Here is a 115,343-nt window from a genome sequence, read left to right as displayed (position 1 = left end):
TGTTGAAGCAAATGACGGACGGTTATTCGACTGCCATGGGTGAGGATACCTGGAAAGATTGAGTCAACCGTTTGTTCAAGTGAAAGTTGTCTTTGTTCCTGTAGTTTCAATATAAGAATGCTGATTAACATTTTTGTAATGCTTCCCACACGTTGGTGGTCATCATGTTCTAACTGTAAAGATGAATCGGATTGTCGAACTCCAACTGCTTTCAAATAGTCCTCACCAGTTGAATCAGTCAGACAAACTGACATTCCAGGAAGCTGGTGTTTCTTACGTAATGATTCAACCGTATTTTCAAAAATAGTGCGATCTATCAATTAAACCATCCTTTCGAGGAGTATTTTAACAAATGAATAATTCAGGTTTTATTTTAATGTACTAAGGACCGGAAGCGGATAGCTTTTCCCCGTGAGCAAAAATCAAAGACTCAGGCAGGATTTGTGCCGTTATATATTGAAGTTAATCTAGTATATAAATGAAATGGAGGGACTCACTATGATAAAAAGCCCTATAAAAAACAAAGTGAAAGTGGTATTTATTCCTGTAAGTAATATAGAAAAGTCTAAAGAATGGTACTCTAAAATGCTCGGAATTGATGAGGGAGAAGAACATTTCGAGCATCTGTTTGTTGCTGAAATGGACGGGGCAGGTATGATCCTGGACACCATGCCCATGTGGAGAGACGAAACTGGAAAACTTCCAAGGCTCAATTTCCCAGCCATTCAATTTGCTACAGACGATATCCATGAATCGTATCAATTCATGAAAGACAATGGTGTGGAATTGGTTACGGCTATAGAAAATAATCAGTACTTTGTGTTTAAAGATCCTGATGGGAATTTACTGATGGTTTGTAAGTAGGAATGGGGTCACTAGGTCGGATGTTCATGGTGTTATCTCCCGACAAGAATACTATCACTATATTCGATCGTTTATTAGCGATGTTATATTCTTATGAGAAACAATGAAAAATAGAAGGGAAAATAGTCCATGCCTATCAGAAATTCAGCAAAAGCGATCATAATGAAAGGTGACAAAATCCTCCTGACCAAAAACAAAGACGAAAATGAATTCTTTTACCTTTTTCCAGGCGGTGGACAGGAACACGGTGAGACGCTTCATGAAGCTTTAAAGAGAGAGTGTATCGAGGAGATTGGAAGTGATGTTGAGATAGGGGAACTTCTACATATTCGTGAGTATATAGGCAAGAACCATGAACATGCTTCATTTGATTATGATATACATCAAATGGAATTTTATTTTAAGTGTACCTTAATGGATGCTGAGGATAAGGATTCGATTCCAACCAACCCAGATAGCCATCAGGTAGGTGTCGAATGGATTGAAATTAATGAGCTGATGCAGTATAAGTTGTACCCCAAAAGGATCATTGACTATATTATTAACAATCAAATTTCATTGGTATATCTTGGAGATATCAACTAAAGAAGCAAGCTCAGAGAACCAAACTCTGAGCGAGGATTTACTCATTTATAAAATCATCAGTCGTTATTGTATCCGCAAACCAACGCAGCACCTCATTATGGTGAGAGATAATTTGTGCTGCGGAAATTTCTTTTTTATCAAAAGTAGAATGGGCATCTGTTAATATCGTTATCTTGAAGTCCAGACTAAATCCCCTTCTACAGGTTGTGTCTATGCAGGCTTCGGTTTGAATGCCGGTCAAGACCAAGTGGTCAATGTTTAATTCCCTTAACTTTTGTTGAAGGTTCGTTCTGTAGAAGCTATCAGGGGTATCTTTATGTACAATGATATCTCCATCTGCAGGGGAAATATCTTCATGAAAATTCCAGCCCATAGTCCCCTTCTCCAAAGGGCTGTCTTTGGGACCACTATGCTGCACATAGATGATTGGAATATTTTTGTTTTTTGCAAATCCCAACGCCCTTTTAATCCTCTTTAATAGGGCGTTACCTTTACAGACGGGAGGATTCACCGTAAACATCCCATTTTGGACATCAATGATAAGTAGTGCCGTTTTCACTATAAATAACCCCTCCTTAATGTTCAATACCTGCAGGTGGCTTTGGTCTTCTCACCAGCTCCCCGCTGCAATTCGGACAGATCGCGTCATATTTAGCTGTACATTCTTCACAAAAGGTACATTCATGCACACAAATGTACGCGTAATCCGTCAAGGTAGTGTGGCAGGCCTGACAATTCGTCTTCATTTCTAATCCCATGAGTATCTCCCTTTCTATCTATCTCTTTCCATTATATTCTAACATACGTTAATATAATGAAATAAGGATTAGTCTTTTTAAAGTGAGGCATAAAATATGACTTCTACATATATGACATTCGATTAATACCAAATAGTTTATAAATACGAATCTGAATTTGAGGTAGCAGAATGATGCTGATTATCCATAACATATGTGGCAGATTAAGGCGGGATTACGTTGCAATCCCCTTCTCAGGATGAAATCTACAAACTCTTTGAGGAAATGTATTTTATAAAATTGATAAAATGATAGAAATGGAGGATATCCCATCATGATCCAAGCGGCCATCTTCGATCTGGACGGAACCTTGTTGAACAGAGACGCGTCTATAAATGAATTCATCACCAACCAGTATGAAAGACTTGATAACTGGCTAAGACATATCCCAAAAGAATTGTATATAACCCGATTCATTGAATTAGACCAGCGCGGCTACGTCTGGAAAGATAAAGTGTACAAGCAGCTTATCGAGGAATTCACTATTCCTGAAATAACCTGGGAAGAACTCCTTCAGGATTACATCAGTGAATTCAAGCACAGCTGTGTACCTTTTCCACAATTACATAGAATGTTGGATGAATTAAGATCGAAAAATATAAAACTAGGTATGATAACAAATGGCTTTGGCCAGTTTCAAATGGACAACATCTTAGGTCTTGAAATAAAAGATTACTTTGATGAAATTCTTGTTTCTGAATGGGAAGGCTTGAAAAAGCCAGATCCTGAAATCTTCAAGCGGGCATTGCTAAGGTTGAATTTAGAGCCTCATGAATGCATCTTTATCGGGGATCATCCTGAGTATGATGTATATGGTGCTCAAAAAGTGGGGATGAAAGGTATTTGGAAGAAAGATCCTCACATGAATCATGCGGAACAAGCAGATTGGGTGATTGATGATTTGATGGAGTTGCCGAAATATATTGATGATCTAAATAACAATAGAAGGTTAGAGGAATGACCATAAATAAACCAATCGTCCAATTAACCCCATACAACCCAAAATGGAAAATCCGATACTTGGAAGAAGAAGCTAAAATCATTGATGCGATAGGTCCGTCCCTCAAAGGGATAGAACATATAGGAAGTACTTCTGTGGAAGGGCTTGATGCCAAGCCGATTATCGATATCTTGGTTGGAGTCGATGACCTTGATGTCATCTCTTCTTTTATTGAACCGTTAGGGAAAGTGGATTATGAATATGTACATAAGCCTGAGTTGATTGATCGTAGATTTTTTCGGAAAGGGGAATGGGGCAGAGGTACCTGCCATCTGCATATTTGCGAGATTGAAGGCGGTGAGTGGACCGATAAGATTCTATTTCGCAATTTTTTAAGAACCTATCCTGAAGCTGCCCGGGAATATTCGACATTGAAAAAAGGGTTGGCTTATGTCCATCAATCTGATCGACCAAGGTATACTCAGGAGAAAGAGCCATTTATCCGAGAGATTCTAAGACGTGCGACTAATGATGAGCAAATGTAGTTTGGTATAAACTGTTGGTATTATATAGTCCGCAAAAAAGAACAGCGTGTCATGAAAAAGGGTGAAGAGGCATTAACCTTCCAATTCCCGCCTGATACAAAATATCCAGGGGAATTCCGTATTTCTATAAATAAATTCAAAAAAATGATGGGAAATACCTGAAGTCGACCCCAAGGTATTTTCCCATCTTTTTTTACTTAAAAGTATATATACTTCTCTGAAGGTCAATCATACTCACCTCATCCAAAAGTCGTACCTGACTTTCAACCAATCTAACCATGAAGAGTTTCCGATATAACCGTATATTGTAAATAAGAAAAGTATACGATTTCCCTTGAAAATATGTAGAAATTTCATTATATTTAGTGAATGTGATTTTACCAAATGTTGGAGGAGTCGGCTTATGAAGGACATGAAAAAACTATGTAACTCTATAAATAATTGTTTTATAAGAGATGACTCTCATACTGGCAGACTACATATGGGCGAAATCGTTCACATTCTTCGTGTGAAGTCCCAATTAACTCAAGAGGAATTAGCTCAGAAGGCAAACGTGAGTGCTCAAACAATTAAGAGGCTTGAAGGAGGAAAGAGAAAAGTAAGTGACATCACTTGTAGATCTATATTTGAAGCACTTGGAGTAAATATTCCTTTATTAACGGAGCTTTTAGATAAATGACGTAACTTGAGGTTTAAATGACAGAGAGAAGGAACGATATGAGATTTAGAGATTTTCATAAAAATATTAAAATACGAATCATCGAAACGTTTATGAGTCGATTCATCGGGAGCATGATTTTTCCGTTTATGTCTATTTACTTAGCGGTTCATTTTGGAGCGAAGGTGGCTGGGCTTCTGCTTCTTATAAACGTGTTTGTTGGAATTGGAATCAATTTTATTGGGGGGTACTTTGCTGATCAATTTGGTCGGAAGAAGATCATGTTACTCGCAGAGGCACTCAGGTTTCTGGCTTTTCTAACCATGATGGTTTGTAATTCTCCCTGGTTTGAATCTGCACCGATCACCTTCGCCATGATGACGGTTAACAGCATATGCTGGGGACTGGCTGGACCAGCTAATCAGGCCATGATGATTGATGTAAGTACACCACCGCAACGGAAGTTGATGTATTCGATTACATATTGGGCAAATAATCTGTCCGTCGCAATCGGAGGAATCATCGGTGCCTTCTTATTTAAAGATTACCTATTCGAGCTGTTCTTAGCTCTCAGTGCGGCATCTGCCGTAACCGCTTCATTGGTTGCATTCTTTATTAGTGAAAGCTATGCACCAGTGAATACGAAGCTGACCCCTTCCCAGCACGTTAAGCAATTACTATCAAACTATGGAAAAGTAATGCACGACAAGCTATTTGTCCTCTTTACGATCGCAGGTGTTCTTATTCTATCAATGGAGTTTCAACTAACCAATTATATCGGAATTCGATTAAGCGAAGAAATGCCCTCTCAACAATTCTTTTTATGGCAAATTGACGGAGTGCAGACGATGGGGATTCTCAGAAGTGAAAATACGATTCTAGTCGTGATTCTCATGCTATTTGTAACAAGGATCAAACACTCGTTACAAGATAAAACTGTGCTTGTATGGAGCTGCTTCCTTTTCACAGTAGGGTATGCCACTCTTGCATACTCCAATAACTTATTTATGCTGTTCTTGATGATGGCGATTCTCACGATTGGTGAAGTATTCCGGGTGCCTGTGGAGCAATCTTATATGGCGACCATCCCGCCTGACGATGCCCGTAGTTCTTATATGGCCTTCAATGGATTGAAGTTTAACTTATCCATGTTGATTGCTTCTGTGACGGTCACGCTTAGTTCCATACTGCCATCAACCATCATGGCGGGTATCATCCTTTCAATCGGTCTTGTCGGGACACTCATATTAAAGACCATTACACCTGAGTTGGATAGACGAAAAGAAGTTGTGGAGTTTAAACAGCAGGCTGATACTGTGAAAGTAGGTTGATTCCATGCATGGAGGCGTGATTTTGGCCTCCCACTTACGGTATCTGAAAATTTTTTGCAATTACATCACTGTCTAAAATTTCTAGCAAATTATGAAGGTGCAAAATTGAAATAAAGGCTTGGTAGGTGCTATATTATTCTGAATAAGGTATGAATTCCAATCATACCTTATTTAGAGTTCAGTTCAGCGAAGGGAGAACATATGGATATTAAATGGAAAGCAGTTCTACCATCTCTATCTCAAGTTACCGTGTCTTCCAATCTCAATAATGAACCCGTCACGATCCACGGTGGCGATGATAGTCTAAGATGCATCGGTGTCGGGACGGATGCAGCGGTCTTTCAATCTATCTATGCTCCTGATTATGCGTTTAAACTGTACGCGGAGGATAAAAAATCGAAAATTAAAATAGAAGATAAGGTCTATAAAGCAATTGGTGATTCCCCATTTTTTTCAACCTGCTTTACAGCTCAAGATAGATTTCTCGTTCTGAGTTACGAAGAGGGGCCAACATTTTTTGATTGCCTGCTCCAAGGAATCCATATTCCAGAACAAGCCGTTAAAGACGTGGAAAATGCCAGGGAATTTGTTCGTGGTCAAGGATTGAATCCCCGTGATATTCATTTAAAGAATATTCTGCTTCAAAATGGAAGAGCGAAAATTATAGATGTGTCAGAGTACGTGCTTCCCGGTAATGATTTCAGGTGGGAGCATTTAAAGAAAGCATATGAGGATCATTACCACCTTATTGACGGAAAAGCCGTTCCATTTTGGTTACTTGAAACGATTAGAAAATGGTATAACTCATGGAACAAACATTTTACCTCGTATGAGGAATTCATGAAAATTGTGTTAAAGTTTACTTCATTTAAAAAAGATTAAAAAAAGCGCTCAGAGCATTGAGCGCTTTTTCTTTGTACGTGAAGGATAAATTTGACATAATTTATTTATACTTCAATTTTTAGTATATCCGCAAAAGGAGGGGAAATCATGTGGAATCAAAACAGCGTAACTAGAATACTTGGCACACATTATCCCATCATCCAAGCAGGAATGGCTGGTGGAGTCACTACTTCAAGTCTGGTATCGGCGGTCTCAAACTCTGGGGGACTGGGAACCTTGGGGGCGGGATATATGTCTGCTGCTGATATGAAACTAGCAATCAAAGAAATAAAAGATCAAACGAATCTGCCTTTTGGGGTGAACCTTTTCATACCTGAAACTCCAGTAGTAAATGATGAACAGATAACCAACGCCCAAAAATTATTGGAGCCTTATGTAAAAGAATTACATCTAACAGATAACGTCTCGTTTTCAGAGGTTCAAATCGATTTTGAAAATCAGCTGGAAGTCATCCTCAATGAAAAAGTACCTGTTTGCAGCTTTACATTTGGCGCGCCTTCTAAAGAGCTTGTGTCAGAGTTAAAGAAGGTAGGAATCATCGTGATCGGCACCGCGACGACTGTTGAAGAGGCCATGATCAATGAGGAGAAGGGTGTAGACATCGTTGTCGCGCAAGGGAGTGAATCTGGTGGGCACCGGGGCACGTTTCTAGGTTTATTTGAACAGTCAATGATTGGAACCTTTTCTCTAGTCCCACAAGTGGTGGATGCGGTATGCATACCAGTGATTGCTGCAGGGGGGGTTATGGACGAAAGGGGCGTTATTGCAGCACTTGCTCTAGGGGCAAAAGGAGTCCAAATGGGAACTGCTTTTCTTACATGTAAAGAGAGCGGGGCCGGGGCTTCTCATAAAAGGGCTGTATTAGAATCATCAGAAACTCACACGGTCATCACAACTGCCTTTAGCGGGAAGCCTGCTCGAGGGATCGAAAACAGATTTACAAGGGAAATGCAGGAATACAAGAATCAATTACCATCGTACCCTATACAAAATGCGTTAACGAAAGAACTGAGAAAACAAGCTGGTAGACAGGGAGTCCCAGAATTGATGTCCTTGTGGTCTGGACAAAGCCCGAGGCTAAGCAGGGAAGTATCTGCTAAAGAACTGCTTGAATCCATCGTAAGTCGAGTGGGAAAAACGCTAGGGGAGTTAAATGAGTGACTATGTCAAACCTTCACTTCATAGTCCCAATTTCATAAATCCCTTTTTCCAAATATTAAACCTTGTAATCATTGCTAGCAAAGGTATAATTTTGATATAAGGAAAGCGTTTTTATCTTAAATTTTCTAAATAGTTAAAATGTATAAGGCTCGTTTTTTAGGAGGTTCAAATGAGAGAAATATTACCGGGATCTGTACTGTCTCATATCCAGTACGGTTATCAAAAAGTTCCTAAGAAAGTTAAAAGTCAATGTCCAAGCTGTTCTAAGACAAGTGAATTTTTACTGAAGGCCAATTTTTATCAAGTGAACAAAACAGGGTTGTTTGCAGATGCAAATTGTTCAGAATGTAAGAAACCTGCTCTATTCGTTATTATGCTTAATGATGACTCGGTCAATAGAAGAGAGGAAGCGGGCCTTTATATTTACGATCCGCTGGCAACGAACGGACCGTTGGATCAGATTCAAGGAAATAAACGCATTCCCCAAGATCTCGTCCGGTCATTTCGTTCTGCATTGAACGTCAGCCAGTCTAAGGATAACTCTGCCACCGCAGTTATGTCGAAGCGTGTGCTCGAGAGTGTTCTAAAGAATTTCAACGGTGACAAAGTAAACGGGCAATCCTTATCGGAACAATTCGACCAGCTGCCAAAGAATGTCGATCTCACAAAACCTATCCAGGCACTGAGCCACCTTGTTCATCCAAACTCGCCCTTTTATGAAATGCTTGAACTGGAGAGGGAAATCGACGATGAAACAGCCGGCTTATTGATGGAATTATTAGAAGGCCTCATTGAATACTTATTTGTTCTTCCGGAAAAAATCGAAACATTACAAGAAAAAATCGAAAAGAAATATTAGTAGAAGTAGAGTGCGATTCTAGCACTCTACTTTTTTATAGTACGTTTAACCTAAGGGAATATAGTGCCTGATTCACATCGTCTATATCATAGATCTTCTTATCTATACAAAACTGGATCACGAGGTCAAATCGATCACTATCTGAAAGGGAGAAACCCGCTGCACTCAGTAAATCATCAGTTTCTTCCCGGGTCAGTTCAAGAGAAAGACATAAAGCTACTACTGTTCGTTTACCCGGTTTATAATCAGGAACCGATCTGATTTTAGAAAAGTGCTTCCTGTCCATTCTTGCTTTTTTATAGATGGAAGTATCTGTTTGACCCTTGGCATCTATAAATTGAAACAACAGTTGTGAAAAAGGAGCAGATTGATGCATCTCAATAAATTCCTCAAGCTCACTGGAGTAAACCTTATCACTTAAAAAGGGTTCTTCTTTATGTATATCATATATCCGTATTTCTCTATTTGTTTCCACGAAATCATGAAGTTCCTGCAAAATTTTTTCATTAAGCATCCGTTCACCTCCAAAATGTCGCTTACGAGGCGACCCATTTGTTTCTATTCGTGTTTATGATTATATCAGAAACAATGAAGAGAGGATGGAACAAAATGAATACTGATTTAACTGAAATTATTTTCCTGTTAGACAGAAGCGGATCAATGAGTGGCCTTGAAAGTGATACGATTGGAGGTTTTAACTCTTTTATTGAAAAGCAGAGTCAACTACCGGGTGAAACCCTCGTTACTACCGTTCTTTTTGATGATAAAGTTGAGCCATTATGGAGTGGAATAGAGGCTAATGATGTAAAGCTCACACAAGAGGAGTATTATGTAAGGGGCTGCACTGCTCTGATGGATGCTGTGGGAAAAATGATTCTCGAAGTAGGTCATCGCTTATCCAATCTTGAAGAAGTTGAACGACCAGGTAAAGTCATTTTCGTCATTACAACTGATGGTATGGAAAATGCGAGTGTCGAATTTTCGGCCAGTAAAGTGAAGGACCTCATCAATCATCAGCAGGAGCGATACAATTGGGAGTTCATTTTTCTCGGAGCGAATATCGATGCTACGGAAGAAGGCATGAATATTGGGATTGACATTGAGAATTCCTATCAATTTGAAGCTTCTGCTAAAGGTGTTGAAAAAATGTATGATATTGTGAGTGATGCTGTAAGGGAGAAGAGGAGTGGGTATTGATTGATATAGGGGATCTCATCTATTAGGGTGAGGTCTTTTTTTGAGTAGTAAATAATGAACGTTCTTAATAATGAATTCGCCGTTAAATTTTGAATATAGCCGTTAAAATTAGGATTTCGCCGTTAAGTCGGAGTAGCACCCAACAATACTTCAAAAGTTTCAACCTATTCAAAACACATTAATACGACCTTGACAACCAATATCTTTCTTGATTCTGAACAGAATTTATTTTAATTTTGACAAAACTAGTTTATCATTATGAGGAAGATTCAATTTATACTGAAGTCAACGGAATTAAAGGAAGGTACCCTATGTCGACAGAGAACGAGAAGAATATTACAAGAATACATATGGATGGGAAGGAATATATTCTCATCGGTACGGCTCACGTATCGCGTCTGAGCGCAGAACAAGTAAAAGAAGTAATTGAGTCAGAGCAGCCCGACACGGTTTGTGTTGAACTGGATGAACCGAGGTATCAGTCAATCGTTGAGGGAGATAAATGGAAAGACACAGACATCTTTCAGGTCATTAAAGACAAAAAAGCAACTTTGCTTCTTATGAACCTTGCAATCGGATCATTCCAGAGAAGGATGGCCAAGCAATTCGGGATCAAGCCGGGTCAGGAAATGATTCAGGGAATTGAATCAGCGAGAGAAACGGGTGCCGAACTCGTCTTAGCTGACCGAAACATTCAAATCACATTTTCCCGTATATGGAATGCAGTAGGTTTCAGTGGCAAGGCTAAACTTATGACCCAAATCATATATAGCATCTTCAGTAACGATACCATTTCAGAAGAAGAACTCGAGAGAATCAAATCTCAAGATATGCTGGATTCGATGCTAAATGAATTTACCCAGGTGTTTCCAAAATTGAAAACGCCATTAATTGATGAGCGTGATCAATACCTCGCTCAGAAAATTAAAGCTGCGCCGGGAGAGAAAGTTGTTGCGGTTTTAGGGGCAGCTCATGTTCCTGGTATCACAAAGGAAATCTATAAAGAACATGATTTAGACAAACTGAACGAACGACCTGCTAAATCAAAATGGCCAAAAATCATCGGCTGGGCTATTCCCATCATGATTCTTGCTGTGATTGCCTATACCTTCATTTCCAACCCGGATGCAGGGATTCAGCAGGGAATCAGTTGGATACTGTGGAACGGTGGTTTTTCTGCACTTGGTGTAGCCATTGGATTAGGACATCCATTGGCGATATTAACAGCTTTCGTTGCGGCACCAATCACTTCATTAAATCCACTTCTTGCAGCCGGATGGTTTGCTGGATTCGTACAAGCATATTTCCGCAGACCGAATGTCGGTGACTTTGACTCACTATCTGAAGACGTTTTAAGTGTCAGAGGATTCTGGAGAAACAAAGTTACCCGCATCTTACTTATTGTCGTACTGGCTAACCTCGGAAGCACACTGGGTACCGTCATCGGTGGTGCAGATGTTGTTCGATTGTTTCTTGAAAATTTATAAGTAAGGGGAATAAGTTATCCTGCGGGGTAGCTTATTTTTTGTGGGAGAAATTGGATTATTATGTTAATATTATATAAATATTTCATTTCATGGAGGTATTTTATGAACAATTTTATATCCAGATTTGCCCATTGGATACTTCTCCTATTTGTAGGTTTAAGTTTTATCATGGGATTCTCACTCTTTACAATTTCCATTCAAGGACTCATTGCAGGCGTGTTCGGGATTGTTGGAATCATCGGAATTGCATTTGTTGTTTTTCAAATAGAGAAACAAAAGAGAGGAAAAGCTAAATAATTATCTTTCTGGATATAGATACATAGATGACTAGCGCTCAACATTACTCATTAAATAACTCCACTATGGAAGGGAACAGACATATGATTTACGTCATCAGACACGGTCAAACCACACTAAACAAAGAGGGCAGACTACAGGGAAGAAAGGGTCTGCCCTTAAATGAAGAAGGTATAAGACAAGCTGAAAACCTAAAACACATTCTTTCTCAGGTCACTTTCGATTACGTCTTTTCCTCACCTCAAGAAAGAGCGATACAAACGGCTGAAATTAGCACGGGGATGAAAGCAATTGTTGATTCAAGATTGGATGTATTTGATCTGGGAGAAGCGGATGGACTGCAAAAATGTGAAGTGAAGATGGCCGGGCTGCTCCCTGATCCACATATCTATAATGGTGTTGAACAAACGGATCAATACATGAAGAGAGTTTTTTCATTTATGGAGGAACTTAAGGCGAATCATGGAGAAAGTGAAAGGAATATCCTGATCTCTGGGCATCGTTGTACCACTGGGTGTATTGGGGCTTTTTTTCAAGGAGTTCCTGAGGACCGCAATATTCTGAAGCTCTCATCCAATAATGGAGAGTATAAACAGTATGAATTCGCTGAGGATCAATAGGTCGGATAAACAGCAGTAACCCCCATTGATTAAAAACACATTAACTTGCCATGAGCATTTCAGACCGTATCAAAGTCAACGAAAAAATTTAAAAATTATTACAGCTCAGGATACGTTTTTAAAAAAGTTCTTTGGGTAAATAGTAAGTAGCCTTTACCCGCAACCTTGTGAGGAGAGAATAATAGGAGCTGTGACGATCGTTGCTCAATATACATGACAAATATTCAATTGTTTTGTATCAAACACATATGGCAAAAAACCAAGCTTCTCGTAAATCTCAGAAAATTACAATCCAAATGCTTTCTCAGTATACAGGTTTCTCTGAGGAAATCATTCTCGAAGCACTTGAGTTTGGAACATTAGCACCTGATTTATCTTATAGATAATCACCAACGTGTAAAGGTCTAAGAAAATTATTTTCTCCTCCAGGGTTGACCATTAGTAAATTTGTAAAATAATTGAATCATTTTAGTTACATAATTAATTTTTAAAGAATATATTGAAAAAACAAGCCTATATTTATTATAATAACAGAAAGGATTTATAGAGGAGGATCTAATGGACACCCACAGGAGTAAAAGAATATCAAAGTTATACAGAAAGTTAATTACTTCTGACGCAACGCAAGCTTTCCTTATTTATAAAGGCCTAGATGAGACAACGAAAGCAGAATTACTGGATTTAGTGGCAGAGATGGGCTCTCAGCACTCAGAAAAACTTTTGAATAAAATAAGCTAATATACATGAAACGTGCAAGAGACCTGGAGAGATTTTTTTCTCCAGGTCTTTTTCTTTTGGGAAGGGGAAATAGGAGTGGGAATGAATAAAAGATGATACGTTTAGTGAAATAGTAAATTTATCAACGGAATTTCGTTTTTATCAGCGAAACTTTCGTTTTATCAGCGAAACTTAGAATATATCAGCGGAAATTTCATTTTATCAGCGAAACTCAGAATATATCAGCGAAACTTTCATTTTATCAGCGAACTCCAAAATTTATCAGCGAAACGTAATCAAAACCTCTCCATCATCAGCCAACCATAGGATTACAATGTATCCACATACCAAACATAAAAATCATGTCATAAAACGACTAAAGACATTCGAAATATATTAATATAATGAATCTAGGTCATTTATCCTCCATTGAACTCTCAAAAATAAATGATATTTGATATGTATTAAAACAAAACTGTGCGGTGTGATTTCGATTATGAAATTCATCGCACCTTTAGTTTCTCTTAGAGCTTATACATTCTAAATACCTATTTTTTGTTATAAATGGTGAAAAACTCATGTGGTACGAAAAGATACATAGTCCTAATCACCTTATTTTATAAAAATAGGAATAAATTCCTTTTTATTCAAAAAAATGTTGTAATTAGGCGAATTAATAATTATAATATTAAGAAAATTTAATAAATATTTCCTAGGAAAGGGGGGACACATTATGAATTTATACATGTCGGTGGATATGGAAGGGATTACAGGCTTAGTTGATCATTCACACGTCGATTCGAGCAAGCATAATTATGAGCGCGGGAGAATCATTATGACTGATGAAGCCAATGCTGTGGTTTCTGCTGCCTTTGAGAAAGGCTGCGCCGAAGTACTGGTTAATGATAGCCATTCACAAATGAACAATCTGTTAATTGAAAAGCTGCACCCTGAAACAAAGTTGATATCTGGGGGAGTGAAACCATATTCAATGGTTCAAGGACTGGATTCAACGTTTGATGGGGCTTTTTTTGTGGGCTATCACGCACGGGCTTCTACGAAGGGGGTGATGTCCCATTCGATGATCTTCGGCGTGCGCAACATGTATATCAATGATATTGCCGTGGGTGAGCTCGGCTTTAATGCGTATGTAGCAGGGTTTTACGGGGTTCCGGTGTTAATGGTTGCCGGGGATGACCAGGCGGCACTTGAGGCAGAAGCATTGATCCCTAATGTTACGACAGCCGTCGTGAAAGAAACGATTTCCCGCTCTGTGGCGAAAAGCCTTACTCCTCTGAAGTCAGCTCAATTATTAAAGGAGAAAACCGAAGAAGCGATACATAATAAAGAAAATGTAAAACCTCTCACTCCACCTGACCATCCGACATTGCGAATTGAATTTGCGAATTACGGTCAAGCGGAGTGGGCAAGCCTCATGCCAGGCACAGAATTAGAAGCGGGCACAACGACTGTACGATTTGAGGCGAAAGATATCCTTGAAGCCTATAGAGCCATGCTTGTAATGACTGAACTGGCGATGCGAACAACATTCTGTTAGAAAGTGTGAGATCAATGGGTACATATCTGTTAAAACGGCTACTGGCCATGGTGATTACATTATGGCTTATTGTGACATTAACATTTTTCTTAATGCATGCCATACCAGGGTCACCTTTTAATGAAGAGCGAAATACAAGTGAGATCGTACAGCAGAATTTAGAGGCTCATTATCATTTGAATGAGCCGTTGATGGTTCAATATTTTCTCTATTTAAAGTCTCTGGTTTCATTGGACTTAGGTCCATCTATTACACAGCCATCTCAGACCGTTAATGATTTATTAGGCAGGGGATTTCCGATTTCCTTTGAATTAGGGATGATTACTCTCGTGATTGCTGTTCTTTCCGGGATCATCCTGGGAATACTGGCTGCCCTTAGACATAATGGAATGATCGATTATATGGCTATGACGTTTGCCGTACTGGGGATTTCCATTCCAAACTTTGTAATGGCCACGTTACTTATTCAGCAAGTGGCAGTAAACTGGGGGATCCTTCCTGTAGCCACATGGACGAGCTGGCGTCACATGGTTCTTCCGACCTTGGCATTAGCGACAGGGCCAATGGCGATCATAGCACGTCTGACTCGTTCAAGTATGTTGGAAGTGTTAACCCAGGATTATATTCGAACAGCCCGGGCCAAAGGGTTGTCACCAATCAAGATTGTGTTTAAGCACGCCCTGCGCAATGCCTTACTGCCGGTTGTAACCGTACTGGGTACTCTAGCAGCAGGAATCTTGACTGGAACATTCGTTATTGAGCAAATCTTTGCCATTCCCGGAATGGGAAAGTATTTCGTGGAAAGCATCAATCAGCGTGATTATCCTGTCATTATGGGAACGACTGTATTTTACAGTGCATTTCTTATACTCATGCTGTTTCTAGTTGATTTAGCTTATGGTTTCCTTGATCCACGTATTAAGTTACACAAGAAGGAGGCGAAATAATGGGGGTTCCAAAACACCAAGAGACAAATGTGACTCCAGATGTGCTCGATGAATGGTTCACACCCAAGAAGAGGAATAAAGATGATGCAGAAGCGGTGGTCAGACCGAGTCTATCCTATTGGCAGGATGCGTGGAAGCGTCTTGTGAAAAATAAGCTGGCGATGCTTGGCTTTGTATTTTTAATAGGTTTGATCGTGATGGCTGTCATTGGCCCCATTATTTCCCCCCATGATGTGACGAAACAAACGCTCTCGAACCAAAACCTGCCGCCTTCCGGTGATCATTGGTTTGGTACCGACGATATGGGACGAGATGTATTTACCCGTACGTGGTACGGGGCACGCATCTCATTGTTTGTGGGCTTTATGGCAGCACTGATTGATTTTGTTATCGGCATCGTCTATGGAGGCATTGCCGGCTATAAAGGTGGAAAAACAGACAACGTGATGATGCGAATTGTTGAAATTCTCTACGGTTTGCCATACTTGTTAGTCGTTATTTTATTAATGGTCGTAATGGGTCCCGGGCTACTCACGATTATCGTTGCTTTAACCGTAACGGGCTGGATTGGGATGGCCAGGATTGTAAGGGGCCAGGTGCTCCAAATCAAAAACTATGAATTCATTCTGGCTTCTAAGACGTTTGGAACAAAGACGGCACGTATCATTCGTAAGAATCTACTGCCTAATACGATGGGACCGATTATCGTTCAGATGACACTGACCGTACCGAGCGCTATTTTTGCTGAAGCATTCCTAAGCTTCCTTGGATTGGGAATTCAAGCACCCTTTGCGAGTTGGGGAGTCATGGCCAATGACGGCTTATCTACGATTCTATCTGGCTATTGGTGGCGTTTATTCTTCCCGGCTTTATTTATTTCACTGACTATGTTCTCATTCAACGTTTTGGGTGACGGACTACAAGATGCACTTGATCCGAAGCTAAGGAGGTAATGAATCATCATGAATCAAGTATTATCTGTACAGGATCTCCATGTACATTTCTCGACATATGGAGGAGAAGTTAAAGCGGTTCGGGGAGTGAGCTTTGATTTACATAAAGGGGAAACGCTTGCCATTGTTGGCGAATCAGGATGCGGTAAGAGCGTAACGTCTCAAAGCATTATGAGATTGATTCCGGATCCTCCGGGAAAGGTGACGAACGGAAGGATTCTTTTCAAGGGGAGAGACCTTTTGAAACTGACCGAGCCACAAATGAGAAAGATCCGGGGAGCTGACATTTCCATGATTTTTCAGGATCCCATGACGGCTCTTAACCCAACCCTAACAATCGGGGAACAAATTATAGAAGGAATTCTACAGCATAACGATGTATCCAAGAAACAAGCCAGACAAAGAGCGATTGAGATGCTGACGCTTGTTAGCATTCCAAACCCGGAAGAACGATTAAAGCAATATCCCCATCAATTTAGTGGGGGAATGCGACAGCGTATTGTTATTGCGATGTCACTCGTATGTGAGCCAGACGTGTTAATCGCAGATGAGCCAACAACAGCCCTCGATGTAACCATTCAGGCGCAGATTTTGGAATTATTCAAAGAGATCCAGCAGAAAACCGGGGTCTCGATCATTTTGATTACCCATGATTTGGGTGTTGTAGCTCAAGTTGCTGATCGGATCGCCGTCATGTATGCCGGGAAAATTGTAGAGGAAGGAAACAGAAGAGAAATCTTCTATCACCCTCAGCATCCGTATACACAAGGTTTGCTGAAATCAGTTCCAAGGCTTGATCTTGATGGGGAAGATCTGATTCCGATACCCGGTTCACCGCCAGATTTATTTTCACCACCTATCGGATGCCCTTTCGTTCCCCGGTGTGAAAAGGCGATGGAAGTGTGCGACCGTGTGTATCCAGCGAAAACACAGCTATCAAACGATCACCATGTCGACTGCTGGCTTCAGGATAAACGTGCCAAAAAAGCGATGCTTTCATCGATTAGCTTAACCTTCCGTTAAGTTAATTGTTTGATAGATAAAAAGAATAAGAGGGGGAAGAACATGAAGAAGCTATTATCAGTTTTTTTAGTGGGAATGCTCTTGTTTGTGTTGGCAGCTTGTACAGCCACGAAGGATGCAGGCAGTGAGTCAAGCAGTGGAGACAGTAAGAAAGAAAATGCAGGAAAGGTTCTTCACTTGAATAATGGTGCTGAACCAACGTCTTTTGATCCTCCAATTGGATTCGACTCCTACTCCTGGACAGCATTAAACAATTTAATGGAGGGGATGACGCGCTTAAACGCCAATCATGAACCCGAAGCAGCCATGGCAGAAAAATGGGACGTGTCCGAAGATGGAAAAGTATACACGTTCCACATTCGTGATAATGCCAAATGGTCCAATGGTGATGATGTTACCGCTGGAGACTTTGTATTTGCTTGGAAACGTCTGTTGAATCCCGAAACAGGATCACCGGCTGCTTTCTTAGGTTATTTCATTGAAGGTGGAGAAGCCTTCAATACAGGTACAGGGTCTGCTGATGAAGTGAAGGTAGAAGCGAAGAACGAGAAAACATTCGAGGTCACTTTAACAAGTCCACAAGCCTATTTCTTAAGCGTCATTGCGAATCCGGCATTCTTCCCGATCAATGAGAAGGTTGCTACTGAAAATCCTGAGTGGTTTGCAGAAGCGGATACATTCGTTGCAAATGGGCCGTTTAAATTAACTGAGTGGGAGCATGACAGCCATTTTGTCATGGAAAAGAATGATCAATACTGGGATAAAGATTCAGTGAAATTGGACAAGGTTCACTGGGCAATGGTTAACGATACAAATACAGATTATCAATTATTCAAAACAGGTGAGCTGGATACAGCAGACGTACCGGCTGATTTAAGTAAGCAGTTATTCGAAGAAGGGAAAGTCAATGTAGAAGACCAAGCAGGAACCTACTTCTATCGTTTCAATTTAGAAAAAGAGCCTTTCCAAAATCAAAACATCCGCAAAGCATTCGCCATGGCTGTTGATCAACAGCAAATGGTCGACTTTGTGACAAAGAACAAAGAAAAAGCAGCATATGGCTTCGTATCCAAAGGGTTCAATGATCCTTCAGGAAAAGACTTCCGTGATGCTAACGGAGATTTAGTGAAAACAGATGTTGAAGAAGCAAAAGCCCTTCTGGAAAAAGGAATGAAAGAGGAAGGTTACGATAAGTTACCAGAGGTAACCTTGACGTACAGTACAAGTGATACACATCAAAAAATCGCTGAAGCCCTTCAACAAATGTTCAAGGAGAACTTAGCGGTCGACGTGAAATTAGCCAATATGGAATGGAACGTATTCCAGGACGAGCAAAAAGCATTGAAGTTCCAATTATCACGAAGCTCATTCCTGGCAGACTATGCAGACCCGATCAATTTCTTGGAAAACTTCCGAACAGGCCACTCTATGAATCGAACAGGTTGGAGTAATGAAGAGTTTGACAGCTTAATCAAAGAAGCCATGAATGAGGCAGATGAAGCGAAGCGCTTTGAATTAATGTATGAAGCAGAGAAAATCTTAATGGATGAAATGCCGATCATTCCAATCCACTTCTACAACCACGTGTACTTACAGAATGAAGATGTATCGGGCATTGTTCGTCATCCAGTTGGATACATGGAATTAAAATGGGCAGATAAGAAATAATTGCTATAACCAAAAGTGAGTGGAGAAGCGCAAGGCTACTAGAAGCCTTGCGTTTGCTCCCTCTTTTTCTACGAAAGGGGTAAAGAACGCATGGTGATAAAACCGTCAAAACTGGTAGCAGGGGATACAGTAGGAGTCATTGCTCCAGCAAGCCCTCCTAAACCTGGACCATTAAAAAAAGCCATATCATTTCTTGAAGAATTAGGTTTGGACATAAAGCTTGGGAAATCTGTCCATAAGAAATATGGTTACCTGGCAGGTTATGATGAAGAACGGATAGAAGACATACATATGATGTTTAAAGACCATGAGGTGAAAGCCATCTTTTGTGCTTGCGGCGGTTTCGGGACAGGACGGATCGCATCCCGATTGGATTACACCTTGATAAGGGAAAATCCTAAAATCTTTTGGGGATATAGTGATATCACCTTTTTACATACAGCCATTCATCAACAAACAGGAATCGTGACATTCCATGGACCCATGTTAAGTTCTGATATTGGTCTTTCTGATGTACATAACTTAACGAAGAAGTCTTTTGAACAGCTTTTTCAATCGAAAGACATCGTATACACCAATAAACTATCCCCATTGGAAACAGTTGTAGAAGGTATGGCAAGCGGCCCTGTAATCGGTGGGAACCTCACCTTATCGGTAAGCACATTAGGTACTCCTTTTGAAGTGGATACAAAAGGTAAGATCCTATTTATAGAGGATATTGATGAAGAACCCTATAAAGTGGACAGAATGATGAATCAGCTAAAAATGGCGGGGAAATTCCATGACGCATGTGGAATCATCATCGGAGATTTCAAAAACTGTGTGCCGGAAAAACGCGATCAATCCCTGACTCTCGATGAGGTGCTCAAGGAACATATCTCAGATGCAGGTAAGCCCGTACTAAAAGGGTTTAAGATCGGACATTCCTCTCCAAGTATCGCCATCCCTGTTGGGAGCATAGGAAGAATGGACACACATGACCAAACATTCATAGTCGAAACTGGTATAAGCGAGGATAATGATAAATGAAGATCCATCAAATGGAAACATTCCGAACGGCTGTCCCGTTGCATACTCCTTTCAAAACTGCTTTACGAAACGTTGAAGTGGCAGAAGCCATCGTAGTGAAAATAACGTGTGATGATGGGACTGTTGGATGGGGAGAAGCACCGCCAACTGTCGTGATTACAGGGGACAGCTTACCGAGCATTGAGTCGGCTATACGACAAGTGATCAAGCCTGCGCTCATAGGCAAGAATCTCTTAAATTATGAACAGGTTTTTCAGCGATTACATTCATTACTTGTCCGAAACTCAAGCGCAAAGGCTGCTGTTGATATGGCCTTATATGATTGCCTATCTCAGCACTGCAATCTCCCACTCTATCAATTTCTTGGCGGGTACCGTCATGAACTGGAAACCGATTATACTGTGAGCGTAAATAGCCCAAAGGAGATGGGTGAGGATGCAGAAGCATATGTGAAGCAGGGATTCAACGTACTGAAGGTAAAAGTGGGAAAAGATGAAATAGAGACTGATATTAAAAGAATTCATGAAATCCGTCAACGAATCGGATACGATATCAAAATTCGACTGGATGCCAATCAAGGCTGGGAATCGAAAGCTGCTATCAAAGCGATTCGTAAAATGGAAGACCTTGATCTCAATATTGAATTAGTCGAACAGCCTGTACCTGCTCATGACATTGAAGGGCTGAAGAGAGTCACTGATGGAGTGGATACACTGATTATGGCAGATGAAAGTGTTTTTACACCATATCAAGCATTTGAGGTGTTAAAAACCCGCAGTGCAGACCTGATCAATATCAAACTCATGAAAGCCGGCGGCATTTATTACGCTCAGAAAATTAACGATCTGGCGGAGATTTGTGGTGTCGAATGTATGGTAGGGAGCATGATTGAAACACGCCTTGGTATTACGGCCGCAGCTCATTTTGCAGCAAGCAAGAAAAACGTGACCCGATTTGATTTCGACGCCCCTCTTATGTTGGCAAAAGATATTGTAAAGGGAGGCATAGAATATAACGGTCGAGTGATCACGATGCCCACCCAACCCGGGTTAGGGATAGAGGGAGTACTATTTTAAATGAATACGAGGGGGAATTAATATGAAGACAAAAGCGCTAATAGCAGTACCCGTATCAACCGTATGGACATCCAAGGATTCAGCCCGTGATTTGGATTCACCTGCCGTTTCCAATCCCGTTCGAATCAACGAATGGTTAGATTCCTTAACACATGCAACCCGGTTGGCTCTGTGCGATGAAAACCGTATACAATCTCAAGCATTATTCGGCCAAGAAGTATTGGTGATGGAAGAGAGTAATGGTTGGTCCCATGTGATCATTCCAGAACAAGCCTCATCGAAAGACAGTAGGGGATACCCTGGTTGGGTTCCAAGTGTTCAACTTTCACAAGGGGAACTACCTCAAACGGATACATATGCCATCGTCAAAAGCAATTTTACGGATTTAATCAATGAAGAAAACGAGATCGAGTTGGAACTGAGTTTTCAAACGATTTTACCCGTTGTAAAAGAGCATGATCACGTTATTGAAGTGGCCACCCCGATAGGTACACGCTTCGTAAAGCAGAAAGATGTATTTATCTCATCCACGAAGGGTAACGATCAAAAGGGGAGCGGCCAAGACATCGTCACTTCAGGAGAAGCCTTTCTTCACCTTCCTTATTTATGGGGTGGGATGACGAGCTATGGGTTTGATTGCTCAGGTTTCAGCTATACCATGTGCAAGGCAAATGGTTATCTGATTCCCCGTGATGCAAATGACCAGGCAAAAGAGGGAATAGAAGTAGAACTAGATCAATTAGAGCCTGGTGATCTCTTATTTTTTGCATATGAAGAAGGTAAGGGGAACATTCATCACGTTGGGATCTATCATGGTGACGGACAAATGATCCACTCTCCCAATACTGGGAAAACCATTGAAATTCTCTCCCTGAAAGGTACCTATTACGAGAAAGAATTATGTATAGCAAGACGCTACTGGGAGGAAAAGGAGGAATCATCATGACGAATCACAAACTACTCGAAGTAAAGGAATTGAAAAAATACTTTCAGCTTGAGAAAGGGAAAACCTTGAAGGCAGTAGATCGTATTTCATTTGATATTTATAAAGGTGAGACATTCGGATTAGTAGGGGAATCGGGTTGTGGGAAGTCGACCACTGGCCGTACCATTATCGGTTTGTATGACAGTACAGAAGGAGAAGTCCTGTATGACGGGAAGAACGTTCACACACTCCCTGAAAAAGAAAAGCTATCTTTTTATCGAAACATGCAGATGATTTTCCAGGATCCGTACGCTTCTCTTAATCCACGTTCAACGGTCCGTGAAATTATTGCAGAACCGATGGAAGCCCACAATTTATACCGGGATAAAAAAGAACAGATGGAACGTATTTATCAACTGCTGGAAGACGTCGGATTGAATAGGGATCATGCTAATCGCTATCCCCACGAATTCAGTGGTGGACAGCGTCAGCGTATTGGCATAGCTCGGGCGCTTGCCCTCAACCCAGACTTCATTATCGCTGATGAACCGATTTCTGCTCTGGATGTTTCCGTACAAGCTCAGATTGTAAATCTATTGAAAAAACTTCAAAAAGAAAAGGGTTTGACATTTTTATTCATTGCTCATGATTTATCAATGGTAAAGCATATTAGTAACCGCATCGGAGTGATGTACCTGGGACATATGGTTGAGTTAACCGAGAGTAAGGAGCTATATAAGAAGCCTCTTCACCCCTATACCCAAGCCTTGCTTTCGGCAATCCCCATTCCTGATCCCGATGTAGAGGATGAGCGTGAACGAATGATTATTCAAGGAGAAATCCCCAGTCCGATCAATCCACCAAGTGGCTGTGTATTCAGGACCCGTTGCCCTGCAGCCATGGAAGCATGTGCCACCCATAAGCCTAAATGGCAGGAAATAGAGGAAAAGCACTTTGTGGCTTGTCACCTTTACGATAAGGAAGTCGTAAGGGATCATGACGAAGTAGCAGTCACTAAGTAAAGGGATGAAGGAGATAAATGAAGACATTACTTGAAAATAAAATACAGGAAGTAATGGATCTTTGTAATGGGAGGGTCAGTGTTGCCATTGACCTTCCAACACAATCCATCCAAATCAATGGGGACAGATCTTATTCTGCTGCGAGCTTAATCAAGATTCCCATTTTACTAGAAGGCTTCCGTCAATCAGAGGAAGGGAAGATTTCCCTTTGTGAAATGGTTACCGTTCCAAAAGAAGGAAGAGTGGGGGGCGCCGGAGTACTGGCAGCACTTTCAGAGAACCTATCACTGACAATAGAAGACCTCCTCACTCTTATGATTATCGTTTCTGATAACACGGCCTCAAATCTTCTCATAGACCGACTTGGTTCAAATGCAATACAAGAACTTTGCAACTCTTTAAAATTAAAGCATACCAAACTTCATAGGAAGTTTATGGATTTCAAAGCAATGGAGCAGGGGTTGAATAACGTTACTTCGGCACTCGATATGATCTCTTGCTTAAAGGTAATGGATAACAGTCCGGAATTCAGTCAAACCAGCCGCGAAAAAATGCTACATATCTTACATCAGCAGCAATTTGATAATAAGCTCCCTTCAAGGATGGATCGGGAAGTCGTATTTGTGGCAAATAAAACAGGAGAACTACCCGGGATCGAGCATGATTGCGCCATCTTAAAGCTCGGAAATAAAACGGCCTACATAGCTGTTTTAATCGATGAGCTTGGAGAAAACGGATCAGGGAAGGATACCATTGCTTTGATCGGGAAGTTGATTTTCGATTTTTTGAACAATGAGGAAAATTAGAAGAAGCAGATGAACCACAAAGGCTAAGCACCCTAATAACTCAGGGTGCTTTTGTTTTTTTGTAAATGGATCAGGGCTGTATGAAGACTCGCGAAAGTCGGGATGTGGTTGATGACAATGCCAAGATTGACCATGGTTTGTGCTATTTCTGGCCTGATACCAGTCAAAACAGCTTGAATCCCGGATAATTTAAGGGCGGCCACTACTTTAAATAACTGATCTGCCACCATCGTATCGACAACGGAAACACCGGACAAATCAATAATGAGATACTGTAAACCCAATGCCGATCCTTTAGTGAGTGCCCTTTCCATTAAATCCTTCGCTCTAGTGGAATCAATGTCTCCAATGAGGGGAAGTATGGCAATCGAATCAGTAACCTTCACGATGGGAATGGATAGCTCTGAGCTGATCGCATCCGAGAGGGGGTGAGAATACGCGATTGTAATCCGGAAAATGGCACGGTCCACACCGGAATGAAAGCGAGAAAGTAAATCGTAAAACGTCTCAATCGATAACTCTTTGTCGATCGCCTCAGCTTTTATCACTTCCCCTATTACTCTGCGAAAGAAGTGAAGATCACTTATCGCTACTTCAAGAGACACGTCCAGTTGCTTGAAAAGCGTCACGGAAGAACATGCCCACTTCTCTATGATTCCTTGTTGTGTATCAGTATCAGCCATTCGCAACGAGTGAGCCAGCACCTCAATGGAATCTCCCCTCCATTTCCTAAGTGACACATCAACGATATTTGAATAAGAAGAGTCATTGTTCGCTCTTTCCTGAATCAGTCCCGACTTTGATTCGAAGATACGATTAATGAAATCAAGATATTTGTTTTCGTCCTGAACGGCCTTCATCGACATATAATAACCTCCTACTATTAATCAATTTTGCGGGTTGTCTAATTATGTAAATATATTTGGAAAAAGAATAGAGGAAACGTTGGATACTATGTTATGATTTTCAGTAAAGAGTATAAAAGCAATGATCCTAATTGAGGAAGTAAAGAGGTCACTGAATGAAAAGGAATAAGGAGTTTATTATTAATCTATTCCTGCAATTCTATTATACCGAATATAACCACTTGAAAAAGTGTCTGTTTAGACACTTTCTCAAGTGAAGTATACATTTGCTTTTCGGCCGTTGAGGTTCAGAAGGGGGGATTGAGGGTTGAATAAAAGAACTTGGCTTACTAAGTTAAGAAAAAGGAAAAAGATGACCCAGCAGGAAGTGGCTGCAAAAGCTTTTATTGAAAGATCCTATTATGCCCAAATTGAAAATGGAATCCGCAAACCGAGTCCTGAGGTAACGATCAAGCTTGGGGAAGTGCTTGACTTTCACGCATCCAGTTTTAATCTGGAGGAAAATCCCTTCTCTATCGCCTTACAGAATGCGCCTGTCATCCTTGCTCATTGTGATACCCAATTACGATATACCTGGATTTTCAATACTCCTGATCTCATTCCGGAAGAGCATATTGGTAAAACGGACGTAGAGTTGGGTGACAATGACGGAAACCGTGCACTAATGAAGTTAAAGAACGATGTATTGGATGAAAAGACCCCCATTAGTCGAGTGATTTCCATTCCCTTACCCTCAGGGAAAATCTCCTATAATGTCTACGCACATCCCTTACTAAATGAGGAAGGTATCATTATTGGCGTTGCCACTGCTTCAACCGAAATTCATAGTATATAACCTAAGGAAGATGAGCTTGAAGATTATTAGCCATTTTATTCACGCATAATTTCAGTTGGCAAAAGAAACAATGCATGTTAATTCCCTATCTTTTCTATTCCATGCAATGCAATGCGTATAAAGAGAGTGAAAGACATAAAAAGAGATCAAAGGATTACAAAATCCTTCGATCTCTTATTTGAAATTATCGATCCGTCTCCCTAAACTTAATATCAACCAGTTTCTCACTATCTGTTTCAAACTCAATATCAACAAATACACCGAATTCTTTCCCGCCTCGTCTTAACCAAAGTTTGAACTTTTCAGTTGAAATTTTTGTTCCATTTTCTTTTCCAATATAAAGATAATCAACGATATCCGCGTCAGGATATCTTTCTTTCGTCTTTCTCACAGCAAGACTTCCCCATTTTGCATAGGAAGGAATCTCCTGTTGCGCATGAAGAATCTGAATCCCGTCATCGATTGCCAAGTTCCCAACAAACATCATACAGAGAAGAGCTGAAACAAGTCGGATCATTTTCAATGCCATTACCCTCTTTTTATTTTGTAGGGTTATCTTGTGTTGCTGAAATTATTCCCCTTTTCCAATTTCCTTACAATTAAAGAAGTTAATGAATTTTTTTCTTAGTTAGAATATTCTTTACTTACTCATCATAAAATCTTAAACTGTGGGTGAGGAAGAAAATCTTTCCAACTAAACGAAAGGAGGCGATGGCGATGATTAGAATCGTCGGTGCAGTGCAAAAAATTAATGAGGATGAGATTATTTATATTAAAACCTAGCTTGGGAGGACCTTATGAAGACAACGCTTGAGCAAGTGAAGATCGTAGAATATCATGAAGGCTTAGCAAAAGGGATCGCGAAAATGTGGAATGAAAGCCGTGAGAACTGGGGTGGGGATTCTGTTGTCACCTCTGAACAAGATGTGAAAGATAAAGAAGCTAACTCTACAAATCTCCATCTATTTATAGCCATGGTGGGAGATGAGGTGGCAGGTTACTGCGGATTATCTGAATATCGCGAGGACGAGGGTGCCCTTTACATCCCCCTTCTGAATGTGCACCCAAAGTATCAGGGCTTGAAGATCGGTAAACAACTCGTATTGAAAGCAGTAGAAAAAACTGTTGAGTTAAAATGGCCAAGACTTGATTTATTTACGTGGGCGGGTAATACCAAAGCCGTACCACTTTATAAAAAATGCGGTTTCTTCTGGGAAGAGCGAGATGACACTGTCCATCTGATGAATTTTATCCCGATGGTGCTCCAAATCGACTGGCTTAAGCCATTTTTTGAGAAGAATGATTGGTATACATCGAGTCAGCGCCTGATTGAAGTCAAACCAGATGGCCTGAAAGATAAAGACCACACCTATTATGAATACAGATGGGAAGCGGGTGATGAGTTCGTTCGGATACAATTTGAACGAACCGGGCGAGGCATTCGTTTAATCGAAACACAGGATCTTTTAGTAGAAATGAAGCTTCCTGACTTCAAGATACTCGAGAAAAAAGAACAATACGTAACCTATCATGTAGAAAATCGCAAAGAAAAACCAGTTGAAATCTCCCTAAGAGGGGTATCATCCTCTAATGTGAAGCATGAATTCCATGAGAGCGCTTTAGTGAAAAAGAATTGGATGGGAGAATTCCCTTTAATGGCCACTATGCCAACCAGTGAACCAAGTCCTTGGAAAAAGCACCCGACTGTTGGAGTAACGGTTGAAGTTGACGGACAATCAGTTCCTTTAACAATAGGACTGTTTCCTAAACAAGCCGGGAAGCTTCATCTAAGAGCGATAAAAAAGAATTGGAAACCCCATAGTAAAGGGTTGCTCTATCTTGACTTAGAAAACCAATTAGAAGATGAAACTACCTGGACAATCAAACTGCCTGTAAATAAGATTGTAGAGTGGCAAACCTCAAGTGTGATGGCAAAGATCGAAGGGAAAAAGAGAGTTTCGATACCAATTCCGATCCAGCTTTTGAAAAATGGCTTTTTGTCAGAAGAAATAAATGTAGAGGTTGAACAGAAAAACGGGGAAGTGACTTCTTTTGCCACTCGGCTGTCATTGGCTCTACCAGGATTTGGGGCGAAATTCGGGGGAGAAACAGACGAGCATTGGTCAGGGTTCAATGGCCCGCATTATGTTGAGATTGAAAAACGGAACCATATCGTTAAAATTGGGTCTATGAGTTCAACCCAAGATCCGATAACTTTCTTCACACCTAAATTTGGAAAACCATACAGTGAGGAGTTTTCAAAGAAAGAAGCATCTTCTGTGGAGTATATTGAGCTTCCTGAAGCATTAGTGATCAAAACGACATTACATTCCGATGCCTTTTCTTCTATGCTTTTGAATACGTATTTTACTATTTACGGTGACGGTTTAGTGGAAATCAAGCATGAAGTGGTAAATACTGCAGAAGAAGACAGGAAGCATCTTTCCCTCATTCAGCCTGTTTTTATAAACTTTGAAGGAATGGCTATCCCACAAAGGGATGGAGTCTTAATGGGGAACGAGCCACTGGTTCCTTTTATGGAGTATATTAATGATAAGGATATGGCTGAACATTGGATTTTCACACGTTCTTCGATTGGGGATACTATCGGACTTGCATGGCCAGAAGAAGCTCTTGGAAGAAAAGATGATTGGCGAATGGCTCTTGAATATGAAATCGACCTGATACAATCCCAGAAAAAAACGTGTTTAGGTCCCATCCAGGTCGGGATCAATTCAAGCAACCACTGGTCTAAGTGGCGGGAATTGGTGGCGGATCATGAAAGGGACTTGAAAGAGCTGCCCCAATATGCATTAGAGAAAAAGGATGGAGATTTTGTTTCTTCCGTTGGTGAAAGGGAAGATTATTCTTTCCGTTCCATGCTGACTCCTTATATTCATGGTACATTAACCGTTCAAACAGAAAACGAAACATTAGTGAAAGAAGTGGATAAAGCTGAGTCAGTAACCCGTTTGAATCTTGGACTTGAACATTCATCACCAGGGGTAAAATGGATAGCAGGGGAATTCAATTCTCAAAGTCATTTCGGAAAAATAGAAGCTCTGCAATTTGTTAAGGGTAAGAGGGAGGTAAAAGTCGAGGGGAACCAAGATGGCTGGTCTGTAGATAATGGCGTCATTTCGTTTAAAGCGTCATCTGATTATTTTCCTGGTATCTATTCCTTATCGATTGACGGCAAGGAAACGTTGGATCATCAATTCCCAAACCCTGGTCCACGGGCGTGGTGGAATCCTTGGGGTGGAGGTATCAGATACTCTTTCCAATCCGTTAGTTCCTATTCAATGTTGAAAGAGGATACTGTAATCGGATCTGTAACCAAGTTGGATCAACACGGCCATCAATGGGCAGGTATTTGTTTAACGACAGAATTTCAGGAGCATGAAAAGATGAAGGGGATTGTTCTTCGTCAGTATGCGTTAACACTCCCAGAGGTGCCTGTCCTGGCTGTATATGCAGAGATTCAGCAGGATTCTGGACGTACGTTTACTGAAGAGTTGCTGGATTTAGAGGCTTTCTTCATGCCGGGAGAAACATTAACATCCAGTTTCGTTAAACTCCCCACACAAGGTATTGTCCATAAGTACTATGCAGGCGTTGAGGAATTCGTATTGAGAGATACACCATTTATTACTGTTGGCTCAGATGATCAACCAGAATCTGTGACATTTGTTCACCCAAGCACCAGAAAACGGTCAGAAGCTTATTTGAACCAAGATGTGCTCCTCGTTGCGTCAACAAACAAGTGGTCTGCAGCAACGGGCGAAACCACCGTAATAGAACCGAGCATCCTATTCTACGGAGAAACACAGTCTCTACAAGCCATCAAACCGCTGCAACACATCAAATTCACTTAATAACAGTGCGAACCTACAATTTCGTAGGTTCGCTTTTTTAGGGATGAGGGACGGACCTTGAAAAGATAAATGACGCCTATGAATGTGGATTTTGGTCATTTAAAGGTCCGTCCCTAAATACTCTAACTACTAACTATTTATCTTGAGTAATACTCTTCTCACCATGATGATCTTTGTCCTCATCTTCCATCAATCCACTTACCGCCTGTTTAAATTCTTTCAATGAAGCACCGGCAGCTTTTCCGAGCTCTGGAAGTTTGCTTGGTCCAAAGAACAGGAGTGCAACGAATAAAATTATCGCAATTTCACCGAAGCCCAGGTTCATTTTCATTTCCTCACTTTTTATAGAAGTATTTTTTGAAAGGCAAGTTTACTTTTACTTCAAGTCGAATATTTCAACAATTTCTTTCCACTTAATCATCATATCCCAAGAGAAATTAGGGATGGATGAAATGATGCTATTTCCACTCATTTCTCCAAATACAAGTATCGTTCCAACAAAGCTAAGTAGGAAAAGAGAACAGAAGACATAACAAGCAATGGAATCCTTACGATATTCATAACTTCTCATGTGGATGCACCTCAATTTAATTTAATTTTCAAGGATCAGTGTTTATTATTAGGCACTACAAAGAAACTCTTAACTTCAAAGAGAAAAAAGGGTTTACGATCACATGTACTTTTATAATGGAAGGATTCAGAGGTAATTTGAATGGGACATGACTACTTCAAGAAAGCCCATTGAGTCTGGAAAAATATCAGTGCTTAATAGACATCCAGCTAAAGGGATTAATTTGAAGTGTAATGTTGAAAGAATGGAAGTTTTATTAGAAGTCATACCATCTTGTTTTTGAATGAGGGAAGGGACCACGTCGATAATCATGTCTGCATCGGTTAATAACACATGGTCAGAAATAGTGGCCACGTCATCAAAATTCAAGAAAATCGGGCTTTGATTCTGTTGTTGAACGGGAACTGTCCCAAACACCATGCTCAATACCATCAACAAAAGCAATCTCATCATAGTCACTTCACCTCCCAAGATAATATTAAAGCTAATTATAGCTTAATTTCCACTGGTGTCTATAAATAGTTAAGAGGGACGGACCTCCGACTGGCAAAAAACTTCGATAATTCGGACAGTAAAGAGGTATATAGGTCCGTCCCTAATAAAAAGAGCCGGATACTAATGTACCCGGCTAAAAGTTATGATAATAGGGATTAATATACTTTGTCTCCGTTGAAGATTGAGTTTTTCACTACTACATAATCCACTGTACGGATGGCTTCTAGCTTCGTACCGCCAGCATAGGAGATAGAGGATTGAAGGTCTTGTTCCATTTCGGTCAGAGTGTGTTCCAGTGACCCTTTATGTTCTACAAACATCTTTTTACCTTCGACATTTTTCTTTTCGCCTTTTTGGAACTCTGAAGCTGATCCAAAGTATTCTTTGAATAGCTTGCCGTCTTTTTCGATTGTATCTCCCGGGGACTCTTCATGGCCAGCAAATAATGACCCGATCATCACCATGGACGCACCGAAACGAATTGATTTTGCGATATCACCGTGAGTACGGATACCACCATCAGCAATGATTGGTTTTGTAGCGGCTTTTGCGCACCAGCGTAGAGCAGCCAGCTGCCAGCCACCTGTGCCAAAGCCGGTTTTGATTTTCGTGATACATACTTTCCCTGGTCCGATTCCCACTTTTGTAGCATCAGCTCCAGCATGCTCCAATTCTCTTACAGCTTCTGGAGTACCAACGTTCCCGGCAATCACAAAGCTCTCGGGTACGTGTTTTTTTATATGTTGAATCATGCTGATTACGGCATTGGAATGACCATGGGCAATATCGATTGTAATAAATTCCGGTGTCAGCTTCTCTTCTGCTAACTGCTCTACAAATGCATACTCTTCATCCTTGACACCTACAGAAATAGAAGAAATCAAACCACGGGACTTCATATCTTTAATAAATGAAATTCGTTTTTCAGGCTCGAAGCGATGCATGATATAAAAATAATTATTTTCAGCTAAGTATACAGCGATTTTTTCATCAATAATGGTTTGCATATTGGCAGGAACCACCGGCAATTTGAACGTATGTCCACCCAGTGTCACACTTGTATCACATTCAGAGCGGCTATTAACCACGCATTTTGCAGGAATTAATTGAATATCTTCGTAATCAAATACATTTTCCATTATTACACCCCTAAACACGAATATTAAAGTTTGGTTGTTTTATAAATGTTCGTCCATAAGGTAATTTACATCATTTTCTTATCAATGTCAAAGATTTTTATCATTTTAAGTGAAAAGGCTTTGGATTTTGCACGGGTATTGATTCAACAAGTACTTAAGCGTTTGCAAATAAGAGTTTATGAACCCACTGAAAGAGAGACTATGTTACAGTATAAGGAAGAAGGGCTTATGAAAAAATCCGTATATTAGGAGAGGTGGTTAAGCTATGTATTGGGTAATCGCTCTATTCGACGGAAAGACTGAGGAGTTGATACAAGAAATATGGAAGGAACTAACCGTTAAAAATATTTCTTACTATGAGGAAGAAATCAACGATGCACGGCCCCACATTACGATAGGGAGTTATAAAGAATTAGATAAAGAAACATACATAAAAGCATTAGATGAGTATTATGAGCATAAAAAACCGATCGATATCACCTTCAACACCGTGGGTTCATTTCTAAACTTCGGAACTCTATTTTTTTCCCCGACCATCACAAGAGAACTACTGAACTTTCATACGGATCATCATGAATTCTTTCATGAATTCAATGAAACCGCTAATCCACTCTACCTTCCTGACAAATGGATCCCACACTGTACTTTAGCCAATAAGCTTTCGCCGGAAAAGTTATCTCAGGGCTTTAAGCATTGTTTAGAAAGAGGAGACTCCATTGAAGCAAAGATCTGCGGTATTGCTTTAATTGAATTAGTCGACGATTCCAAGGATTGTATAGATGCTCCAATCGTCTACTCAAAATCACTATTGGAATAAACTGCAATCCAGGAGCCTAGAGTGAATCTTAAGAAATTAGTAAATATGCTTATGACTTGAATCAAAAAACAAGAAAATAAATAATATAAACGCAAAGGAGAGACCTCTCCATTGCGTTTATTATATGGCTATACGAATTGATTATTCTTTCGGAACTTCTCCATCAGGCCCTTGGCATAGAAGTTTGCTTTCCCCATATCTCCCTTTTCCATATAATAATCAAACAGTAATACGCCGTAATGCTCCATAGGGAGGACGTATCCCATTTCCTGAAAGTGGGGATAGGCTTTTTCTTCCAAATACTCATAATACCCTTTCTTGTCTTCATTAACATTCAATTTGTGTAAAGTAAAGAAGTGATAGAACGTATTGTTGTTACCTTTTCGGGCCAAAACTAAACCTTCTTCTATGTATTGCAGTAACTCATCTTTTGAGGTCCGTCCCTCTTTGGTAAGAGCATTAATGTATCCTTCAAGTGAGCCAAGGTAGTTGGGGTCTTGGGGTTTACGGGTGTTGACGGATTTTTTGTAGTATTCGCCGGCTGACTTGAAATCGCCTTTTCTGAGCTGGTGATAGGCGTAGTTATGATGAAGAAGGGCCCTCTGGTGTTCGAGTTCGTAGTCTTCAGCCATGTCGATTAATCGTTGGTATTCTTTGTTTTCCACATTGGAATCATCTGATTGTTCAAGCTGAAGCAGCATCAGCATCTCTGACTCGATCATCCGGGAGAAACTACGCTTCTCAACAAAGAATTGCAATGCTTTATTTGCATAAAAGTACGCTAGTACATTTGAATGAATGGAATGATAGGCAACCGCCAAATCGTAAAAGCATTCCCGGTTAGAATAGTCCTCCAAGCGAATTTCCTTAAGCATTGAAATGGCTTTGAAAAAATCGTGTTTTACCCTCATTTGATAAATGCCTTTAATATGCAGCAGCATATTATGCTCATATGGACTAAGTCCTGACCACGTCTCCATTTCTTCAATAAGTCGCTTCGAAAGCTGATCTTCCCCAGAAAATAAATGATAACGAGTAAGAATCAAGGTATACGTCCGATAGAAATCCTGGATTTGCAATAAATGAATCCCATCGAGTCGAGCTTTTATGGAATCTGCTTTGGTCTGCAGCTTCTTAATGATCGATTCGTGCCATTCTTTCAAAAGGGAATCGATACTCTTATAATTCTCTAATTCCTTCTCCATATCAATACCTAATCGTTCACTTAATAATTGGATTGTTTCCTTTGAGACCTCAGTAAGTCCTCGTTCTATTTTACTGATATGGGTAGTAGAGCAAATCCCTTCTCCCAAATCCTTCTGTTTTACCTGTTGGTGTTCGCGATAGAACTTGATAATTTTACCTTCAAGCATGATCTCATCCCCTTTTGCTATCGTTCCAATTCCCCCAATATTATCATAACCCCAATTATTAATTATGTATTTACCACTTTTTCTTTAAAATAACCCCAATAAACAGGTCTTAATAACTGTTAATTGTGACTACGTTTGGTTATAAAGACTCAATAAAAACCCCAATAGCTTCTAAACTGAAAGAATACTAAAATGAAATTGTAATACTATTTCGAATACTACTAAAATCAGCTGAGAAAAGAAAGAGGTAGGAATAATGAATACAAACTCAATTGCTAAACGCTCTGCAGTGATTGCCCTTTCCACAGGATTACTTTTATCCCCGGTCAACACCCTCTCCACACCAATCGTAAACGCAACGGACTGGAAAGCAGAAGACATGTTATCTTCCTTAACAGAAGAACAAAGGCGCGCTTTGAAACAATTGGAATTAAATAATCTAGAGGGTCTTCAAGGATTCAATGAAACCGAACTGACTTCTGAAGAAGAGATTTCAGTCATCGTTGAATTCCGTTCAAAACCTGCCGATGTAGCTGTATTAGAAGCTGCAATTAAAGGAAAGACCTTAAAGAAAGAAGATGCTAAAGCAAAAGTAGATCAAGAGCACAAAGTGTTTAAAGAAGACGTAAATAAATACTTATCAACTACAAATAAAAGAGAAAAAAAACCATTGCCAAAAATCACACAAACCTATAAAACGGCTTATAATGGAGTAGCTATAAAACTACCAGCCGATCAGGTAGAACAGCTCCTTCACTCAACATCCGTCAAAGCCGTATATAAAAACCAAACGTTTACAGTAGATCCTGTTAAGGAAGTCCTGCCGGCAGATGTTGATCGAAACATCACCACATCTGTGGAAAGCATCAACTATTTATATGTAGACAAACTGCACAAAGAAGGAATCACAGGTGAGGGGATAAAAGTTGGTGTTCTCGATACAGGAGTTGACTATAATCACCCTGATTTGAAGGACGTATATAAAGATGGATATGACTTTGTCGATAATGATAGCGATCCAATGGAAGCAACCTATGTAGATTGGAAAAATTCCAATCAACCTGAAATTAGTCAAGTAGGTACTCCTTATTACACTTCACACGGTACACATGTATCAGGAACCATTGTAGGGCAAAATAAGAACGATAGTGAAGTATCTGTAGAAGGAGTTGCTCCAGATGCTGATTTATACGCTTATCGTGTACTAGGTCCATATGGTAGTGGGTCGTCAGAAGGAGTCATCGCTGGAATTGATAAGTCAGTAGAAGATGGCATGGATGTAATTAATCTATCTCTCGGAGCAGGCGTAAACGATCCATATTACCCGACCAGTACGGCGTTAAATTATGCAGTTCTAAATGGTGTAACCGCTGTAGTATCAGCAGGGAATTCAGGATCCAATGATTTCACGCTTGGATCACCTGGTACAGCAGCACTGGCATTGACCGTTGGGGCAAGTGATGTACCGGTTTCTCAAACCACTTTTACAGGAGAACTATCAAATGGTTGGTCCACGGAAATCATCAGCATGGCAAGAGGATTTGCTCACCAATTTGCTAGTTTAGAAGATAAGTCCCTTGAAATAGTCGATGTAGGATTGGGTAATATGAAAGACTATCAAAATAAAGATGTCGAAGGAAAGATAGCTTTTGTTCAACGGGGAGATTTTGCATTAATTGACAAAGTGAAGTTTGCCAAAGAAAATGGGGCAGAAGCGGTCATCATGTACAACAATGTGGAAGGTCACGTTGGTTATAATCTAGGTGAATCTACTCACTATATTCCAGCTTTCTCCATGACCAAGAAATCCGGGGAAGAGCTGAAGGAAGCAATCGCGAATGGAGCAAACACTTTCACATTCAGCAACTTTGAAGAATCCTTCTCAGAAGGGGACAAGTTAGCTGATTTCAGCTCAAGAGGTCCTGTGAATAGAAACTATGATATGAAACCGGAGATCGTAGCACCCGGAGTAAGTGTTCTCTCCACCTTCCCTTCCTATATGGTGAATCCAGAGAATCCTGAAGACTATAGATATGCTTATGCAAGATTGAATGGAACTTCAATGGCGTCGCCTTTTGCCGCTGGTGTGGCTGCGTTACTTCTGGGAGAGAACCCTGACCTTGAACCGTCAGATGTTAAAACGATCCTTATGAATTCCGCTGATCCATTAAACGAAGATTACAGTGTGTTTGAAGTAGGAGCAGGTAAAATAGATCCTTATCAAGCACTTCACAGTCAAACGAAGATTCAAGTAAATGATGAAACATTGCTTCCAAATGGAGAAAACCTGATCACAATCAAGGAACAAACCGGCGGCTTAAGCTTTGATAACCAGATCGTATCAGAGGGTTCTCACGTTCGCGTAAAGAAGACACTCGAATTTATAAACAGCAGTAGCCATAAAAAAACATACAACGTAGAGATTATAGAAAATGTTCAAGAAGGGACCAATAGTCTGAAGGAAAACGGAGTACAGGTGAATGTTGACAAATCAATTAAGGTCAATGCCGGGAAATCATTGAAATCAAATGTGTTCCTTACTATGCCGAAGACAGCAAAAAAAGGCATTTATGAAGGATACCTGATCATTACCAACAGCAAAGATTCTAGTGAAAGCTACAGGGTTCCTTTCAGCGTGAAGAAATCAGAGGAAGGATTCAACTCTCTGGATCTACTCACACCAGCAATCACGCCAGCACATTACAATCATGGTTTCGATGGATACAGAACGACGACGGCCATGGTGTTATTCAATTTAAGCTCGCCAGTCGACACAATGGATGTCATCCTTCAAGATGGGAAATCTGGAGAGGACCTGGGCTTAGTGGGATCACTTGATATGAACGGAGCTGAAGAAAACCGTGATTACTTCTTACAATCCTTTACCGGTGAATACTACAAGTTCACGGGTAATAAGAAGGATCCTGTAGCATCTGAAACGAGTATTGCCCAACCAGGTTATTACAAACTGAAATTCATTACAACCTTACCTAGCGGAAAACAGAAAACCATTTTGCATGATTTGTTCATTGATATTGAAGCTCCCGAAGTAAAAAGTACACTCGACAGTGAGTCTCCTTTCATTGAATACAAACCTGGACAAAAGACAGTGCCATTCGAAATGGAAGTGAAGGATTCGAACGTCGAAGCCATGCAAGATGCAGGGGTAAATATTAATCAATCGTCCAACTTTGCGGTCTATACCTACGGATTCCCTTTACCAAACGGGCCTTTCTATATGGATGAGAATGGAAAATGGGTGGAAGAAGTAGAGATGAATGAATACGCCAAATCTCTTTCATTCAATCTTATTGGTTATGATAAAGCAGGAAACCAGGCGAAATGGAAGGAATACTTCTTCGTGAAAGAAGGGACCCCTGTTTCGTATGCCAAACACGATGTAGAAATTGCAAGATCAGGGGATATCTTAAACGCTTCACTCGTATTGGATAATCTTGACGGAGTGAAAGAAGCAACCTGGTCATTTGATAATCCAGGAATACAACATGTATACCTTGTTGAAGCTGCATTGACAGATGAAGTTAGTGATTATGCATCCATTGAAGTCGAAGGAAATCAAGTAAGAGTGAAATTCGACGAAAATAAAGCATTTGACCGTACAGAAGTGGTAGATGTAAAAGTGAAAGTACAAGACGAACTATTCTATCCGATTGGATACATCAAACCTACAGCTAAGATCATCAATGCAAACGATGAAGAGCAGACCTTGCTCAGTGCCGGAAATCGCTACAATTTAAAACCTACATTTAACCGCGTTCAAGGAAACTTGGCACCAGAAGGGTATCTTGCTGAGGATGGAGGTTTTACTGAAAATAGAGATTGGGAGAAAGTAGGGGCATCAATTAAGGTGACAAATCCTTCTGGATATGATCTTGATGCTTCCAACTTGCTTAATGGGACTTCTCGTTTTGAAATTGAGCCACTGCCGTTAAGTAAAGATGACTATACATTTGAAGTAAGTGTTCCTGGACATTTTATGAAAAAACATGAAGAAACATTTGGCTTCGAATACAAAGGGACCTTATACGGAGAATCAGAAACTATCCGCATAAGCTTAGTAGGAGGAGATGTAAACCAGGACCATGTAATCGATATCCATGATGCCATTGCGATTCAGGAGGCATGGGGGACCGATAACCGTGCGGCTGATATAAATTTCGACACAGTAGTGAATGAAAAGGACTTGAGATTTGTTGAGAAGAATTATTTACAGCAAAATGAAGACGCAAAAAATCCACCAGCACCTGCCGATTCCTTGAATGGCAAGACATTAGAATCCATAAAAAAAGAATTAGGGCTATAATCCATTTACCTCATTGTAAGTTGGTAGGGGGTGGACGAATTGAAGAAGTTATCATATGCACTGCCTGAAGTAATCACCTGATAAATGCTAAAAGGAATGACCTCTTTCTGAAGAGATCATTCCTTTTTTCTCTCAAATGATTCTCCGGTCATCACATTCATAAATCGTTCGAAAAACATTTCATAGTCGAACGAAAAGGCAATCCGATGCTTTTTTGCTGTTTCTTCAAACTGAATATACGGTCTGATATCCGCAATGCTTTGGCCACGGTGGATACCGGAGCTGGAAGTCACTACATGAACGGGTAGATTTCGAAACGTGAACATGTCATCATTGACTGCTGACATAAGGGTTATCGCATCATGTACCGGACTTCCTTTAATCAATGGATTTCGCTTCTTATAAAATTCATAGTAATAGTCCAATAGGGGCTTAACAAGCTTCGATCGACCTTTATACTCAATGTAATCAACCATTTCAGGGGTTACGATTGCATGGTCAGTCACATTTAGAGGGATGATGGTGAGATTATTGGCATATGTCAAGACAATCTTCACTGCAATCGGATCAGAATGAAAGTTTGCTTCAGATACCGCCGTTACATTTCCAGGTACCCAGAACGCTCCACCCATAATAAAAATCTTCTTTACTTTATTCAAAAGTGTTTGATATAAGATAAACATATTTGCAAGGGAGGTCAGCCTCCCTATATTTACAATGATCAGTTCATCCCCATATTTCTCAATCAATCTAATAATCTCAAAGAAATTTTCAATATTTCCTTCATACAGACCAGGTTTAATTGGTCCAAGTCCATACTCTCCGTGTATTTCAGGATAGAATTTAGGCTGCTCAGCTGTCATCGGGACCTCTGCCCCACCAATAATCGGAATCCTGTCTTTAGGATTCAACAGATTCATGAGGTAGTGGACACTTGCAACAGCACGGGATCTTGGGACATTTCCATAATCAGCAACCACCCCCACCAGTTCAATCTCTTCACTCAGATAAGAGTAGATCAGGGCAATGGTATCATCGATTCCTATATCCGCAAATAACAACACCTTCTGCATGATTCACTCACCACCTCGTCAATATTTATTACTAGTATATGGAAAACAGTGTTCTGATTATGTGTGAGGGTACTCCTTCCAAAGAACCAAAAACTTTTAATACAGGTTGAACTTTACGTTGACGTCAATGGTAAACTTGAAGTATCGAAATTTTCTAATAAAGAGATGATTACTATGACATACACGATTACTCAGCTGGCAAAAGATTTTAACGTAACGACACGCACGATAAGGTATTATGAGGAGCTAAATCTTCTGCAACCGGCAAGGAGCGAGTCAGGAAGGAGAATCTATTCAAAGAGAGATGTCGCGAAAATGAAATTGATTTTTCGGGGAAAACGGTTCGGCTTCTCCTTGGAAGAAATCAAAGAAATGGTCCTATTATTTGATCAGGACCGAACTGGAAGGAAACAATTAGAGCGCACGATTGAATATGGAACCAAACGAATCGAAGAGGTGACCAGCTTTATTGAAGAGCTCGAAGCCATGAGAACCGAAATGGAAGAACTAAGGGATGCGTTTATCAAAAAATTAAATGGGTCAGGGGAGACATCTGAATGAGTCTTGGAGATAACACGAAGGAATTTGTGGTAAATCATGAGAAGGATTGAAAATTTTTATAGGGAGGATCCTCATTTCAAGGAACTTATGAAGCAACACCTTGACAAAGACTTTTTTGTCTGGGCTGATCAAGAGCTGGATGTGATGGGCGAATTATGTGCGGGGGAAATTGATGATCGAGCCGTACATACCGACCGTGAAGGGCAGCCAAGACTAATCAAATACAACCGATTAGGAGAAGAAATCTCTGAAATCTGGGTGAACGAAGGATATAAGAAAACGGTGCAACAAACCTATAACAAGGGAATAGTAGGTTATATCCATAAGGACATTCCCGAACTCGGCCATAAAGGGAATTATGTATATTCCTATGCCCAAGGCTATCTATTATCACAAACAGAGGCTGGTTTCTATTGTCCTGTTACCCTTTCCATGGCTACTGCCCTGCTACTTCAAAAATACGCATCCGATCAGGTGAAAACGAGATTCCTGCCTCATGTCATTTCAACAGGAGAAGTGGAGTTATACGAGGGGGCTACATTTTTAACTGAACGTCAAGGTGGTTCCGATGTTGGTGCCAATGATACAAAAGCCGTCAAAAATGGTGATAATTATAAGCTTTTTGGTGAAAAATATTTTGCATCCAACTCCGGAATGTGCGGAGTGACCATGGTGCTCGCCCGTATCGATGGTTCTTTTGATGGGACGAAAGGACTCAGCCTGTTTGCAGTGCCCTGGAGGAAAGATGATGGTTCACTGAATGGCATTCACATTAGAAGATTGAAAGATAAACTCGGTGTCCGGGCGGTCCCTTCTGCAGAAGTAGAATTCGACGGAGCTGAAGCCCATCTTGTAGGAGAACCGAATCGAGGTATATACTATATGATGGAGGCATTGAATCTTTCCCGTGTCTGCAATGCCATCGCCTCGATCGGAATCATGAGAAGAGCCTATCTAGAAGCAAGAAATTATGCATTTTATCGTGAAGCATTCGGGCAGAAATTGACCCAATATCCGATGATCAAAGAAACATTAACTCGTCTTGCAGCCAAGCAAGAGGTAGAAACAAGTGCAGTGTTTCATCTCGTTCATTTATTTGATCGTGTCGTTTCGGATGAAACCCCGACGACAGAAGATGAAAACGTCCTAAACAGATTACTTATTGCGATTCTGAAAAAGGAATCAGCGGAACAAGCGATTCATTTCTCCCACGAAGCCATTGAAATGCACGGAGGGAATGGCTACATCGAGGATTTCGTTCTTCCACGCTTACTTCGGGACGCACAGGTATTGACGGTGTGGGAAGGAACAGCGAATATTTTAGGACTTGAAGTACTAAGATTAATCAATAAGCACCGGGCTCATGAGTACTTTTTGGTTAAAATAAAAGAAGAGTTATCCAATTTGCCTGAAGAGCTTCTATTGTTTAGCTCCCCAGTTACAGAGGGTATCGCAAAACTAGAACGATTATTGGAAAAAATAGCAGGGGCGGACGTCGACACGCAAACGTATCATTCAAAACGAATCGCTGAATTAATGGTCGATATATTCGAAAGTGTCATCGCACTTAAGGATGCCCATACAATGGGTGGAGAGAGGAAGCGAATGATCGCTGAAGTATTTATCGATCATACATGGAAACAAAACGAATGGATTGATGAAGAAATGAAATCAGTTCAGTATTTTGATGACATTGTAGGTGTGGATGTAAAAGTGTGAAAAGAATAAGCCCCTAAGCTCGATTGGAGTTTAGGGGCTTATATTATTTTTCGCAACAACAAGGACAATCACATTCTTTTTTCGTTTTACACTTACAGCGTTCACATGAACATTCTTTTTTCACCAAGAAAAGCACCCCCAAATATGACTTTTGTTAATAATCATCGTAACCAAAAGTTTAATTTTAATACATACAGGTTGGTGTTTAAGATCCTAATTCGAGGATGTGGCATGCTAATTCAGACGAATTATGGGGGGAATTAAGAATAAAATAATGATTTTTTGTGTAAATTATGTCATCTCTTCACATAAATCCAAGCATAGATTGCTTAAATCGAAAGTAATGTGTTGATTTGTCTATATTTGTCATTGGATTGACTGGAAAATAAGATGGATATCGGCGATATTTACATTTTATCGGCGATATTTTGATTTTAACGGCGAAATTGATACATTTATCGGCGAAATTTCTATTTTAACGGCGAAACGGTCTCCATGTCATAATTGGACTGTTCATACTTTTTTTAGAACATCTGTTAATCACGATTTCTTTTTAAATATGAATATATTTGTGATTTCAGATATGGATTGAATAACGCGGAAAAGGAAACATCACTAAAGAGAATGCAATAATATTATTATGGTAACTAACTTCCCCGACAACATTTGAGTTCTTTACAAATAATACAAAATAATATCCATTTGTTTACATATAAAACGAAATAAGGTAATATATGTAATTGCAGGTTCTCAAAAAAGGGGAGGAAATGATGATGAAAAAATTATTGGTACCATTTTTCTTGTTATCTATGAGTTTATTTATTGCCGCATGCAACAGTGAAGGCAGTACCGAAGAAAAAGAAACCGAAACGAACACTGAAGCTACAGAGGAAGAAGCAAAATCAGATGAGATGGAAATGAAAAGCGCTCTATTAGACTATCAAATGGAGATTATCAACACGGTAAATGCGAATGATTCGGCCATTTATGCATTTGAAGCAGCTAAAGCAAAGGAAGAAGATAAACCATCCGATGAAGAAATTGCAAAACTGAAAACGGATGCAGAAGCAGCTGCTACAACTGTAGCAGAAGACGTTCATGCTCTTGAAGTTCCTGCCGCACTTGATTCTAAAAAAGAAGAAATCCAAGGAGCGTTAGATGATCTTGCAAAATCGTATGAAACCAGAGCTGCTAACCTTTCAGATGAAGCGAACGCAGAATACACAGAATCTGATGAACAATTCGCTGCATTCGAAGAAAAAATGGCAGCCGTTTATGAAGAAGCTGGCCTTACAAAGCCTAGTTTCTCAGCGGATATTGTAGATTAACAACGAAAGATTCATAGGCAGCAACAATTCCAAGATCAATAGGACAGCACTCGCTGTCCTATTTTTTATGAAGTCATAAAAGTTTACTTAACAAAACATTTTTAACCTCTTCATAATAAGATAGCTGAACTAAAGAAGGTTGCTATAGACCCACATGAAAGCGAATTGATATGATAAACACAATTAAAGTGTGGAGGATTAAACCAGTGGATCAAGAAAAGTATAATCAGTTAAAATTAGGTGAACGCGGAGCTATCATCAGTATCCTTGCATACATCGTTTTATCAATACTAAAATTTATCATTGGCACCACAGCCAATTCAGAAGCTTTACAGGCAGACGGCTTGAATAATGCGACAGACATTGTGGCTTCTGTTGCTGTACTTATTGGACTAAAATATTCCAGAAAGCCTGCAGACCAGGATCATCCCTATGGTCACTGGAAAGCAGAAAGTGTTGCCTCTCTAATTGCCTCATTCATTATGATGATTGTAGGGCTTCAAGTACTATATAACGCCTTACAGTCTGTATTTGACGGAAAAAGCCAATCACCAGATCTTCTTTCAGCATGGACAGGGGTGGGGGCAGCTATCGTCATGTACCTGGTATATCGCTATAACAAAAGATTGGCTGAAAAAATAAACAGTCAATCCCTTATGGCTGCTGCAAAGGATAATCTTTCAGATGCATGGGTAAGTATCGGAACAGTAGTCGGAATTGTTGGAGCCCAATTTTATCTTCCTTGGTTAGACCCTCTGACGGCCGTTTTTGTAGGTCTCTTAATATGTAAAACAGCATGGGATATTTTCCGGGAAGCTTCACACTATTTAACAGACGGGTTTGATGAACAATTGATTCAGGCATACGAAGAGACCATTGAAGCCATCCCTGGTGTCAAAGGGGTTAAGGATATACGTGGGAGAAACTACGGGAACAACACTGTCGTAGATGTGGTTATTTTAGTAAGGTCAACACTTGATATTAAGCAGGCACATGATATTTCAAGCGTTGTAGAGAAAGAATTGATGAAGAAGCATGAAGTGTACGATGTGCATGTACATGTGGAGCCGAATTAATGATTAGGAGGTTTCACAGATTCTTTTCTAAAGGCTGCATTTATAAACTACTTGAAACAGGACCCGACTTGGGTCTTTTTTTGAGCACGTAAAAGCAAAGATAAGATTCATCCCGATGAAAATCAGCATAATAAACCACATCCAGTTAAGTCTGTCCGGCATAAAATACATTTTCCAATTCGGACAAGATTCAAAAAAATTGAAATTTAAGTAAAATATCTATTGCATAAAATAACCAGTTGATGTTAAAGTTTATTCACACGGTAAAAATAATTTTACCGTGTGAATAAACATGACAGGTGATACAAATGAAATCAATGTTCATCATTAAAGAATATGATCAACTCAAAGCACTCAGCGATCCATTTCGAGTCCAACTGATGATTCGATTAGTGGAAAAACCCTATACCGGTCAACAGTTATCTGAAATATTTGATCTCTCAAGAGCCCGCATTCATTATCATTTAAAAGAATTAGAGAAGCTCGGTTTGATTGAAATTGTCAAAACTGAAGAAAAGAACGGTATCGTCCAAAAGTTTTATCAATCTGTCGCCAGTGGTTTTTATCCCGATTCAAGCATGCTTCCGCATAAAGAAGAAATTACCGAGACGAAGAGGCATTTGATGTATGGAATGCTTGACAGAACAATGGCTAGGGTATTATCAGCACCACCGGAAGCCTTTGAGCAGGCTGGTCCCGAAGATCCGTCTGAATGGAATATTCTTGCTACTTCATTAGAACTAAAAGTGACAGAAGAACAATTTAAGTCGTTTATTGATGGATATTTCAAGCTAATAAAAGAATATCAAGACATAGCAAAAGTTAATAAATCCAATCCAGACGCCAACTATTACTATCTTACATCTTATGGTTTCCAAGTTGATGAATCTGAATATGAAAATAGAGTAATGAAAGAAGAAAAAGACCGTTAATGGTTTTTTTTAGACTAACGGTAAAATTTATTTTACTGATCAGGAATATTTTTTTGCGTAAACGGTTAAAAAAAATTTACAGTCTGAAGGAGAGAATTCGTATGAAAGAATTATTAATGAAAAACCGTAATTTTGCCTCATTGTTCTTTGGAAGATTGGTTACGAATATGGGGGATAGCATCTATTATGTGGCTGCCATGTGGCTCGTTTATGAGCTGGGAGGAAGTGTCTTTTATACAGGCTTAGCCGGATTCCTTACCTTATTGCCCGGAACCTTACAATTTCTCGTGGGTCCCCTGGTTGATAAATGGCCGATTCAGAAAATGCTGGTCAGAACCCAAATCATTCAAGCAATCCTGGTTATGTTAATACCATTGGCACATTTTATGGAGTTCTTAACTGTCTCGTTCATACTCATCATCATGCCAATCATTTCTGCTCTAAACCAATTCACCTACCCTGGTCAGGCAGCCATCCTTCCGAGAATCGTCAGAAAAGATCAACTTGTAAAAAGTAATTCCCTGTTCTCCTTTGCTTTTCAAGGAGTGGATCTTGCCTTCAATGCCCTTGCCGGAATCCTCATCACATTAGTTGGCGCCATCACCCTCTATATGATCGACGTTGTCACATTTATTGCAGCAGCCATTTTGTTCAGTCTTCTTAATATGAAATCCGAAACGAAATTAAAAGAAAAACAATCTATTGGATCAGCCTTTGAAGAATACAAAAATGATCTATTTGAAGGTTTTTCCATCGTATTCAAATCCCACCTAGCCAAATTTTTATTGGGGTCCATCGTGGCAAACTTTGCCATCGGCTCCATCTATGCCATTTTGCCGGCATTTGCCGATGACAGAGGTGGTTCAGAATTATATGGTCTATATTTAGCTGCAATCTCGGGAGGTGCATTGATCGGAGCCATCGGAGCATCCTGGTTTGAGCGCTATCCGCTGGGCAAGCTTACGATTGTCTTGTTCTTCCTGGGTGGAACTACTTGGATGATTTCAGGCTTCATTACTATGAATGGCTTAAGCATTTTATTATTCGGCTTATCTTGGATTCCAATCGGGGCCACCAATGTCATCATGGGTGCCGCTCTTCAATCAATCGTTCCACAGCATTTGCTCGGCAGAATTTTCTCTGTGACAGCCTCCCTGGGAGCTATGGCTATGCCGTTCGGATCCCTTATCGGCGGCTATCTTGCTGAAATATTCGGAAGTACGTCTGTATATATCGGGAGTGCAGGTGGGATTCTATTTATTTCCCTCGTATGGATCTTAAACAAAACCTTACGTTCCCTTCCACACACCTCAGAGCTTAATCCAGAGGAAATAGGTTTGGCAGATGAAAGTGTAACAGCTTCATCTTAATAATATCAACATCCCCTTCCCATAGGAACTCCCATGGGGAGGCATGTTACTTTATGGTGAAAATATTTAACTATCAGGTGAAAGCAATGGTTGATAATGGTAAACTAGAAGAATAGAATATTCAATACTCATTCCAAGTTCAAAAATTTCTTATCAAACTAATCTACCGCATTGGGACCGTCCATAGACTGTAGTGAGGGAAATCAGGAAACGCTGGAAATAGTTTATTAAGAGGAGGCACTCATTCAATGATTCTATTACAACCAATGAAAGACCATGAATATACTTTTTGGCTTCAAGATTCTATTAAAGAATACGCGGCAGAAAAGACGAAAGCCGGTAACTTCCAAAAGGAAACTTCATTAGAGCAGGCGGAAAACGAATTCAATCAACTACTGCCCGATGGACTGGAGTCAAAGGGTCATTATATATTTACTTTAATTGATGGTGAAGACCAGGAAGGCGTAGGCACATTATGGATTAATGTAAATGAGGACGGTAAAGAAGCATTCATTTATGATATCAAGATTCATGAAAGCAAAAGAGGGCGGGGCTATGGAAAGGAAGCATTGAAGTCCCTGGACTCATTTGCGAGGGAAAAAGATATATCAAAAATCGCGCTGCATGTTTTTGGTCATAATAAAGTGGCTCTTTCCTTGTACCAGAATACAGGGTTCGAAGTGACCAATGTCTTGATGTCAAAGACTCTTTAAGTTCGAACAAAGGACACCCAGGTGTCTTTTTCTATGTAAAGGAGCCAATGCAACTTGACTGCATCAAGTGAAACATACAGGTATAATGACAGTTATTTTTCAATAGGAAATGCCGGAATACTAATCATAGGAATGGTTGTACTAATGCTGATCATCGTATTCATTTCCTTATTCTTAATGAAAAGAAAGTAGGAGCGTCATGAGAAACGTGGGATATGCGCATATAGACGATTTGGCTTCTCTTATACAAATTGATAGTCAAGTGATCGGAAACGAAAGCAGACATAAGCAAATCCAGGAGGCAATACTGGAAAAGAGATGTTTAGTTGTTAAAGAGGGGGAGGCTGCTGCCGGGTTTCTTCTATTTAACACCCACTTTTTCGATAACACTTTCGTATCTCTCATCATTGTTTCACCGGATGAAAGAAGGAAGGGTAATGCCTCCTTACTATTGAAACATGTTGAAGAAATTTCGAATACAAATAAAATTTTCTCGTCTACTAACCGATCAAACAGACAAATGCAAAAAACATTTCAAGTAAACGGTTATTCACAAAGTGGAATGATTGAAAACCTGGACCCTGGGGACCCGGAGATTGTTTATTATAAACAAAAGAAATAGGAGGCAATCGAGTGCTTATCATTTTGGTCATATTTCTATTAATCTTTTCATATGATTTCACGAAATTCAGAAGGCAAAATCAAACCATGATTGAGCAGAATGAAAGAATGATTGAACTTCTCGAGGAAATGAAAGATAAATAATACATACTGGAAGGAGGCTCAACATAAGGAGCCTTCTTCACTGTTCAATTGTGATATAATCTTCATCCAAACTTTCCACACCCTGATCGAATGTCAGTTTTGTCTTGAAGAGGTAGCGGATCCCGTTTTCCTCAGAGTAGGGGAGAGTTTCTGGAATTCGATACGTAAAGGAGAGTTTGTTACACTCCTCAGCTTGAATAATATCTGATTTTAAAACAGTCGTAGAATCAATGATTTTTTCTTCTTTTCCGTTTTTATCAAGCATGACCAAATCGCATTCGACCCGCCTCAGCTTTTGTTCGATGATTCCTCCTTCCAGAAAGAAGTATCCATGCAGGAGTTCTCCTTGCTTAAAAGAGGTTTTCGGTAAAACAAGATCGATTTTTGCAGAGCCTATACCCAGTAACGACATATATTTACGTAGTATCATTATGAATTCTCCTTTTCTATTGAGGTATGTTTTTGATCTATTTTTTCTTCGATTTTGTTCATCTCATTTTTATCATTCAGAATTTCCGTTTTATTTTGTTCGATTAATAGAGATAGGTTATTTTTCAATTTTTTCATTGTCCATTACTTCCTTTCAAATTGAAGTGATAAATAAAAAGACCTTTACCGAAATGGTAAAGGTCTCTTTTAGACATATATATACCTTCACCAACTGGTAAAGGTCTCGCTAACAACATGGTTGTCAATAAAGCCGAGAGTCATATACTCTGTAATGACGACTTTATTGTTACAGCTACTCCCCTTTAGGAGAATATTAAATTATGAGACTATCATAATCGATTGGTGGAGGGTTGTCAATGAATTTGGTTGCCGGGCAAGATTTAATGTCCCGATACCTAGTCAATGCTTTTACTCAACTCATCGTACCACTCCTTGGTTTCCCCAGGATTTCCACCATTCAAAAAGAGATGTTGATCATTCACCCGGATATATACATAAGGAGCTTCCTTGTGTAAAAACAACAAACTTTTTCCGTAACCTTTCACTTTGAATTCTCCTTTAGCCATCGTGGAAAGACCGAATCCGTTGATTTTCCAGGTGACTTCAGGCATATCTTCCATTAACTCAACCTTGTCAACATTTTCAAACTTCCACACTTCTCCATACAAACCGGTGACCTCAAATGACTCATCCTTAACGATCAATTCGTATTTTTCATATCCGAGATAAGTGAGAACACTCACAAACCCTACAATAACCACAAACAAAGTAGAACTAATCCAGTAACTTCTTTTCCTTTTGCTTGAGACCTCATATTTGGATAGGTATATAAAACCACCCATTAAAAAGACAAGCATAAAGCCAAATTGAAGTTCTGTAACAAATGAAAAAGAGGTGAAAGCAAGGGGTAGAAGGATAAGCATTCCGACAGCTGTATAAATCAATAAAGACCCGGTCTTTTGGGGATAACCATTTTTAATCAACTCTGCTTGTTCTGTCTTACTTCGCGTCACAAACCCCGAAATCAGCCCATAATTTTTTTTAACACGGATCGCCCATCCTAATAATGAAAAGAGGACTATAACAATAAGTTGAATCCCAATGAGGATTGCCATGCACGTTCATCCTCTCTTTATGTAGATAGTATATATACGATTTTTATAGTGGAATGGTTTCAATTATTTGGTATTTTCCAACCGATAAAATAAAATAACATCCGTTGAAAATCCTTTTCCATTAACCTTCTCTCAACAAGATAAATTCCTAACTTAACGCAGTATTGAGGAATCGAGCTGGAAAATAAAGAAATATGTGGGTAGAATAAAATATGAGGATCAGAAAGGGGCAGTCGAATGTATGAATTAAAAACTAAGCAAAATGATAGCAGTGTGATTGAATTTATTGAAGCCGTAGAAAACCCTAAGAAGCGTGAGGATGCCTATAAACTGCTGGATATTTTCACAGAGACGACGGGGTTTGAAGCGAAAATGTGGGGACCAAGCATTATCGGATTCGGTTCTTATCATTATAAATATAAAACCGGGCATGAAGGGGATGCTCCGTTAGTTGGATTTTCACCAAGAAAAGCGAAAATAAGTCTTTATTTCGCCCCTGGGGATCAAGAGCGGGAAAAAATATTGAATTCATTTGGTAAACATACAACAGGTAAAGCTTGCGTGTACATAAACAAAGTAGCAGACATCGATCAAGGTGTTTTGAAACAATTGATTAACCAATCAGTGAGCTTTCTACAAAGGACGTACCCAAATCCATATACAGGATAATTAGGAGGAATTAGTCTATATACCATGACTAATTCCTTATTTTTTTTTACGTTGAAGCTTTATAGTTGATATTAAAGAAAATATCCTATAATATTAATCTCGAATTAAAACTATTTCAGTTCGAGGTAATCAAGTTGGTTTTATTGAACTGGATGAAGAAATTCACAATCAGAAAGGGACGATTCAACATGACAAAGGTTTTATACATTACAGCACATCCGCATGATGATACACAATCCTATAGCATGGCAGTAGGAAAAGCATTTATTGACACTTATAAAGAAGCAAATCCAACGCATGAAATTGTGAACGTGGATTTATACAAAGAAAACATTCCACAAATTGACGCTGACGTATTCAGCGGTTGGGGAAAATTACAATCCGGGCAAGGATTTGAAGAGCTTTCACAAGAAGAGCAAGCAAAAGTAGGCAGACTTGGTGAATTATCAGATCAATTTGTTGAAGCTGATAAATATATCTTTGTCACTCCATTCTGGAACTTCTCCTTCCCTCCAGTAATGAAGGCATATATTGACTCTGTATCTGTTGCAGGGAAAGCATTCAAATATACAGAACAGGGACCTGTTGGACTTCTGACCGATAAAAAAGCCCTTCATATTCAAGCTCGCGGAGGTATTTACTCTGAAGGCCCAGCTGCAGCAATGGAAATGGGGCATCGCTATCTTGACGTGATGATGCAGTTCTACGGAGTTCCTTCTTTTGAAGGCTTATTCGTCGAAGGTCACGCAGCAATGCCTAACAAAGCTGAAGAAATCAAAGCAAAGGCGATTGCAAGAGCAAAGGATTTAGCACAAACTTTCTAATAGTAAGAAAGAGTCGACTACGGTTGGCTCTTTTTTATTTCTTTCTTAAAAATTGTATGAATAGTTTACAATTAAAAAGAGACCCTCCAATCTAAAATGGGGGTCTCCAATTTTTATCTCTTTATAAACATTTGCGTCCAGTAATGACCGTACGATCCACCCTTCACATAACCCACTCCTATTTCTGTATATGTCGGAGAAAGGATATTTTTTCTGTGTCCTTCGCTGTTCATCCATGCTTCAACTACTTCAGCAGGTGTTCTTTGTCCGGCTGCGATATTTTCACCTGCTGCTTGATAGGAAATTCCGAAATCCTTCATCATTTGGAAAGGAGACCCGTAAGTTGGGGATGTATGGCTGAAATAGTTCTTCGCAATCATGTCTTCTGACTTATAACGTGCCACACGTGATAGTTCCCAATTTTCCTGCAGTGGTGGTAAACCGACTTTTGATCGTTCCTGGTTTACTAGCTTCACCACCTCGTATGTATAGCTTTCAGCGGTACGATTTGCTCCTGGAATAATGAGGCTTTGTCCTGGATAAATCATATTTGGGTTGCTGATATTCGGGTTTGCCGAGATTAACTCAGATACACCCACTTGATGTTTTACGGCAATCTTCCACATTGTGTCTCCATAGCTTACAGTGTAAGTTCCTGCTGCAGAAACCTTGGAGGATTGACCAAAACCAATGACAAAAGTGACAGATAACAATAAGATAGATAAAAGTTTTAAAGTTTTCATAGTTCTATTGAAATATAATTCTGTTAATTTTAAAACAGGTAGTTGTTACCACCATTCGATAAACCCCAATAAATAAGCAAATAGTAAATTTTACTAGAATTTAAAGACGGTGACTATTTAAGTATTATAAGATGAAATACCAAATAATGGTCTTTTTGATATACTGGAAAAAAATGAAACCTTTTCCTATATATTATCGTAAATCAAGAAAGGAAAGATATTAACTCTTCCCACGTTCACTTGAAAGGGGGACTTCATTGTGTGGGTCAATTTATTCTTCATCTTTATCTTCATTCTCGGAATCGTGTATCTCATACGGTATAGATTAAACCTAAAATATGCCGCAGAAAAAACAGGCAATGCCCTATACCCAACCAGGCAAGAAGATTTGAACAGTATTGTGATTCCAGGCGAATTCCAGGTGATGCAGCCTTTAACGAAGGAAACAACATCTTATCGGTGGGTGAAATGGGGGACGGCAGGATCCATTGGCCTGTTAACTGCTTTAATAGCCGTTGTGTACTGGACTGATTTGCTTCATCAATCGATTATCAGTATCGTCCATCTCTTTTTTATCCTGATCAGCTCTATTAAACACCGCGGGAATTTCTATTTGTTATCTGAAGGTCTTGTATTGAATAGCTATTACGTACCATGGCACAGGGTGAAAGGATATGAGGTAGAAAAGATCATTAAGTGGCACGAACTTTACGGCCTCGATGACAAAATCAATTATGGATACAAATTAGAGGTAAAGGTGAAAAATAAATGGTTCCAGCCTCAATTTGTAGTGATTAGAGATCAGGTTCAATTGGATCGCATTCTAGCATTATTAGAAAAGCATGGAGTAGAGGACATAAGAGATGCATCCCACACTCCGGTATCTAAGAATGTATAAGGGTAATCGTAATCAGGATTGGCCCTGACATTTTTCTACCCAATCCCTCGTTTTTTATCCATTCATAGGCAAGCCAAATGTCTCAATTCTTACCCGTGACCGAATTGAAGGGCAAACATAATTTGGAATTAAGGAGCTGACAAGATGAGCTGGTTAAATTGGAATGATTTATTAGCACCCTCCAACCCGTATGCTGCAGTGTTCTTTGGAATAATCATCACCCTCATGGTTGCGTTTAGTATTTGGTATGAAACAAAACAAAAGCGAATATTGTTCATTGCAATCGTAACAGGTGGTTTGACAACCGTTCTTGGAGTGGGATTGCTTACAATGATTGGATTCTATTAAAAAGGACGGTGGATACGCATGAAGGCACTTTTATTGGTAATTGTCGGTGCACTTCTGGGATGGGGGATCACAGGGTTCTTCACTAACGGATTTGAAACGGATTATCTTTTCATCCTAATCATTGGCTTGGTTATCGGGTACAGCATTGGTCGGAGAAAAGAAAAAGAAGAATTTACTGAATCACTGTAAGGGAGTTGACCCCGATGTATAATAGGACATCTTTGGGGAGAAATCTTTAGACTCAGATAATTTATCGAAGAGTGTCTTAAAATGAACGGTCTTACTATTTGTTAAGACATGTGTACGATTCGAAATATGCCATAGAACTATAAGGGGTCGAATAAGCATGCTCATTCGACCCCTCGTTATCTTCATGAAGTTTCAAGCTTCTCTTGAAATTTCGCCATCTTATCCTTTGTTTCCTGTACCAGTCCTTTTAAGGCTTCCCTATCTGGGTCATCTTTTTGGGCTTCTGCAATTAAAGGATAAAGGCTTTCTTCTATATTCTTATAATCCTCAGGATACTGTTCCTCGACCATCTTTTCGATTTCATCCCATTTTTCTTCTACCATCATTCCTTGTTCTTTCACCTTTTTTGCATCACTTGAAGCAGCCGTAAGAGTCATATTTAAGTCCTCGATGGCTTTAAGAGTAACATTAATACCTGACTTTAAGTCTTCATCTGCAGTTTGTTCTGAAGTACCAACCCCAGATGTGGTCTCGGATTTAGGTTCATTTGCATCTTTCATTTTATCTGCCCCTTGATCGTCGTCAGAGGCACCACAACCGGCAAACAAAAGACTACTTACTAAGATGACTGATATCACATTTGTTTTCTTCACTAGATATTCCTCCTTTTGACCTCATTATTCCCAAAGAAGGAGTGGAGAAAACAAGGTAATTTGGATTGGATTTCCTCTTTCTCAAAAAAAATTAAGTATACTATACTCATAACCACTTTATCGGAAGGAGTCATTGTTAATGAATGTAAGAAAACAAGAGGAAAGACAGCCAGCGAATAAAGCAGCCTCGAATTTTGTACTGGAAAACTTTCCAACCTGTCAAGCAGCACTTCTTGGAGGAAGCGTTGTAAGGGGGGAAGAGACAAGCACATCCGATTTAGATATTGTCATCATTGACGAAACGATTCCCTCAGAATTTCGGGAATCAACTATCTCACATGGATGGCCGATCGAAGTCTTCGTCCATAACCTAAAATCCATACGGGACTATTTCCAATCAGACTGTCAACGAGCCCGCCCATCCCTGCCAAGAATGGTCTCAGAAGGAATTTCCATCGTCGATCATCCCATCATCATCACCCTGAAAGAAGAGGCAAATAAACTTTTGAGGGACGGACCTCCCAAATGGACTGATCAAACGATCCATATGAAGAGATATTTCATTACAGATGCATTGGATGATTTTATCGGCTCAACAAGTAGAGGGGAAGATATTTTTATAGCGGGAGCATTGGGGGAATCACTCCATGAATTTGTACTCAGGACAAACGGCCGCTGGATTGGTGCATCAAAATGGATTGTTCGATCCCTAACGGAATATGATCAAGACTTTGCTGAAGAATATGTAGAGGCTTTTGAACGGTTTTATCGTATCGGGGATAAACAAGCAATTGTTAGATTAGTAGACTCCGTACTAGAACCACACGGCGGGAGACTATTTGACGGGTTTACATTAGGTAAGGATTAAGGATAAGTACTAAACTTAAAAGCCCTTCTTTAATAAGAAGGGCTTAAGTCTATACTATTGTTATACTAAAATTTGAAACTCATCATGGTCGACACTGTTTACTCCATCGTCAAAGACAAGTCGGGTGACGAACTTATAAGAGACTGTGTCGCTGCTTGGAGGAAATGAGTCGGAAAGCCTGCACGAAAAGTGAATGGTGCGTTGTTCGTTTGCTTTCATCGTTGATGAGCTTAATATGGTATTCTGATGAAGGACAGATGAGCGATCACGATTCTGAACATACTGCAAAAGGTCTGTTTCGATTCTTTTCAACTTCTGCTCAACACGACCGCCAGTTAGTTCATATTCCCCTTTGATCACGTCTCCCGGGCGAAACTCTTTCTTATTTAATACCAAATCGATCTTTGTCGCACCAATCCCGAACCTGCACATCAATTTATTGAACATAACCGTCATTCAACCTCTCATTCATCTAGTTACCAATTCTACGCAATAAGGAGAGCTTTGGTTTCACTTTTCTCATGTTTTCTACGACTATATTCTAAAAGAAAAGAAGCCCTTTTGTCTATAAGGCTTCTTCGACATATTTCGCGTATTTTTGTAAGTATTTTTGTATTTTAACAGTAGCTATTCCCAAACACTTTTCCCAAGGGAATGAAACATACCCCAGATAAGTATGTTAATTGGAATTTGTTCCATAAAGAGGTAGAAATATAGGCAGGATTTCTATAAAATAGGACTAGAACATTATCATATTTTGGTAAAATACCAGCTTGAGAAGGGGTCATTCAATTGAAGGAAAAGAAGAAAAAGAAAAAAACCCATGTGCCATTGAGAATGAATCTACTGTTTATTTCGGTCTTTTTTCTATTTTCACTTCTGATTCTTCGTCTTGGGATTGTGCAAATCGTGCAGGGGAACCATTATGAAGCAGAAGTAGCGAGAACAGAAAATGTGAAATCCCATAATGGTACACCACCTAGGGGAAAAGTCTATGACCGGTATCGGAATGTGATCGTGAACAATGTACCTTTAAACGCAATCACATATACCAGAACACAAACGACAAAGCCCGAGGATATGCTGAAAGTAGCAAGAAGGCTCGCAGATTTGATCGAAATGAATCCAGACAAGATCACAGATCGGGATCGGCAGGATTTCTGGCTTCTGAGTCATCCTGATAAAGCAGAAAAACTCGTTTCAGAGGATGAGTTAAAGAAACTGGAAGATGATGAAGATCTTACAAAAGATGATGTGAATAAAAAGGTATATGAAATGCAGCTGGAAAGGATCACGGAAAAGGACATCAAATCTTTTACTAAACAAGAAGAGGAAGTCCTGGCCATATTCCGCGAATTCAATACCGGCTATGCCCTCACACCTCAAATCATCAAAAACAAGGATGTTTCCATGGAGGAAATGGCGAGAGTCAGTGAACGCCTTTCAGAACTGCCAGGAGTGAACGTTACCACTGACTGGGAAAGAAAATATGTGAATGACAGTACGTTGAGAACGATTCTAGGAAGAGTCTCAACCTCACAACAGGGGCTCCCAAGTGAACTTGTCAATGAATTCAAAGCTCAAGGATATGCACTTAACGACCGTGTTGGAACTAGTTATTTCGAATCACAGTATGAAAACGTCCTAAAAGGTCAGAAGGAAGAAATCGAATACATCACGAAAAATGGAAGCGTCCTTGATACACAACTCGTCAGCGAAGGTCACAGTGGAAAGGATGTCGTATTAACCATCGACCTCCAGCTTCAAAAGGAAATTGAAAAAATCGTTGAAGAAGAGCTGAGTAAACAAGCATCCCAATATTGGGAATCCCCATTCCTGGATCGCGCTTTTGTTGTCATGATGGATCCACACACAGGTGAAATCCTTTCCATGGTCGGAAAGAAATATGGCAAAAACGCTGATGGCAAGACGGAGATGCAGGATTATGCTTTAGGGACATTTACTTCTGAGTATGGTGTGGGCTCTGCTGTTAAGGGTGCTACTGTGTTGACAGGGTATATGACTGGAGCTTTGAATGTAGGGGATGTGCTTTATGATGAACCGATTAAGATAAAAGGAACTGATGTTAAGAAATCTTGGTTTAGTGGTTCAAGGTATTTGAGTGATATCGGTGCTCTCGAAATTTCATCCAACGTATACATGTTTAAAACAGCTTTCAAAATAGCAGATGCCACTTATCGTCATAATCAACCATTGGATATGAATCCAAAAGCATTTGACATTATGAGAAGTTATTACAGCCAGTTTGGATTAGGAGTCAACACGGGAATTGATCTCCCTGGAGAGGTAGAGGGGCTAAAAGGGAACGAAACTGAACCAGGTAAACTTATGGACTTTTCGATTGGACAGTACGATTTATACACACCTATGCAGCTCGTTCAATACGCTTCAACCATTGCAAATGGCGGCTACCGGATGCAGCCGCATATCATGAAGGAAATTCGTGAACCCAGCCAGGAAAGAGGTAAAGTAGGGCCTCTATTATATGAACACCAATCTAAAGTTTTAAACAGGATCGATGCAACGGAAAGAGAGATACAGCAGGTACAAAGAGGGTTTTATCAAGTTACTCATGGAAGTAATGGTACTGCGACTAACTTTAGAAATGCACCATACAACGCTGCAGCAAAATCCGGCACGGCAGAAGCTTTCTATTATAGTCCTGAAGAAAAAAGACAATACGAAACATTCAACACCACTCTAATCGGCTATGCCCCCTACGACAACCCGGAAGTAGCCTTTTCAGTCGTGTTACCATATTCACATCAGAACAAAGACCCATACGTAAATAAAACCATCGCCAAACGGGCAATGGACAAATACTTCGAGCTGAAGAAGCAATACGAAAAGGACGGTTACTTTGACTCATCGACAGAAGAAGAGGTCCGGAATGCTGACCAGCTAGAAGAAACGGAAGAGCAAGAAACAGAAGCTGAATAAACAGAAACGCAATCCTTTGTAATGAGGGTTGCGTTTTTATTTTAAATAAAAATCCTCCTACGTTCTAAACCTCCACCAACCAGCATAACTTGAAGGGCGATTACGAAGTCATTACTTATGAGACAATTTCGAGAGAAGGGACTATTTCCTTATTTCCGTATTTTAAATTGACAATGAGAATCATTTTCATTTAAACTTTGTAATTGAAAACGATTCTCACTAAAAAAGGAGGAGCACAGATGACCATTCTGTCCTCACATCAGCCATCTCAAATAATGGAGACCGATATGCGAAAGATCATCCAAGAAAAGTTACCAATATCTCAAAAACGCATTCTTCATAAACTTGTTCAAGCGATCGTTCGAGAAGAGGTATTCGACTACACTTGGGAAAATTCAACAAATGACGGCAAATCATTATACATAAGACCCTCACACAACATAATAATCAAGGTTCCCATACAGCATACCTATTCACTTGGACAAATGGATATTGAAGATCCCATTATTATAGAAAAAGAAAATACAGTCCATCCAATTGATACTCCTGCTCAGTTTATAGAGGAATTGATCGGGGCACGGTCCTCTGAATCCGGTAATCTGAATCAGCTTAAAATCGAACTGGAAAACAGTGTCATGAATGATGCTTTAGCTTTAACCGCTGCCAAGTTGAGACAGGGTGGGAATATATCAGAGAGCACCCTTGGCTATTTACAAAAAGAACAATCTTCTAACGCATCATTCAGTCCATTGGTTTTTTTAGAACAATGGGTCATCGAAGGTCATACTCTCCACCCTTGTTCAAAGACAAGGCTTGGTTTATCAGAAAATGAAGTGATGGTGTACGCTCCAGAATGGGGAAATAAGGTAGATATCATTCCCCTCGCAATTCATAAGAGCATATCGTCATTCTCGAAAATAACCGATGGACCGTCCATGACAGCCGTGTTATTGAAGGATCATCCTTACCTGGACGAAGCATTCAAGGAGAACATAACCCGACTTCACCTGGAACCTGAGGAATACGACATCATTCCCGTTCATCCATGGCAATACGAACACACCGTTAAAAAACATTACAGAACAGAATTGAAACAGAAATTGCTCATCCCGATCGACACAACGATTCCCTATCAGCCATTGATCTCCTTCCGATCATTAGCGCCAAATAATCGAATGCAACATCATATAAAAACAGCCCTCAACGTTCAAATGACGAGTGCGAAAAGAATCGTTTCACCCACATCCGTCTGGAATGGTCCTGTTATTTCAGACCTGTTGAATACTATCTCCAAACATGACTTAGAGATAAATAATAGAATTAACTTTCTATCTGAAAGTAGTGGTGGGCATTACCAATCCAATCGTAAGGAAGCGTCGCTAAATTTAGAAAAGAACTTGTCTGCTCTAATCAGGGAAAATCCAGAAAAGAACCTGACGAACGAGGAATTTGCTGTTCCGGGAGCAGCGCTCATCAACACATCGCCGGTTACTGGGAAGGTGTTGATTGTGGAACTTATTGAAGAATGGTCAATGAGGAAAGGAATTTCTAAAGAAAGTGCTGCTGCTGATTTTATTCAAGAATACGCAAGCACTCTGATTCCCGGTCTCATTAACTTGATCGTTAAGTATGGAATCAGTCTGGAAGCACATCTTCAAAATGCACTCATTATTTTCGAAAATGGGCTTCCGAGCAAACTATCGATAAGAGACAACGGGGGGATTCGCATTTTAGAAGAGCGTTGCCGTACGTTTATCGAAAAAGGGAAAATCAGCAACGAAACGAATTTACTCACCTCCGAACCAGTAGATTTATATAAAATGTTTTCACACGCCGTCATTCATAATCATTTGGGAGAAATCATCGTGAGAATAGCAAGAGAACTAAAGATTTCTGAAGCTCTTCAGTGGCGACAGGTTTCTGATGTAATTCAATTCACCTTGGAGGATTTAAAAACCCGAATGCTTCACAAGGAACATGCAGATCATTTTGAACAGGAATTATTTAGTACAAGAACGTATTTAAAGTCACTGATAAAAATGAGATTATCCGATGCCATCACAGAAAATATGTATGTTTCGGCTCCTAATCCATTAATTCAAGGAGGAAAGGAGAATATCATTGAACCTTAATAAAAATCATCCATTAGCTGAAAGGCGGTTTCTGGACGAAGAAACTCAATGCCTGAAATACCTGAAAGAAAATCAACCTCATTTGGTAGCCCACTATATAGAGCATCTGGATAAAGGACGACAAACGATTCTTAACAAGCTTGCATCCTCTTTATTAAGGGAAGACGTGAACTCACTTTACTCTGATTCTGTTCAATTGAAGAAAATAGGTTCGGTTTATGTAACAAGCCTTTTGAAAGTGTATAAAAAGTGGGAGCCGTTTTTGCATCAGCTTCAAACCGTTGAGCTAAGGGAGGATCTTTCTTATAGAATGAAGTCTTTTGAAGACTATATGATTCTGTTCCCTATTAAGGATGAACTCGCCTTTCGAAGAGTCACTCTAGAGGGAGAAGTACTATGGATTTCAAAAGAGTCCCATGGGAAAGTAAGGACGGCCAGTGAGCTGATTTCTCTTTTAGAAATTTCAGATGAGGGGTATAAACTTATCCATGAACTTGATAATGGAACGGCTAATCAATCCCTCGGATATGCCAAGCATGCCCACTGGATAGAGAGCCTGAAGAAAGAAATGGGTGAGAACCGTTGTCCGTCTTCCCTGGAGTATGTTAAAAGGAAGAAGCAGGATGAACCCCTATGGAGCCAGCTTTCATTCTTTGAGCAGCTTAGTTTAGAAGGGCATCATTTACATCCAGGTTCAAAAACCAAAACGGGCATGTCCCCTGAGGATGTAGCCACCTATTCACCTGAATTTCATCAAACATTTAAGATTTGCTTTGTAGCGGTTAAAAAGGAATGGGTTGAAATGACTGAAGCTGAGCCGAATACAATAGAAGAAACGTTTTCAGAGATTATGCCATCCTACCATGATTTTATGACGAAAAATAAACTCAATCTAGATAATTATAAGCTTCTGCCTATTCACGAATGGCAGTATAAACATGCTTTATATCCACTTTATCAATCAGAAATTAATAGGGGGATTATCATCCCGATTGAAACTCTATCTATCGTATGTGAGGCTTCTTCATCATTTCGCACAGTTCTGCCTCAGAATAACAACAGTCGGTTTGTTAAACTGGCCGTCAATAGTCAGATGACTTCCACTGTAAGATCGATCTCAAGTCAAACTGCCTTAAACAGTACCATTTTCACGGAAATGGTGAGGGATATTTTAAAGGAAGAAACAGAGTTAACTCCTTTTCTTCCACTTAACGAAATAGCCGGGTACACATTTAAATCAGAAAGGGATGATCAAAGGAGAAACCTGACTGTCGTCATAAGAGAAAATCGGGAAGAGGATCTGGATGAACAGGAAGTAATGATCACTGGCAGCAGTTTATACGCCATCTCACCTTTTTCCAATCGCACCATTCTTGCTGAACTTCTGGATGAATATTGCGAGCATCAGAAAATATCTAAAGAAAGAGGAGCACAGTCATTTTTTAAAGAGTATTTATCTGTGACTATTCCAGGTTTCCTCACCTTCTTGACAAAATATGGAGTTGCGTTGGAAGGACATTTGCAGAATAGTCTCCCAGTTTTCAAAAACGGTAAACCTGTGCGCTTTTACTTCCGGGATTGGGGAGGAGCGAGGATCTTCAAAAAGAGATTAGTTGCTCAAAATCTTTTCCCGGACTTTCATCCAGGCAGTATCACGATGACTGACAATATAGAAGAAATGTACTCAAAAGCCCACTACACGATTTTCCAAAGTCATTTTGGGGAGGTCATCCGTCTTCTTGTAGAAGCTTCAGGTGTCTATGAAGGTGAGTTCTGGGCATTGGTAAAAATGACTTGTGAAGATACATTTACTTCACTTTCCTTGACGGTTCCCTGGAATGTTGAAGAAGACAGAGCATTTTTTTATCAGAGAGAAGTAAAGCATAAAGCGTTAACAAGGATGAGAATGAGCTCTTCAGAAGGATATCTATACAGTCAAGTTACCAATCCGTTAGGAAGAGAAGAGAGCTGAAAGTGAATTCTTTTCCTGTTCAGCAGCATATCGCATTGAAATCACGACCTTTCCGCCGCTTCTTGTATGGGAGCTTCTTTGTACGGTCCACAGATTGGATGGATCTAACCATTCTCAACTGGATTGTGTATGAGTGGACTCATTCAGCAGTGGCGTTGGGGATTGTGAATGCATGCAGACTGCTGCCGGTTTTCCTTTTTTCCGTATCTGCAGGTGTGGCAGCAGACAAATATAATCGACGAAACGCACTTCTCATCCTGTATAGTGGAATCTTTTTATCTACCATTTCCATTGCGGTTATAATTGGACTGCAAGCATCGTTTTACTTACTACTTTTCGCCATAACGATTCGATCCATTTTTATGAGTTACGAAGTGCCCATTCGTAATGCCATGTTATCAGATATTGTTCCTATTGAAATGCTGGGAAGTGCCATAACCCTACAAACGACGTGTATCAACGTAGCAAGAATGCTTGGTCCGGCGTTTGCAGGTGTACTCCTTGGGCATTTCACAGCTGGGGATGTCATGATCGGAGTCTCGTTCGGGACTCTCTTGGTCATTTTATCATTGATGACCATTTCCACCCCTCAACGGCTGAAAGGAGTGACAGAAACGAAAGGGAAGAAATCATTGAGTGAAACCTTTCATTACATAAAAGGAGAACCCGGGATATCCGGAATCATGTTAGCTGCTGTAGCTCCGATGATTTTTGGATTTCCCTATACGACAATGCTTCCCATTATTTCGAAAGAGCTGATGGGTCTCGGTCCGGCGGGATTTGGATTGTTACTTTCCATTTCTTCTGCAGGTGCGATCGCCGCTACCGGGTACCTGACATTCCGACAGCCGAGGATGGGGGGACGTTGGCTGATTTTGTCCTCACTTGCCTTCGGAACAACCTTAATCTTATTTACCGTGATGAGTCGTTATTATTATATAGCTCTGGGCTTTATGTTCTTAGTGGGATTCGCAAGTCAATATTACAGAACATTAAGCAGAATCCTCATCCAGGTGAAGGTGGCAGATGAGTTTCGGGGCAGGGTATTGAGCATTGCCCTTATGGACAGGGGCTACATTCCCCTCGGGGCCATCCTGATCGGGTTTATCGCCAGTTCATTTGATGCTTACACGGCCGGCCTTTCAATGGGAATCGGAACCGTCCTGTTTACCATCATCTTTGTCCGCAGTAATCGAAGTTTATGGAAGGAGTAATCTATGATTTCTAATAACGTCAGCGCATATCTCCCGTTACTTCTTAACAATAGAAGAGAGGATCCCATATGTGCCTATATCTATGACATTTATAAATTAAAAAAACATGTTCATTATCTGAGGGAGTCATTGCCTTCTTACTGTTCCTTATTTTATGCGGTCAAAGCAAATCCCGACATGAAGATCATCCATGCTTTAGAAGAGTATATTGATGGATTCGACACAGCTTCAGAAGGGGAACTCAACAAGGTCCTGAATCTCACTGATAAGCCCATTATCTTTGGAGCACCGGCAAAAAAAGACAGGGAAATGGAGTATCTCTCCAAGGGAAATCTCCACGCGATGAATATAGAAAGCGAACGGGACTTGCATCGATTGAACCGCTTAGGATCCGTTACAGGGGTGAAGCTCCCTGTCCTCATTCGTGTGAACAGTACCTATCAGGTGGCCAGGAGCTCTCATAAAATGACTGGTGTTCCGACTCAATTCGGAATAGAAGAAGAAAGGATCCCTACTCTATTAAATGATCTGTCAGACTATCCTTACCTCGAAGTAAAAGGCTTTCACTTTCATGCGATGAGTAATAATCTGGATGCCCTTGATCACCTGGAATTCATACATTCCTGCCGGGAAAAGATAGTGGAGTGGAAGGCTGTCTTTACATTACCTTCTGCCACTATATTGAACGCAGGTGGAGGCATCGGTATAAACTATGAACATCCAGAAGAGCCATTTGATTGGGAAACCTTCTCGAATGGTTTGCAGCAAATGAAAGCTTTATTTACTCATGAGGGAATCCAGCTGATATTGGAACTTGGCCGGTATGTGGTAGCTGATTGCGGATTCTATGTGGCGGAAGTGATGGACATTAAGAGAAATCATGGTGAGCATTTTGCATTGATAAGAGGAGGTACTCATCATTTACGGCTGCCTGCAGCCTGGAAAATGAGTCATCCCCATACGATTTATCCAGTGAACAAATGGTACGACGAGCCACTGCCGAGACCAGAGTTAAGGAAAGAATTCGTTACAGTAGCAGGAGAATTATGCACCCCCAATGACTTGCTTATCCGGAAGAGTTATATAGAAAGGTTAAGAGTAGGAGACTTAGTGGTTTTCTCCAAGGCAGGAGCGTATGGCTGGACCATCTCTCATCACGATTTCTTGTCGCACCCACAACCTGAATTTCATTACTTGGAATAGCGCCTGATTTTTGAAAAAGATGAAACTTACTCCTGCTTTCATCCGTATATATAGAAAGGGATTTTTCAAGGGTAGGAGTGAAGCGTATGCTATGGTGGATTATTGGCATTGCCGTTGTATTCGGTATAATAAGTGGCCTTCTAAGACGTAAATTTTCACAAAATACATTTGATGCAGGAAATCATAACGAAAGACAACTTCAAGAAGAAGAACGAGTGAAAGCGAGCAGTTGGTTTACCGGGGGGCAATGATACGATAAGAAATGTCAGGAAAACTTCCTGGCATTTTTATTTTGACCTCCATTACCCACTGGTTGAATGAACTGAATAGCAAATCCAAAAGAATCCTTTTGAGCCCGCTTTTCATGGTAAAATAAGTTAAAACCGTTCAAGTCATACCCGAGAATTCATTCAGGGGAAATTCTTCAATGGTCTACAAAGGAACAAGGGGGGAAGACCGTGATCAAATCTGAACAGGACATTTTGGATTTAGTTAAAAATGATTCATCGATGATGGGCATCTTAGAAACCGTTCAAACCATTCATCTGCCCGACTGGTGGATCTGTGCAGGATTTGTAAGGACGAAAGTGTGGGATACACTGCATGGGTATTCAAAGAAAACAGCCTTGCCGGATATTGATGTAGTATATTTTGATGCTTCGAATACAGAGGAGCAATTCGAAAAGTATTTGGAATCCAAATTAAAGGAAAAAGCTCCTGCCGAACCGTGGTCTGTGAAAAACCAGGCCAGGATGCATATCAAAAATGGAGAAGCACCCTATAGCTCCACGATTGATGCTGTATCTCGATTCCCTGAAACTGCTACTTCCATTGCATTGACGCTGAACGAGAATAATGACCTTATTTTAGCAGCACCCTGGGGGATACAAGATTTACTTTCCCTCCAAATAAAGCCGACACCACCTTTTACAGGTAAAGAAGCATTGGCCTCTATTTATGAAAAAAGGATGCTGGAAAAGGATTGGAATACGAAGTGGCCGAAAGTGAAGGTTTATGGTACTAATGGAAAATTACTGGAGGGTGAAACAAGATTGAATTTAATTCCTTGAAAGGCGATTTGAAGAAGAAAATTTTTACTATCCATTTTCTAGTTCGCTATTTTAAGTTTATCAGTTTGAGTGACTTTTTGAGTACTTATCATAGCTTAGGATCTTGCAAGCGTTCACTTTGATCATTCTGTTACATAAGGGGGAACCCATAATATTAAACGTTTTTTATCATCGATCAGACATATTTTGAGGTCCGTCCCTCAAAGGAAAGGAGAAAGTTATGTCGATTAGGTATTGGTCACAAATAGGCATCGGGTTGATTATCTTTGGATTTGCGTCTTTGGTCTCTTGGTATGAAGGGAGTACTTTGTTGGATAACTCTTGGGAATGGAGGTATTCTGCTCCGTTCAGTGAGATGATTCATGGCAGTGTTCAAAGTTCAAATGATATAGTAGCACTTGATTTCTTTGTATATGCTGCCAAGTTTTCACCATTTTATCCCGGGGTGATGTTTATCAGTGCCAGTTATCTTTCAGTTCTGATCGCATTTCGGTTATTAAAACAAACAATTTTCCGGATTTCAATTGCCCTCCTTGGCGTGATTGACCTTGTAATAAGTTTCATCATCTCCTCATCACCTACTGCGGGAGCGAATATTTTATTTTGGTTATTACTATTAGTCGGACTATTAATGACAGTAGTAGCGGGTTTCCTTCACTTATTCCCCTTCATACGTATGAAAAGCCATTTCGATGCAAAATAGAGGGACGGACCTCGATTTGACGCCAATTTTCATTGGAAACCTTGTATTAAGCATCTTTAATACGAAAACAGACTTTTTTTGAGGTCCGTCCCTAAACCGTAACGTTTAACTGTACGGTTTAGGAGAAATAAAGTATACTACTCTAGAGGTGATAACTTGGGAAGTTGTATCGAATAGGCGAGCTATCGAAGCTAAGTGAAGTGTCCAAGCGGACGATTGATTATTATACGAAAATGGGTTTATTAAAATGCAACCGGTCGAACAATAATTACCGGTATTATCATGAAGAAGCATTAGCAGACTTGAAGCTGATCGAACAGTGTCAGCACATGAATATGACGTTGAATGAAATTAAAGACCGAATGATTCTTTTGAAATCCGAGCATGTCGATCATTCAGTACTAGAAAAGCAAGTGAATCATATACGAAATGAAATGAAGCATCTGCATAACGAATTGCATGAGGTCCTGCAGGCTATGGATACATTAGGGGATGAGGACCGTAAACGCATGTTAAAGCAGGTTTCCCCACAGGCTTCGGCACTATTTCAAGCATTAATGGTTTTTTCTGGTTAAACCAGCATAATAGATAAACAACTACAGGAGAGTGACTTTTTTTTGGACGATATACCACTGAATTCATTAGTATTATTAGGAGCATTAATCCTTTTATCTGCCTTTTTCTCATCGGCGGAAACGGCTTACTCCAGTGTAAACAAGATCAGGCTTATGAATTTCGTAAGTGAAGGAAGAAGAGGAAGCATCAAGGCTCATTATATTGCGGAGAATTTTGATAAAGCCCTGTCTACGATTTTAGTCGGGAATAACATTGTAAACATCGCCGCAGCAAGTATTTCAGCAAAGCTTGCCACAGATATATTCGGAGGTAACACTGGTCTTGTCATCAGTACGTTTGTCATGACACTGTTAATTCTGATTTTCGGGGAGATCCTGCCGAAATCATTGGCAAAAGAAAACGCTGAAACCTATTCCCTGACCATATCCGGCGTGCTGTTCTTCTTAATCAAAATCCTTACACCGATCAACTACTTTTTTATCAAATTAAAAGAGTTGGTATCGAAGTTCTTCTCGAAAAATCACGAGATGCCATCTGTCACAGAGGAAGAGTTAAAAGTGATGCTTGATATTAGTGAAGAAGAAGGAGTCATTGATAAAGAAGAAAGGGAGTTGATTCACCGCTCCATGGACTTTGATGATATCCTTGCTACCGAGGTCCTTACGCCCCGGATCGATGTCATGGCCGTTGAGGTGAACCAACCGATTGAAGAAATCAAAGAAATGTTTTTTGAAGAACGTTTTTCACGGATTCCGGTTTATGAAGATCATATCGATAACATCATAGGAATTCTTTCAGAGAAAGAATTCTTCACTCACTTGATCAAGTTCGGTGAAGTGAACATCCGGGAATTGATTCGTGAACCGATGTTTGTATTTGAATCATCCAAAATTTCCGCCCTGCTTACCAAGCTTCAAAAGAACAATGTGCATATGGCCATTGTAGTGGATGAGTTTGGCGGCACGACGGGAATCATCACCCTCGAAGATATTTTGGAAGAAATCGTAGGGGAGATATGGGATGAGCAGGATGAGAAGACCCATTCCATGAGAAAAATCAGTGAAAAAGAATATCGATTCGATTCACAATATCAATTAGATGAATTCACAGAGCTGCTTGATGTACCTGAGCCCGAAAGTTCCTACCATACGATTGGGGGATGGGTGGTTGAAAGCTTCGAAGATCTTCCATCAGAGGGCGACAGCTTCGACTATGAAAACTTGAAAGTGAGCGTAGAAGAGGTGGATAATCGCCGGGTACGTACGATTAAAGTTGAAATACTTGAAGGGAAAACAGAGGATATTGTTCAATAAGGTGGAAATAACAGGCTTTTCATTGCCTGTTATTTTTTTGGTTTATCTTTGATACAAGGAGGCTGCTGTAATATGAACGAATCAGAAACAAGGGAAGCTCTTTTGCATGAACTGGAAGTCGTTAATAAATGGTCAGAGGATCAAAAAGGGTTATGGTTTTGGGAGAAGCTCGGCCGTATTCCATTTATGATCCTTGACCGGATCACTCCTCAAACGGTGCATAACAAGATCGGACAAGCGCTGGATGAAATAGGGAGCTATATACAAAAGGGAGGAAGTTACCTAACAAGTGAGAGAGAAGTCGTTAGGCGATTTGTTAAGAGAACAGACAATCCTCACTTATCGGTAATGCATATTTCCAAGCTTCCCCTTTCATATATGGATGAAGTAAGCGAAGGGATTGTAGGCATGAGAAAAAAGGTTGCCATGACCCAGGGGGCGACTACCGGAATCGGCGGTTTCCTGACTCTAAGCATTGATATACCTTTCATTCTGGGTATCTCACTTAAGACTCTTCAGGAGATCGCAATAAGTTACGGGTACGATCCAAATGATCAACAAGAGCGCATTTTCATAATAAAGTGTTTACAATTCGTTTCTTCAGATATAGTAGGGAAACAAGCAATCCTTCACGAACTATCGGACTTTAACAAAAAGGATACGGAGAAAAGAGAACAAACCCTTTCCCAGCTTCAAGGCTGGAGGGAAGTGATGATCAGCTTCCGTGATAACTTCGGATGGAAAAAACTATTCCAAATGATTCCCATCGCAGGAATCCTGTTCGGCTCCTTCATCAACAAATCCATGATCTCAGACATCGGCGAAACCGGCCGTATGCTCTACCGTAAAAGACGAATCCTTGAGAAGCTTGAAGAGGGACGGACCTCTGAATAATAACTTTTCTGTAGAAAAGGCTTAATATCAACCTTTTTAAATAATGAATGTAGATCAGAGGTCCGTCCCTCTGATCTTTTTTTAATGTCATTCTTTTGGAAAATTCTTTTGGAAAAAATTATGATAAGATAAAAGAAAAGCTTGGGGATGCTTTTAGATGATGATGAATATTAATGGTAATACGGTAGATGAAGAGACTCTGAGAAATTGGAGTAGGCTGATTGCTGAGGTGTTTCAATGAAAAATACAAAATGGTTATATTATCTTATGTTGACCTTCCTTGTGATCCTTAGTTGGTATTTCTATCAGAGGATGACTGACCGTACCTACGAGGGAATGACTATCATCCCCGAAGAACATGATGACATCCCTTTATATAAAGGCTTGGAAGCAACAATGAGCAATTATAAAATGAAAGGCGATCATTGGATGGGTATCTATGTTTTTTATCTCGAGGAACTTCCAAAATTGGGTTGGGAGGTAAGTGAATTAGATTCAGCAATTGACGATCATGCTCCTGAAAATGATTGGGGCGGTTTTTATTCTAGTTGGAGAAAAGTAGGATTTGATGGAGAATTATCCATCTCATCCCATTTCAATCAAGGGGAAGGCTATACAGAAGTCATATTTGACAAACATCCTATTTATCATTCATCTGTTTGGATAGAGGGGCCTCCCAAAAACGCATGTGTTTATGTTGATTCTGGTAATGAATCCTGCCGGACGATCAACGATAAGGAAACCATACAGTCTTTAGTTGATTTTATCAACGATGGCATTGATTGGGATGACCAATCAACCGAACCCCGTTCAAGTAAGAAAACCTATCTGTTTGATGATTTAAAAGTTGAAGTCCTATACGAAGGAGACAAGGAAATCTATATGAAATCAGATAAAGGGATAAAGGTAATGAAACCAGAATCTGAGTTCCTGAAAATCATTAGTCAGTAAAAGAAAAGGGACCTCCAAGTGGAAGTCCCTTTTAATTATTCATCTTCGTTTTTATCTTTATTAAACCAAAGCGGTTCATCATTATCCACTTCGCCATTATAATTAATGAGCAATTCTTCGCCAGCTTGAATGTCTTTGTAGGCATAAAAGTCGAAGGTATGGTTATCGAAATTTATTTCGTAAATTGTATTTGGTGTATATGAATGGTTAAACAACATTCCATATCCTAATAGAAGTGCTGTGTGATTGATTCCGTATTCAAATACATAGTCCGCAAGGAATGTTTTTTCAATATGTTCATGTTCCTCATTGGGATAGGGGATGACTGGTGCTTCATGAACCAGCTCTCCTTTGGCTATATCTCTTTTTGCAAAAACGCCGCGATTAAGATCACCGTCACTAAGAGATGATATTTTCACTTCGATCATTATGCCACCTTCTTTCTATATCCTCTAACTTAGTAAGCTTGACACGAACTGGATAGAAAAGCAACATCAAATCTATAATGTAGCCAGCTCAATCAAAACAAATCTCCAAAAAAACCTTGAATGCTTCGTGCGCTTCGTACTAGCCAACTGGCCTTCTCTACGGACTCGGCGGCATATATATCAACTTTATAGGAAGGTTGTTTTTTATCAAAGATATACTCGTTCTTTTCAGGGGTTTCGATCAACATTTCACCAATTTTTTCACCTTTTTGAATGGGAGCTTGAAGAGTACCATCGTTGTTAAGCTTATCTTCCTCTAATTTGACTGAAGCTTTCACTTTTTCTTTCTCTTCTTTTGTAACACGGATAGATAGAGGCTTGTCTATTCTAATGGTTACCGTTTGTTCCTTACCGTCTGGAACGTCTAACGTGTGTTCCTTTTTCATATCAATATCATTTAAAGTATACTTAACCGTCTCAAACTGATTAAATCCATAATCAAGAAGTTCTGTCGTTTGAATGAAGCGCTCGGCACTGCTGGGCTGACCATATTCATCCTTTGCATCTAAAATGACTGAAATATATCGTACCCCATCACGTTCTGCAGTCCCGGTAAAAGTGGAACCTGCAAAGGGTGTCGTACCTGTCTTTAATCCATCTGCACCTTTATAAAAATAGGTTTTATCTTTTAAAAGGCCGTTTGTATTCTTCATGAGGAGTTCTTCATTTGTCCCCGGTCTGAAAACTTTGGAAGGGAGCTTCGATGTCTCTAATACTTCTGGAAAATCGTGAATGAGGTAATAAGCCAAAGTGGCCATATCTTCAGCCGATACCATGTTTTCATCATTTACATCCGTTCCCTTCGGAAACATGCCGAGCATATCATAGTTACTCAGTCCGGAAGAATTAACAAATTGATAATGTTCAAATCCGAGTTCCTTCGCCTTTGCATTCATCCTCTTTACAAATTCTCCCTCAGAACCTGCTACGACTTCGGAAAGTGCAATCGCTGCACCGTTTCCTGATTTGATCACCATGGCATCATACAATTCCCTTACCGTATACTCTTCGTCCGCTCTTAAGGGGACATTGCTCAAGCCTGGTGCATTCGCTAATTGATGGACTTTGTCACTTACTTTATACGTTTGATCCCATTTGACCTTTCCTTCTTGAATGGCTTCTAACACAAGGTATTCTGTCATCATCTTCGTCATGCTGGCAATACCGAGCAGCTGATCTTCATGTTCCTTATAAACAATCTTACCCGTATCTGCTTCCACTAAAATCGCAGCATCTGCATTTATATCTAATTTTGTCTTCCCATGCGCCGTTTGCTGAAAAGGCGTCATGGCCATAAAGGATATCATCAAAACCGACAGGCTTTGCTTCATTGCATTCTTCTTCAAACCAATACCTCCAAAACCTAGTTTACACAACCAAATTATTTTACCACACAAACCACATAAGCGCCCCCAAACCCCAAAACCTTTTCAAATCGTTCATATTATTGTCAAAAAGAGGGACGGACCTTTCTTTGAGGAGAATCCTCATTTTATAGAGAGATGTGGTCGGCTGAGGTCCGTCCCTCTTATCGAAACTGGAAAATAATTCTTGCTCCAAACCTTCCAATCTGGTAAAATCGTTTAAACTGTTTGGAGGTAAAGACTATGATTACATACCCACTTTTGTCAAAACACGCCACAATAGGCGTGACCGCTCCTTCATCAGGAGTTCCTCAAGAACTGCATGATTTGTTAAAGCAATCCATCTCAAAAATGGAAAGTAAAGGCTACTCCGTAAAATGCGGAGAGACTGTATGGACGCAGCATAAAGCAAAATCTTCCCCTGCCCAAAAGAGAGCCACTGAATTGAACCAAATGTTGCAGGACAATAAAGTCGCCCTCATTCTCCCGCCATGGGGCGGGGAACTACTCATAGAAATCCTGGAACTCATTGATTATGAACATATCAAAAATAAATGGCTGCTTGGTTATTCCGACACGAGTGTGCTATTACTGGCTCTAACGTTAAAAACTGGAATCGCCACTGCCCATGGAACCAATCTCGTTGATCTGAGAGGAGAGTACTCCGATCCGACGACGGCACAATGGGAAACCGTGCTCTCAACGAAAAAAGGATCATCTGTTACTCAATACTCATCCCAGCACTATCAAAAAGAATGGAATCACGACCAGCCTTCTCCAACAGTCTTTCACTTGAATGAGCCAACTATTTGGAAAACTGCAGGAAATCAAGATGTAAAGGTCAATGGCCGTCTACTCGGAGGCTGCATAGATGTCATCAGGCACTTGATCGGAACGCCTTATGGAAACATAGCAGATTTTAGAGAGAAGCATATAAAGAATGAAACCATTCTCTGGTATTTTGAAAACTGTGAACTAAATACCGCAGATCTGCGCCGGACACTTGTACAGATGAAATTAGCCGGCTGGTTCGACCATTCTTCCGGAATTCTGTTTGGAAGAAGTGCTAGCAACACTCCTGTAGGTGATTATTTGATTGAAGATGTCTACCAAGAGTTATCCGGCGAACTAGATGTTCCAATCGTGTATGATATTGACTGTGGGCACCAGCCTCCTCAAATGACTTTTATCAACGGAGCATATGGAGAAGTAGAGGTCTCCGGTGGAAAAGGAAAAGTCATTCAAACATTCAAATAATCAAAAAAAACGTCCCATACCAGGACGTTTTTTCTGCCTATTTCCTCAAAACATTATATCGCTTTTCATTCATCACCCACATGAGATATCCCCATAGCCATCCGCCTGCTATACAGCATACCATCAAAAGTGGAAGGTAGTCTCTGATCACTCCATAGAGGATCACTGAGAATATCAAACCAGTAATCAACGACCCATAAACAAAAGAAAAGAACCATTTCCCTTTCCTTCGAATGGTTTCCCAACGCCTCCAGTAGTCGCCATCCGGCACCCTGCTGTTAATAAAGAAAACACAGGCATTCATAAAAAAGATAAGACTGATGGCCAAATACATGTAGGATTTCGGATCTAACCAAAACACAAGAAAATTAATCAGAGAAGTGAAGGAGAACATGATATATATGAGTTTATTTTGTTTTGTTTTTTCCATTTCAGCGCCCCCAATCTTCTGTATTATATCAAACCATTTCCGACATGGACCAACATATCCCTACATAAAAAAGGAAAATACCTACATCTTATAGAAGTCTAATGAGGAACAGAAATCAGCTAAGGGAGCTTTTATTAATGAAATCAAAAATCATGAACATTCGGAATAAGGGTATTCATGTCGAAACCCATGGTTCTAAGGAAAATCCAGCCTTACTATACCTGCACGGGGGCCCTGGTGAGAGTTGCTATGATTTCTCGTTTCATCAAAGTGAACGATTAGGGAACCATTTTTATCTTATTGCGATCGATCAAAGAGGTGTTTGTCGCTCAGAAGCCATTCAAGAAAAAGAAGAGTTTGGTTTTCAGGATCTGGTAGAAGATTGTGAAGCACTCAGAAAGGAATTAGGAATCGACAAATGGTCTGTACTAGGCCACTCCTTTGGAGGGTTCCTTGCTCTTGCATATGTATCCCAGTATCCTGAATCCATCGAGAAAGTCATTTTCGAATGTCCCACCTTCGATTTCACCCTGACATCTAGAGGACTGCTTAAGAAAACCGCTCAATTATTCGGAAAATACAATCAGTTTGAGTTGCAAGAGAAGGCTAAGAAATTGGCTGAGGAAGACCTTTCTCCAAGAGACTTCACAGAAATCTATATGCAGCTTAGTGACGAACTTGGAGAACACCAAATGCAAATCTATACACATAATTTTGATAACCCTACTGACTATTATGCTACTTACACAGACGAAGAATGGGACACCTTATACGACCGTTCAGATCATCACTATCATCTTCTCCGGGAAGAAGGCGTCATTTTTACCAGTTTGTTGGATAGAATCAAGCTAATAGAAACACCTATGCTTCTTCTGACAGGGGAGTATGATCCGGTTACATGTGAAAAACATGTAGAAACATTTCATAGAGATGCAGCAAACGGTAGTATCGTTCATTTTAAACATAGTGGTCATACACCCCATTACGAGGAAGCAGACCGCTTTAAACAGGTTATCTCGGATTATCTAATAGTCAAAGACCGTCAATCCTCATGAACACAGCTAAGAGAATTCACATCATTGGCTCCGTCGCAAGCGGAAAATCCACACTCGCTCGCCGCCTTTCAAAGGAAAGAGGGATTCCCTATTATGAACTTGATAATGTGATGTGGAGAAGACACCCCGATGGAGATAGTAGAAATAAGGAAGCCCAACGAAGAGACATACTTACCTCAATACTAAATCGGGAATCGTGGATCATCGAAGGCGTACATTATCAAGAATGGATGTACAAATGTCTTGAAGAGGCAGATCTTATCATCTTTCTTGATACACCAAAAAGGAAGCGGAATTTTCGGATACTCAAACGCTACATAGAAGAGAAATATGGATTCAAAAAAGGAAACTACAAGCAAACCCTAACGATGCTTAGAAAAATGTATGGGTGGAATCGACATTACGAAACGAAAGAAAAGCCAATCGTCATGCGAATTCTCAAACCCTATCAATATAAAGTCATCATTCAAAAAGGATAAAGGGGCAATCATCATGTTTACATATAAACTAAACGACGAATTAGAATTAAGACTTCTCGATTTACAGGATGCTGAACGAATCCATGAACTGACTGATCAGTCCAGATCCTATCTGCGTGAGTGGCTCCCATGGGTTGATTACTCAAAAACGGTGGATGATTCAAAGGAATTCATTAAAGGTACACGTTTGGGCTTCGCGAATGATAAGAGTTTGACTACTGGCATCATCTATCAAAGTGAAATAGTAGGAGTAGCAGGATTCAACGTACTTGACTGGTCAAACAGAGTGGCGTACATCGGCTATTGGTTAGGTGAAGGCTACCAGGGAAAAGGAATTATGACGACAGTTGCAAAGGGGCTTACGAAATACGCATTTGAATACTTAAAAATGAATAAGGTTGAAATTACCGCTGCGGAATTCAACCATCGCAGTCGAGCGATCCCCGAGCGTCTTGGATTCAAGGAAGAAGGGAAGCTGAGGCAAAGAGAATGGATTTATGATCATTATGTGGATCATATTGTATACGGTATGCTCGCAGACGAGTGGAAGAAGTCTTGAAGGGGACCCTACAAGGACCACTAAAGGAATTGATCTCCTGGGTTGACGACATTAAATATAAAAATGGGAGCTCCGCTTCAGCCCTTTATATCTTAAAAGATAATCAGGTTCTATTGGAGCATTATAGCGGCAGGCACTCCCACGGAAAATATGCTTCTCATATCACAGAACAGTCTCAATTTAATGTAGCTTCTGCCCGTAAAAGTTATTTAGGTCTTTCGGTTGCCTACGCTTTACATGATAAATATATCTCATGCCTGGATGATCCAATCACTCATTATTTTCCTGAGTTTGATAAAGATCTGTATAAAGGTACAACGATCCGTCACCTTGTAACTCATTCCCACGGACTAAATACCGACGAGAATGGATACATCTTTCGGGAATTCGAGTCCGGTAGCAAATGGGAATACTGTAACGTGGGTGTGGACATAATGACAAAATTAATTCACCGACTGTATGGGAAAGGTTACCCTCAACTTTTAAACGAGAGGGTTTTTACACCATTGGGGTTTAGTGAAACGGGATGGAGAACGGAACCAGATGAAAATCTTGTACCTATCATCGACCACATTGATAAACCTGCACTACCTGGACTGGGGGCAGCTTCAGATGGAACGGAGAAGAATTTATTTGTATCTCCCAGGGAATTTGCTCTCTGGGGACAGCTACATGTTCAAAAAGGCATGATGAATGGAAGACAAATCGTTCCCTCTAAAGTGATTGAGGCTGCCACCTCCATTCAAAATGTTTCGTATTCTGATACCTCATTACCTGGGACCGGTCTGTTTTGGTACGTTCAAGACATTCCACGAAAAAAAAGTGAACTCGGTGAGAGGGTACCTGCTGGATCTTATCAAATAGTAGGCGTCACCGGTCCAACAATTCTCGTAATTCCTGCTTATAACGTGGTGGTGGTAAAAATGTATAACAAGCGATACAACTATGGGGGGGAAGAATACCTTTATTATTTTATTATTTACGGGAGTTCAGTAACAAAGTGGCAGATCTATTTTCCTTCCTTAAGAATGGTGCACCGCAATAGACCGAGGAATGAATTACCAAATATTTGGTAACACTAACATCTATATTATGAGTCGGGCTATGGGGGGGATCCCATGTTTCATATTGTAGTCATTGTGGTGATAATTCTCAGTTCCTTGAAGTGGGGATCCTGGAATAGATGGAAAGAATTTCTTCCCACCATCTATTACTTTAGTTTTTTCAATATGTTTTATCAGTATATCAGCTACACCATGAAGGCAGTTTGGGAACTTGATGGATTTTTCATCAATATGTTCGTCACGGATTCTCTTTACACGATGATCGCTTATCCTTGCCTTGTGGTTCTATTTTTAAGCCACTATCCTGAAGAAATCAGGATGAAAATCCTTTATAATTTTAAATACATAGGTGTCGCCATTTTGATAGAATGGGCAGCGTGGACTATGGAATCCATTGAATATTTTGAAGGATGGAACCTTTGGTGGACGCTACTGTTTTATTTTATTATGTTTCCTATGCTGAGCCTTCACTACAGAAATCCTTTTCGGGCACTGGTGCTATCAGTCTTTGTCGTTGCTTTCTTACTTATTAGCTTTGATTATCATGTATTATGAAAAGAGAATTATAAGAATAACACCATCAATTCTTCATCGAAATATTCATCGTTATATTTCAATGCCCGCTTTTCCGTTCCGTATGGCTTGAATCCACAAGAGTGATAGAGCCCCTTCGCTGTTTCATTGGTTGTTACAACTGTAATCATGACTTGTTCAATGCCATCCTCCTCTTTTGCTTGTGTGATGGCGGTTTGAATCAACCTTCTTGCGAATCCCTTCCCACGATGGGAAGGGGCCACATACATGGCAAAAATAGAAGCTTTATGCTTCATTTTTAAAGCACCTTCACGTACGAGGGTCACCGCTCCGACCAGTTTCCCGTCAACAAAGCAACCAAACGTGTAGCTGCCCTTTTGTACAAGTCTCCCGGCTGTCACTTCAATTGGATTGGGACGGGCGAGGGCTTCTTCATAGCTGCCACCGAAGCTCGAAGGACTTTGTTTCAGCATTTCCAAACGAAGCTGCCAATAAGCTTCGGCATTTTTTTCATTGAGCAATTGAATTTCCATTAATTTCTGACCTTCTTTCTTTTACATGATAAGATGAGAGAAGCATGTATTTAAGCTATTCAAACAGATTTCGACATTAATGGTGGAATTCCTTTAAATTGGAGGTATATGAATGGAAGAATGCCTAGGCTGCCGACTTGCAAATAAAAAGGAGAGAGTATTTATCATTTACGAAGATGATCATGTGTCCTGCTTTTTGGACCATGTCCCGCATCACCCAGGACATACCCTGATCCTCCCCAAAAGACATAAAGTGGAAGTAACGGAATTGGATGAGGCTGAGAGCCTCTCCATTATGAAGGCTTCTCAACTAGTTGCACAAACCATACAAGCACTATATGTACCCAACGGCATTACTATCTGTCAGAATGGAGGCATCTACAACGAGTTAACTCATTATCATATGCATGTTATTCCGCGGAATGAGGAAGCAGATCGATTTGGCGAACTCTTTTATGGAATGGCTCAGGTTGGACGACACGGTGAAGCTCTGGAAGAAACTCAAAAAAAGATGATGGCCTACATTAATAGAATACAAGAATTGGAGATAACCAAATGACCATACATAAAGATTTCGACAAAAAAATAAAACAATACGCAGAGCTTGCCATTAAAGTGGGAGTAAATGTTCAACATGATCAGCCACTTTGGATCTCTGCTCCCCTCGGAACTGAACATTTTGTGCGCATCGTCGTAAAGGAAGCCTATCTTGCCGGGGCCAGAAATGTACATGTTCAATGGTATGACGAGGAGATTATGCGAACACATTATGAAATGGCCCCGGATGATACCTTTTATGAATATCCAAGCTGGCTGTCTGCTGCTCATGAGTGGGTTGTGGACCATAAAGGAGCTTTCCTTCAGATAGAAGCCAATGACCCGGACCTGCTGAAGGGAATCGATCCAGACCGGATCCTTAATTTTGAAAAAGCAAGTGGAGACGCCCTTGACCGTTTCTATGAAGCCATCGAAAAAGATCAAATCAGCTGGTCGATCGTAGCCATCCCTTCGCAGAAATGGGCCGATAAAGTCTTTCCTGGCTTGCCTGAGAAAGAGAGAATAGCAAGCCTATGGGACCGTATATTCACGTCCGTCCGCATCGATCATGAAGATCCCGTCCTCGCTTGGCAAACCCATATCCAAACCCTGACCGACAAAGCAAGCGAACTTAATGACTTAAAGCTTGAAAGCCTGCTCTACCAATCGGCTGGGACGGACCTGACCATAGAACTCCATGAAGATCACCTGTGGCTGACGGGGGCGAGCAAAACACCACAAGGAACACATTTCATTGCCAATATGCCGACAGAAGAAGTTTATACTGTTCCTGTGAAAACCGGAGTCAATGGCACAGTTATAAGCACCAAGCCACTTGCTTACAATGGCAACGTCATTGAAGACTTCACCCTTACTTTTAATGATGGGGAAATTACGAATGTAACGGCAAGAAAAGGAGAGGAAATCCTGAAAAAATTGATTTTGACGGATGAAGGGGCAGCCTACCTAGGTGAGGTGGCACTTGTTCCACATCAGTCACCTATCTCTGATTCTGGCGTTCTATTCTTTAACACCTTATTTGATGAAAATGCATCCAATCATCTAGCGATCGGTTCCTCTTATCCAACGTGCATAAAGGATGGAGACATTTTATCAGATGAAGAACGGGAGGCTAAGGGGCTTAATGAAAGTGTGGTTCATGAAGATTTCATGATTGGTTCTGCCCAGATGAATATAGATGGAGTGTGCCGTGATGGAAGGAAAATCGCTATTTTCCGTAATGGGAACTGGGCTATATAAATGAAAGGAGCCAGCTAGAGTCTAGTTGATTGCTTTAGCTTCTTCTTTAAGCCACTAACCCCACGACACATTTAATTTAATAGTAAAGGAGATAAACCATGATTTATGAAATGACCGTGCAAGTCCGAGTAACAGATATGCAAGAAGGGCAACGATGGTATGAAACATTATTAAATCGTACTCCTGATTTCATCCCCCACGACGGATTCGCTGAATGGGAACTCATTCCTGGCTGTTGGCTCCAAGTAGCAGAAGGTACCCCAACGCCAAATTCAGGTCCCATCCGTCTAGGCGTTGAAGATATTGGCAGAGAAAGGGAAAGACTGTCATCCCTTTTAGGTACCAAGCACTTTGACATTCATGAAAGAGAAGAAGTCCCGGTAAAATGGGCAACCTTTCAGGATCCATGGGGGAATGGAATCGGTATGTTCGAATATCACAGTAAAACTGAAATGCAAGCACGTATTCGGTCCCTTTTTGGAAAAAAGAAATAAGGTCCCTCATTTGATCAAAAAGAAGACATCTGATTGCAGATTCTATTGGTGTATAAGTGTTAAGTGTCAGCTTACTTCCGACTAGAATCATAAAAAGAAGAACCCTTAATGTCAGTAAAGGGTTCTTCTTTTACATTAAACTTATTCAACAATGTTCATCTCAAGCTCATGTTTTTTCACATATGCTTGAGGAAGCAAGGTTCTTTCAAAGTCAAACTTCTCAAGATCCAAGCCTTTTTCAACCTTATTCGGAAGATCCGGGTTCGCAAGGGCACTTGTACCTAAGCTGATAAACTCAGCCTGCTCTTTTTGCAGAAGTACTTCTGCTTTAGAGGGATCACCGAGTTGACCATTGGCAATTACCGGTAATTGACTATAAGAAGTGGCAGCCTCGGCGAGAGTCATGCTACCTTCCCCGAAGGACGGTTCAGAACCATCTCCATCTGTTGTATGAATATAATCTAATTCCGTTTTTCCTAATGATGTAAAGATGGTCTCTGCAGCGGCTTGACCTTCTGGCCATTTATAAGTTTGATCAGCCACTTTCCCTTGAGAAATACGAATCCCTACCACAAAGTCATCCCCAACAGCACTCCGGACATCGTGGATGATTTCGGTTAGTAGACGAAGTCGATTTTCAAGCGGGCCACCGTATTCATCTTCGCGTTTATTTAAATAATCCGTCAAGAACTGGTCCAGTAAATAACCATTGGCACCATGAATTTCTACACCTTCAAAGCCTGCTTCTTTGGCATTTACAGCACTTTCCACGAAGGACTTTTTGACAGCTTCAATATCGTCCATCGTCATTTCTTCCGGAACAGGGAAAGGGCCGGACCCTCCGTAGAATCCAAGCTGATCACCTTTTGGTGCAATGGCAGATGGTGCTTTAGTATTGTCTTCATAGGCATTCCCTTGACTTTGTCCTCCTGCGTGCATAAGCTGAGCAATCATCAAGGATCCGTGACTGTGAACCGTTTGAACAATTTTCCTCCATGCTTCTATTTGCTCTTTATTTACAATGCCCGGCTGGTTGAAGTATCCCTGACTGTATTGTTTATCTGTATATATTCCTTCTGAAATGATAACGCCGAAACCGCCTTTTGCGAAGCGTTCGTAATACCTTTCCATCGTTTCATTTGCCACGCCATTTTCACCTGCACTCACCCGGGTCATGGGTGCAACTATATAACGATTCTTAGTTAAGCCGGCGCCGAGGTTGCCTTTTGAAAACAGTAGAGTATAAGGTGAACTCATTTTGAACACTCCTTTAAAGTATTTTTAAGATGATTATATCTCTCATCTTTAACGGAATCTAACTTTACGCCTGATGGATATGCCGGTCCCATAAAATGTTATATTGTGGTAAAATCAATACAATATGGGTGATATATAACATAGAGCATCATTTATGGTATAATTTCTCCTTGTGAAAACATACATGCTACATCTATAAGGGGGTAATGTGATGAGTTTTGAAGGTCAAAAGATAATGCCTGCCATCCGCTCTATGAAGGACTTTGATAAAATGCTTGAAACCTCTTTTCAATATGGTGTGTTTCTCGACCTCCATGTCGGGATGCTGAAGAGCGTCTTCGACTATGCACGAAACCAGAATCGAAAGATGTTTTTACATTTGGATTTAATTCACGGGTTATCAAGTGATGAGTATGCTGCAGAATATGTCTGTCAGGAAATCAAACCCTATGGCATTATATCCACTAAAGGAAATGTGATAAAAAAAGCAAGGCAAAAAGGTGTATTTGCCACTCAACGAATGTTCGTGATTGATTCAAGTGCCATGAATCGGAGCATTGAACTTATACATAAGACAGATCCCGACTTTATTGAAGTGCTGCCAGGTGTGGTTCCTAAAATAATAAAAGAAATAGGTGAAAAGACGGGCAAGCCCATTTTTGCAGGCGGACTGATTGACACAGTGGAGGAAGTGGAAGCAGCAATTGAGGCAGGCGCAACGGCGATCACGACTTCTGATCGGGTACTCTGGAAACATTTTGACAGATGAAAATTCACAAAAATCCATTGACACCGCTTTCATTGTGAAGTAATATTGTTCACAAGTTAATACGTTGTGAAAGAGATGAAGAGACTCACGTGAATTGCCTGCTATTGATGGGCATATTCCGTGAGTCTTTTTATTTTTTTCAACAGCCTTTAACAATAAAGAGGCTTGAATAACAAGATTATCACAGACAGATATGGGGTAAACGAGCTAAAAAGCCTCATAAAACCTCGAGGAGCGGCTGTGCCACAAGTTCTTTCTTCAGGACAGACGTTTCACACATACTGGTTAACGTCCAGCTGCAGATTAAAACAGTGCAATATCTAATTGAAATGAGGGATGATGTATGAATGCATTTTTAGGAGAAGTGGTAGGTACAGCTTTACTGATTATTTTCGGAGCTGGGGTTTGTGCCAATGTGAACCTCAAAAAGTCATATGCTTATAACTCTGGTTGGATCGTCATAGCATTTGGATGGGGCTTGGGTGTTGCCATGAGCGTATACGCCGTCGGGAAGTTCAGCGGGGCTCATTTAAATCCGGCTGTCACATTGGGACTAGCGTTCAATGGGGATTTCCCATGGAGCAGTGTACCTGAATACATTCTTGCTCAAGTGATCGGGGCGATCATCGGGGCAACGGTTACTTATTTACACTTTTTGCCCCATTGGCATGCAACAAAGGACCCGGGCGTGAAATTAGGGGTTTTTGCTACCGGACCGGCCATTCCGCATTATTTTTCAAACTTATTGAGTGAAATCATTGGAACTTTTGTTTTGGTAGTAGGATTATTATCTATAGGGGCGAATACCTTTACAGACGGATTGAATCCATTTATCGTCGGATTCCTTATTATCGCAATCGGGATCTCACTCGGTGGGACGACTGGCTACGCCATTAACCCTGCACGTGATTTAGGACCACGGATCGCTCACTTCCTGCTCCCGATTCCAGGAAAGGGACCATCCAACTGGGGATATTCGTGGATTCCGGTAGTCGGTCCGGTATTAGGTGGATCGTTTGGAGGCGTATTTTATAAAGCGGTATTCATTGGACAAGTCACGACAAGCTTCTGGGTGGTTCTTGTGATCACTCTTGCCGTCCTTGGACTTGCATACGCAAGTGACAGAAAGACCAGTTTAGCTAAAAAAGTACATCAATTATCAACTGAAAATTAATCTTTGGAGGGGTTATCAATGGAGAAATATATTTTATCTTTGGATCAAGGAACAACTAGTTCAAGAGCCATCCTTTTTAATAAACAAGGGCAAATCGTTCATACTGCACAAAAAGAGTTTACTCAGCATTTTCCCAAACCGGGCTGGGTAGAGCACAGTGCAAATGAAATTTGGGGATCCGTTCTGGCCGTCATTGCAAGCGTTTTATCGGAATCAAGTGTGAAACCTGAACAAATAGAAGGTATCGGAATCACAAATCAACGTGAAACGACCGTTGTGTGGGATAAGGAGACAGGAGACCCGGTTTACAATGCGATCGTCTGGCAATCCCGCCAAACTGCCGGAATCTGTGATGATTTAAAATCACAAGGATTAAACGAGACCTTCCGTGATAAAACCGGATTACTGATCGATGCTTATTTTTCCGGAACGAAGGTGAAATGGATCCTGGACAACGTCGATGGAGTTAAAGAAAGGGCGGAAGAAGGAAAGCTTCTGTTTGGAACGATTGATACCTGGTTGATTTGGAAAATGTCAGGTGGAACCGCTCACGTAACGGACTACTCCAACGCCTCACGCACACTTATGTATAATATTTATGACCTGAAGTGGGATGAAGAGCTATTGGACATACTTGGTGTACCTGAAAGTATGCTCCCGGAGGTCCGTCCCTCATCGGAAGTGTATGCAAAAACCGTCCCATATCATTTCTTTGGGAGGGAGATCCCGATTGCAGGTGCAGCAGGGGATCAGCAGGCCGCATTGTTCGGACAGGCCTGTTATGAGAAAGGCATGGCTAAGAATACGTACGGCACAGGCTGCTTTATGCTGATGAATACGGGTGAAAAAGCGGTGAAGTCTGATAATGGACTATTAACGACACTTGCCTGGGGAATCGATGGAAAGGTGGAATATGCTCTTGAAGGGAGCATTTTCGTTGCCGGATCTGCTATTCAGTGGCTTCGCGATGGACTCCGTATGCTGAAAGATGCAAAGGACAGCCAGGAATATGCAGAAAAAGTGGAGTCAACTGATGGAGTATACGTTGTCCCTGCATTTGTAGGATTGGGAACTCCTTATTGGGATAGTGACGTTCGCGGTGCTGTATTTGGGTTAACCAGAGGCACCTCGAAGGAACACTTTGTAAGAGCCACCCTGGAATCACTTGCCTATCAGACGAAAGATGTCTTGACTGCCATGGAAGCAGATTCCGGAATTTCCCTTAAAAAGCTGAGAGTCGATGGAGGGGCAGTAAAGAATGATTTCTTGATGCAATTCCAAAGCGACATGTTATCCGTACCGGTTGAACGCCCGGTAGTCAATGAAACCACCGCTCTTGGCGCTGCCTATTTAGCGGGCCTTGCCGTTGGATTCTGGAAGAACCGTGAAGAAATCTTCAAGCAGTGGAATAAAGATAAACAATTCGAACCGGCTATGGCCCCTGAGACACAGGAAGAACTATACAATGGTTGGAAAAAAGCTGTAAAAGCAACTATGGCTTTTAAATAAAAGATTTCTATGATATAATGAGACCAAGTTAATAAAACGGTTAGAGACCAAGAGAGACCAAACTTGCATTATGGCACACTACGTCCATGATGTTTGTTTCGGTCTCTTTTTTTATGGTTAAACAGTAGAGTGAGAGTTTAAATCATTTCTTAAATCCTAGGAGGAACCAACTATGACATTTTCAAGTACTGCCCGACAAGAAGTGAAACATACATTGTCATCGAATCAATTCGACCTGATTGTAATCGGAGGGGGAATTACCGGTGCAGGCATCGCCCTCGATGCATCCAAGCGGGGAATGAAGGTTGCTCTGGTGGAGATGCAGGATTTTGCGGCGGGTACGTCCAGCCGTTCAACAAAATTGGTCCACGGAGGCTTACGTTATTTAAAACAATTTGAAGTGAAAATGGTTGCAGAAGTAGGGAAAGAACGGGAAATCGTTTACGAAAACGGACCTCATGTCACAACTCCCGAATGGATGCTATTACCCCTGCATAAAGGAGGGACATTCGGTAAATTCAGTACCTCGATCGGCCTGAAGGTATATGACTATCTCGCTGGTGTTAAGCGAAGTGAAAGAAGATCCATGCTATCGGTATCGGAAACGTTAACGAAAGAGCCCCTCGTCAAAAAAGATGGTTTAAAAGGCGGAGGTTACTATGTAGAATACCGTACCGACGATGCACGTTTAACCATTGAAGTCATGAAGGAAGCAGTTGCTCATGGGGCAACGGCCTTAAACTATATGAAATCCCAGCGCTTCCTCTATGACAACAAGAAAGTAGTTGGAATAGAAGCAGAAGACCTGGTGACAGGGGAAACGATTGAAATTCGCGGATCAAAAATTGTCAACGCCGCCGGTCCTTGGGTCGATGATGTCCGCGGCAAGGATTACAGCACCAATAACAAGCAGCTTCGTTTGACGAAGGGGGTCCATCTTGTCATCGATCAAAGCAAATTCCCCCTTCGACAGGCCGTTTATTTCGATACACCTGATGGACGGATGGTATTCGCTATTCCACGCGATGGGAAAGCGTATGTAGGGACCACGGACACCTTCTTTGACTCTGAGAAAGCATCCCCTAATACGACGTCAGAAGACAGGGATTATATTTTGAATGCGATTCATTTCATGTTTCCCGATGTATCAGTAGGGAAGGATGATGTAGAATCGAGCTGGGCAGGCGTGCGTCCGCTGATATTTGAAAAAGGAAAGGACCCTTCTGAAATTTCGCGTAAAGATGAGGTTTGGGAAGCTGAAAGCGGTCTGATCACCATTGCAGGAGGTAAGTTGACAGGTTACCGCAAGATGGGTGAACACGTCGTTGACCTTGTTTCAACACGATTAAAAGAAAAAAACAAGCAGAAGTTCCCATCTTCCTCCACGAAGCATATGCCGATTTCCGGCGGCCATGTAGGGGGATCGAAGAATTTCCAATCATTTATTGATCAAAAGGCAGGAGAAGCCGTTCAATATGGATTGACTGAAGAAGAGGGCCGCAAACTTGCGGGAATGTATGGATCTAATGTTGATCAGCTATTCAAGCTTGCCCACGCTTATAGCGGAAGCAACGAAGGCTCCGTCCCTCCTTACTTGTATGCACAACTGATTTATGCGATTCAGGAAGAGATGGCCGCAACTCCTGTTGATTTCTTCATTCGACGAACAGGAGCTTTATTCTTCGACCGTGAATGGGTGGAGAAATGGAAGGAACCTGTCATTGATGTGATGGCAAAACTTCTGAATTGGAATATAGAGCAGAAAAAACAATATACTCTTGATTTGCACAATGAGTTGAAGAATGCAGTGGTACCAGTCGATCTTCAGTCATAAGCAAGAAAAAAGGCAGAATTTCATTTCTGCCTTTTTGTATTTTGCTCTTCTCCTTGCTTCATCCGCCCGAATTAAAGTTTAATAAATATGCTTACAATTATATAAATATATGAATAGTTGATGAAATTGACAGTAGATGACTGTTCATTTCCCGAGAGAACTGTTCATCCCTTCTTAGTGTCGTTGAATATCATATGGGATTGCTGTAGATTAAGAATAGAAATTGACACGACTTCCTCGTCAAAAGGGTGGCTTCAATGGGATGAAGCCACCCTTTTTTTGCATTTTTTCAACAAAAAAACTAAATGGATAAGGATATTATTGCTATACTAATAGAAAGAAAAAATGGGGAGGAAGCTGGATTGGATCATAAAATAGCTGTAGTGACGGGGGCTAATAGCGGGTTTGGTTTTCTCTCAACGCTGGAGCTGGCACAACTTGGATATAAAGTAATCGCCTCCATGAGAGACATTCATAAAGGAAGTGCATTGCTTCAACGGGCTGAGGAACTAAATGTGGGGGATTTAGTTGAGCTTCATCCATTGGACGTAACCTCGGAAGCATCCATTAAGGAATTCTCTATCTATCTTAATGGTTTGGGCAAGGTGCACATTCTCCTTAATAATGCAGGGTTTGCCGGTGCAGGATTTGCAGAAGAAGTGACAATCGATGAGTTCCGTGAACAATTCGAGACCAATGTTTTTGGTGTCATGAGAATGACTCAAATTGTCCTCCCATTTATGAGAAAGCAAGGAGAAGGTAAAATCATCAATATGAGCAGCATTAGTGGCAGATTCGGTTTTCCTGGACTCAGTCCTTATGTTTCTTCAAAACACGCTTTAGAGGGATACACCGAAAGTCTGAGATTGGAACTCAAGCCCCTTGGCATATCTGTACACCTGATCGAACCAGGTTCTTATCGTACGAATATCTGGACATCAGGAAAGAAAGTCACTCCACTCTCGATGCAAAAAAACTCTCCTTACTTTGGTTATATGGAGGCCATCAACTCGGAAATTCAAGAAGGTGCAGCTACTCTAGGAGATCCCAGGGAGGTTGCAACGATCGTAGGTGAAATAGCTCTAAACAAGAAAAAAGCCTTTAGAATTCCCATAGGAAAAGGAGTGCGATTAACCCTACTGATCAAAACCATCCTGCCATGGAGCATCATGGAAAAGATCATCTTAAAAAAACTCGGAATGAAAAATACTAAAAAGGACGGACCTTATAGCAAGGCAGAATAATGTCTGAATTTAAAGAATATTATTCTTTTGAAGGAGAATTTTGTCAAAAGAGAGAATATGCTTAAGGAGATCCATTAACTTATGGAATCACTAAATTAGTTTGAATCTTTCCACACGAAATGAGGTGATTGATTGAATGAATGGATTGGTGCATCTGCTCTTTGCATCCATGAAGGCCGTTTATTGATGGTGTTACAGGGGAAAGAGAAAGAAGAGAAGAGATGGTCGGTTCCTTCTGGGGGATTGGAAGGGGGCGAATCACTTCAGGAATGTTGTAAACGTGAAGTTTGGGAAGAAACAGGCTATGATGTTGAAGTGGGAAAACATTTGTATACAAAGTGGGGGAATGAAGGGAGAATCTCTACAAGAATTCATTACTACGAAGTCCAGCTCCTTGGAGGAGAGGCAACCTTACAGGACCCTGATCAATCAATACATAAAATCGAATGGTTTTCACTTCAAGAGTTAAAGGACCTGCCCCTGGGATTTCCAGAGGATCATTCCATCCTGGAAGCCTACCTGAATAAGAAGCTAAACACACTATCTTCAAAGGGATAGTGTCGTTTAAGCTCAATAAATTATATAGTATTTATTTATAAAGGAGAGAGTAGAATGGTGAAACGAACAGGAGAAGTAGTGATGGGAGTCATCGGAATTATCTTATCCGCATTATTTTCCATCATCGGAATCGTACTTAATATGGGAATGAGTAATCCTGAGGTCATGTCCCAAATCGAAGAAGGTATGGCAAGTGATCCAAACCTGCAAAACGAAGAAATGACAGCAGGAGATATATCTACCATTATTGAAACGGCTGAATCAATGGGATCTTACCTGGTGATTTTGGGAATCATTGCATCCATTCTTGGCATCATTGCTGTAGTGTCCATTGTAAAAAATAAGAAGCCAAAATTATCTGGAATCATGTTTATCATCGCTGCGCTTGTCATCGGACTCGGCACGATTGGATTTGGTTTTGTTCCTGGACTTCTGTTCCTCATTGCAGGAATCATGGCGTTTGTTCGCAAACCTAAAAAGTCGGACCCTGTATATTAAAAAATAAAGCTTAGAGAATCTTTCTCTAAGCTTTATTTTTTATTCATATTTAGCTTCCTCAACAAATAAAGTAGGAAATGATTAAGTGTTTTACGTTAGAGGAAAAAAGTTTTTTCCCCCTAAGATCTGCTTGTACTCCACTTGATTTCCGACGGGATTTATACTATCTTAAAAGTAGAGCATAATGAAAAAACAAGAGACACTGGCGGCAACCAATGTCTCTTGCTACACAGCAAACTGCAAGGAAAGCAGTGGCCCAATAGAGAAAGGAACATAACTCTACCCTTCAAAGTTTAGGCGCTTCATGAGGGTGGGGTTATTTCTTTTTGTCATTCGAAATAACTACGGCAATGATGGAGACAATTAAAGAGCCAAAGGTAATCATTAGCGTTAACGCCTCATACGTTGTCACTATAAGCACCACCTCCTTCTATAAGGAAGTGGCCACTCCCACCCTACATTCACTGTATGTTTCAAATTATAACACAAACACCCCGCGTACTTTATAGGCAAGAGGTAGGAAAAGCTTCACCCTATCAAAAAAACATGCCCCCCTTAAAAAACCATCCCATATTATACGTATAGTTCAAACTTTCTTCGAAATATGTTAGCATAGATATGCTCATATTAAACGATTACATAACATCTAGGAGGAATACACGATGAAACAGCGTATAGAAATGTTAAAAAACTGGTTGAAGGAAGAGAAGATCGACGCAGCATTTATTAATTCAACTGAAAATGTATTCTACTTAACGAATTTCCACACAGATCCACATGAGCGCTTAATGGGGCTATTTGTATTTCCGGATGCAGAGCCATTTGTCGTAGTTCCTGGAATGGAAGCACGTCAAGTGAAGGATGCCGGCTGGAACAATGAAGTGATTGGCTACTCTGATCATGAAAATCCATGGGAATTCATTCAGTCAGCCATTCAAAAGAGAAGTATAAATGGAGGCAAGGTTGCTTTCGAAAATGAAGTAGTTACCTATGGGCGAAGTCAAGCATTCTTAAACATCTTTGATTCACCCAATGTAGTGAATGTTGAAGACAAATTAAACGAGATGCGCGTAGTGAAGGACGAGAAAGAAATTGAAATCATGCGCCGAGCGGCAAAAATGGCGGACTTCGGGGTAGAAGTAGGTGTAAGTGCCCTCCAAGAAGGCATAACAGAAATGGAAGTTCTTGCGAAGATTGAATATGAATTAAAGAAAAAAGGCATTCGTGAAATGTCGTTTTCTACGATGGTCCTATTTGGTGAAAAGGCTGGAGATCCACACGGTAATCCGGGAAATCGCAAACTGAAAGCCGGGGACTTCGTATTATTTGATCTCGGAGTTGTCCTTGAAGGCTACACTTCAGATATTACACGTACATTCGCATATAAATCGGTTTCAGAGAAACAAAAAGAGATCTACAACACGGTTTTAAAAGCAGAACTGGCGTCACTAGATGCAAGTAAGCCCGGCCACCGCATTGGTGATCTTGATCAAATCGCCCGTGATATCATTTCAGAAGCAGGGTATGGAGACTATTTCCCACACCGAATCGGTCACGGCCTTGGGATCAACGTACATGAATTTCCATCAATGAGTCATTTAAATAATGGGATATTAAAAGAAGGAATGACCTATACAATAGAGCCTGGTATTTACGTACCCGAAATTGGCGGAGTAAGAATTGAAGACGATGTACTTATAACAAAGGACGGGTATGAAACTTTGACCAACTTCCCAAAAGAACTCCAAATTATTGAATAAGTCGAAATGAGAAGGCTGACGAAAGAGTGTCGGCCTTCTTTTAATGAAATGAAACTTTTACAGAAGTCGTTCGTATGTATAAGGGGAATAAGCTACAGGAGGATGAACTACATTGAAGAAAATATTGATCATTTTCAGCTTTTTTATGCTGGCAGGCTGTGGGATTCTCGAAGAAGCTAACAACAGTTTAACCTATGTGGAGGAAATGACCGATTACCTCAATGAAGCAGAACAATTTGCCAATGACTTCCCTGGATTAGTGGAAAATGCTGCAGCAGACCCCTCCACCATCCCGACACTTGAAGCAAGATTAAAAGACATGAAAACAGAAATACAAGAAATCAACGATCTCACTCCGCCTCAAGTGGCAGATAACATTCACCAAAAAGTGGAAGAATATAACGGTCAAGCGTTAGAAGGGATTGATCGGGCCCTGGTCGAGATAGATAAGGGAGAAGTACAGGTTTCAGAATTGAAAAACCTTGAAATCGTGAATACATTTAATCAACTTCAAGATATTAAAGGAAACTTAGAAAGTATAGGCCAATAACATAAAGGTGTTACAGATAAGATTCCTTATTTGTAGCACTTTTTTACGTTGAAATATTAAATCAGGCGATGGCGATCACTCTTGTAACAATGCTGAGTTGTCCAGAGCAGATACGAACGACCTCTTTGTAGGAAAATGATGTAATATATAACCGATAAAATACAACTGTGATTTCCTTGGATTAATAGAACAAGAGTTCTAAAAAACATGCTATAATAAAGGAATCATAGACATGGACAGGAGAATGTTATGAAAGTCGTTATTGCCGAAAAACCCGACCAAGGAGCAACCCTTGCAAAGCCTTTTCCTCATCGAAAGCGGCAAGGATACATTGAAATACATTCAAACGATGTGTTCCCCAATGGTGCATATATTACCTGGGCTGTAGGACATCTCTTCCAGCTTCAAGCCCCTGAAAAATACGAAAGTAAATGGAAGAAGTGGACTTTAGAAGACCTTCCCATCATACCTCTCCGATTTCAATATGAGCTTCAACGGGCAAAAGCAAAACAATTCTCAGTCATCAAGGAGCTTCTTAAGAAAAATGAAGTCACGGAAATCATCCATGCAGGTGATGCGGGACGTGAAGGGGAACTGATCATCCGAAATATCGTTTCCATGTCCCGAGTGAAGAAACCGATGAAGAGGTTATGGATTTCATCCTTAACAGAGAAAGCGATCCTTCAAGGGTTTACTAGTTTAAGAGAAGAGACTGAAATGCGCCCCCTCTATTATGAAGCCTATTCCCGTGCGTGTGCCGACTGGCTTGTCGGAATGAACGCATCAAGAGCATATAGCATCCTATTAAAACAACAAGGCATGTCTGATGTTTTTTCTGCTGGAAGGGTTCAAACCCCGACACTCGCTCTGATTGTGAGGAGAGATGAGGAGATAGATCGTTTTAAGAGCGAACCTTTTTGGGAAGTGAAGGCAAGCTTTCAAATCGGTGACCACACGTACGAAGGCATCTGGCAAAAGGAGGGGGAGTCCCGGATTCAATCTCGGGAGCTGGCAGAAAAAATCGCTTCTTTTTGCAAAAATAAGCCTGCAAGCGTAGATGAAATGAAAACAGAACGAAAAGAGTTTGCGCCTCCATTGCTTTTCAATCTTTCTTCACTTCAGGCAACGGTAAACAAAATGTATAAGTTTTCCCCTAAGAAAACACTGGATGTTCTGCAAAAGCTTTACCAAAAGGGTATAGTATCGTATCCAAGATCAGATTCACAATATGTAACAAAAGGCGAAGCAGAAACCTTTCCGGAAATATTATCTAAGCTTAAGGAATTCAGTCCGTACACTAACTGGATCCCAACTCCACAAGCTAGCTTACTGAACAACAAGCGTTTTGTAAATGAAGCGAAGGTTTCCGATCACTACGCCATCATCCCGACTGAACAGGTGACTGATCCACAATCCCTATTCAGTGATGAGAAGAAGATATATGATGTAGTGGTTAAACGCTTTATCGCCGCACATCACGATAAAGCTGTGATTAATTATACAACCATCACTACCGTTGTGGACGAACGGGCTGAGTTCGTTTCCAAAGGAAAGCAAATTCTCCAAGAGGGCTGGAGGCAGGTTCTGATGCAGAACGAGAAGGAGGATGAACCGCTGCTTCCACCCGTAAAGGAAAAAGACAAAGGTGTCGTAAATGCTATTCATACGAAGGAAGGAAAAACTCAGCCTCCTAAGCGGTACACTGAAGGACAGCTGATAACATTAATGAAAACAGCGGGAAAATATATGGAGAATGACGAGCTTGAAAAGGTGTTAAAGCAAACAGAAGGTCTTGGAACAGAAGCGACCCGTGCAGGGATTATCACCATGCTTAAAGATCGACAGTATATTGATATTCAAAAGAACATCGTCTATCCCACTGACAAGGCAAAGGTTTTAATTCGAGCCATTGGAGAAAACGTGTTAGCCTCAGCTGAAATGACAGCCAAATGGGAGCAGCGATTACAAGAAATAGGAAAAGGCTTGGCGTCTGCGCCTGAATTCATGGAACAAGTGAAGAAATTAAGCGATCGGCTTGTTCAAAATGCCCTTGAAGATTCTAAAATGTGGAATTTCAAGGACCTGGATACAGCTTCCATCCAGCGAGCAAAAGGGCGGAAAGGAAAAAGTGCAGCAAAAACCAGCATGGGCACGTGTTTAAAATGCGGTGGAAAGGTCATAGATAAAGGAAAATTCTATGGATGTTCCAATTATCAAAAGACGAAATGCAATTTTACAATTTCTAAAACCATACTCTCGAAGCGAATTACACAAGCGATGGTAAAAAAGGTGTTGGCCGATGGGAAATCCGATCGAATCGACGGCTTCAAAAAAGGCGAAAAGGAATTCTCAGCTTATCTTAGCTGGGATCACAACGAAAAGAAAATTCAGTTCCAATTTGATATCTGACCACTTATTAGAAGGTCGCCCATGGAGTAATCTATTTTTATCGTCTCCGATTCACTCAACACCCGGATAGAACCCACATGAATTAGCCGGTACCCACCCTATTGAGATTACCAGCATCAAAACGACCCCCTCCAAGGGAGTCGTTTTTTTATGTCTGGTTTTAAAACTTCTGCTAATGCTAACTGCAATGAATACGAAATGAGCTTTTATTTACACACAATAATTATTAGACTGAAGTTTAATTTCATCAGAAGTGGATAAAACAAAAGGGTAGGGAATCAGCTATTTAAAAATGGAGGGTATACATTGAAAAAAATATTAATGGTCTTAACAAATGAAAGCAAAATTGATGATGAACACGAAACAGGTCTTTGGTTATCTGAGTTCGCAGAACCATATGAAGAATTTAAGAATCAAGGATTCGGAGTAGATGTGGCCAGCTTAAAAGGCGGCCGCATTCCATTAGATCCTAATAGCCTCGATAATGAACAGGTGGAGAAGTGGAAGGGTGTCACAAAGGAACTTGACCAAACGATGGTTCTTTCCCAACTAAATGTAAATGAATATGCTGGTATCTTCCTACCAGGAGGACATGGTACGATGTTTGATCTGCCTGAGAGTCCAGAGCTTCAACAGGCACTGGCTCATTTTGCTGAAAACAACAAAGCGATTGGTGCCGTGTGCCATGGTCCAGCAGGCTTTGTTGGAACGAAATTATCAAATGGTAAATGGTTAGTTGAAGGAAAAAGCCTAACTGGATTCACGAATGAAGAAGAACAACAAACGGGTCTCGATTCATTGATGCCTTTCTTATTAGAGACAAAATTAAGAGAGCAAGGTGCTCAATTCGAAAAATCAGAGGCTTGGAGCGACCATGTTATGACGGATGGTAAATTCGTGACAGGCCAAAATCCACAATCCAGTCAATCAACAGCGGAAGCGTTCGTTAAAGTATTATAAGAGCGTATAAGCTGAATGAAAATTGATATGGAGCTTCTTTTCACGGGCAAGCCATAATATTTTTTCTAAAGAGCATGGGGAGGAAAAGAGCCCATGCTCTTTTCTCTTCTCCTATATTCTCTTTTCACCAACCATTTGTGTTAAAATCGTGAGAAGAATATGAGGAGAGGAGAAGCTCATGCAGGTTATCAGGGTCATCATTCAAATTGCCATTCTATGTTTATTTTTTGAAATTGGAAAGTGGTGTACAGATTTCTTTCACTTACCGATTCCCGGCAGCATTATCGGGATGCTGTTTTTGTTCTTCTTATTATTAACGGGCGTGGTGAAGGAACGATTATTACTGGACGGTTCAGGTTTTTTTCTTAGACACTTCTCCTTCTTTTTTCTTCCACTATCTGCTAGCGCCATGGTACTGGGGCCATATTTTATTGAGTTTGGATGGAAACTGGTTGTCATTATTGTCGTTAGTGGAATGATTGGTTTCATTGCTACATCTTTATCAGCAGAGAGTTTAATAAGATGGAAGGAGAAACGAAAACATGATCCATCTCATTAGTTCTCTACTGGCAATGGGCATAACGGTATTTTATTTTATCATCGGTGTAAAGATTCACCGTCTTTGGCCAAGCCCCTTAACGATTCCTATATTTATCAGTACGATTGCTCTTATTGTCACATTATGGATCGTGGATATCCCGTATGAACAGTATGCAGATTTCACTTCTTTCATAACGTATTTACTTGGTCCGGCTACTGTTGCCCTGGCGTTTCCCCTATATCAGCACCGAAAGTTATTAGTACAGCACATACAGCCTATACTTTTGGGGATTATCACAGGTAGCGGAATGTCTATCCTCCTTTCATATTTTTTCAGTATGTGGCTTGGGATTCCTTCTCAATGGAATCGCTCCTTGCTTATAAAAACCATTACAACCCCAGTAGCCGTTGATATTGGAAAGGTTATTGGAGCGAATATTGACGTCATTCCCACAGTGGTCATCGTGACCGGGATGTTCGGGGCTATGATCATCCCAACAATAATAAAATGGCTGGGAGTGAAGCATCCAATTGCAAAGGGACTTCCATTCGGCGTGATTTCCCATGGGGTGGGAACGGCACAAGCCATTAAAGAGGGCGAAAAGGAAGGCGCAGTAAGTGGTGCCGCCATGGCATTAACCGCCACAATCATGTCCTTCGTCATCCCTATTCTCTTCCTTTTTGTTTGATAGAGTGAGGAGAGGGAGCGAATATCACTATAATCAAGTATCATACTAATTGTACAGAGCACTTCCTTTGAGACTATTGCAACAGTGTTTAGGAAAGAAGCCTTTACAAAAATTGAAGAAATCCCGTGAAGTCTATCCTTACAGCAGCTTTCCCTTTAAAAATATAGAGTGTTTCGGTATAGTAAGGGAAGGTGAAATATCAAAAAAGAGAAGGAAGATATTATGATTGTCAAAACTGATGAAGATTTAAAAGCGTTAAAAGAAATCGGCCGCATTGTGGCGATGATCCGTGATGAATTACGATCTCAGACAAAACCTGGAGTAACCACTAAAGAACTAGATGAGATAGCTGGAAGACTGTTTGAACAAAACGGAGCAATTTCAGGCCCTAAAGGAGAATATGATTTTCCTGGTTTCACATGTATTAGTGTGAATGAAGAAGTCGCTCACGGGATCCCCGGAGATCGAGTGATTAACGAGGGTGACCTTATCAATATAGACGTATCTGGTTCTAAAAATGGGTATTATGCCGATACAGGAATTTCATTTGTTGTCGGAGAGGGAGACCCTAAGCTTACGGATTTATGTGAAGCTGCATTAAAAGCATTCCAAGCGGGTCTCCAAAAAGCAAGAGCCGGCTCTAAACAAAACGGAATCGGTAAAGCTGTTAATAATGAAGCGAGAAAAAATGGCTATACGGTGATTATGAACTTAACTGGTCATGGTGTTGGCCGCTCTCTGCATGAGAAGCCTGATCATATCTTAAATTATTTCGACCCATGGGATAATGCCCTTCTCAAAGAAGGAATGGTGATCGCGTTTGAACCCTTTATCTCCACAAAAGCACAAAATGTAATCGAAAAAGGCGACGGCTGGACCTACATCACACCCGACAACAGCCTGGTCGCCCAAATCGAACACACTATCATCATAACCAAAAACGAGCCAATCATTTTAACACAGTAAAGCAGTGAGGGACGGACCTTGATTCCCGGGAGTAGCTCCTGGGATCAAAGGTCCGTCCCTCATTTTGTATATGTTTTGTACAACAAATGAAGTAAATGATATTGGGGGAACTGATTAGGTTTAGCTTGATTTGTGTCGATTAACTTGTTTTGTCTCGGTACATAGCAAATAGATTCACCCTTGGTTGAATTATTGAAATTTTGCAAACAAAAAGATTGTCTTAGGAAAAAAGTTGGGGTAAAGTAGATATATTAAACTTATACAAAATTTATACATATCGATCAAAAAATACCAAAATCTATCGGAGGCAATCCCTTATGGCTGTTTTATTTTCGAGAAAACCTAAGATTGAACCTGTAATCGTTCCTTCATCCAACTTCATTAATCTACAAGATAAGAAACTGAATGAAAGACTACACTATATGCAATTCCAGGAACACCATTTAAGCGAGTTAAAAGAAGTTCTCCCTGTATATGAGCAATTATCCGATTCCTTACTTGAAACGGTATTAGACCACCTATATAAGCATCCCAGTTTAGTTGAGATCGCTGTAAATCACTCCAGTCGAGAGCGATTAAAGACCGTATTCCATGATTATTTCCGTTCACTATTCTCTGGTGAGTTGAATGAAGAGTATTTCTCAATGAGGGAACGAATGGGGAAAACCCATAATCGGAATGGTGTTACCATCGATTGGTTCATTTCTACCTACACCACCATTCAGCATTTATTAATCCCGAAGATTGTAGAGCTTTACCAAAACGAACCATCTAAACTCGCTTCCGTTCTGGTAGCGATTGATCATGGCATACACTTAGACGCTAGCATCGTATCTGAATACTATATTCAAAGCAGGATGGATGAGCTGGAAAAACTTCATCAAGAAAACCAGGCCCTTCAAGTAGAAATGCTCAACATGAACACTGAGCTCGGTTCTTCATTAAGTCAAACGGAACAAAGCCTAAACGAGACCGCGACGAAAGCGGAACGTATCCGGGCTGAATCTGAAAACACAGAGAAAAGCAGCAAAAACCTCCTTCAGCTTTCCAATATGAACAAAGACCAAACAGATAATATGATCGATAGCTTTGGCATCATTACAGAGCAAATTAAAACGCTGTTAAATGAAATCAAGGGTGTTAAAACGATAGCAGAACAGATTACGCCGCTTTCAAATTCAATTCAGCAAATAGCTGAGCAAACGAATCTCCTTGCCTTAAATGCTTCTATAGAAGCAGCACGAGCAGGTAATGAAGGCAGGGGATTTGCAGTAGTGGCATCAGAGGTCCGAAAGCTTGCAGAAGATTCAAAGAAACTGAGCACCTCCATTCATCAGCTTGTAAATGAAAGTAACAAGCAAATCGGCGTAGTCTCCAACCGCGTTCGAAACATCACTGATTTAACGGAAAATTCACGAAGAGAGATCGGAAATGTTCAAAGCGGTATTATGACTGTCCAAATGGAGATGGAAAACTATATGGGCATGTTCAAACGAAATCAGTCTGAATTAAATTATATCGTTGAAGCAATCAGGCAGATTAATCATACGACTGACGAATTGGTTCAGTTTGCTTCCACGATCATTCATAAAATGAATAAATAAAAAAAGGGAAACCGAATTGAAGTCGGTTTCCTTTTTTATTAAACGATTTTCGTCTTACCGCACTCTTGACACTTTCGATAAAACTTTCCATCTAATACGCGAGATTTGAAAATATTGTTGCCGCATTCACAGCGACCACTGTGCTCATCGGGATCATCTTTATAAAGTACGATATTTTCTTCCTGATTTTCCATCCTTGTCATCCTCCAGATTATTCGTTCCTTCTAATAGTATAGAGGCAATCTTCTACCTTGTTAAGATTAAATCTTATTTCATCCAAAAAAATGAATCTTATTCATTAAATATAATATTTGAAATTTTATAGCTAACAAAAAAGATAAAATGATCTCTATTTTCAACTGCAAATTGAATAGAACCTTTTGCTATTTAATCCATAAATATCCTTTATAACTATAATTTTCTTTAATAATTACCATAGTATTCCTATACATGATAGTTTATACAGGAAATCGCTTTCTATTACAGTCGTGAAATATTCTTGACGCACGATATTAAAGTTCCTGTTATTGAATTGAGATTTTACTATGTTAGTATTTTCCCTGTTAGCAAAAATAAATAAACCGCTAGCTACATAAGGAGGAATTTTTCTATGAAACTAAAAAAATCGATTATTTCTGTGGCTGCATTTACTACACTTGCAGTGTCTGGTGGAGCTAGCGCTTCAGCACAAGACATAGAAGTAAAAAAAGGCGACACACTTTGGGGACTTGCAAAAGAATACGGAACATCTGTTGATCAACTCATGACATGGAATAACTTAAATTCACACATTATCTATCCTGATCAGGAACTTCAGGTATCTTCCAAAGAGTACTATACAGTAAAGAAGGGTGACACACTTTGGGGAATATCATCCCATTACGGGGTTTCCGTTGACAGCTTAATAGGCTGGAATGCACTTGAAAGTGATCTTATTGTCCCTGGACAAGAATTAGTCATCAATCTAGACGATAAAAAAGCACCTTCAGCTACTGCAAATACTTCTGAGCAAGCAGCAGCGCCTGCTACAGAAGAAACAGCAGAAGTAGCTCCAGAAGCTGAAGCGCCAGAAGCAGAACCAGCAGAGGCACAACCTGCTGAAGAAGAACCTGCAGCAGAAGAACCAGCTTCCCAAGAAGAAGCTGTAAAGGAAATCACAGTAGAAGCGACTGCATACACAGCGAGTTGTGAAGGTTGCTCAGGTACGACAGCCACTGGTGTGAACCTTTTAGAAAATCCAGATGCTAAAGTAATTGCAGTAGATCCAAATGTCATTCCACTAGGATCTAAGGTATATGTTGAAGGCTACGGCTATGCTACTGCAGAAGATACTGGTGGAGCGATTAAAGGTAATCGAATTGATGTATTCATCCCATCAAAAGACCAAGCGGTTGACTGGGGCAGAAAATCAGTTAACGTAAAAATTCTTGAAACGAAATAATAGATTAAAAACCACTGAGAAATCATTCTCAGTGGTTTTTTTTGAGTTAATCTGTCACGCAAGGTGATCATTGTGTAAACTTCCAAAAAACTCCTTCAACACAATTTTTCTCACGAATCTTCTACGCTTCACATCAAACATTTTCCCGAAAATGAAAGAATTAGAAGCATTTCCAGCTTAATTGCCAGAAAACAATAAATATTACACGCTTGTCATCTAATTGTTATCGGTTTATAAACAGTTTGTTATGTGCCTGAGGTAAGTCTATGTTACTATTTCAACTGTTGGTTTCACAGACCGAACACAAAAGGAGGAATTCTGCAAGATGACAAAAGTATTATTTTCCATTTTTTCCTTCACAGTTTTTCTAACAATCGGGCTTACATCTGCCACTGCAGATTCAGACGATAATGATACTGCAATGAATGATTATCATAATATAGAACAAGGCGATATTCTCTGGGAGATTGCAAATCGATATCATGTTTCGATAGATGAAGTTGGGACACGCCAACAACTTTTAGAAGAAGGTATTACTGTGAATAACGAATCAGAAGAAGATCAAGAGGTTAAATCAGCAGATACAAAGTCCTCTGAGGATTCTGAGGACAATGTTGTGAAAGAGGTCAATGTGACGGCTACGGCGTACACAGCGTATTGCGAAGGCTGTATTGGTATCACAAAGACAGGCGTAGACTTAATCGAAAACCCTGATGCCAGAGTCATTGCCGTCGACCCAAGTGTCATTCCATTGGGATCTAAGGTGTATGTAGAAGGATACGGTTATGCCCGTGCCGAAGATACAGGAGGAGCCATAAAAGGAAACCGCATCGACATTTACATGGAAAAAGAAAAAGATGCCCTAAAATATGGTGTACAGGATGTCAAAGTGAAAATTATTGAAGAGTAACGAATAATCAGGACGCCGACTCGGGCGTCCTTTTTGTATCAAAAAAACTATTTACCATTAACATTAGAACCTTTTCTAGCAGAAGGAGCTACGGATTTGATCTCAATTTCCTCACCCATTTGTTGTTGAGCTAATTTTTCAGCTGTTTCATGTTGCGATTTGTTTGGTTTATTTTTCATGACTCTACCTCCTTTCATCCATTCTTTTAATAATATTCACCGATAGAAGAAAATTACTACAAGAACTTCATACGGAATTCCCAGATAAAACTTCAAGTGTATTTAGAAGAAATCTTTCATACTATCCATCAATGCCTATTCTTCTTCTACTAAATTTATGTGCTGATGGTCAACACATATTTGCTTTACTGGATTCTTAAAGCGTCTTCATTTCCAGTCTCCCAAGCTTAAAAAATTCCTATATGGACTTTCAATTTTAAAACGATTTTTAAAAAAGAAGAGGGATGAAAACGCTTAAATGACAAACACTATAAAAAAAATTAGTGGTTATCACTTGCAAAGTTAAACTTTTTTCTGATAGGGTAACAAATGTTGGTTTTATGAGAGTGTCGTGAGGGAATAGGTAATAAGTAATTATTCCCCCACAATCCTCAGAATGCACATATTCCCATCTGCATTAACTGAGACTCTTTCATGATGAAGATTATTGCCGCTGGTGTACATACTATGATGAACACCCATAATCCGGCTGTCGTTACCTTCATACAGTAAAGAGCAAAAAACATTGAGAATGGAAAGGAGAATTTTATGAAGAGGATATCAAATGTTTTCTGGATTACCGTTGCATTAGTTGCGGCTTCTGTTGCTTATGGAGTAATCGCTCCTAAATCCTTTGAAACCGTAACAGCCAATATGCAATCTTTTATCACCTCAACATTCGGTTGGTATTATCTTATTTTAGTAACAGTGATTGTTATTTTCTGCGTATTCTTGATCTTTAGTCCAATGGGAACAATTAGATTAGGAAAGCCAGACGAGAAACCTGAGTACACGAAAGGAACATGGTTCGCCATGTTGTTTAGTGCAGGGATGGGAATCGGTTTAGTATTCTGGGGGGCAGCCGAGCCGCTGTCACACTATTTGACGCCTCCACTTGCTGAAGGTGGAACGAATCAGGCGATCAAAGAATCAATGCGCTATACGTTTTTCCATTGGGGAATACATGCGTGGGCGATCTATGCGATTGTCGCTTTAGCGCTTGCTTATTACAAATTCCGTAAAGATGAGCCCGGCTTAATCTCCGCTACATTGAAACCGATCTTTGGAGATAAAGTGAACGGTCCACTGGGAACGATCATCGATGTACTGGCTGTATTCGCCACTGTTGTCGGTGTTGCAACGACGCTTGGATTCGGTGCAGCGCAAATTAACGGAGGACTTTCCTATCTACTGGGAGTTCCAAATAATTTCACCGTTCAATTCATTATTATTGCGGTAGTCACCGTTTTATTTATGATCTCGGCATGGTCTGGATTGAGTAAGGGAATTAAATATCTATCTAATACGAATATGGTACTGGCAATTGGACTGTTTGTGTTAATGTTCTTTATCGGACCTACATTGCTCATCCTGAATATGTTCACTGATACAATCGGTGCCTATATTCAGAACATCGCTGCCATGAGTTTCAGGATTGCCCCATTAAACGAAGAGCATCGCGGGTGGATCAATGGCTGGACGATTTTCTATTGGGCATGGTGGATTTCCTGGTCCCCATTTGTCGGAATCTTCATTGCACGTGTTTCACGAGGCAGAACCATTCGTGAATTCTTAATCGGTGTACTACTGCTTCCTGCATTGGTCAGTTTCATTTGGTTCGCTACTTTTGGTACATCTGCCATTGAAGTCCAACAAGCAGGAACAGATATATCAGGTCTGAATACAGAAGAGGTATTATTTGCTGTATTCAACAGTTTTGAATGGTCAACGATCCTTTCGGTCATTGCCATCACATTAATCGGAACCTTCTTTATTACGTCTGCTGACTCAGCTACGTTCGTCCTGGGGATGCAAACAACTTATGGTTCCTTAACTCCACCTAACTATGTGAAATTAACTTGGGGACTTGCTCAGTCAACTGTTGCATTAATCCTGCTCTATAGTGGAGGATTGCAGGCATTACAAAATGCATTGATTGTCGCAGCACTGCCATTCTCGGTCATTATGGCCCTGATGATGCTGTCTCTTTATAAATCACTGAATCAAGAGAAAAAAGAGCTGGGATTATACATCAAACCTAAGCCAAGAAAAACCAAAGAACCCAAAGAGCATATGTAAAATCTAAGAGAGCCTGGAGTTTTCCAGGCTCTCTTTTTTCTATAACGAGCACTACTTATCTAGACATTTTACTCATTTTCCACTTCTCCACAATAAGCAAAACCCACTGTTCATAGGCAATCTGCTCCAGCTGTATTTCATGGTCAAAAAGTGAATGAAGATTTTAATTAACCTACAATTTGTCCACTACATACATTAATATCGTAGTAAGATAACTGGAGGTGACTGATGATGTATGGATATGGATACCCTGGATATGGATATGGCTGCGGTGGTGGCTACGCTGGTGGCTTTGCGTTAATCGTAGTATTATTCATCCTATTAATTATCGTTGGAGCAGCGTTTGTTTGTTAACAATAAATAATGGTTAGGTGACCCCGGCCTAAGTCGATGATTTCTCTACCTACATCCGGTGAAGAAAGAACTGACTTCAGGGGTCATCTTTTTTATTTATACATAATGGATTGTCATGGATTGGATCTCATATTAAAATACAAGAGGAATCAATATTCTTGTAAAGGATCGAACCTCAATGACTAAAAAAGTGACAAAGAAAAAGCGTCCAAGTAAGAAAAAACGATCCTCACCATTTACGATCGTCCTCATTCCCATTATCGTCTTAGTTATCTATTATGCTGTTTATAATGGAGAGGTCTCTTATAACCTGTCTTCCATTGGTAAAGAAGAGATCCCATCCGAATATATTCCCATCTATAAAGCAGCCCAAGAAGAATATGGGGTACCCTGGTACTTACTGGCTGCCCATCACCGGGTCGAAACGAAATTCTCAACCATGAAGACCCTCGTCTCTCCAGCAGGTGCAGAGGGACACATGCAGTTTATGCCGTGTACCTTTGTGGGCTGGTCCCATCCAACTTGCTCAGGTCTGGGAAAAGGAAACATCCCTTCAGATCAAAAGACAGACCCTGCCGTCATTGAAAAGTACGGCGGATATGGGGTTGATGCTAACGGGGATGGAATAGCCGATCCTTTTCAAATTGAGGATGCAGTTTTCAGTGCTGCCAACTATTTAGCGCGGAATGGAGCAGCCGACGGAAAAATCGAACAAGCCGTATTTGCCTACAATCATAGCGACCAATATGTGGAAGATGTTCTGTACTACGCAGACCGATTTGTAGAAAAGGAAAAAGAGGAGTCAGGCAAGGCCATGTGATTCCTTAATAGTTTGGGGAAGAACCTGGATCTTATCTCGGTTCTTTTTTTTGATTTTTTCTTATAAGTGCCAATGAAAATTTCCCAATAAGTCCTTAATCGTATACACCCACTTAATAAATTGATATGATAAGGTTCGTGATTTTACGTATAACAAAGGTGATTTAATTGAAAACAATAGAAATGATAGAAGAATGGAAAACCGCTCTTGATATGGAAATTCTACAACTTAAAAAAAGAGAAACATCTGGAGTTATGATAGAAGAAGGCAGATGCATCCGAAAAGAAGAGAATGCTTATATTTATTGGTTCACCCTTGGTTATGCTGCCTCCTTACCTGAAGGAGGGGGCGTGGTTTATAAACGGAAGCAATCAAGAATCCCAGGGGTGGTGATTAGTTCAGAGGACCGGGAGTGCATAATTGAGCTCGATCAGTTCATTGGAGACACCATCTCAAATGGTCAACTACTGCACGAACCATGGGAAATATTAGAGAAGCTGATCGATCGATTGGACGAAGCAAAAGAGCGTCATGGAAAAACACAGCGTATTCAACATGTGATAAATCCATTGAGGGAAACAAGGCATCCGTATACTCCGTTTAAAAACCCTCTTCATGAAGCATATGTGCGCAGTAAGTATAATCCGGTTACGTATCTTTGGGGACCACCTGGAACAGGAAAAACCTATACCCTTGCCAGAGTGGCTGCTTATCATTATTCTGAAGGGAAAAAAGTGCTGCTTCTTTCCCATAGTAATGCTGCGGTTGATGTCTTAATAGAAGAAATGCATCACTTCCTCAGCAGTCATGATCGGTGGAAAGCAGGCGAAGTCATCCGCTATGGTACCAACAGGAAAGCGTATAGTGAAGAAGTTACAGATTTAAGTGTGCTTCAAATATTAGAAGGACTTGACCCCGGCCTGGCAGAGGAAAAAGAAAAGGTCGAAACCTACAGGAGAAGGTTAAAAAATAAACTGGCTAAAACGTATTCAAGTTACGACTCAGAACGGTTGTCTCAGCTAGAGGTTCATTATCAAAAAATCAAAGAAAAGTTTAAACGAAGAGAAGGTGAACTTGTCACAGACGCAAGGGTCATCGGGACGACTCTCTCAAAAGCTGCGATTGATGGTATTCTTTATGAGGAAGAATTTGACCTTGTCATTGTGGATGAGGCAAGTATGGCCTATATACCTCAGGTAGCATTTGCTGCATCCCTGGGAAAGAAGATCATAATTTGCGGGGATTTCAAACAGCTCCCACCAATTTCCACATCCTTTCATCCGATGGTAAAGAAGTGGCTGAAAGAAGACATCTTTCATTCTGCGCAGGTTGCACATGCCGTTGACAGGGACCTGGATCACCCGCAGTTATTATTACTTCCAGAACAGCGGAGGATGCATCCCAGTATTTCGGCGTTCACCAATCACTATATCTACCATTCTAAGGTAGGCGATCACCATTCTGTACAATTGAAGAGAGCCGGAATTACGAATAAAAAGCCTTTTGCTTCACATGGAGCGGTATTATTTTCACTGAAAGAAGGGACTGAATGGGCAGAGGCTCAAAAAGGCTCACGTTGGAACGTCCTATCTAGCGTAGTGACGATCCAACTTACTCTGCAAGCAATCGAGGATGGAATTCAATCTATCGGAATTGTAACTCCCTACCGTATTCAAGCGAAATGGTATAATCTTTTACTAAATGAATTGGTAAAGAGCACACATCCTCAGACAGATTTATATGCCGCTACCGTTCATGGTTTTCAGGGATCGGAAAATGACATGATCATATTTGACCTCGTGGATGGGGTTTCCCATGGAAATCCCGGGGCGTTACTTACCCGGAGCGGAAGCGATAGACTGCTCAATGTTGCAATTACACGGGCGAGGGGGAAGTTTGTTCTTATTGGAAACGATCAATTTATCCAGGAGAATACTCCTTCATCCAAACCGGTTCATCAATTCATCCGACATTTACAACAGAAGGGGCATAAGGAAACAAGTTCAACACTCGCTCCTCTTTCAACCAAAAAAATGAAGTGGATTGATATGGATGATCACCGTAAACTTGTCAAGGATATTCAGGCAGCTAAAGAAACAATCCTGGTGAACGTGGGGCATCCAAGAGATATCCCGCCGGATATAATGAACGTATTAAAAACTGTATCAAAAGAGAAAAACGTCATCCTCCAATGTAAAGACGGCAGCTCCTTACAATCGGGAATGTGCTTCAACACTGAAAACTCTACAACGGGCATCCCATTCATTGTGCTGGATAAGAAGGTCATCTGGTTCAATTCTTTCTCAAAAGAAAAAAACCGATTCCCTTATCATGTTAGAATATTATCAAGGAAAATGATCGGTCAATTCCTCAAAATGATTGAAGAGAAATAAGCGGTGGTCCTTTTGATAGCTAGTAGCAGAAATCTACTTCGTTCAAAAGGAGCCACCGTTTTCTTATTTTTCAACCAGGATACTCCAGTCCTGTTTCGCTCGCACCCTGCCAATGATACTTGCTGATACAGAGTGAAGCCGTAAATCCTGTATATACTTTGCTCCTTGATCCTCAGGCAGACTTACTAATAATCCTCCTGAAGTTATCGCATCGCATAAGATCCATTGATCTTCCTGTTCAAGACCCGGATCATATGAAACTTTTCCTTCAAGCCACTTATGGTTAGCTTTGGATCCACCAGGAATGACTCCATGAGCTGCTAATTCTTTCGTCCCTTCTAGCAGGGGAATGGATGAGTATGAGAACTGGATGGACACATTACTTCCTTTAGCCATTTCAAAGGCGTGTCCCAATAAACCAAAACCTGTTACATCTGTCACTGCATTCGGATGGTAAGCATGTAAAACTTCTGAAGCTAATTTATTTAACGTACTCATGACCTCGATCACATCTTTTTCTTGATCAACTGTCACCACTTCCCGTTTGATGCCTGTCGTTAAAATGCCAACACCTAATGGTTTTGTTAGAACAATAACGTCTCCTTCTTTGGCACCATTATTTGTCCAATACTTTTTCGGGTGAACGATTCCCGTCACACTTAAACCAAATTTAGGCTCTTGATCGTCGATAGAATGGCCACCGACCGTCACAGCACCAGCTTCAATCACTTTACATTGTGCTCCGGACAAGATTTCAGCAAGTATTTCACTTCCAAGCTTTTTAATAGGAAAGCCGACAATATTTAAGGCGGTTTTCGGCGTTCCACCCATTGCATAAACATCGCTTAGTGCGTTAGCAGCTGCAATTTGACCGAACTGGTATGGATCATCCACAATCGGGGTGAAATAATCCACGGTTTGTACCATAGCAAGTTCATCTGTAAGTTGATAGATACCACCATCGTCAGATGATTCCCTTCCTACTAATAATGCTTCGGTAAATGGTTGAGGGGGTAGCTGACGCAAAACTTGCGTCAAGTCACTAGGACTAATTTTACAGCCTCAGCCGGCTTTTGAAGAAAGTTCTGTCAAACGAATAATTTCTTCCCTGCTCATTCACTTCACCCCTTTATGTATGAATAATCTAATTGTACAGGATAAAAATACAATTGGGCAAAGGAGAAGTGAAGATCAATTGGAAATGAGGGGGGAAATAAGATGATATACAGTTGAAATTCCTCTATAATATAGGGGAATCCAACAGACACAAAAAAGGAGGAGAATCATGATGAAAAAAGTTTCGATTACAATCGAATTTTGCATGATGTGAAACTATGCACCTAAAGCCGCGAGTTTCGCGGAACAACTGTTTACCCATTTCCGTTCAGACATTCAAGACCTAAAGTTATTACCGTCCTCTGGTGGTGCCTTTGAAATTACTGTAGGGGATAAAAAGATTTATTCCAAACTGGATACAGGCGTTTTCCCGGATGTCGACCGTATCATCTCTTCGATCGAATCCTTATAAACATGGAGAAAGGTCTGAGTGTTTATCTCAGACCTTTCCATCTATTTAGAGAATATGATTATTCATTAGATAACCCTTGGACTCGAATAAAGAAGGATGAGGGGGTGGGGCATTCCATTTTGGGAACATTGATTTCGATTGTATGATGCTCAATTGAATAGGTGATCGCCCTTTGTTTTAAGCAAAATGGAAAGCGTATAGTGCGATTTCTCACCTTGATTTCATCTTTCATCAATATCGATACTAGCAATTGAGTATCATTTTTCTTAATGATCAATTCCTCAGGACAAATATTTTCTGTCTCAATCTCTACAATGAATGCTTCCGTCGTATCCAGAAATTCTACTTTAAACTCTTGTTCATCCAATTGAACCGTAGCAGGATCCAACAACCAATCCTTCATATTCTCCTCCCAGTTCTCTAAATAGAAACCCTCCTTTTCCTTACTCATTTACACCTGACCCCCAACTTCTTCTTTTACACATTGTATTCGTTCTAATTTAATTGGTGAGGGTGTTATAATCAGTATAAAGAATGAAGGAGGGTTATTAATGAAACAACTTGTCAGACACATCCCACCCATCCACGAACTCCAACAAGCCAATCAATTCCATACTCTCCTCAACAAGCATCACCTCACCAAGGAAAGAGGGACGGACCTATTAAAAAGAGTGGTAACAAGCTGCCGCAGGGCCCTGTTGAATGAACAATGGCAAGGACCACATCCATTGACAAACGATTTTATTGAAGAGATTTTTGCACAGGCAGATGCCTTGATGCGGGAAACCGTTTCCCTTTCTCTTCTGAAGGTCATCAATGCAACAGGAACAATCCTGCATACAAATTTAGGTCGGGCCCGATTGGGAAAGCTCGCCATCGAACATGTTAAAGAGACTGCAGGCCACTACAGTAACTTGGAATATGACATTGAAGGGGGAAAAAGGGGGTCGAGGCACACACATGCTGAGAAATTCATATGTGAACTGACCGGTGCGGAAGCAGCCATGGTTGTGAATAACAATGCAGCGGCTGTATACCTGATTCTTTCTGCGCTTGCCAAACGTAAAGAAGTGATTGTTTCCAGAGGGGAGCTCGTGGAAATCGGCGGATCATTTCGAATTTCTTCCATCATGGAAGAAAGCGGGGCCCTGCTCTCTGAAGTGGGAACGACGAACAAAACGCACTTAAGGGATTATGAAGAGGCATTGTGTGAAGAGACTGCCATGATCATGAAGGTTCATCAAAGTAATTTTGTGATAAAAGGATTTACAGAATCCGTTTCCACCAATGAACTTGTTCAGTTATCCCAACGACTTCCACACATTCTTTTTTATGAAGATTTAGGGAGTGGAGCTCTTTATGACTTCAGACAATTGGGGATCGGGAATGAACCTGTAGTAAAGACTATCATTGAAATGGGGGCGGACCTCGTATCCTTTAGTGGAGATAAGTTGTTGGGCGGACCCCAGGCAGGTATCATTGCGGGGAAAAAACATTGGATCGATAAACTTAAAAAGCATCAGCTCGCTCGTGTACTGCGCATAGATAAAATGACATTGGCAGCTTTAGAAATGACTCTCTTGCATTATATAAAAGGGGAAGCCCAGGATAAAAATCCGACCATTGAAGCCATCACCAGGAAAAAGGAAGTTATCCTCAATCAATCCCACCATTTAATAGAAAATGTAAATTCGCTGAAAACAGATTTCACTTTCGACATAATCGCAGGGAAAAGCCAAATAGGTGGAGGTACGATGCCTGACGTTGAATTAGATACTTATTTAGTTTCCGTAACTCATAACATTCTGTCTGCTCAAGATCTTCATGATAAACTCAGAAAAGGGACCCCTTCCATCTTAACAAGAATACAAGAAGGGACCGTTCTCTTTGATCTGCGGACTGTCTCTTCCATTGAACAGAACGATATTATCAGTGCATTAAAGAAACTGCATTAGACGATTAAAGGGAGTGTGGATTGTGTTATCACAGTTCCCCACTCCCTTATTTATTGCTTACATATCGTGATGGCTATGTTGTTTTTGTCGAGTGTGATTACGATTCTTCACTTTATGTGATCCACTTAAAGGCTCCGGCTGTCCTGACTGCTTCGGAGCGTTCTTACGCATGTCTTTACCATCATTTTTATTCATAAAGCATCCCTCCTGTTCTTAGAATGCTATGTTGGAAAACAGTTTATTCATGGGTATAAATTCAAACTGTTTTGACCATACTAAAAAAGCTAATTTCAGAATAAGGAGAGATTATCCATGCCTTACCATAAAAACAAGCAACAGGCCTTTCAGGCTGCTGAACAAAGTGTTACTGAAATTCAGAATACAATCAATGAACTAGTATTGGATGGAGCCAGTTATGGTTCACAACTGGCTCATTTGAAGAATGAAGTAAACGAAGCATATCAACAAATCGAGAATGCACTTGAAGTGGCCTCAGAGACACAAAGAGCACAGCTTCAACAATTCAAATCAGACTTGTCTTCCATCGTCGATGAAGTAAATGGGCAATAGAGAAATAATATAGAATAAACCCGCTCTGCTAAATAATTGCAGGGCGGGTTTTATTTAGTCATAAACAGGGTAGGGGAGAAGAGAGGAAGGCGTGTATATGCAGGTGACGAAACTGATTGGTTCACGCTTTTTAGCCCAGGTCGTTTCATCACCTTACAAATGAATCACTGATTTGTTTTGCGTTTTTTATTAAACTGACGCTGAGCTTCAGTCAATGGTTCATTTGAATACTCTTCATTGTAACCGGCACCATTTCCTTGTGCTTTTGCCGCATTCATGCCGTTAATTACATGGTTAGCTTTACGTTTGGCCATTGTAGAACACCTCCATAAGGATAGAATGCCACCATCATCTACCCATTATTAGAGGGAAAGGCTAACAGATTTGTTTTTTCAAAATAATATTTTCTGGCAGCCGACACGTTTTGACATGGGGAAAAATGTTGTTATACCAATATTTTTCTAGAAACCCAAAGGAGTTTATTATTTTAGATAAGAAAAACTTATCAAAAACAATAACTTTATTGTTATTTACTTATGTAATCGCTTGTATTAAGATGTAAATGTGAGAAAAGTTCGTTAGTTTAGAACGAAAACTTTTCGACTTATTGTGTGATGTAGTTTAGAGGGGGAATCGAAATGGCAAAGAACGATGTATTTAATGCACGATCTTCTTTCGAACTAGAAGGAAAACGTTATCATTATTATCGTTTAAAAGCGCTTGAAGAAGCAGGAGTAACAAAAATTAATCGCTTACCTTACAGTGTAAAGGTATTGCTCGAGTCTGTACTTCGTCAATTTGACGGACGCGTGATTAACAAAGACCACGTTGAAAATTTGGCAAACTGGGGCTCAACTGAAGTGAAAGATGCGGAAGTTCCATTCAAACCTTCCCGTGTCATCCTTCAAGATTTCACTGGTGTACCAGCAGTAGTTGACTTAGCGTCTTTACGTAAAGCAATGGCTGATATTGGTGGAGATCCACAAAAGATCAATCCTGAAATACCAGTTGATCTTGTAATTGATCACTCCGTTCAAGTAGATAAATATGGTACAGCTGATTCATTAAAAACAAATATGGACCTTGAATTTGAACGTAATGCTGAGCGTTATCAATTCTTAAGCTGGGCTCAAAAAGCATTTGAAAACTATCGTGCCGTGCCACCAGCAACGGGAATCGTTCACCAGGTTAACTTAGAATACCTGGCGAATGTTGTCCACGCTGTTGAAACAACAGAAGGTGACTTCGAAACATATCCAGATACATTGGTTGGTACTGACTCACATACCACCATGATCAACGGTATCGGTGTACTTGGCTGGGGTGTTGGTGGAATTGAAGCGGAAGCAGGTATGCTTGGTCAGCCGTCCTATTTCCCAATCCCTGAAGTAATCGGTGTAAAATTCACTGGCGAACTTCCAAATGGTGCAACAGCTACTGACTTAGCGCTTAAAGTAACTCAAGTTCTACGTCAAAAGGGTGTTGTAGGGAAATTCGTTGAGTACTTCGGACCAGGAGTAGCCACGCTTCCACTTGCAGACCGTGCAACGATTGCCAACATGGCACCTGAATACGGCGCAACATGTGGTTTCTTCCCAGTTGACTCTGAATCATTGGATTACCTTCGTTTAACTGGACGCGACGAAACTCATATCAAGATGGTTGAAGAATACTTAAAGAAAAATGAAATGTTCTTCACTCCTGAAAAAGAAGAGCCTACTTACACAGATGTAGTGGAAATCGATCTTTCAGTGGTAGAAGCAAATCTTTCGGGACCAAAACGTCCACAGGATTTAATTCCACTTTCTGACATGAAAGAAATGTTCCACAAATCCATTACAGCTAAAGAAGGCGTACAAGGATTTGGACTTGATAAGTCTGAAATCAATAAAACAGCAAAGTACACAACGGCAGATGGTCAAGATGTTTCCATGCCTACTGGTGCAATCGGGATCGCAGCCATTACTTCTTGTACAAATACATCTAACCCATACGTAATGCTGGGAGCAGGTCTAGTTGCGAAGAAAGCAGTAGAGCTTGGAATGAATGTTCCAGACTACGTGAAAACATCACTTGCACCTGGTTCAAAAGTTGTTACAGGATACCTTAGAGACTCCGGATTACTTTCATACCTTGAAGATATCGGTTTCAACCTTGTAGGTTACGGTTGTACAACATGTATCGGTAACTCTGGTCCGTTACGTCCTGAAATTGAAAAAGCAGTATCAGATGCTGATCTATTATTAACTTCAGTACTATCAGGAAACCGTAACTTTGAAGGACGAATTCATCCATTAGTAAAAGCAAACTATCTGGCTTCACCACCATTGGTTGTGGCATACGCATTAGCTGGTACAGTGGACATCGATCTTCAAAAGGATTCACTTGGTAAAGACAAAGATGGTAATGATGTGTTCTTCAGAGACATCTGGCCTTCTCAAGATGAAGTGAAAGACGTAGTGAAGCAAACCGTTACACCTGAATTATTCCGTAGAGAATATGAGCATGTATTCTCTGAGAATGAGCGTTGGAACGAAATCCAAACAAGCAATGAACCGCTATACAGCTTTGATGAAACATCGACTTACATTCAAAACCCTTCATTCTTCACTGGTTTAGCTCCAACTCCTGAAGATATCCAAGGTTTGAATGGACTGCGTGTTGTAGGGAAATTCGGTGACTCTGTAACGACAGACCACATCTCTCCTGCAGGTGCGATCGGCAAAGACACTCCAGCAGGGAAATACCTGCGTGCGAACAATGTTGAGCCTCGTGATTTTAACTCTTACGGTTCTCGTCGTGGAAACCATGAAGTAATGATGCGCGGTACGTTTGCAAATATTCGTATCCGTAACCAAATTGCTCCTGGTACTGAAGGTGGATTCACAACATACTGGCCAGAAGATGAAGTGATGCCTATGTATGATGCATGCATGAAGTATCAACAAGACGGTACTGGCTTGGTTGTTCTGGCAGGAAAAGATTATGGAATGGGATCTTCCCGTGACTGGGCAGCGAAAGGTACAAATCTTCTTGGGATTAAAACGGTTATCGCAGAAAGCTATGAGCGTATTCACCGTTCAAACCTTGTGATGATGGGTGTGCTTCCACTTCAATTCAAGAAGGGCGACAGCGCTGAATCTCTAGGATTAACAGGCAGAGAAACGATTTCTGTCAATGTTACAAACGATGTTAAACCTCGTGATATCTTAACAGTTACAGCTGTAGCTGAAGATGGTACTAAAACAGAGTTCGAAGTATTAGCCCGTTTTGATTCCGATGTAGAAGTTGACTACTACCGCCATGGTGGAATTCTACAAATGGTTCTACGTAATAAATTACAGTCATAATGTAACCTTTAAGCCCCGGGTCTTCCCGGGGCTTTTTTATTTTCCCAATGCAACTGACTAGCTTAAAGCTCATACTAAATTCGATGACTAATTAGAGACAAGCTAACATAAGATGATAGTAATATCATTTCTATGAGAGGAGCACACTCCTTTGAAATCCATTTTCGGCATTTTGCTAGTAGCATTATTAGTCTTCACGTTTTATATTGAGAATAAGTCAGAGCCTACTTACTTTTCAGAAAACACGTTCCCGCAAGCTGAGGCATATGATCAGTTAATTGACATAGAAGAAGGGGAAGTGTCAGAAACCACTCCAGTAGAGAACTATCCTGGACCAAATGTGGGGGATAAAGCCATCGACTTTAAATTGGATAGCTTATCGGGGGAATCAATCACATTATCTGAATTAAAGGGTAAGAAAGTAATCCTTAACTTCTGGGCTACATGGTGTCCACCATGTAAAGAAGAAATGCCGGTCATGCAGGAGTTCTATACGAAATACGGAAAGAACGTTGAAGTCCTGGCAATCAATATCGATCCCCAATACAACGTAAAAGAATACCAAAAAGCAATGGGTCTCACTTTCCCGATCCTATTAGACAAAGACGACAAAATCAACAACGCCTACGACATCCTGACCGTCCCAACCACATTCGTCATCAACGAACAAGGGACCATCACCCACAAACAAATCGGCGCCATCACCACCCTTGAAGACTTCTCTGCGCTAATCAAGTGAAGGACGGACCTCTGTAAGATTTTAAAAAGGCAATTCCTGAACCAAACTCAATTATCTATTGTGACCTTTGTTTAAAATATCTGACATTTGGATATACTACTTATAACAAATCACAATGGAGAGTGAGGCGATTGGATTGCGCAGACCAAGGAAGAAATCATTTGCAGATCTTGTAAAAGAAAATAAAAAGCAGCTCCTTCTAGATCAAGATGCCATGGATGCCATTGAAGAACGAATCGATGCCAGACTGGAAATAAAGCGCCCTATAGGCAAAGCCGAGTAAGGAATTACGAGGCTTATTTTTTTTGCCCTTGAAAATAATACTGCCAATTATTACGTCTTTTCTTCCTTCCCATTTTGGTAATCATACTAGTAAGGAGGGGAAGTTATGAGTAATTCAAAGGGAAGTCCGAATCATTTTGCACCAAACCATATAGGAACTCAATCAAGAGCTGCAGGCGGCAACAAAGGGAAACAGATGCAAGATAAATCGGGTAAGCATGCACAAGTCATCCAGACAAAGGGTGAATAAGCACTTACCTTCAGACCCAAAATGAAAAGGGATTGGGCGTAAGGTCCGTCCCTCAAAACGAACAGCAGGAGGAATGCAGGATGGCATGGGATAAACCGAATCCGGATGATCGCAGTGATAATGTAGAAAAGCTTCAAGGTATGGTTCAGCATACGATTGAAAATATGGAGAAGGCTGAGGAGTCGATGGCTTTCACCGATAGTGAAGAGCAGCTTCAGTCTATTAAAGATAAGAATGAACGTCGCCGGGAAAGCCTGCAAGCTTTCCGAAACGAAATTAAAGACGAAGCTCATCAAACTGAGCAATAGTACCTGCAACCCGAACGGAAAAGGCTCAAATGAGACCTGTCTGTTCGGGTTCTTTCATTCATAAGAAAGACACCAGGCGCCATTTCACTCCCGAACCAATCTGTTCAATGCTTTCTCCATCTATGTTAAAATGAGGTAGGATACTGATTAGATGAAGAGGGTGTAAAGGATGCAAATTGCTGAAAAAACCATCGAGGTAAGATACGCAGAAACAGATCAAATGGG

Annotated in this window: 121 protein-coding genes and 2 pseudogenes (2 of these 123 running past the window's edge); 93 read left to right on the top strand and 30 right to left on the bottom strand. The window is 40.5% G+C overall.

From position 1 onward, the window contains the following. Window positions 1-320 carry the start of a serine hydrolase domain-containing protein gene (locus tag TV75_RS02715; RefSeq protein WP_044337132.1) on the bottom strand. Its footprint begins 736 nt before the window's first position, so the window shows 320 of its 1,056 coding nt (coding positions 1-320); the start codon lies at window positions 318-320; its stop codon lies off the left edge, out of view. A 178-nt stretch (window positions 321-498) separates the two neighbouring features. Between TV75_RS02715 and TV75_RS02710 the strand changes: the two genes are divergently transcribed. Then, complete coding sequence (locus TV75_RS02710; protein WP_156142305.1) at window positions 499-864, top strand: VOC family protein; 366 nt, start codon at window positions 499-501, stop codon at window positions 862-864. Between the two features lie 129 nt (window positions 865-993). Further along, the gene (locus tag TV75_RS02705; RefSeq protein WP_044337131.1) at window positions 994-1,449 is read left to right on the top strand and encodes an NUDIX domain-containing protein; all 456 of its coding nucleotides are present in this window, start codon (window positions 994-996) and stop codon (window positions 1,447-1,449) included. A gap of 37 nt (window positions 1,450-1,486) precedes the next feature. Here TV75_RS02705 and TV75_RS02700 read toward each other — a convergent pair whose 3' ends face one another. Both TV75_RS02700 and TV75_RS21360 read right to left on the bottom strand, forming a co-directional pair. Next, entirely contained in the window at window positions 1,487-2,008 is a 522-nt protein-coding gene (locus TV75_RS02700) for a cysteine hydrolase family protein (protein WP_044337130.1), read from the bottom strand. 16 nt (window positions 2,009-2,024) lie between these two features. Beyond that, complete coding sequence (locus TV75_RS21360; protein WP_082051120.1) at window positions 2,025-2,207, bottom strand: DUF1272 domain-containing protein; 183 nt, start codon at window positions 2,205-2,207, stop codon at window positions 2,025-2,027. 313 nt (window positions 2,208-2,520) lie between these two features. Here TV75_RS21360 and TV75_RS02695 point away from each other — a divergent pair, with 313 nt between their 5' ends. From TV75_RS02695 to TV75_RS02665, 7 genes are all read left to right on the top strand, one after another. Next, entirely contained in the window at window positions 2,521-3,207 is a 687-nt protein-coding gene (locus TV75_RS02695; RefSeq protein ID WP_044337123.1) for an HAD family hydrolase, read from the top strand. Continuing rightward, window positions 3,204-3,731, top strand: a complete 528-nt coding sequence (locus TV75_RS02690) for a GrpB family protein (RefSeq protein WP_052504400.1) — start codon at window positions 3,204-3,206, stop codon at window positions 3,729-3,731. Before TV75_RS02695 ends, TV75_RS02690 begins: the two co-directional genes overlap by 4 nt. Window positions 3,732-4,134: 403 nt before the next feature. Further along, window positions 4,135-4,410 carry a helix-turn-helix transcriptional regulator gene (locus TV75_RS02685; RefSeq protein WP_044337121.1) on the top strand — a complete coding sequence of 92 codons (276 nt, stop codon included), beginning with the start codon at window positions 4,135-4,137 and terminating at the stop codon, window positions 4,408-4,410. Between the two features lie 38 nt (window positions 4,411-4,448). After that, window positions 4,449-5,720 carry an MDR family MFS transporter gene (locus tag TV75_RS02680; protein WP_044337119.1) on the top strand — a complete coding sequence of 424 codons (1,272 nt, stop codon included), beginning with the start codon at window positions 4,449-4,451 and terminating at the stop codon, window positions 5,718-5,720. A gap of 201 nt (window positions 5,721-5,921) precedes the next feature. Next, window positions 5,922-6,602 (top strand): serine/threonine protein kinase, encoded by a 681-nt coding sequence (locus TV75_RS02675; protein ID WP_044337117.1) that lies wholly within the window; start codon window positions 5,922-5,924, stop codon window positions 6,600-6,602. 108 nt (window positions 6,603-6,710) lie between these two features. Beyond that, on the top strand, window positions 6,711-7,784 hold the full coding sequence (locus TV75_RS02670) for an NAD(P)H-dependent flavin oxidoreductase (protein ID WP_044337115.1): 1,074 nt from the start codon (window positions 6,711-6,713) through the stop codon (window positions 7,782-7,784). A gap of 169 nt (window positions 7,785-7,953) precedes the next feature. Continuing rightward, window positions 7,954-8,643, top strand: coding sequence for a hypothetical protein (locus TV75_RS02665; protein ID WP_044337113.1), 690 nt, complete (start codon window positions 7,954-7,956; stop codon window positions 8,641-8,643). Window positions 8,644-8,677: 34 nt separating this feature from the next. Here the strand turns inward: TV75_RS02665 and TV75_RS02660 are convergent, their stop codons facing one another. Then, window positions 8,678-9,157, bottom strand: a complete 480-nt coding sequence (locus tag TV75_RS02660) for a hypothetical protein (protein ID WP_044337111.1) — start codon at window positions 9,155-9,157, stop codon at window positions 8,678-8,680. 95 nt (window positions 9,158-9,252) lie between these two features. On the opposite strand from TV75_RS02660, the gene TV75_RS02655 reads away from it, so the two are divergent. The 14 genes from TV75_RS02655 to TV75_RS02580 all read left to right on the top strand — a co-directional run bounded on the left by TV75_RS02655 (window position 9,253) and on the right by TV75_RS02580 (window position 23,968). Further along, entirely contained in the window at window positions 9,253-9,840 is a 588-nt protein-coding gene (locus TV75_RS02655) for a vWA domain-containing protein (RefSeq protein WP_044337109.1), read from the top strand. 311 nt (window positions 9,841-10,151) lie between these two features. After that, window positions 10,152-11,327, top strand: coding sequence for a TraB/GumN family protein (locus TV75_RS02650; RefSeq protein ID WP_044337106.1), 1,176 nt, complete (start codon window positions 10,152-10,154; stop codon window positions 11,325-11,327). 102 nt (window positions 11,328-11,429) lie between these two features. Further along, entirely contained in the window at window positions 11,430-11,624 is a 195-nt protein-coding gene (locus TV75_RS02645) for a hypothetical protein (protein ID WP_044337104.1), read from the top strand. An 83-nt stretch (window positions 11,625-11,707) separates the two neighbouring features. Next, window positions 11,708-12,244, top strand: a complete 537-nt coding sequence (locus TV75_RS02640) for a histidine phosphatase family protein (RefSeq protein ID WP_044337102.1) — start codon at window positions 11,708-11,710, stop codon at window positions 12,242-12,244. A 1,450-nt stretch (window positions 12,245-13,694) separates the two neighbouring features. After that, window positions 13,695-14,519, top strand: coding sequence for a M55 family metallopeptidase (locus TV75_RS02625; protein WP_044337094.1), 825 nt, complete (start codon window positions 13,695-13,697; stop codon window positions 14,517-14,519). A gap of 14 nt (window positions 14,520-14,533) precedes the next feature. Next, window positions 14,534-15,466 carry an ABC transporter permease gene (locus tag TV75_RS02620; RefSeq protein WP_044337092.1) on the top strand — a complete coding sequence of 311 codons (933 nt, stop codon included), beginning with the start codon at window positions 14,534-14,536 and terminating at the stop codon, window positions 15,464-15,466. Continuing rightward, window positions 15,466-16,419 carry an ABC transporter permease gene (locus TV75_RS02615; protein ID WP_044337090.1) on the top strand — a complete coding sequence of 318 codons (954 nt, stop codon included), beginning with the start codon at window positions 15,466-15,468 and terminating at the stop codon, window positions 16,417-16,419. The genes TV75_RS02620 and TV75_RS02615 overlap by 1 nt, the downstream gene beginning before the upstream one ends. 9 nt (window positions 16,420-16,428) lie before the next feature. Next, on the top strand, window positions 16,429-17,442 hold the full coding sequence (locus TV75_RS02610; protein ID WP_044337088.1) for an ABC transporter ATP-binding protein: 1,014 nt from the start codon (window positions 16,429-16,431) through the stop codon (window positions 17,440-17,442). A gap of 42 nt (window positions 17,443-17,484) precedes the next feature. Continuing rightward, window positions 17,485-19,110 carry a peptide ABC transporter substrate-binding protein gene (locus TV75_RS02605; protein WP_044337086.1) on the top strand — a complete coding sequence of 542 codons (1,626 nt, stop codon included), beginning with the start codon at window positions 17,485-17,487 and terminating at the stop codon, window positions 19,108-19,110. A 90-nt stretch (window positions 19,111-19,200) separates the two neighbouring features. Beyond that, window positions 19,201-20,139, top strand: a complete 939-nt coding sequence (locus tag TV75_RS02600) for a S66 peptidase family protein (protein WP_044337085.1) — start codon at window positions 19,201-19,203, stop codon at window positions 20,137-20,139. Continuing rightward, window positions 20,136-21,215 (top strand): mandelate racemase/muconate lactonizing enzyme family protein, encoded by a 1,080-nt coding sequence (locus tag TV75_RS02595; RefSeq protein ID WP_044337083.1) that lies wholly within the window; start codon window positions 20,136-20,138, stop codon window positions 21,213-21,215. The genes TV75_RS02600 and TV75_RS02595 overlap by 4 nt, the downstream gene beginning before the upstream one ends. Window positions 21,216-21,237: 22 nt before the next feature. Next, window positions 21,238-22,161, top strand: a complete 924-nt coding sequence (locus tag TV75_RS02590) for a C40 family peptidase (RefSeq protein WP_172655613.1) — start codon at window positions 21,238-21,240, stop codon at window positions 22,159-22,161. After that, the gene (locus TV75_RS02585; protein WP_044337079.1) at window positions 22,158-23,162 is read left to right on the top strand and encodes an ABC transporter ATP-binding protein; all 1,005 of its coding nucleotides are present in this window, start codon (window positions 22,158-22,160) and stop codon (window positions 23,160-23,162) included. Before TV75_RS02590 ends, TV75_RS02585 begins: the two co-directional genes overlap by 4 nt. A 17-nt stretch (window positions 23,163-23,179) precedes the next feature. After that, window positions 23,180-23,968, top strand: coding sequence for a serine hydrolase (locus tag TV75_RS02580; RefSeq protein ID WP_044337077.1), 789 nt, complete (start codon window positions 23,180-23,182; stop codon window positions 23,966-23,968). A gap of 32 nt (window positions 23,969-24,000) precedes the next feature. Here TV75_RS02580 and TV75_RS02575 read toward each other — a convergent pair whose 3' ends face one another. Then, entirely contained in the window at window positions 24,001-24,834 is an 834-nt protein-coding gene (locus TV75_RS02575; protein WP_052504399.1) for an STAS domain-containing protein, read from the bottom strand. Between the two features lie 307 nt (window positions 24,835-25,141). On the opposite strand from TV75_RS02575, the gene TV75_RS02570 reads away from it, so the two are divergent. Continuing rightward, entirely contained in the window at window positions 25,142-25,669 is a 528-nt protein-coding gene (locus tag TV75_RS02570) for a helix-turn-helix domain-containing protein (RefSeq protein ID WP_082051119.1), read from the top strand. Between the two features lie 184 nt (window positions 25,670-25,853). Here the strand turns inward: TV75_RS02570 and TV75_RS02565 are convergent, their stop codons facing one another. Then, window positions 25,854-26,156, bottom strand: coding sequence for a DUF3889 domain-containing protein (locus TV75_RS02565; RefSeq protein WP_253275481.1), 303 nt, complete (start codon window positions 26,154-26,156; stop codon window positions 25,854-25,856). A 310-nt stretch (window positions 26,157-26,466) separates the two neighbouring features. Here TV75_RS02565 and TV75_RS02560 point away from each other — a divergent pair, with 310 nt between their 5' ends. Beyond that, a complete protein-coding gene (locus tag TV75_RS02560; RefSeq protein WP_044337073.1) occupies window positions 26,467-29,544 on the top strand; it encodes a GNAT family N-acetyltransferase in 3,078 nt (1,025 codons plus the stop codon). Window positions 29,545-29,677: 133 nt separating this feature from the next. Here TV75_RS02560 and TV75_RS02555 read toward each other — a convergent pair whose 3' ends face one another. The 4 genes from TV75_RS02555 to guaC form a co-directional block, all read right to left on the bottom strand. Beyond that, window positions 29,678-29,869: a twin-arginine translocase TatA/TatE family subunit gene (locus tag TV75_RS02555; RefSeq protein WP_044337071.1), complete on the bottom strand. Its 192-nt coding sequence runs from the start codon at window positions 29,867-29,869 to the stop codon at window positions 29,678-29,680. Between the two features lie 51 nt (window positions 29,870-29,920). Next, complete coding sequence (locus TV75_RS02550; RefSeq protein WP_044337069.1) at window positions 29,921-30,115, bottom strand: hypothetical protein; 195 nt, start codon at window positions 30,113-30,115, stop codon at window positions 29,921-29,923. Window positions 30,116-30,241: 126 nt separating this feature from the next. Further along, window positions 30,242-30,568: a hypothetical protein gene (locus TV75_RS02545; RefSeq protein WP_044337067.1), complete on the bottom strand. Its 327-nt coding sequence runs from the start codon at window positions 30,566-30,568 to the stop codon at window positions 30,242-30,244. A 197-nt stretch (window positions 30,569-30,765) separates the two neighbouring features. Further along, the gene (gene guaC, locus TV75_RS02540) at window positions 30,766-31,749 is read right to left on the bottom strand and encodes a GMP reductase (protein WP_044337065.1); all 984 of its coding nucleotides are present in this window, start codon (window positions 31,747-31,749) and stop codon (window positions 30,766-30,768) included. Between the two features lie 265 nt (window positions 31,750-32,014). On the opposite strand from guaC, the gene TV75_RS02530 reads away from it, so the two are divergent. Next, the gene (locus tag TV75_RS02530; RefSeq protein WP_044337061.1) at window positions 32,015-32,566 is read left to right on the top strand and encodes a 2'-5' RNA ligase family protein; all 552 of its coding nucleotides are present in this window, start codon (window positions 32,015-32,017) and stop codon (window positions 32,564-32,566) included. Window positions 32,567-32,694: 128 nt separating this feature from the next. Here TV75_RS02530 and TV75_RS02525 read toward each other — a convergent pair whose 3' ends face one another. Further along, on the bottom strand, window positions 32,695-33,939 hold the full coding sequence (locus tag TV75_RS02525) for a helix-turn-helix domain-containing protein (protein ID WP_044337060.1): 1,245 nt from the start codon (window positions 33,937-33,939) through the stop codon (window positions 32,695-32,697). Between the two features lie 256 nt (window positions 33,940-34,195). On the opposite strand from TV75_RS02525, the gene TV75_RS02520 reads away from it, so the two are divergent. Further along, window positions 34,196-38,263 carry a S8 family serine peptidase gene (locus tag TV75_RS02520; RefSeq protein ID WP_044337059.1) on the top strand — a complete coding sequence of 1,356 codons (4,068 nt, stop codon included), beginning with the start codon at window positions 34,196-34,198 and terminating at the stop codon, window positions 38,261-38,263. A gap of 116 nt (window positions 38,264-38,379) precedes the next feature. Here the strand turns inward: TV75_RS02520 and TV75_RS02515 are convergent, their stop codons facing one another. Continuing rightward, on the bottom strand, window positions 38,380-39,339 hold the full coding sequence (locus TV75_RS02515; RefSeq protein ID WP_044337058.1) for a nucleoside hydrolase: 960 nt from the start codon (window positions 39,337-39,339) through the stop codon (window positions 38,380-38,382). A 171-nt stretch (window positions 39,340-39,510) separates the two neighbouring features. Here TV75_RS02515 and TV75_RS02510 point away from each other — a divergent pair, with 171 nt between their 5' ends. The 9 genes from TV75_RS02510 (at window position 39,511) to TV75_RS22475 (ending at window position 47,800) form a co-directional block, all read left to right on the top strand. Further along, window positions 39,511-39,897 carry a MerR family transcriptional regulator gene (locus tag TV75_RS02510; RefSeq protein ID WP_044337057.1) on the top strand — a complete coding sequence of 129 codons (387 nt, stop codon included), beginning with the start codon at window positions 39,511-39,513 and terminating at the stop codon, window positions 39,895-39,897. 36 nt (window positions 39,898-39,933) lie between these two features. Beyond that, complete coding sequence (locus TV75_RS02505) at window positions 39,934-41,616, top strand: acyl-CoA dehydrogenase family protein (protein ID WP_044337056.1); 1,683 nt, start codon at window positions 39,934-39,936, stop codon at window positions 41,614-41,616. 773 nt (window positions 41,617-42,389) lie between these two features. After that, on the top strand, window positions 42,390-42,944 hold the full coding sequence (locus TV75_RS02500; RefSeq protein WP_044337054.1) for a hypothetical protein: 555 nt from the start codon (window positions 42,390-42,392) through the stop codon (window positions 42,942-42,944). 206 nt (window positions 42,945-43,150) lie between these two features. Beyond that, window positions 43,151-44,020, top strand: coding sequence for a cation diffusion facilitator family transporter (locus tag TV75_RS02495; protein WP_044337053.1), 870 nt, complete (start codon window positions 43,151-43,153; stop codon window positions 44,018-44,020). A gap of 308 nt (window positions 44,021-44,328) precedes the next feature. Then, the gene (locus tag TV75_RS02490; RefSeq protein WP_044337052.1) at window positions 44,329-44,952 is read left to right on the top strand and encodes an ArsR/SmtB family transcription factor; all 624 of its coding nucleotides are present in this window, start codon (window positions 44,329-44,331) and stop codon (window positions 44,950-44,952) included. A gap of 101 nt (window positions 44,953-45,053) precedes the next feature. After that, window positions 45,054-46,322, top strand: a complete 1,269-nt coding sequence (locus TV75_RS02485; protein ID WP_044337051.1) for an MFS transporter — start codon at window positions 45,054-45,056, stop codon at window positions 46,320-46,322. A 248-nt stretch (window positions 46,323-46,570) separates the two neighbouring features. Next, a complete protein-coding gene (locus tag TV75_RS02480) occupies window positions 46,571-47,035 on the top strand; it encodes a GNAT family N-acetyltransferase (protein WP_044337050.1) in 465 nt (154 codons plus the stop codon). Between the two features lie 199 nt (window positions 47,036-47,234). Next, a complete protein-coding gene (locus TV75_RS02475) occupies window positions 47,235-47,657 on the top strand; it encodes a GNAT family N-acetyltransferase (RefSeq protein WP_044337049.1) in 423 nt (140 codons plus the stop codon). Window positions 47,658-47,668: 11 nt separating this feature from the next. Further along, a complete protein-coding gene (locus TV75_RS22475) occupies window positions 47,669-47,800 on the top strand; it encodes a hypothetical protein (RefSeq protein ID WP_301280409.1) in 132 nt (43 codons plus the stop codon). A gap of 37 nt (window positions 47,801-47,837) precedes the next feature. On the opposite strand, the gene TV75_RS02470 is transcribed toward TV75_RS22475, so the two are convergent. The 3 genes from TV75_RS02470 to TV75_RS02465 all read right to left on the bottom strand — a co-directional run bounded on the left by TV75_RS02470 (window position 47,838) and on the right by TV75_RS02465 (window position 49,365). After that, window positions 47,838-48,230, bottom strand: coding sequence for a sporulation protein (locus tag TV75_RS02470; protein WP_044337048.1), 393 nt, complete (start codon window positions 48,228-48,230; stop codon window positions 47,838-47,840). Then, window positions 48,230-48,367 (bottom strand): FbpB family small basic protein, encoded by a 138-nt coding sequence (locus TV75_RS21355; RefSeq protein WP_082051118.1) that lies wholly within the window; start codon window positions 48,365-48,367, stop codon window positions 48,230-48,232. Before TV75_RS21355 ends, TV75_RS02470 begins: the two co-directional genes overlap by 1 nt. A 278-nt stretch (window positions 48,368-48,645) precedes the next feature. After that, window positions 48,646-49,365 carry a DUF3784 domain-containing protein gene (locus TV75_RS02465; RefSeq protein WP_044337047.1) on the bottom strand — a complete coding sequence of 240 codons (720 nt, stop codon included), beginning with the start codon at window positions 49,363-49,365 and terminating at the stop codon, window positions 48,646-48,648. Between the two features lie 237 nt (window positions 49,366-49,602). Between TV75_RS02465 and TV75_RS02460 the strand changes: the two genes are divergently transcribed. Together TV75_RS02460 and TV75_RS02455 are read left to right on the top strand one after the other, a co-directional pair. Next, the gene (locus tag TV75_RS02460) at window positions 49,603-50,034 is read left to right on the top strand and encodes a DUF1801 domain-containing protein (protein WP_044337046.1); all 432 of its coding nucleotides are present in this window, start codon (window positions 49,603-49,605) and stop codon (window positions 50,032-50,034) included. 188 nt (window positions 50,035-50,222) lie between these two features. Beyond that, window positions 50,223-50,858, top strand: coding sequence for an FMN-dependent NADH-azoreductase (locus tag TV75_RS02455; RefSeq protein ID WP_044337973.1), 636 nt, complete (start codon window positions 50,223-50,225; stop codon window positions 50,856-50,858). 113 nt (window positions 50,859-50,971) lie between these two features. Here the strand turns inward: TV75_RS02455 and safA are convergent, their stop codons facing one another. Next, entirely contained in the window at window positions 50,972-51,601 is a 630-nt protein-coding gene (gene safA, locus TV75_RS02450; protein WP_082051117.1) for a SafA/ExsA family spore coat assembly protein, read from the bottom strand. A gap of 259 nt (window positions 51,602-51,860) precedes the next feature. Here safA and TV75_RS02445 point away from each other — a divergent pair, with 259 nt between their 5' ends. The 3 genes from TV75_RS02445 to TV75_RS21740 all read left to right on the top strand — a co-directional run bounded on the left by TV75_RS02445 (window position 51,861) and on the right by TV75_RS21740 (window position 53,036). Next, entirely contained in the window at window positions 51,861-52,499 is a 639-nt protein-coding gene (locus TV75_RS02445; RefSeq protein WP_044337044.1) for a hypothetical protein, read from the top strand. Between the two features lie 144 nt (window positions 52,500-52,643). After that, window positions 52,644-52,847 carry a hypothetical protein gene (locus TV75_RS02440; protein ID WP_044337043.1) on the top strand — a complete coding sequence of 68 codons (204 nt, stop codon included), beginning with the start codon at window positions 52,644-52,646 and terminating at the stop codon, window positions 52,845-52,847. Window positions 52,848-52,865: 18 nt separating this feature from the next. Further along, the gene (locus TV75_RS21740; RefSeq protein WP_156142304.1) at window positions 52,866-53,036 is read left to right on the top strand and encodes a tRNA U-34 5-methylaminomethyl-2-thiouridine biosynthesis protein; all 171 of its coding nucleotides are present in this window, start codon (window positions 52,866-52,868) and stop codon (window positions 53,034-53,036) included. A gap of 182 nt (window positions 53,037-53,218) precedes the next feature. Here the strand turns inward: TV75_RS21740 and TV75_RS02435 are convergent, their stop codons facing one another. Beyond that, entirely contained in the window at window positions 53,219-53,689 is a 471-nt protein-coding gene (locus tag TV75_RS02435; RefSeq protein ID WP_044337042.1) for a hypothetical protein, read from the bottom strand. Window positions 53,690-53,828: 139 nt separating this feature from the next. On the opposite strand from TV75_RS02435, the gene TV75_RS02430 reads away from it, so the two are divergent. After that, window positions 53,829-54,557, top strand: coding sequence for a nucleotidyltransferase domain-containing protein (locus TV75_RS02430; protein ID WP_082051116.1), 729 nt, complete (start codon window positions 53,829-53,831; stop codon window positions 54,555-54,557). Window positions 54,558-54,617: 60 nt separating this feature from the next. On the opposite strand, the gene TV75_RS02425 is transcribed toward TV75_RS02430, so the two are convergent. After that, window positions 54,618-55,004 (bottom strand): sporulation protein, encoded by a 387-nt coding sequence (locus tag TV75_RS02425; protein WP_172655604.1) that lies wholly within the window; start codon window positions 55,002-55,004, stop codon window positions 54,618-54,620. A 390-nt stretch (window positions 55,005-55,394) separates the two neighbouring features. Between TV75_RS02425 and TV75_RS02420 the strand changes: the two genes are divergently transcribed. From TV75_RS02420 to TV75_RS02370, 12 genes are all read left to right on the top strand, one after another. After that, the gene (locus tag TV75_RS02420; RefSeq protein ID WP_044337971.1) at window positions 55,395-57,518 is read left to right on the top strand and encodes a peptidoglycan D,D-transpeptidase FtsI family protein; all 2,124 of its coding nucleotides are present in this window, start codon (window positions 55,395-55,397) and stop codon (window positions 57,516-57,518) included. A gap of 239 nt (window positions 57,519-57,757) precedes the next feature. Then, window positions 57,758-59,650, top strand: coding sequence for an IucA/IucC family protein (locus TV75_RS02415; RefSeq protein WP_044337040.1), 1,893 nt, complete (start codon window positions 57,758-57,760; stop codon window positions 59,648-59,650). Then, on the top strand, window positions 59,640-61,622 hold the full coding sequence (locus tag TV75_RS02410; RefSeq protein ID WP_052504398.1) for an IucA/IucC family protein: 1,983 nt from the start codon (window positions 59,640-59,642) through the stop codon (window positions 61,620-61,622). Before TV75_RS02415 ends, TV75_RS02410 begins: the two co-directional genes overlap by 11 nt. A 2-nt stretch (window positions 61,623-61,624) precedes the next feature. Next, complete coding sequence (locus TV75_RS02405; protein ID WP_253275459.1) at window positions 61,625-62,836, top strand: MFS transporter; 1,212 nt, start codon at window positions 61,625-61,627, stop codon at window positions 62,834-62,836. A 3-nt stretch (window positions 62,837-62,839) separates the two neighbouring features. Further along, window positions 62,840-64,039 carry a type III PLP-dependent enzyme gene (locus TV75_RS02400; protein WP_044337037.1) on the top strand — a complete coding sequence of 400 codons (1,200 nt, stop codon included), beginning with the start codon at window positions 62,840-62,842 and terminating at the stop codon, window positions 64,037-64,039. 86 nt (window positions 64,040-64,125) lie between these two features. Next, entirely contained in the window at window positions 64,126-64,290 is a 165-nt protein-coding gene (locus TV75_RS21735; protein ID WP_156142303.1) for a hypothetical protein, read from the top strand. Window positions 64,291-64,497: 207 nt separating this feature from the next. After that, entirely contained in the window at window positions 64,498-65,109 is a 612-nt protein-coding gene (locus TV75_RS02395) for a nucleotidyltransferase family protein (protein ID WP_253275458.1), read from the top strand. A gap of 220 nt (window positions 65,110-65,329) precedes the next feature. After that, window positions 65,330-65,812, top strand: a complete 483-nt coding sequence (locus TV75_RS02390; protein ID WP_044337036.1) for a YjdJ family protein — start codon at window positions 65,330-65,332, stop codon at window positions 65,810-65,812. Between the two features lie 164 nt (window positions 65,813-65,976). Then, window positions 65,977-66,387 (top strand): MerR family transcriptional regulator, encoded by a 411-nt coding sequence (locus TV75_RS02385; RefSeq protein ID WP_044337035.1) that lies wholly within the window; start codon window positions 65,977-65,979, stop codon window positions 66,385-66,387. 42 nt (window positions 66,388-66,429) lie between these two features. Further along, entirely contained in the window at window positions 66,430-67,701 is a 1,272-nt protein-coding gene (locus tag TV75_RS02380; RefSeq protein WP_044337034.1) for a hemolysin family protein, read from the top strand. Between the two features lie 72 nt (window positions 67,702-67,773). Further along, window positions 67,774-68,595 carry an EcsC family protein gene (locus TV75_RS02375; RefSeq protein WP_044337033.1) on the top strand — a complete coding sequence of 274 codons (822 nt, stop codon included), beginning with the start codon at window positions 67,774-67,776 and terminating at the stop codon, window positions 68,593-68,595. Between the two features lie 237 nt (window positions 68,596-68,832). Beyond that, window positions 68,833-69,546, top strand: coding sequence for a hypothetical protein (locus tag TV75_RS02370; protein WP_044337032.1), 714 nt, complete (start codon window positions 68,833-68,835; stop codon window positions 69,544-69,546). A 35-nt stretch (window positions 69,547-69,581) separates the two neighbouring features. Here the strand turns inward: TV75_RS02370 and TV75_RS02365 are convergent, their stop codons facing one another. Together TV75_RS02365 and TV75_RS02360 are read right to left on the bottom strand one after the other, a co-directional pair. Continuing rightward, on the bottom strand, window positions 69,582-69,974 hold the full coding sequence (locus TV75_RS02365) for an SET domain-containing protein (protein WP_044337031.1): 393 nt from the start codon (window positions 69,972-69,974) through the stop codon (window positions 69,582-69,584). A gap of 92 nt (window positions 69,975-70,066) precedes the next feature. Then, window positions 70,067-71,380 carry a D-alanyl-D-alanine carboxypeptidase family protein gene (locus TV75_RS02360; RefSeq protein ID WP_052504397.1) on the bottom strand — a complete coding sequence of 438 codons (1,314 nt, stop codon included), beginning with the start codon at window positions 71,378-71,380 and terminating at the stop codon, window positions 70,067-70,069. 261 nt (window positions 71,381-71,641) lie between these two features. On the opposite strand from TV75_RS02360, the gene TV75_RS02355 reads away from it, so the two are divergent. Further along, window positions 71,642-72,655 carry a S66 family peptidase gene (locus tag TV75_RS02355; RefSeq protein ID WP_044337030.1) on the top strand — a complete coding sequence of 338 codons (1,014 nt, stop codon included), beginning with the start codon at window positions 71,642-71,644 and terminating at the stop codon, window positions 72,653-72,655. A 37-nt stretch (window positions 72,656-72,692) separates the two neighbouring features. Here TV75_RS02355 and TV75_RS02350 read toward each other — a convergent pair whose 3' ends face one another. Then, the gene (locus TV75_RS02350; RefSeq protein WP_044337029.1) at window positions 72,693-73,085 is read right to left on the bottom strand and encodes a hypothetical protein; all 393 of its coding nucleotides are present in this window, start codon (window positions 73,083-73,085) and stop codon (window positions 72,693-72,695) included. Window positions 73,086-73,222: 137 nt separating this feature from the next. On the opposite strand from TV75_RS02350, the gene TV75_RS02345 reads away from it, so the two are divergent. The 5 genes and pseudogenes from TV75_RS02345 (at window position 73,223) to TV75_RS02325 (ending at window position 76,797) form a co-directional block, all read left to right on the top strand. Then, window positions 73,223-74,140 carry an alpha/beta fold hydrolase gene (locus tag TV75_RS02345; RefSeq protein ID WP_082051115.1) on the top strand — a complete coding sequence of 306 codons (918 nt, stop codon included), beginning with the start codon at window positions 73,223-73,225 and terminating at the stop codon, window positions 74,138-74,140. After that, window positions 74,137-74,619, top strand: a complete 483-nt coding sequence (locus tag TV75_RS02340; protein WP_044337027.1) for a DNA topology modulation protein FlaR — start codon at window positions 74,137-74,139, stop codon at window positions 74,617-74,619. The genes TV75_RS02345 and TV75_RS02340 overlap by 4 nt, the downstream gene beginning before the upstream one ends. Before the next feature lie 13 nt (window positions 74,620-74,632). Further along, a complete protein-coding gene (locus TV75_RS02335) occupies window positions 74,633-75,178 on the top strand; it encodes a GNAT family N-acetyltransferase (RefSeq protein WP_044337026.1) in 546 nt (181 codons plus the stop codon). After that, window positions 75,175-76,223, top strand: a pseudogene (locus TV75_RS02330) (serine hydrolase domain-containing protein). The gene TV75_RS02335 and the pseudogene TV75_RS02330 overlap by 4 nt, the downstream one beginning before the upstream one ends. Window positions 76,224-76,296: 73 nt before the next feature. Beyond that, the gene (locus TV75_RS02325; protein ID WP_044337025.1) at window positions 76,297-76,797 is read left to right on the top strand and encodes a CBO0543 family protein; all 501 of its coding nucleotides are present in this window, start codon (window positions 76,297-76,299) and stop codon (window positions 76,795-76,797) included. Window positions 76,798-76,805: 8 nt separating this feature from the next. Here TV75_RS02325 and TV75_RS02320 read toward each other — a convergent pair whose 3' ends face one another. After that, on the bottom strand, window positions 76,806-77,309 hold the full coding sequence (locus TV75_RS02320; protein WP_044337024.1) for a GNAT family N-acetyltransferase: 504 nt from the start codon (window positions 77,307-77,309) through the stop codon (window positions 76,806-76,808). 112 nt (window positions 77,310-77,421) lie between these two features. Between TV75_RS02320 and TV75_RS02315 the strand changes: the two genes are divergently transcribed. The 3 genes from TV75_RS02315 (at window position 77,422) to TV75_RS02305 (ending at window position 79,600) form a co-directional block, all read left to right on the top strand. Then, the gene (locus tag TV75_RS02315; RefSeq protein ID WP_044337023.1) at window positions 77,422-77,868 is read left to right on the top strand and encodes an HIT family protein; all 447 of its coding nucleotides are present in this window, start codon (window positions 77,422-77,424) and stop codon (window positions 77,866-77,868) included. After that, window positions 77,865-79,106 carry an aminopeptidase gene (locus TV75_RS02310; protein WP_044337022.1) on the top strand — a complete coding sequence of 414 codons (1,242 nt, stop codon included), beginning with the start codon at window positions 77,865-77,867 and terminating at the stop codon, window positions 79,104-79,106. Before TV75_RS02315 ends, TV75_RS02310 begins: the two co-directional genes overlap by 4 nt. Before the next feature lie 98 nt (window positions 79,107-79,204). Continuing rightward, entirely contained in the window at window positions 79,205-79,600 is a 396-nt protein-coding gene (locus TV75_RS02305; RefSeq protein ID WP_044337021.1) for a VOC family protein, read from the top strand. Window positions 79,601-79,741: 141 nt separating this feature from the next. Here the strand turns inward: TV75_RS02305 and TV75_RS02300 are convergent, their stop codons facing one another. Further along, window positions 79,742-80,857, bottom strand: coding sequence for an NADH:flavin oxidoreductase (locus TV75_RS02300; RefSeq protein ID WP_044337020.1), 1,116 nt, complete (start codon window positions 80,855-80,857; stop codon window positions 79,742-79,744). Window positions 80,858-81,068: 211 nt separating this feature from the next. Between TV75_RS02300 and TV75_RS02295 the strand changes: the two genes are divergently transcribed. The 7 genes from TV75_RS02295 to TV75_RS02265 all read left to right on the top strand — a co-directional run bounded on the left by TV75_RS02295 (window position 81,069) and on the right by TV75_RS02265 (window position 88,443). Next, the gene (locus TV75_RS02295) at window positions 81,069-81,626 is read left to right on the top strand and encodes a glycerol-3-phosphate responsive antiterminator (protein ID WP_044337019.1); all 558 of its coding nucleotides are present in this window, start codon (window positions 81,069-81,071) and stop codon (window positions 81,624-81,626) included. 343 nt (window positions 81,627-81,969) lie between these two features. After that, window positions 81,970-82,800 carry an MIP/aquaporin family protein gene (locus tag TV75_RS02290; RefSeq protein ID WP_044337018.1) on the top strand — a complete coding sequence of 277 codons (831 nt, stop codon included), beginning with the start codon at window positions 81,970-81,972 and terminating at the stop codon, window positions 82,798-82,800. Between the two features lie 18 nt (window positions 82,801-82,818). Further along, window positions 82,819-84,309 carry a glycerol kinase GlpK gene (gene glpK / locus TV75_RS02285; protein ID WP_044337017.1) on the top strand — a complete coding sequence of 497 codons (1,491 nt, stop codon included), beginning with the start codon at window positions 82,819-82,821 and terminating at the stop codon, window positions 84,307-84,309. A gap of 172 nt (window positions 84,310-84,481) precedes the next feature. Further along, window positions 84,482-86,143 carry a glycerol-3-phosphate dehydrogenase/oxidase gene (locus TV75_RS02280; RefSeq protein WP_044337016.1) on the top strand — a complete coding sequence of 554 codons (1,662 nt, stop codon included), beginning with the start codon at window positions 84,482-84,484 and terminating at the stop codon, window positions 86,141-86,143. Between the two features lie 362 nt (window positions 86,144-86,505). Continuing rightward, window positions 86,506-87,387, top strand: coding sequence for an SDR family oxidoreductase (locus tag TV75_RS02275; RefSeq protein ID WP_216593396.1), 882 nt, complete (start codon window positions 86,506-86,508; stop codon window positions 87,385-87,387). 132 nt (window positions 87,388-87,519) lie between these two features. Then, complete coding sequence (locus TV75_RS02270; protein WP_156142302.1) at window positions 87,520-87,945, top strand: NUDIX hydrolase; 426 nt, start codon at window positions 87,520-87,522, stop codon at window positions 87,943-87,945. A 54-nt stretch (window positions 87,946-87,999) separates the two neighbouring features. Further along, a complete protein-coding gene (locus TV75_RS02265) occupies window positions 88,000-88,443 on the top strand; it encodes a DUF4064 domain-containing protein (protein WP_082051114.1) in 444 nt (147 codons plus the stop codon). Window positions 88,444-88,759: 316 nt separating this feature from the next. Here the strand turns inward: TV75_RS02265 and TV75_RS22255 are convergent, their stop codons facing one another. Then, window positions 88,760-88,855: a putative holin-like toxin gene (locus tag TV75_RS22255; RefSeq protein ID WP_253275457.1), complete on the bottom strand. Its 96-nt coding sequence runs from the start codon at window positions 88,853-88,855 to the stop codon at window positions 88,760-88,762. A gap of 250 nt (window positions 88,856-89,105) precedes the next feature. On the opposite strand from TV75_RS22255, the gene TV75_RS02260 reads away from it, so the two are divergent. From TV75_RS02260 to TV75_RS02225, 8 genes are all read left to right on the top strand, one after another. After that, window positions 89,106-90,203, top strand: coding sequence for a M24 family metallopeptidase (locus TV75_RS02260; protein WP_044337014.1), 1,098 nt, complete (start codon window positions 89,106-89,108; stop codon window positions 90,201-90,203). 112 nt (window positions 90,204-90,315) lie between these two features. Beyond that, window positions 90,316-90,753 carry a DUF6376 family protein gene (locus TV75_RS02255; RefSeq protein WP_052504396.1) on the top strand — a complete coding sequence of 146 codons (438 nt, stop codon included), beginning with the start codon at window positions 90,316-90,318 and terminating at the stop codon, window positions 90,751-90,753. Between the two features lie 249 nt (window positions 90,754-91,002). After that, on the top strand, window positions 91,003-93,162 hold the full coding sequence (locus TV75_RS02250) for a DNA topoisomerase III (RefSeq protein WP_044337013.1): 2,160 nt from the start codon (window positions 91,003-91,005) through the stop codon (window positions 93,160-93,162). A gap of 306 nt (window positions 93,163-93,468) precedes the next feature. Continuing rightward, complete coding sequence (locus TV75_RS02245) at window positions 93,469-94,122, top strand: type 1 glutamine amidotransferase domain-containing protein (protein ID WP_367379295.1); 654 nt, start codon at window positions 93,469-93,471, stop codon at window positions 94,120-94,122. Window positions 94,123-94,300: 178 nt separating this feature from the next. After that, complete coding sequence (locus tag TV75_RS02240; protein WP_044337012.1) at window positions 94,301-94,681, top strand: CidA/LrgA family protein; 381 nt, start codon at window positions 94,301-94,303, stop codon at window positions 94,679-94,681. After that, window positions 94,665-95,351 (top strand): LrgB family protein, encoded by a 687-nt coding sequence (locus TV75_RS02235; RefSeq protein WP_044337011.1) that lies wholly within the window; start codon window positions 94,665-94,667, stop codon window positions 95,349-95,351. The genes TV75_RS02240 and TV75_RS02235 overlap by 17 nt, the downstream gene beginning before the upstream one ends. Window positions 95,352-95,573: 222 nt before the next feature. Next, on the top strand, window positions 95,574-96,317 hold the full coding sequence (gene map, locus TV75_RS02230; RefSeq protein WP_044337010.1) for a type I methionyl aminopeptidase: 744 nt from the start codon (window positions 95,574-95,576) through the stop codon (window positions 96,315-96,317). Window positions 96,318-96,634: 317 nt separating this feature from the next. Further along, window positions 96,635-97,921 (top strand): globin-coupled sensor protein, encoded by a 1,287-nt coding sequence (locus TV75_RS02225; RefSeq protein WP_052504395.1) that lies wholly within the window; start codon window positions 96,635-96,637, stop codon window positions 97,919-97,921. A 38-nt stretch (window positions 97,922-97,959) separates the two neighbouring features. On the opposite strand, the gene TV75_RS22055 is transcribed toward TV75_RS02225, so the two are convergent. Beyond that, a complete protein-coding gene (locus tag TV75_RS22055) occupies window positions 97,960-98,115 on the bottom strand; it encodes a hypothetical protein (protein WP_172655591.1) in 156 nt (51 codons plus the stop codon). A gap of 416 nt (window positions 98,116-98,531) precedes the next feature. On the opposite strand from TV75_RS22055, the gene TV75_RS02220 reads away from it, so the two are divergent. Continuing rightward, window positions 98,532-99,362: a 3D domain-containing protein gene (locus TV75_RS02220; protein ID WP_044337009.1), complete on the top strand. Its 831-nt coding sequence runs from the start codon at window positions 98,532-98,534 to the stop codon at window positions 99,360-99,362. Window positions 99,363-99,687: 325 nt separating this feature from the next. Then, window positions 99,688-100,272, top strand: a complete 585-nt coding sequence (locus TV75_RS22470) for a 3D domain-containing protein (protein ID WP_044337008.1) — start codon at window positions 99,688-99,690, stop codon at window positions 100,270-100,272. Between the two features lie 47 nt (window positions 100,273-100,319). Here TV75_RS22470 and TV75_RS22465 read toward each other — a convergent pair whose 3' ends face one another. Then, window positions 100,320-100,451 carry a hypothetical protein gene (locus tag TV75_RS22465; protein WP_301280408.1) on the bottom strand — a complete coding sequence of 44 codons (132 nt, stop codon included), beginning with the start codon at window positions 100,449-100,451 and terminating at the stop codon, window positions 100,320-100,322. Window positions 100,452-101,039: 588 nt separating this feature from the next. On the opposite strand from TV75_RS22465, the gene TV75_RS02210 reads away from it, so the two are divergent. The 4 genes from TV75_RS02210 to TV75_RS02200 all read left to right on the top strand — a co-directional run bounded on the left by TV75_RS02210 (window position 101,040) and on the right by TV75_RS02200 (window position 106,136). Continuing rightward, window positions 101,040-102,569: a glycine betaine uptake BCCT transporter gene (locus TV75_RS02210; RefSeq protein WP_044337007.1), complete on the top strand. Its 1,530-nt coding sequence runs from the start codon at window positions 101,040-101,042 to the stop codon at window positions 102,567-102,569. A 231-nt stretch (window positions 102,570-102,800) separates the two neighbouring features. Next, window positions 102,801-102,923, top strand: coding sequence for a YjcZ family sporulation protein (locus TV75_RS22245; protein WP_172655644.1), 123 nt, complete (start codon window positions 102,801-102,803; stop codon window positions 102,921-102,923). 178 nt (window positions 102,924-103,101) lie between these two features. Further along, window positions 103,102-103,743, top strand: coding sequence for a lytic transglycosylase domain-containing protein (locus TV75_RS02205; RefSeq protein WP_044337006.1), 642 nt, complete (start codon window positions 103,102-103,104; stop codon window positions 103,741-103,743). Window positions 103,744-103,910: 167 nt separating this feature from the next. Next, a complete protein-coding gene (locus tag TV75_RS02200; RefSeq protein ID WP_052504394.1) occupies window positions 103,911-106,136 on the top strand; it encodes a DEAD/DEAH box helicase in 2,226 nt (741 codons plus the stop codon). A gap of 63 nt (window positions 106,137-106,199) precedes the next feature. Here TV75_RS02200 and selD read toward each other — a convergent pair whose 3' ends face one another. Then, window positions 106,200-107,252: a selenide, water dikinase SelD gene (selD, locus tag TV75_RS02195; RefSeq protein ID WP_082051112.1), complete on the bottom strand. Its 1,053-nt coding sequence runs from the start codon at window positions 107,250-107,252 to the stop codon at window positions 106,200-106,202. 226 nt (window positions 107,253-107,478) lie between these two features. On the opposite strand from selD, the pseudogene TV75_RS22585 reads away from it, so the two are divergent. Beyond that, window positions 107,479-107,664: pseudogene (locus TV75_RS22585) on the top strand (Rdx family protein); the annotation flags it as partial. 58 nt (window positions 107,665-107,722) lie between these two features. Here the strand turns inward: TV75_RS22585 and TV75_RS02190 are convergent. Then, window positions 107,723-108,115: an Hsp20/alpha crystallin family protein gene (locus tag TV75_RS02190; protein ID WP_044337004.1), complete on the bottom strand. Its 393-nt coding sequence runs from the start codon at window positions 108,113-108,115 to the stop codon at window positions 107,723-107,725. Window positions 108,116-108,215: 100 nt separating this feature from the next. Here TV75_RS02190 and selA point away from each other — a divergent pair, with 100 nt between their 5' ends. Further along, window positions 108,216-109,619, top strand: a complete 1,404-nt coding sequence (gene selA / locus TV75_RS02185; protein ID WP_044337003.1) for an L-seryl-tRNA(Sec) selenium transferase — start codon at window positions 108,216-108,218, stop codon at window positions 109,617-109,619. A 57-nt stretch (window positions 109,620-109,676) separates the two neighbouring features. Here selA and TV75_RS02180 read toward each other — a convergent pair whose 3' ends face one another. After that, window positions 109,677-109,814, bottom strand: coding sequence for a small acid-soluble spore protein P (locus TV75_RS02180; RefSeq protein ID WP_044337002.1), 138 nt, complete (start codon window positions 109,812-109,814; stop codon window positions 109,677-109,679). 117 nt (window positions 109,815-109,931) lie between these two features. On the opposite strand from TV75_RS02180, the gene TV75_RS02175 reads away from it, so the two are divergent. Beyond that, window positions 109,932-110,189, top strand: coding sequence for a hypothetical protein (locus TV75_RS02175; RefSeq protein ID WP_044337001.1), 258 nt, complete (start codon window positions 109,932-109,934; stop codon window positions 110,187-110,189). Window positions 110,190-110,353: 164 nt separating this feature from the next. Here TV75_RS02175 and sspO read toward each other — a convergent pair whose 3' ends face one another. Then, the gene (gene sspO, locus TV75_RS02170) at window positions 110,354-110,503 is read right to left on the bottom strand and encodes a small acid-soluble spore protein O (protein WP_044337000.1); all 150 of its coding nucleotides are present in this window, start codon (window positions 110,501-110,503) and stop codon (window positions 110,354-110,356) included. A 324-nt stretch (window positions 110,504-110,827) separates the two neighbouring features. Here sspO and acnA point away from each other — a divergent pair, with 324 nt between their 5' ends. The 6 genes from acnA to TV75_RS02145 all read left to right on the top strand — a co-directional run. Then, window positions 110,828-113,539: an aconitate hydratase AcnA gene (acnA, locus tag TV75_RS02165; RefSeq protein WP_044336999.1), complete on the top strand. Its 2,712-nt coding sequence runs from the start codon at window positions 110,828-110,830 to the stop codon at window positions 113,537-113,539. A gap of 151 nt (window positions 113,540-113,690) precedes the next feature. Then, window positions 113,691-114,278 carry a peroxiredoxin family protein gene (locus tag TV75_RS02160; RefSeq protein ID WP_052504393.1) on the top strand — a complete coding sequence of 196 codons (588 nt, stop codon included), beginning with the start codon at window positions 113,691-113,693 and terminating at the stop codon, window positions 114,276-114,278. A 136-nt stretch (window positions 114,279-114,414) separates the two neighbouring features. Continuing rightward, window positions 114,415-114,561 carry an FbpB family small basic protein gene (locus tag TV75_RS21340; RefSeq protein ID WP_082051111.1) on the top strand — a complete coding sequence of 49 codons (147 nt, stop codon included), beginning with the start codon at window positions 114,415-114,417 and terminating at the stop codon, window positions 114,559-114,561. Window positions 114,562-114,666: 105 nt separating this feature from the next. Next, the gene (locus TV75_RS02155; protein WP_044336998.1) at window positions 114,667-114,810 is read left to right on the top strand and encodes an acid-soluble spore protein N; all 144 of its coding nucleotides are present in this window, start codon (window positions 114,667-114,669) and stop codon (window positions 114,808-114,810) included. 80 nt (window positions 114,811-114,890) lie between these two features. Beyond that, window positions 114,891-115,118, top strand: a complete 228-nt coding sequence (tlp, locus tag TV75_RS02150) for a small acid-soluble spore protein Tlp (RefSeq protein WP_044336997.1) — start codon at window positions 114,891-114,893, stop codon at window positions 115,116-115,118. 169 nt (window positions 115,119-115,287) lie between these two features. Beyond that, window positions 115,288-115,343, top strand: the beginning of a protein-coding gene (locus tag TV75_RS02145; protein ID WP_044336996.1) for an acyl-CoA thioesterase. The gene runs 361 nt beyond the window's last position; only the first 56 of its 417 coding nucleotides appear in the window; its start codon is at window positions 115,288-115,290; the stop codon falls past the right edge of the window.

This window comes from Rossellomorea aquimaris (genome assembly GCF_000935355.1).
Classification (GTDB): Bacteria; Bacillota; Bacilli; order Bacillales; family Bacillaceae_B; genus Rossellomorea; species Rossellomorea aquimaris_B.
Note: the sequence above shows the minus strand (reverse complement) of the source record. Positions and strands in the feature narration are given on the sequence as shown.

What these genes read in the sequence shown, in the direction of transcription:
- TV75_RS02650 (WP_044337106.1), top strand. Translation starts at nt 10,152, where the DNA reads ATGTCGACAGAGAACGAGAAGAATATTACAAGAATACATATGGATGGG.
- TV75_RS02685 (WP_044337121.1), top strand. Translation starts at nt 4,135, where the DNA reads ATGAAGGACATGAAAAAACTATGTAACTCTATAAATAATTGTTTTATA.
- TV75_RS02475 (WP_044337049.1), top strand. Translation starts at nt 47,235, where the DNA reads ATGAGAAACGTGGGATATGCGCATATAGACGATTTGGCTTCTCTTATA.
- TV75_RS02365 (WP_044337031.1), bottom strand. Translation starts at nt 69,974, where the DNA reads ATGATCGAAGTGAAAATATCATCTCTTAGTGACGGTGATCTTAATCGC.
- TV75_RS22470 (WP_044337008.1), top strand. Translation starts at nt 99,688, where the DNA reads ATGACAAAAGTATTATTTTCCATTTTTTCCTTCACAGTTTTTCTAACA.
- TV75_RS02480 (WP_044337050.1), top strand. Translation starts at nt 46,571, where the DNA reads ATGATTCTATTACAACCAATGAAAGACCATGAATATACTTTTTGGCTT.
- TV75_RS02205 (WP_044337006.1), top strand. Translation starts at nt 103,102, where the DNA reads ATGACTAAAAAAGTGACAAAGAAAAAGCGTCCAAGTAAGAAAAAACGA.
- TV75_RS02665 (WP_044337113.1), top strand. Translation starts at nt 7,954, where the DNA reads ATGAGAGAAATATTACCGGGATCTGTACTGTCTCATATCCAGTACGGT.
- TV75_RS22055 (WP_172655591.1), bottom strand. Translation starts at nt 98,115, where the DNA reads ATGGAAAATCAGGAAGAAAATATCGTACTTTATAAAGATGATCCCGAT.
- TV75_RS02295 (WP_044337019.1), top strand. Translation starts at nt 81,069, where the DNA reads ATGAGTTTTGAAGGTCAAAAGATAATGCCTGCCATCCGCTCTATGAAG.
- TV75_RS02620 (WP_044337092.1), top strand. Translation starts at nt 14,534, where the DNA reads ATGGGTACATATCTGTTAAAACGGCTACTGGCCATGGTGATTACATTA.
- TV75_RS02190 (WP_044337004.1), bottom strand. Translation starts at nt 108,115, where the DNA reads ATGAGTAAGGAAAAGGAGGGTTTCTATTTAGAGAACTGGGAGGAGAAT.
- TV75_RS02625 (WP_044337094.1), top strand. Translation starts at nt 13,695, where the DNA reads ATGAATTTATACATGTCGGTGGATATGGAAGGGATTACAGGCTTAGTT.
- TV75_RS22465 (WP_301280408.1), bottom strand. Translation starts at nt 100,451, where the DNA reads ATGAAAAATAAACCAAACAAATCGCAACATGAAACAGCTGAAAAATTA.
- TV75_RS21360 (WP_082051120.1), bottom strand. Translation starts at nt 2,207, where the DNA reads ATGGGATTAGAAATGAAGACGAATTGTCAGGCCTGCCACACTACCTTG.
- TV75_RS02675 (WP_044337117.1), top strand. Translation starts at nt 5,922, where the DNA reads ATGGATATTAAATGGAAAGCAGTTCTACCATCTCTATCTCAAGTTACC.
- TV75_RS02575 (WP_052504399.1), bottom strand. Translation starts at nt 24,834, where the DNA reads ATGTCGATGAAGGCCGTTCAGGACGAAAACAAATATCTTGATTTCATT.
- TV75_RS02485 (WP_044337051.1), top strand. Translation starts at nt 45,054, where the DNA reads ATGAAAGAATTATTAATGAAAAACCGTAATTTTGCCTCATTGTTCTTT.
- map (WP_044337010.1), top strand. Translation starts at nt 95,574, where the DNA reads ATGATTGTCAAAACTGATGAAGATTTAAAAGCGTTAAAAGAAATCGGC.
- TV75_RS21355 (WP_082051118.1), bottom strand. Translation starts at nt 48,367, where the DNA reads ATGAAAAAATTGAAAAATAACCTATCTCTATTAATCGAACAAAATAAA.
- glpK (WP_044337017.1), top strand. Translation starts at nt 82,819, where the DNA reads ATGGAGAAATATATTTTATCTTTGGATCAAGGAACAACTAGTTCAAGA.
- TV75_RS02265 (WP_082051114.1), top strand. Translation starts at nt 88,000, where the DNA reads ATGGTGAAACGAACAGGAGAAGTAGTGATGGGAGTCATCGGAATTATC.
- TV75_RS02655 (WP_044337109.1), top strand. Translation starts at nt 9,253, where the DNA reads ATGAATACTGATTTAACTGAAATTATTTTCCTGTTAGACAGAAGCGGA.
- TV75_RS02310 (WP_044337022.1), top strand. Translation starts at nt 77,865, where the DNA reads ATGACCATACATAAAGATTTCGACAAAAAAATAAAACAATACGCAGAG.
- guaC (WP_044337065.1), bottom strand. Translation starts at nt 31,749, where the DNA reads ATGGAAAATGTATTTGATTACGAAGATATTCAATTAATTCCTGCAAAA.
- selA (WP_044337003.1), top strand. Translation starts at nt 108,216, where the DNA reads ATGAAACAACTTGTCAGACACATCCCACCCATCCACGAACTCCAACAA.
- TV75_RS02490 (WP_044337052.1), top strand. Translation starts at nt 44,329, where the DNA reads ATGAAATCAATGTTCATCATTAAAGAATATGATCAACTCAAAGCACTC.
- TV75_RS02370 (WP_044337032.1), top strand. Translation starts at nt 68,833, where the DNA reads ATGAAAAATACAAAATGGTTATATTATCTTATGTTGACCTTCCTTGTG.
- TV75_RS02210 (WP_044337007.1), top strand. Translation starts at nt 101,040, where the DNA reads ATGAAGAGGATATCAAATGTTTTCTGGATTACCGTTGCATTAGTTGCG.
- TV75_RS02335 (WP_044337026.1), top strand. Translation starts at nt 74,633, where the DNA reads ATGTTTACATATAAACTAAACGACGAATTAGAATTAAGACTTCTCGAT.
- TV75_RS02550 (WP_044337069.1), bottom strand. Translation starts at nt 30,115, where the DNA reads ATGAGAAGTTATGAATATCGTAAGGATTCCATTGCTTGTTATGTCTTC.
- TV75_RS02545 (WP_044337067.1), bottom strand. Translation starts at nt 30,568, where the DNA reads ATGATGAGATTGCTTTTGTTGATGGTATTGAGCATGGTGTTTGGGACA.
- TV75_RS02670 (WP_044337115.1), top strand. Translation starts at nt 6,711, where the DNA reads ATGTGGAATCAAAACAGCGTAACTAGAATACTTGGCACACATTATCCC.
- TV75_RS02465 (WP_044337047.1), bottom strand. Translation starts at nt 49,365, where the DNA reads ATGGCAATCCTCATTGGGATTCAACTTATTGTTATAGTCCTCTTTTCA.
- safA (WP_082051117.1), bottom strand. Translation starts at nt 51,601, where the DNA reads ATGAAAACTTTAAAACTTTTATCTATCTTATTGTTATCTGTCACTTTT.
- acnA (WP_044336999.1), top strand. Translation starts at nt 110,828, where the DNA reads ATGGCAAAGAACGATGTATTTAATGCACGATCTTCTTTCGAACTAGAA.
- TV75_RS02315 (WP_044337023.1), top strand. Translation starts at nt 77,422, where the DNA reads ATGGAAGAATGCCTAGGCTGCCGACTTGCAAATAAAAAGGAGAGAGTA.
- TV75_RS02300 (WP_044337020.1), bottom strand. Translation starts at nt 80,857, where the DNA reads ATGAGTTCACCTTATACTCTACTGTTTTCAAAAGGCAACCTCGGCGCC.
- TV75_RS02320 (WP_044337024.1), bottom strand. Translation starts at nt 77,309, where the DNA reads ATGGAAATTCAATTGCTCAATGAAAAAAATGCCGAAGCTTATTGGCAG.
- TV75_RS02460 (WP_044337046.1), top strand. Translation starts at nt 49,603, where the DNA reads ATGTATGAATTAAAAACTAAGCAAAATGATAGCAGTGTGATTGAATTT.
- TV75_RS02680 (WP_044337119.1), top strand. Translation starts at nt 4,449, where the DNA reads ATGAGATTTAGAGATTTTCATAAAAATATTAAAATACGAATCATCGAA.
- TV75_RS02560 (WP_044337073.1), top strand. Translation starts at nt 26,467, where the DNA reads ATGAAGACAACGCTTGAGCAAGTGAAGATCGTAGAATATCATGAAGGC.
- TV75_RS21740 (WP_156142304.1), top strand. Translation starts at nt 52,866, where the DNA reads ATGAAGGCACTTTTATTGGTAATTGTCGGTGCACTTCTGGGATGGGGG.
- TV75_RS02470 (WP_044337048.1), bottom strand. Translation starts at nt 48,230, where the DNA reads ATGATACTACGTAAATATATGTCGTTACTGGGTATAGGCTCTGCAAAA.
- TV75_RS02340 (WP_044337027.1), top strand. Translation starts at nt 74,137, where the DNA reads ATGAACACAGCTAAGAGAATTCACATCATTGGCTCCGTCGCAAGCGGA.
- TV75_RS02645 (WP_044337104.1), top strand. Translation starts at nt 11,430, where the DNA reads ATGAACAATTTTATATCCAGATTTGCCCATTGGATACTTCTCCTATTT.
- TV75_RS02280 (WP_044337016.1), top strand. Translation starts at nt 84,482, where the DNA reads ATGACATTTTCAAGTACTGCCCGACAAGAAGTGAAACATACATTGTCA.
- TV75_RS02585 (WP_044337079.1), top strand. Translation starts at nt 22,158, where the DNA reads ATGACGAATCACAAACTACTCGAAGTAAAGGAATTGAAAAAATACTTT.
- TV75_RS02530 (WP_044337061.1), top strand. Translation starts at nt 32,015, where the DNA reads ATGTATTGGGTAATCGCTCTATTCGACGGAAAGACTGAGGAGTTGATA.
- TV75_RS02640 (WP_044337102.1), top strand. Translation starts at nt 11,708, where the DNA reads ATGATTTACGTCATCAGACACGGTCAAACCACACTAAACAAAGAGGGC.
- TV75_RS02180 (WP_044337002.1), bottom strand. Translation starts at nt 109,814, where the DNA reads ATGAATAAAAATGATGGTAAAGACATGCGTAAGAACGCTCCGAAGCAG.
- TV75_RS02305 (WP_044337021.1), top strand. Translation starts at nt 79,205, where the DNA reads ATGATTTATGAAATGACCGTGCAAGTCCGAGTAACAGATATGCAAGAA.
- TV75_RS02600 (WP_044337085.1), top strand. Translation starts at nt 19,201, where the DNA reads ATGGTGATAAAACCGTCAAAACTGGTAGCAGGGGATACAGTAGGAGTC.
- TV75_RS02525 (WP_044337060.1), bottom strand. Translation starts at nt 33,939, where the DNA reads ATGCTTGAAGGTAAAATTATCAAGTTCTATCGCGAACACCAACAGGTA.
- TV75_RS02440 (WP_044337043.1), top strand. Translation starts at nt 52,644, where the DNA reads ATGAGCTGGTTAAATTGGAATGATTTATTAGCACCCTCCAACCCGTAT.
- TV75_RS02500 (WP_044337054.1), top strand. Translation starts at nt 42,390, where the DNA reads ATGAAAAAATTATTGGTACCATTTTTCTTGTTATCTATGAGTTTATTT.
- TV75_RS02595 (WP_044337083.1), top strand. Translation starts at nt 20,136, where the DNA reads ATGAAGATCCATCAAATGGAAACATTCCGAACGGCTGTCCCGTTGCAT.
- TV75_RS02240 (WP_044337012.1), top strand. Translation starts at nt 94,301, where the DNA reads ATGCAGGTTATCAGGGTCATCATTCAAATTGCCATTCTATGTTTATTT.
- TV75_RS02355 (WP_044337030.1), top strand. Translation starts at nt 71,642, where the DNA reads ATGATTACATACCCACTTTTGTCAAAACACGCCACAATAGGCGTGACC.
- TV75_RS02260 (WP_044337014.1), top strand. Translation starts at nt 89,106, where the DNA reads ATGAAACAGCGTATAGAAATGTTAAAAAACTGGTTGAAGGAAGAGAAG.
- TV75_RS02375 (WP_044337033.1), top strand. Translation starts at nt 67,774, where the DNA reads ATGAACGAATCAGAAACAAGGGAAGCTCTTTTGCATGAACTGGAAGTC.
- TV75_RS02555 (WP_044337071.1), bottom strand. Translation starts at nt 29,869, where the DNA reads ATGAACCTGGGCTTCGGTGAAATTGCGATAATTTTATTCGTTGCACTC.
- TV75_RS02400 (WP_044337037.1), top strand. Translation starts at nt 62,840, where the DNA reads ATGATTTCTAATAACGTCAGCGCATATCTCCCGTTACTTCTTAACAAT.
- TV75_RS02325 (WP_044337025.1), top strand. Translation starts at nt 76,297, where the DNA reads ATGTTTCATATTGTAGTCATTGTGGTGATAATTCTCAGTTCCTTGAAG.
- TV75_RS02420 (WP_044337971.1), top strand. Translation starts at nt 55,395, where the DNA reads ATGAATCTACTGTTTATTTCGGTCTTTTTTCTATTTTCACTTCTGATT.
- TV75_RS02225 (WP_052504395.1), top strand. Translation starts at nt 96,635, where the DNA reads ATGGCTGTTTTATTTTCGAGAAAACCTAAGATTGAACCTGTAATCGTT.
- TV75_RS02705 (WP_044337131.1), top strand. Translation starts at nt 994, where the DNA reads ATGCCTATCAGAAATTCAGCAAAAGCGATCATAATGAAAGGTGACAAA.
- TV75_RS02425 (WP_172655604.1), bottom strand. Translation starts at nt 55,004, where the DNA reads ATGTTCAATAAATTGATGTGCAGGTTCGGGATTGGTGCGACAAAGATC.
- TV75_RS02710 (WP_156142305.1), top strand. Translation starts at nt 499, where the DNA reads ATGATAAAAAGCCCTATAAAAAACAAAGTGAAAGTGGTATTTATTCCT.
- TV75_RS02430 (WP_082051116.1), top strand. Translation starts at nt 53,829, where the DNA reads ATGAATGTAAGAAAACAAGAGGAAAGACAGCCAGCGAATAAAGCAGCC.
- TV75_RS02250 (WP_044337013.1), top strand. Translation starts at nt 91,003, where the DNA reads ATGAAAGTCGTTATTGCCGAAAAACCCGACCAAGGAGCAACCCTTGCA.
- tlp (WP_044336997.1), top strand. Translation starts at nt 114,891, where the DNA reads ATGGCATGGGATAAACCGAATCCGGATGATCGCAGTGATAATGTAGAA.
- TV75_RS21735 (WP_156142303.1), top strand. Translation starts at nt 64,126, where the DNA reads ATGCTATGGTGGATTATTGGCATTGCCGTTGTATTCGGTATAATAAGT.
- TV75_RS02290 (WP_044337018.1), top strand. Translation starts at nt 81,970, where the DNA reads ATGAATGCATTTTTAGGAGAAGTGGTAGGTACAGCTTTACTGATTATT.
- TV75_RS02690 (WP_052504400.1), top strand. Translation starts at nt 3,204, where the DNA reads ATGACCATAAATAAACCAATCGTCCAATTAACCCCATACAACCCAAAA.
- sspO (WP_044337000.1), bottom strand. Translation starts at nt 110,503, where the DNA reads ATGGCCAAACGTAAAGCTAACCATGTAATTAACGGCATGAATGCGGCA.
- TV75_RS22245 (WP_172655644.1), top strand. Translation starts at nt 102,801, where the DNA reads ATGTATGGATATGGATACCCTGGATATGGATATGGCTGCGGTGGTGGC.
- TV75_RS02350 (WP_044337029.1), bottom strand. Translation starts at nt 73,085, where the DNA reads ATGGAAAAAACAAAACAAAATAAACTCATATATATCATGTTCTCCTTC.
- TV75_RS02615 (WP_044337090.1), top strand. Translation starts at nt 15,466, where the DNA reads ATGGGGGTTCCAAAACACCAAGAGACAAATGTGACTCCAGATGTGCTC.
- TV75_RS02505 (WP_044337056.1), top strand. Translation starts at nt 39,934, where the DNA reads ATGAGAAGGATTGAAAATTTTTATAGGGAGGATCCTCATTTCAAGGAA.
- TV75_RS02605 (WP_044337086.1), top strand. Translation starts at nt 17,485, where the DNA reads ATGAAGAAGCTATTATCAGTTTTTTTAGTGGGAATGCTCTTGTTTGTG.
- TV75_RS02175 (WP_044337001.1), top strand. Translation starts at nt 109,932, where the DNA reads ATGCCTTACCATAAAAACAAGCAACAGGCCTTTCAGGCTGCTGAACAA.
- TV75_RS02455 (WP_044337973.1), top strand. Translation starts at nt 50,223, where the DNA reads ATGACAAAGGTTTTATACATTACAGCACATCCGCATGATGATACACAA.
- TV75_RS02390 (WP_044337036.1), top strand. Translation starts at nt 65,330, where the DNA reads ATGTCGATTAGGTATTGGTCACAAATAGGCATCGGGTTGATTATCTTT.
- TV75_RS02565 (WP_253275481.1), bottom strand. Translation starts at nt 26,156, where the DNA reads ATGATGTTTGTTGGGAACTTGGCAATCGATGACGGGATTCAGATTCTT.
- TV75_RS02520 (WP_044337059.1), top strand. Translation starts at nt 34,196, where the DNA reads ATGAATACAAACTCAATTGCTAAACGCTCTGCAGTGATTGCCCTTTCC.
- TV75_RS02580 (WP_044337077.1), top strand. Translation starts at nt 23,180, where the DNA reads ATGAAGACATTACTTGAAAATAAAATACAGGAAGTAATGGATCTTTGT.
- TV75_RS02220 (WP_044337009.1), top strand. Translation starts at nt 98,532, where the DNA reads ATGAAACTAAAAAAATCGATTATTTCTGTGGCTGCATTTACTACACTT.
- TV75_RS02590 (WP_172655613.1), top strand. Translation starts at nt 21,238, where the DNA reads ATGAAGACAAAAGCGCTAATAGCAGTACCCGTATCAACCGTATGGACA.
- TV75_RS02155 (WP_044336998.1), top strand. Translation starts at nt 114,667, where the DNA reads ATGAGTAATTCAAAGGGAAGTCCGAATCATTTTGCACCAAACCATATA.
- TV75_RS02345 (WP_082051115.1), top strand. Translation starts at nt 73,223, where the DNA reads ATGAAATCAAAAATCATGAACATTCGGAATAAGGGTATTCATGTCGAA.
- TV75_RS02235 (WP_044337011.1), top strand. Translation starts at nt 94,665, where the DNA reads ATGATCCATCTCATTAGTTCTCTACTGGCAATGGGCATAACGGTATTT.
- TV75_RS02510 (WP_044337057.1), top strand. Translation starts at nt 39,511, where the DNA reads ATGACATACACGATTACTCAGCTGGCAAAAGATTTTAACGTAACGACA.
- TV75_RS02660 (WP_044337111.1), bottom strand. Translation starts at nt 9,157, where the DNA reads ATGCTTAATGAAAAAATTTTGCAGGAACTTCATGATTTCGTGGAAACA.
- TV75_RS02415 (WP_044337040.1), top strand. Translation starts at nt 57,758, where the DNA reads ATGACCATTCTGTCCTCACATCAGCCATCTCAAATAATGGAGACCGAT.
- TV75_RS02610 (WP_044337088.1), top strand. Translation starts at nt 16,429, where the DNA reads ATGAATCAAGTATTATCTGTACAGGATCTCCATGTACATTTCTCGACA.
- TV75_RS02695 (WP_044337123.1), top strand. Translation starts at nt 2,521, where the DNA reads ATGATCCAAGCGGCCATCTTCGATCTGGACGGAACCTTGTTGAACAGA.